The sequence below is a fragment of the Rhodococcus sp. AD45-ID genome (genome assembly GCF_003023755.1).
GTDB classification, from domain to species: Bacteria; Actinomycetota; Actinomycetes; order Mycobacteriales; family Mycobacteriaceae; genus Rhodococcus_F; species Rhodococcus_F globerula.
This window is the reverse complement of record NZ_PYHL01000001.1, coordinates 2,694,377-2,807,285: the sequence shown is the minus strand read 5'-3', so window position 1 is coordinate 2,807,285 and position 112,909 is coordinate 2,694,377. Positions and strand designations below refer to the sequence as shown.

At 60.8% G+C, this 112,909-nt stretch carries 113 protein-coding genes and 1 pseudogene (2 of these 114 cut by a window edge); 57 read left to right on the top strand and 57 right to left on the bottom strand.

Annotated elements, in window-relative coordinates; translation table 11 throughout:
• Positions 1–2,826, top strand: partial view of a WD-40 repeat protein gene (locus C7T36_RS12915; RefSeq protein WP_045065877.1) — the 3' portion only. It extends 1,020 nt beyond the left edge of the window; the window shows 2,826 of its 3,846 coding nt (coding positions 1,021–3,846); its start codon lies beyond the left edge, outside the window; the stop codon is at positions 2,824–2,826.
• Between the two features lie 7 nt (positions 2,827–2,833).
• On the opposite strand, the gene C7T36_RS12910 is transcribed toward C7T36_RS12915, so the two are convergent.
• The 3 genes from C7T36_RS12910 to C7T36_RS12900 are packed head-to-tail and all read right to left on the bottom strand — an operon-like array spanning position 2,834 to position 5,552.
• Positions 2,834–3,586 (bottom strand): DUF4190 domain-containing protein, encoded by a 753-nt coding sequence (locus C7T36_RS12910; RefSeq protein ID WP_045066806.1) that lies wholly within the window; start codon positions 3,584–3,586, stop codon positions 2,834–2,836.
• A gap of 47 nt (positions 3,587–3,633) precedes the next feature.
• Complete coding sequence (locus C7T36_RS12905; protein WP_033237096.1) at positions 3,634–4,218, bottom strand: GNAT family N-acetyltransferase; 585 nt, start codon at positions 4,216–4,218, stop codon at positions 3,634–3,636.
• Positions 4,215–5,552, bottom strand: a complete 1,338-nt coding sequence (locus C7T36_RS12900) for a glycosyltransferase family 87 protein (RefSeq protein ID WP_045066805.1) — start codon at positions 5,550–5,552, stop codon at positions 4,215–4,217. Before C7T36_RS12900 ends, C7T36_RS12905 begins: the two co-directional genes overlap by 4 nt.
• 201 nt (positions 5,553–5,753) lie before the next feature.
• On the opposite strand from C7T36_RS12900, the gene rpsF reads away from it, so the two are divergent.
• From rpsF to dnaB, 5 genes are all read left to right on the top strand, one after another.
• Positions 5,754–6,041, top strand: a complete 288-nt coding sequence (gene rpsF / locus C7T36_RS12895) for a 30S ribosomal protein S6 (protein WP_003941237.1) — start codon at positions 5,754–5,756, stop codon at positions 6,039–6,041.
• A gap of 65 nt (positions 6,042–6,106) precedes the next feature.
• Positions 6,107–6,631, top strand: coding sequence for a single-stranded DNA-binding protein (locus tag C7T36_RS12890; RefSeq protein ID WP_033237097.1), 525 nt, complete (start codon positions 6,107–6,109; stop codon positions 6,629–6,631).
• A 39-nt stretch (positions 6,632–6,670) separates the two neighbouring features.
• The gene (gene rpsR, locus C7T36_RS12885; protein ID WP_003941245.1) at positions 6,671–6,913 is read left to right on the top strand and encodes a 30S ribosomal protein S18; all 243 of its coding nucleotides are present in this window, start codon (positions 6,671–6,673) and stop codon (positions 6,911–6,913) included.
• Between the two features lie 18 nt (positions 6,914–6,931).
• Entirely contained in the window at positions 6,932–7,387 is a 456-nt protein-coding gene (gene rplI / locus C7T36_RS12880) for a 50S ribosomal protein L9 (protein ID WP_033237098.1), read from the top strand.
• 492 nt (positions 7,388–7,879) lie between these two features.
• Positions 7,880–9,286, top strand: coding sequence for a replicative DNA helicase (dnaB, locus tag C7T36_RS12875; protein ID WP_080711886.1), 1,407 nt, complete (start codon positions 7,880–7,882; stop codon positions 9,284–9,286).
• A 194-nt stretch (positions 9,287–9,480) separates the two neighbouring features.
• Here dnaB and C7T36_RS12870 read toward each other — a convergent pair whose 3' ends face one another.
• The 10 genes from C7T36_RS12870 to C7T36_RS12825 form a co-directional block, all read right to left on the bottom strand.
• Complete coding sequence (locus C7T36_RS12870; RefSeq protein ID WP_172937240.1) at positions 9,481–9,921, bottom strand: DUF1931 family protein; 441 nt, start codon at positions 9,919–9,921, stop codon at positions 9,481–9,483.
• Positions 9,922–9,934: 13 nt separating this feature from the next.
• Entirely contained in the window at positions 9,935–11,662 is a 1,728-nt protein-coding gene (locus C7T36_RS12865) for an FAD-dependent oxidoreductase (RefSeq protein ID WP_045065869.1), read from the bottom strand.
• Positions 11,640–11,906, bottom strand: a complete 267-nt coding sequence (locus C7T36_RS12860) for a UBP-type zinc finger domain-containing protein (protein ID WP_007735548.1) — start codon at positions 11,904–11,906, stop codon at positions 11,640–11,642. Before C7T36_RS12860 ends, C7T36_RS12865 begins: the two co-directional genes overlap by 23 nt.
• Positions 11,903–12,355 carry a thioredoxin gene (trxA, locus tag C7T36_RS12855; RefSeq protein ID WP_045065867.1) on the bottom strand — a complete coding sequence of 151 codons (453 nt, stop codon included), beginning with the start codon at positions 12,353–12,355 and terminating at the stop codon, positions 11,903–11,905. The genes C7T36_RS12860 and trxA overlap by 4 nt, the downstream gene beginning before the upstream one ends.
• 16 nt (positions 12,356–12,371) lie before the next feature.
• The gene (clpB, locus tag C7T36_RS12850) at positions 12,372–15,005 is read right to left on the bottom strand and encodes an ATP-dependent chaperone ClpB (protein WP_045065864.1); all 2,634 of its coding nucleotides are present in this window, start codon (positions 15,003–15,005) and stop codon (positions 12,372–12,374) included.
• Entirely contained in the window at positions 14,987–15,316 is a 330-nt protein-coding gene (locus C7T36_RS12845) for a chaperone modulator CbpM (protein WP_045065861.1), read from the bottom strand. The genes clpB and C7T36_RS12845 overlap by 19 nt, the downstream gene beginning before the upstream one ends.
• Positions 15,313–16,218 (bottom strand): DnaJ C-terminal domain-containing protein, encoded by a 906-nt coding sequence (locus C7T36_RS12840; protein ID WP_007735552.1) that lies wholly within the window; start codon positions 16,216–16,218, stop codon positions 15,313–15,315. The genes C7T36_RS12845 and C7T36_RS12840 overlap by 4 nt, the downstream gene beginning before the upstream one ends.
• Before the next feature lie 6 nt (positions 16,219–16,224).
• On the bottom strand, positions 16,225–16,749 hold the full coding sequence (locus C7T36_RS12835; protein WP_045065856.1) for a nucleotide exchange factor GrpE: 525 nt from the start codon (positions 16,747–16,749) through the stop codon (positions 16,225–16,227).
• An 8-nt stretch (positions 16,750–16,757) separates the two neighbouring features.
• Positions 16,758–18,632, bottom strand: a complete 1,875-nt coding sequence (dnaK, locus tag C7T36_RS12830) for a molecular chaperone DnaK (protein WP_045065853.1) — start codon at positions 18,630–18,632, stop codon at positions 16,758–16,760.
• 987 nt (positions 18,633–19,619) lie between these two features.
• Positions 19,620–20,759, bottom strand: coding sequence for a glutathione-independent formaldehyde dehydrogenase (locus C7T36_RS12825; RefSeq protein WP_045065852.1), 1,140 nt, complete (start codon positions 20,757–20,759; stop codon positions 19,620–19,622).
• Positions 20,760–21,106: 347 nt separating this feature from the next.
• Between C7T36_RS12825 and C7T36_RS12820 the strand changes: the two genes are divergently transcribed.
• Positions 21,107–21,403 carry a putative quinol monooxygenase gene (locus C7T36_RS12820; RefSeq protein ID WP_045065850.1) on the top strand — a complete coding sequence of 99 codons (297 nt, stop codon included), beginning with the start codon at positions 21,107–21,109 and terminating at the stop codon, positions 21,401–21,403.
• Between the two features lie 254 nt (positions 21,404–21,657).
• Here C7T36_RS12820 and C7T36_RS12815 read toward each other — a convergent pair whose 3' ends face one another.
• From C7T36_RS12815 to C7T36_RS12805, 3 genes are all read right to left on the bottom strand, one after another.
• Entirely contained in the window at positions 21,658–22,131 is a 474-nt protein-coding gene (locus C7T36_RS12815; protein ID WP_045065848.1) for a hypothetical protein, read from the bottom strand.
• Positions 22,132–22,734: 603 nt separating this feature from the next.
• Entirely contained in the window at positions 22,735–23,529 is a 795-nt protein-coding gene (locus tag C7T36_RS12810; protein ID WP_045065846.1) for a thioesterase family protein, read from the bottom strand.
• Between the two features lie 309 nt (positions 23,530–23,838).
• The gene (locus C7T36_RS12805; protein WP_258190606.1) at positions 23,839–25,389 is read right to left on the bottom strand and encodes an FAD-binding protein; all 1,551 of its coding nucleotides are present in this window, start codon (positions 25,387–25,389) and stop codon (positions 23,839–23,841) included.
• Between the two features lie 471 nt (positions 25,390–25,860).
• Between C7T36_RS12805 and C7T36_RS12800 the strand changes: the two genes are divergently transcribed.
• The gene (locus tag C7T36_RS12800; protein WP_084702558.1) at positions 25,861–26,640 is read left to right on the top strand and encodes a GntR family transcriptional regulator; all 780 of its coding nucleotides are present in this window, start codon (positions 25,861–25,863) and stop codon (positions 26,638–26,640) included.
• Between the two features lie 568 nt (positions 26,641–27,208).
• Positions 27,209–28,201: a phosphotriesterase gene (locus C7T36_RS12795; protein WP_045065841.1), complete on the top strand. Its 993-nt coding sequence runs from the start codon at positions 27,209–27,211 to the stop codon at positions 28,199–28,201.
• Positions 28,202–28,390: 189 nt separating this feature from the next.
• Here the strand turns inward: C7T36_RS12795 and C7T36_RS12790 are convergent, their stop codons facing one another.
• A complete protein-coding gene (locus C7T36_RS12790) occupies positions 28,391–28,816 on the bottom strand; it encodes a thioesterase family protein (protein ID WP_045065840.1) in 426 nt (141 codons plus the stop codon).
• A 252-nt stretch (positions 28,817–29,068) separates the two neighbouring features.
• On the bottom strand, positions 29,069–30,565 hold the full coding sequence (locus tag C7T36_RS12785) for a hypothetical protein (protein WP_045065838.1): 1,497 nt from the start codon (positions 30,563–30,565) through the stop codon (positions 29,069–29,071).
• A gap of 151 nt (positions 30,566–30,716) precedes the next feature.
• Here C7T36_RS12785 and C7T36_RS12780 point away from each other — a divergent pair, with 151 nt between their 5' ends.
• A complete protein-coding gene (locus C7T36_RS12780) occupies positions 30,717–31,052 on the top strand; it encodes a hypothetical protein (protein WP_106939721.1) in 336 nt (111 codons plus the stop codon).
• On the opposite strand, the gene C7T36_RS12775 is transcribed toward C7T36_RS12780, so the two are convergent.
• The 9 genes from C7T36_RS12775 to C7T36_RS12735 form a co-directional block, all read right to left on the bottom strand.
• A complete protein-coding gene (locus C7T36_RS12775; RefSeq protein ID WP_052683439.1) occupies positions 31,011–32,168 on the bottom strand; it encodes a serine hydrolase in 1,158 nt (385 codons plus the stop codon). The genes C7T36_RS12780 and C7T36_RS12775 overlap by 42 nt on opposite strands.
• A gap of 109 nt (positions 32,169–32,277) precedes the next feature.
• Positions 32,278–33,537: a M23 family metallopeptidase gene (locus C7T36_RS12770; RefSeq protein WP_045065832.1), complete on the bottom strand. Its 1,260-nt coding sequence runs from the start codon at positions 33,535–33,537 to the stop codon at positions 32,278–32,280.
• A gap of 10 nt (positions 33,538–33,547) precedes the next feature.
• Positions 33,548–34,789 (bottom strand): M23 family metallopeptidase, encoded by a 1,242-nt coding sequence (locus C7T36_RS12765; protein WP_045065830.1) that lies wholly within the window; start codon positions 34,787–34,789, stop codon positions 33,548–33,550.
• Between the two features lie 595 nt (positions 34,790–35,384).
• Positions 35,385–35,645 carry a DDE-type integrase/transposase/recombinase gene (locus C7T36_RS12760; RefSeq protein WP_084702556.1) on the bottom strand — a complete coding sequence of 87 codons (261 nt, stop codon included), beginning with the start codon at positions 35,643–35,645 and terminating at the stop codon, positions 35,385–35,387.
• Positions 35,646–35,780: 135 nt separating this feature from the next.
• Positions 35,781–36,614 (bottom strand): alpha/beta fold hydrolase, encoded by an 834-nt coding sequence (locus C7T36_RS12755; RefSeq protein ID WP_045065828.1) that lies wholly within the window; start codon positions 36,612–36,614, stop codon positions 35,781–35,783.
• Positions 36,615–36,759: 145 nt separating this feature from the next.
• Entirely contained in the window at positions 36,760–37,617 is an 858-nt protein-coding gene (locus tag C7T36_RS12750; protein WP_045065825.1) for an alpha/beta fold hydrolase, read from the bottom strand.
• On the bottom strand, positions 37,614–38,648 hold the full coding sequence (locus C7T36_RS12745; protein ID WP_045065822.1) for an NADP-dependent oxidoreductase: 1,035 nt from the start codon (positions 38,646–38,648) through the stop codon (positions 37,614–37,616). The genes C7T36_RS12750 and C7T36_RS12745 overlap by 4 nt, the downstream gene beginning before the upstream one ends.
• Before the next feature lie 82 nt (positions 38,649–38,730).
• Positions 38,731–39,444, bottom strand: a complete 714-nt coding sequence (locus C7T36_RS12740) for an SDR family oxidoreductase (RefSeq protein ID WP_045065820.1) — start codon at positions 39,442–39,444, stop codon at positions 38,731–38,733.
• A 30-nt stretch (positions 39,445–39,474) separates the two neighbouring features.
• Complete coding sequence (locus C7T36_RS12735) at positions 39,475–40,551, bottom strand: alkene reductase (protein ID WP_045065818.1); 1,077 nt, start codon at positions 40,549–40,551, stop codon at positions 39,475–39,477.
• Positions 40,552–40,712: 161 nt separating this feature from the next.
• Here C7T36_RS12735 and C7T36_RS12730 point away from each other — a divergent pair, with 161 nt between their 5' ends.
• Positions 40,713–41,315: a TetR/AcrR family transcriptional regulator gene (locus tag C7T36_RS12730; protein ID WP_045065815.1), complete on the top strand. Its 603-nt coding sequence runs from the start codon at positions 40,713–40,715 to the stop codon at positions 41,313–41,315.
• Positions 41,316–41,474: 159 nt separating this feature from the next.
• On the opposite strand, the gene C7T36_RS30110 is transcribed toward C7T36_RS12730, so the two are convergent.
• The 5 genes from C7T36_RS30110 to C7T36_RS12705 all read right to left on the bottom strand — a co-directional run bounded on the left by C7T36_RS30110 (position 41,475) and on the right by C7T36_RS12705 (position 46,946).
• A complete protein-coding gene (locus C7T36_RS30110) occupies positions 41,475–41,648 on the bottom strand; it encodes a hypothetical protein (protein ID WP_162487728.1) in 174 nt (57 codons plus the stop codon).
• A gap of 133 nt (positions 41,649–41,781) precedes the next feature.
• Complete coding sequence (locus C7T36_RS12720) at positions 41,782–43,944, bottom strand: MMPL family transporter (protein ID WP_204368962.1); 2,163 nt, start codon at positions 43,942–43,944, stop codon at positions 41,782–41,784.
• A 228-nt stretch (positions 43,945–44,172) separates the two neighbouring features.
• Positions 44,173–44,820, bottom strand: coding sequence for a response regulator transcription factor (locus tag C7T36_RS12715; RefSeq protein WP_204368960.1), 648 nt, complete (start codon positions 44,818–44,820; stop codon positions 44,173–44,175).
• An 8-nt stretch (positions 44,821–44,828) separates the two neighbouring features.
• Positions 44,829–46,001, bottom strand: coding sequence for a sensor histidine kinase (locus C7T36_RS12710; protein ID WP_052683436.1), 1,173 nt, complete (start codon positions 45,999–46,001; stop codon positions 44,829–44,831).
• Positions 46,002–46,097: 96 nt separating this feature from the next.
• Positions 46,098–46,946, bottom strand: coding sequence for a mycofactocin-coupled SDR family oxidoreductase (locus C7T36_RS12705; protein WP_045065811.1), 849 nt, complete (start codon positions 46,944–46,946; stop codon positions 46,098–46,100).
• A 259-nt stretch (positions 46,947–47,205) separates the two neighbouring features.
• Between C7T36_RS12705 and C7T36_RS12700 the strand changes: the two genes are divergently transcribed.
• Both C7T36_RS12700 and C7T36_RS12695 read left to right on the top strand, forming a co-directional pair.
• The gene (locus C7T36_RS12700; protein ID WP_033233906.1) at positions 47,206–47,670 is read left to right on the top strand and encodes a hypothetical protein; all 465 of its coding nucleotides are present in this window, start codon (positions 47,206–47,208) and stop codon (positions 47,668–47,670) included.
• A gap of 131 nt (positions 47,671–47,801) precedes the next feature.
• Positions 47,802–48,434 carry a class I SAM-dependent methyltransferase gene (locus C7T36_RS12695; RefSeq protein ID WP_181317472.1) on the top strand — a complete coding sequence of 211 codons (633 nt, stop codon included), beginning with the start codon at positions 47,802–47,804 and terminating at the stop codon, positions 48,432–48,434.
• A gap of 44 nt (positions 48,435–48,478) precedes the next feature.
• Here C7T36_RS12695 and C7T36_RS12690 read toward each other — a convergent pair whose 3' ends face one another.
• On the bottom strand, positions 48,479–49,177 hold the full coding sequence (locus tag C7T36_RS12690; protein WP_045065807.1) for a hypothetical protein: 699 nt from the start codon (positions 49,175–49,177) through the stop codon (positions 48,479–48,481).
• The gene (locus C7T36_RS12685; RefSeq protein ID WP_045065805.1) at positions 49,177–50,094 is read right to left on the bottom strand and encodes a LysR family transcriptional regulator; all 918 of its coding nucleotides are present in this window, start codon (positions 50,092–50,094) and stop codon (positions 49,177–49,179) included. The genes C7T36_RS12690 and C7T36_RS12685 overlap by 1 nt, the downstream gene beginning before the upstream one ends.
• 95 nt (positions 50,095–50,189) lie before the next feature.
• Here C7T36_RS12685 and C7T36_RS12680 point away from each other — a divergent pair, with 95 nt between their 5' ends.
• From C7T36_RS12680 to C7T36_RS12670, 3 genes are read left to right on the top strand one after another with little or no spacing between them, the layout of a single operon-like run.
• A complete protein-coding gene (locus tag C7T36_RS12680) occupies positions 50,190–51,392 on the top strand; it encodes a YbfB/YjiJ family MFS transporter (protein WP_052683431.1) in 1,203 nt (400 codons plus the stop codon).
• Between the two features lie 46 nt (positions 51,393–51,438).
• A complete protein-coding gene (locus C7T36_RS12675) occupies positions 51,439–52,467 on the top strand; it encodes a nitronate monooxygenase family protein (protein WP_045065802.1) in 1,029 nt (342 codons plus the stop codon).
• Positions 52,464–53,162 (top strand): hypothetical protein, encoded by a 699-nt coding sequence (locus tag C7T36_RS12670; protein ID WP_045065799.1) that lies wholly within the window; start codon positions 52,464–52,466, stop codon positions 53,160–53,162. Before C7T36_RS12675 ends, C7T36_RS12670 begins: the two co-directional genes overlap by 4 nt.
• 190 nt (positions 53,163–53,352) lie before the next feature.
• Here the strand turns inward: C7T36_RS12670 and C7T36_RS12665 are convergent, their stop codons facing one another.
• Positions 53,353–54,558, bottom strand: coding sequence for a putative Ig domain-containing protein (locus C7T36_RS12665; RefSeq protein WP_052683428.1), 1,206 nt, complete (start codon positions 54,556–54,558; stop codon positions 53,353–53,355).
• Between the two features lie 432 nt (positions 54,559–54,990).
• Between C7T36_RS12665 and C7T36_RS12660 the strand changes: the two genes are divergently transcribed.
• The 3 genes from C7T36_RS12660 (at position 54,991) to C7T36_RS12650 (ending at position 56,512) form a co-directional block, all read left to right on the top strand.
• Positions 54,991–55,209 (top strand): hypothetical protein, encoded by a 219-nt coding sequence (locus C7T36_RS12660; RefSeq protein WP_045065798.1) that lies wholly within the window; start codon positions 54,991–54,993, stop codon positions 55,207–55,209.
• Between the two features lie 119 nt (positions 55,210–55,328).
• On the top strand, positions 55,329–55,544 hold the full coding sequence (locus C7T36_RS12655; RefSeq protein ID WP_045065795.1) for a three-helix bundle dimerization domain-containing protein: 216 nt from the start codon (positions 55,329–55,331) through the stop codon (positions 55,542–55,544).
• A 338-nt stretch (positions 55,545–55,882) separates the two neighbouring features.
• Positions 55,883–56,512: a hypothetical protein gene (locus tag C7T36_RS12650; protein ID WP_045065792.1), complete on the top strand. Its 630-nt coding sequence runs from the start codon at positions 55,883–55,885 to the stop codon at positions 56,510–56,512.
• 127 nt (positions 56,513–56,639) lie between these two features.
• Here C7T36_RS12650 and C7T36_RS12645 read toward each other — a convergent pair whose 3' ends face one another.
• The 3 genes from C7T36_RS12645 to C7T36_RS12635 form a co-directional block, all read right to left on the bottom strand.
• The gene (locus C7T36_RS12645; protein WP_045065790.1) at positions 56,640–57,128 is read right to left on the bottom strand and encodes a hypothetical protein; all 489 of its coding nucleotides are present in this window, start codon (positions 57,126–57,128) and stop codon (positions 56,640–56,642) included.
• Positions 57,129–57,148: 20 nt separating this feature from the next.
• A complete protein-coding gene (locus C7T36_RS12640) occupies positions 57,149–58,984 on the bottom strand; it encodes an acyl-CoA dehydrogenase (RefSeq protein WP_045065788.1) in 1,836 nt (611 codons plus the stop codon).
• A 136-nt stretch (positions 58,985–59,120) separates the two neighbouring features.
• Complete coding sequence (locus C7T36_RS12635) at positions 59,121–59,807, bottom strand: SDR family oxidoreductase (RefSeq protein WP_033233779.1); 687 nt, start codon at positions 59,805–59,807, stop codon at positions 59,121–59,123.
• A 71-nt stretch (positions 59,808–59,878) separates the two neighbouring features.
• Here C7T36_RS12635 and C7T36_RS12630 point away from each other — a divergent pair, with 71 nt between their 5' ends.
• From C7T36_RS12630 to idi, 6 genes are all read left to right on the top strand, one after another.
• Positions 59,879–60,475 (top strand): TetR/AcrR family transcriptional regulator, encoded by a 597-nt coding sequence (locus C7T36_RS12630; RefSeq protein ID WP_219908478.1) that lies wholly within the window; start codon positions 59,879–59,881, stop codon positions 60,473–60,475.
• A 425-nt stretch (positions 60,476–60,900) separates the two neighbouring features.
• A complete protein-coding gene (locus C7T36_RS12625) occupies positions 60,901–61,803 on the top strand; it encodes a carotenoid biosynthesis protein (protein WP_239654657.1) in 903 nt (300 codons plus the stop codon).
• The gene (locus tag C7T36_RS12620; protein WP_045065785.1) at positions 61,800–63,008 is read left to right on the top strand and encodes a glycosyltransferase family 2 protein; all 1,209 of its coding nucleotides are present in this window, start codon (positions 61,800–61,802) and stop codon (positions 63,006–63,008) included. Before C7T36_RS12625 ends, C7T36_RS12620 begins: the two co-directional genes overlap by 4 nt.
• Before the next feature lie 49 nt (positions 63,009–63,057).
• Complete coding sequence (crtI, locus tag C7T36_RS12615) at positions 63,058–64,677, top strand: phytoene desaturase family protein (RefSeq protein ID WP_045065782.1); 1,620 nt, start codon at positions 63,058–63,060, stop codon at positions 64,675–64,677.
• The gene (locus tag C7T36_RS12610) at positions 64,670–65,698 is read left to right on the top strand and encodes a phytoene/squalene synthase family protein (RefSeq protein ID WP_045066797.1); all 1,029 of its coding nucleotides are present in this window, start codon (positions 64,670–64,672) and stop codon (positions 65,696–65,698) included. Before crtI ends, C7T36_RS12610 begins: the two co-directional genes overlap by 8 nt.
• A 25-nt stretch (positions 65,699–65,723) precedes the next feature.
• The gene (gene idi / locus C7T36_RS12605; protein ID WP_045065779.1) at positions 65,724–66,326 is read left to right on the top strand and encodes an isopentenyl-diphosphate Delta-isomerase; all 603 of its coding nucleotides are present in this window, start codon (positions 65,724–65,726) and stop codon (positions 66,324–66,326) included.
• Here idi and pcaG read toward each other — a convergent pair whose 3' ends face one another.
• Together pcaG and pcaH are read right to left on the bottom strand one after the other, a co-directional pair.
• Positions 66,327–66,989: a protocatechuate 3,4-dioxygenase subunit alpha gene (pcaG, locus tag C7T36_RS12600; RefSeq protein WP_045065776.1), complete on the bottom strand. Its 663-nt coding sequence runs from the start codon at positions 66,987–66,989 to the stop codon at positions 66,327–66,329.
• The gene (gene pcaH / locus C7T36_RS12595; protein WP_033233775.1) at positions 66,986–67,714 is read right to left on the bottom strand and encodes a protocatechuate 3,4-dioxygenase subunit beta; all 729 of its coding nucleotides are present in this window, start codon (positions 67,712–67,714) and stop codon (positions 66,986–66,988) included. Before pcaH ends, pcaG begins: the two co-directional genes overlap by 4 nt.
• Positions 67,715–67,834: 120 nt before the next feature.
• Between pcaH and C7T36_RS12590 the strand changes: the two genes are divergently transcribed.
• A complete protein-coding gene (locus C7T36_RS12590; protein WP_045065773.1) occupies positions 67,835–68,752 on the top strand; it encodes a LysR substrate-binding domain-containing protein in 918 nt (305 codons plus the stop codon).
• Positions 68,753–68,779: 27 nt separating this feature from the next.
• Here C7T36_RS12590 and C7T36_RS12585 read toward each other — a convergent pair whose 3' ends face one another.
• On the bottom strand, positions 68,780–69,685 hold the full coding sequence (locus C7T36_RS12585; protein WP_045065772.1) for an IclR family transcriptional regulator: 906 nt from the start codon (positions 69,683–69,685) through the stop codon (positions 68,780–68,782).
• Positions 69,686–69,894: 209 nt separating this feature from the next.
• On the opposite strand from C7T36_RS12585, the gene C7T36_RS12580 reads away from it, so the two are divergent.
• Positions 69,895–70,626, top strand: a complete 732-nt coding sequence (locus C7T36_RS12580; protein ID WP_045065771.1) for an IclR family transcriptional regulator — start codon at positions 69,895–69,897, stop codon at positions 70,624–70,626.
• Positions 70,627–70,679: 53 nt separating this feature from the next.
• Here C7T36_RS12580 and C7T36_RS12575 read toward each other — a convergent pair whose 3' ends face one another.
• Both C7T36_RS12575 and C7T36_RS12570 read right to left on the bottom strand, forming a co-directional pair.
• A complete protein-coding gene (locus C7T36_RS12575; RefSeq protein ID WP_045065770.1) occupies positions 70,680–71,822 on the bottom strand; it encodes a Rieske 2Fe-2S domain-containing protein in 1,143 nt (380 codons plus the stop codon).
• An 18-nt stretch (positions 71,823–71,840) separates the two neighbouring features.
• A complete protein-coding gene (locus tag C7T36_RS12570; protein ID WP_045065768.1) occupies positions 71,841–72,101 on the bottom strand; it encodes a hypothetical protein in 261 nt (86 codons plus the stop codon).
• 276 nt (positions 72,102–72,377) lie between these two features.
• On the opposite strand from C7T36_RS12570, the gene C7T36_RS12565 reads away from it, so the two are divergent.
• Entirely contained in the window at positions 72,378–72,965 is a 588-nt protein-coding gene (locus C7T36_RS12565) for a TetR/AcrR family transcriptional regulator (RefSeq protein ID WP_033233769.1), read from the top strand.
• A gap of 33 nt (positions 72,966–72,998) precedes the next feature.
• On the opposite strand, the gene C7T36_RS12560 is transcribed toward C7T36_RS12565, so the two are convergent.
• Positions 72,999–74,078 carry a PD-(D/E)XK nuclease family protein gene (locus C7T36_RS12560; RefSeq protein ID WP_045065767.1) on the bottom strand — a complete coding sequence of 360 codons (1,080 nt, stop codon included), beginning with the start codon at positions 74,076–74,078 and terminating at the stop codon, positions 72,999–73,001.
• 62 nt (positions 74,079–74,140) lie between these two features.
• Between C7T36_RS12560 and C7T36_RS12555 the strand changes: the two genes are divergently transcribed.
• Both C7T36_RS12555 and C7T36_RS30775 read left to right on the top strand, forming a co-directional pair.
• A complete protein-coding gene (locus C7T36_RS12555) occupies positions 74,141–75,178 on the top strand; it encodes a restriction endonuclease (RefSeq protein ID WP_033233767.1) in 1,038 nt (345 codons plus the stop codon).
• A gap of 69 nt (positions 75,179–75,247) precedes the next feature.
• Positions 75,248–75,337, top strand: a pseudogene (locus tag C7T36_RS30775) (hypothetical protein); the annotation flags it as partial.
• A gap of 47 nt (positions 75,338–75,384) precedes the next feature.
• Here C7T36_RS30775 and C7T36_RS12550 read toward each other — a convergent pair.
• Both C7T36_RS12550 and C7T36_RS12545 read right to left on the bottom strand, forming a co-directional pair.
• Positions 75,385–75,828 (bottom strand): hypothetical protein, encoded by a 444-nt coding sequence (locus C7T36_RS12550; protein ID WP_045065765.1) that lies wholly within the window; start codon positions 75,826–75,828, stop codon positions 75,385–75,387.
• Positions 75,829–75,900: 72 nt separating this feature from the next.
• Positions 75,901–76,359 carry a MarR family winged helix-turn-helix transcriptional regulator gene (locus C7T36_RS12545; RefSeq protein WP_045065763.1) on the bottom strand — a complete coding sequence of 153 codons (459 nt, stop codon included), beginning with the start codon at positions 76,357–76,359 and terminating at the stop codon, positions 75,901–75,903.
• Positions 76,360–76,423: 64 nt separating this feature from the next.
• Between C7T36_RS12545 and C7T36_RS12540 the strand changes: the two genes are divergently transcribed.
• Genes C7T36_RS12540 through C7T36_RS12530 form a run of 3 tightly spaced genes read left to right on the top strand, consistent with a single transcriptional unit; the run spans position 76,424 to position 78,852 of the window.
• On the top strand, positions 76,424–77,293 hold the full coding sequence (locus C7T36_RS12540) for a haloalkane dehalogenase (RefSeq protein WP_045065760.1): 870 nt from the start codon (positions 76,424–76,426) through the stop codon (positions 77,291–77,293).
• A 51-nt stretch (positions 77,294–77,344) separates the two neighbouring features.
• Positions 77,345–78,379, top strand: a complete 1,035-nt coding sequence (locus tag C7T36_RS12535; RefSeq protein ID WP_045065758.1) for a Ppx/GppA phosphatase family protein — start codon at positions 77,345–77,347, stop codon at positions 78,377–78,379.
• A 38-nt stretch (positions 78,380–78,417) separates the two neighbouring features.
• Entirely contained in the window at positions 78,418–78,852 is a 435-nt protein-coding gene (locus tag C7T36_RS12530) for a hypothetical protein (RefSeq protein WP_045065755.1), read from the top strand.
• A gap of 30 nt (positions 78,853–78,882) precedes the next feature.
• Here C7T36_RS12530 and C7T36_RS12525 read toward each other — a convergent pair whose 3' ends face one another.
• From C7T36_RS12525 to C7T36_RS12515, 3 genes are read right to left on the bottom strand one after another with little or no spacing between them, the layout of a single operon-like run.
• Complete coding sequence (locus C7T36_RS12525) at positions 78,883–79,605, bottom strand: metallophosphoesterase (protein WP_204368958.1); 723 nt, start codon at positions 79,603–79,605, stop codon at positions 78,883–78,885.
• Positions 79,602–79,865, bottom strand: coding sequence for a BON domain-containing protein (locus tag C7T36_RS30545; protein WP_045065752.1), 264 nt, complete (start codon positions 79,863–79,865; stop codon positions 79,602–79,604). Before C7T36_RS30545 ends, C7T36_RS12525 begins: the two co-directional genes overlap by 4 nt.
• A 23-nt stretch (positions 79,866–79,888) precedes the next feature.
• Positions 79,889–80,431 carry a nucleotidyltransferase gene (locus C7T36_RS12515; RefSeq protein ID WP_233365555.1) on the bottom strand — a complete coding sequence of 181 codons (543 nt, stop codon included), beginning with the start codon at positions 80,429–80,431 and terminating at the stop codon, positions 79,889–79,891.
• A gap of 331 nt (positions 80,432–80,762) precedes the next feature.
• Between C7T36_RS12515 and C7T36_RS30540 the strand changes: the two genes are divergently transcribed.
• On the top strand, positions 80,763–81,002 hold the full coding sequence (locus C7T36_RS30540) for a hypothetical protein (RefSeq protein WP_084702548.1): 240 nt from the start codon (positions 80,763–80,765) through the stop codon (positions 81,000–81,002).
• A 9-nt stretch (positions 81,003–81,011) separates the two neighbouring features.
• Here C7T36_RS30540 and C7T36_RS12505 read toward each other — a convergent pair whose 3' ends face one another.
• Entirely contained in the window at positions 81,012–81,566 is a 555-nt protein-coding gene (locus tag C7T36_RS12505; RefSeq protein WP_045065749.1) for a type 1 glutamine amidotransferase domain-containing protein, read from the bottom strand.
• A gap of 190 nt (positions 81,567–81,756) precedes the next feature.
• The gene (locus C7T36_RS12500) at positions 81,757–82,638 is read right to left on the bottom strand and encodes an aldo/keto reductase (RefSeq protein ID WP_045065747.1); all 882 of its coding nucleotides are present in this window, start codon (positions 82,636–82,638) and stop codon (positions 81,757–81,759) included.
• Between the two features lie 222 nt (positions 82,639–82,860).
• Here C7T36_RS12500 and C7T36_RS12495 point away from each other — a divergent pair, with 222 nt between their 5' ends.
• The gene (locus C7T36_RS12495) at positions 82,861–83,268 is read left to right on the top strand and encodes a cupin domain-containing protein (protein ID WP_045065744.1); all 408 of its coding nucleotides are present in this window, start codon (positions 82,861–82,863) and stop codon (positions 83,266–83,268) included.
• A gap of 103 nt (positions 83,269–83,371) precedes the next feature.
• Here C7T36_RS12495 and C7T36_RS12490 read toward each other — a convergent pair whose 3' ends face one another.
• Entirely contained in the window at positions 83,372–84,430 is a 1,059-nt protein-coding gene (locus tag C7T36_RS12490; RefSeq protein ID WP_045065741.1) for an Ldh family oxidoreductase, read from the bottom strand.
• A gap of 51 nt (positions 84,431–84,481) precedes the next feature.
• Positions 84,482–85,378, bottom strand: a complete 897-nt coding sequence (locus C7T36_RS12485) for an amidohydrolase (RefSeq protein ID WP_045065739.1) — start codon at positions 85,376–85,378, stop codon at positions 84,482–84,484.
• 562 nt (positions 85,379–85,940) lie between these two features.
• On the opposite strand from C7T36_RS12485, the gene C7T36_RS12480 reads away from it, so the two are divergent.
• The 16 genes from C7T36_RS12480 to C7T36_RS12400 all read left to right on the top strand — a co-directional run bounded on the left by C7T36_RS12480 (position 85,941) and on the right by C7T36_RS12400 (position 102,034).
• Complete coding sequence (locus C7T36_RS12480) at positions 85,941–87,512, top strand: ABC transporter substrate-binding protein (RefSeq protein WP_045066795.1); 1,572 nt, start codon at positions 85,941–85,943, stop codon at positions 87,510–87,512.
• 395 nt (positions 87,513–87,907) lie between these two features.
• Positions 87,908–88,492 carry a carboxymuconolactone decarboxylase family protein gene (locus C7T36_RS12475; protein WP_239654656.1) on the top strand — a complete coding sequence of 195 codons (585 nt, stop codon included), beginning with the start codon at positions 87,908–87,910 and terminating at the stop codon, positions 88,490–88,492.
• A 316-nt stretch (positions 88,493–88,808) separates the two neighbouring features.
• On the top strand, positions 88,809–89,759 hold the full coding sequence (locus tag C7T36_RS12465) for an ABC transporter permease (protein ID WP_045065732.1): 951 nt from the start codon (positions 88,809–88,811) through the stop codon (positions 89,757–89,759).
• Positions 89,756–90,670 (top strand): ABC transporter permease, encoded by a 915-nt coding sequence (locus C7T36_RS12460; protein ID WP_052683426.1) that lies wholly within the window; start codon positions 89,756–89,758, stop codon positions 90,668–90,670. The genes C7T36_RS12465 and C7T36_RS12460 overlap by 4 nt, the downstream gene beginning before the upstream one ends.
• A 45-nt stretch (positions 90,671–90,715) precedes the next feature.
• Entirely contained in the window at positions 90,716–91,729 is a 1,014-nt protein-coding gene (locus C7T36_RS12455; protein WP_045065730.1) for an ABC transporter ATP-binding protein, read from the top strand.
• Positions 91,719–92,729, top strand: a complete 1,011-nt coding sequence (locus tag C7T36_RS12450; protein WP_045066793.1) for an ABC transporter ATP-binding protein — start codon at positions 91,719–91,721, stop codon at positions 92,727–92,729. Before C7T36_RS12455 ends, C7T36_RS12450 begins: the two co-directional genes overlap by 11 nt.
• A 554-nt stretch (positions 92,730–93,283) precedes the next feature.
• Positions 93,284–94,201 (top strand): LysR family transcriptional regulator, encoded by a 918-nt coding sequence (locus C7T36_RS12445; protein WP_045065726.1) that lies wholly within the window; start codon positions 93,284–93,286, stop codon positions 94,199–94,201.
• Between the two features lie 155 nt (positions 94,202–94,356).
• The gene (locus tag C7T36_RS12440) at positions 94,357–95,265 is read left to right on the top strand and encodes a VOC family protein (protein ID WP_045065724.1); all 909 of its coding nucleotides are present in this window, start codon (positions 94,357–94,359) and stop codon (positions 95,263–95,265) included.
• Positions 95,262–96,746: an NAD-dependent succinate-semialdehyde dehydrogenase gene (locus C7T36_RS12435; RefSeq protein WP_204368957.1), complete on the top strand. Its 1,485-nt coding sequence runs from the start codon at positions 95,262–95,264 to the stop codon at positions 96,744–96,746. The genes C7T36_RS12440 and C7T36_RS12435 overlap by 4 nt, the downstream gene beginning before the upstream one ends.
• Entirely contained in the window at positions 96,746–97,552 is an 807-nt protein-coding gene (locus C7T36_RS12430; protein ID WP_045065720.1) for a fumarylacetoacetate hydrolase family protein, read from the top strand. Before C7T36_RS12435 ends, C7T36_RS12430 begins: the two co-directional genes overlap by 1 nt.
• A complete protein-coding gene (locus C7T36_RS12425; RefSeq protein ID WP_045065718.1) occupies positions 97,552–98,004 on the top strand; it encodes a heme-binding protein in 453 nt (150 codons plus the stop codon). Before C7T36_RS12430 ends, C7T36_RS12425 begins: the two co-directional genes overlap by 1 nt.
• Positions 98,005–98,115: 111 nt before the next feature.
• On the top strand, positions 98,116–99,270 hold the full coding sequence (locus tag C7T36_RS12420) for an FAD-dependent monooxygenase (RefSeq protein ID WP_052683424.1): 1,155 nt from the start codon (positions 98,116–98,118) through the stop codon (positions 99,268–99,270).
• Positions 99,271–99,337: 67 nt separating this feature from the next.
• Positions 99,338–99,724, top strand: coding sequence for a VOC family protein (locus C7T36_RS12415; RefSeq protein ID WP_045065716.1), 387 nt, complete (start codon positions 99,338–99,340; stop codon positions 99,722–99,724).
• A complete protein-coding gene (locus C7T36_RS12410) occupies positions 99,724–100,710 on the top strand; it encodes a hypothetical protein (protein ID WP_045065713.1) in 987 nt (328 codons plus the stop codon). Before C7T36_RS12415 ends, C7T36_RS12410 begins: the two co-directional genes overlap by 1 nt.
• A gap of 15 nt (positions 100,711–100,725) precedes the next feature.
• Positions 100,726–101,475, top strand: a complete 750-nt coding sequence (locus tag C7T36_RS12405) for a dienelactone hydrolase family protein (RefSeq protein WP_052683422.1) — start codon at positions 100,726–100,728, stop codon at positions 101,473–101,475.
• 178 nt (positions 101,476–101,653) lie between these two features.
• Positions 101,654–102,034 carry a Rieske (2Fe-2S) protein gene (locus C7T36_RS12400; RefSeq protein ID WP_052683420.1) on the top strand — a complete coding sequence of 127 codons (381 nt, stop codon included), beginning with the start codon at positions 101,654–101,656 and terminating at the stop codon, positions 102,032–102,034.
• 64 nt (positions 102,035–102,098) lie between these two features.
• Here the strand turns inward: C7T36_RS12400 and C7T36_RS12395 are convergent, their stop codons facing one another.
• The gene (locus C7T36_RS12395; RefSeq protein WP_045065711.1) at positions 102,099–102,395 is read right to left on the bottom strand and encodes a putative quinol monooxygenase; all 297 of its coding nucleotides are present in this window, start codon (positions 102,393–102,395) and stop codon (positions 102,099–102,101) included.
• 199 nt (positions 102,396–102,594) lie between these two features.
• On the opposite strand from C7T36_RS12395, the gene C7T36_RS12390 reads away from it, so the two are divergent.
• The 5 genes from C7T36_RS12390 to C7T36_RS12370 are packed head-to-tail and all read left to right on the top strand — an operon-like array spanning position 102,595 to position 108,871.
• Positions 102,595–104,067, top strand: a complete 1,473-nt coding sequence (locus tag C7T36_RS12390) for an aldehyde dehydrogenase (RefSeq protein ID WP_204368956.1) — start codon at positions 102,595–102,597, stop codon at positions 104,065–104,067.
• The gene (gene lhgO / locus C7T36_RS12385) at positions 104,064–105,284 is read left to right on the top strand and encodes an L-2-hydroxyglutarate oxidase (protein ID WP_045065709.1); all 1,221 of its coding nucleotides are present in this window, start codon (positions 104,064–104,066) and stop codon (positions 105,282–105,284) included. The genes C7T36_RS12390 and lhgO overlap by 4 nt, the downstream gene beginning before the upstream one ends.
• Positions 105,285–105,300: 16 nt before the next feature.
• Positions 105,301–106,179, top strand: coding sequence for an amidohydrolase (locus tag C7T36_RS12380; protein ID WP_045065706.1), 879 nt, complete (start codon positions 105,301–105,303; stop codon positions 106,177–106,179).
• On the top strand, positions 106,176–107,855 hold the full coding sequence (locus C7T36_RS12375; protein WP_239654654.1) for a thiamine pyrophosphate-dependent enzyme: 1,680 nt from the start codon (positions 106,176–106,178) through the stop codon (positions 107,853–107,855). Before C7T36_RS12380 ends, C7T36_RS12375 begins: the two co-directional genes overlap by 4 nt.
• A 41-nt stretch (positions 107,856–107,896) precedes the next feature.
• Entirely contained in the window at positions 107,897–108,871 is a 975-nt protein-coding gene (locus C7T36_RS12370; protein WP_045065701.1) for an Ldh family oxidoreductase, read from the top strand.
• Between the two features lie 43 nt (positions 108,872–108,914).
• Here the strand turns inward: C7T36_RS12370 and C7T36_RS12365 are convergent, their stop codons facing one another.
• The gene (locus tag C7T36_RS12365; protein WP_045065699.1) at positions 108,915–110,414 is read right to left on the bottom strand and encodes an ATP-binding protein; all 1,500 of its coding nucleotides are present in this window, start codon (positions 110,412–110,414) and stop codon (positions 108,915–108,917) included.
• Entirely contained in the window at positions 110,415–111,131 is a 717-nt protein-coding gene (locus tag C7T36_RS12360; protein WP_045065696.1) for a response regulator transcription factor, read from the bottom strand.
• 436 nt (positions 111,132–111,567) lie between these two features.
• On the opposite strand from C7T36_RS12360, the gene C7T36_RS12355 reads away from it, so the two are divergent.
• Positions 111,568–112,311, top strand: coding sequence for a hypothetical protein (locus tag C7T36_RS12355; RefSeq protein WP_052683417.1), 744 nt, complete (start codon positions 111,568–111,570; stop codon positions 112,309–112,311).
• Between the two features lie 245 nt (positions 112,312–112,556).
• Here the strand turns inward: C7T36_RS12355 and C7T36_RS12350 are convergent, their stop codons facing one another.
• A protein-coding gene (locus C7T36_RS12350) for a cation:proton antiporter (protein ID WP_257013380.1) crosses the window boundary here: on the bottom strand, positions 112,557–112,909 show its 3' portion. Its footprint extends 895 nt past the window's final position; only the last 353 of its 1,248 coding nucleotides appear in the window; the start codon falls outside the window, past its right edge — the gene reads right to left on this strand; its stop codon occupies positions 112,557–112,559.

The following is a 112,909-nucleotide window of genomic DNA, read 5'->3' as shown; positions in this document are numbered from 1 at the left end:
TACTACGCAACCGACGGCATCGCGGGTGCAGTTCAGCAGAGCGCCGAGGAGGTGTACGGCGAGCTGACCGAGCGGCAGCAGAAGTTGGCGCGCAGGATCTTCCTCCGGTTGGTCAACGTCGACGAGGTCACGCAGACGCGTCGACGAGCTCCCCGTACCGAGCTTTTTCTCGGCGACAACTTCGGCGACGTCAATACCGTCATCGACCTTTTTGCGCTGAGGCGTCTGTTGACTGTGGACGAGGAGACCGTCGAGGTTTCGCATGAGGTATTGCTGTCGGCGTGGAGTCGGCTGCGCGATTGGATCGATTCGGATCGCGCCGGTCTGGCGGTCCACCGCCGATTCACCTATGCGGCGCAGGTGTGGGAAGACAGTGGCCGCGACCCCGGTGCTTTGCTCGGGGCTGCCCGCCTACATCTGACCGAAGAATGGCTACGTACCGGTGAATTGGGCCTCGAACTGGAACCAAGCGAGACCCGCATCGCCGATCTCAACGCGACCGAGCGAGAATTTCTCGCCGCAAGTATCGCGCATCGGGATCAGCAGGAAAGTGCAGATCGGCGACGGACCCGCGTGCTACGACGGCTTGTCTCGGCGCTGGCTGCCGCGTCGGTGATTGCCTTGGTGCTGGCCGTGGTCGCGATGGTCGCCGGGTTCAGTGCCAATCATCAACGCGCCGAGGCAGATACGGCCCGTGACGAAGCGATGTCCCGTCAGGTTGCCACCGAGGCGACGCGGATGCGCGCCAAGGATCCGTCGTTGGCGGCGCAGCTTGCATTGGCCGCGTATGACGTCAGCGAGACCACGGAAGCCCGCTCGGCGCTGCTCGACGCGTCGGGTGTGCATGCGGCGACGCGCATCGTCGGCCCGCCCGGTGCCATGAAAGCTCGAATCAATCCCGCGGGAACCATTGTGGCCGTGGCAAGTTCCGACGGAATGGTCCGCCTGTATCCGATAGTCGAGGGTGCCGCGTCGGTAACGCCGGTGTCGGAATTCTTCGGGGTGGCGGAAGGGACGGCTCTGTTTGCGGCGTCGTTCAGTCCGGACGGGCGTTTGCTGTCGACCGGTGGAGCAGGCGGCGGCGCGCTGTGGGATGTGTCGGACCCGGCCAACCCGGTGCGCGGAACACTGTTCGTCGACGCGGATCACGTGGTGCAGGACATGGAGTTCAGTCCGGACGGAACCAAGTTGATTGCCGGCACGTCGACGCCGGACGTGTTGCGATGGAACATCGACGACACTGCCGACGCGGTTGCACTGCCACCGCTTCCGCATCCGGCTTCGGGAACCGTCACTGCCACGTTCAGTCCCGATGGCCGTTTGCTCGTGGCCGGTGGGCGCCAGAGCACTCTGCGGGTGTGGGATGTGACGCAGTGGGACAATCCCGCTGCGCCACCGATTTTTGCAACCGAACCCGACGGCACCACCAATCACTATCTGGGTGTTGCGTTCAGCGCCGACGGGCGGGAATTTGCTGCGGGATCTACGGCGCGAGAAGTGGTGCGCTGGGACATGGCAGATCCGGCTCGCCCGCGCCCATTGGCTGCGCTCACCGGGTTTTCCAGCTACGTCAACGAAATCAACTACAGCAACGACGGAACCCGTTTTGCTGCAGGTAGTTCCGACAACACCGTGCGAGTGTGGGATCCGCGTACCGCAGCGCTGATCGAGGTGCTGCCGGATTCCGGCGCCATCACCACGGTCGACTACAGCGAGGACGGGCAGATTCTGGTCACCGGCGGACTCAACGGGGTGACACGCGTGTGGTCGATGCCGGGGCCCGTGTGGGCGGGAGCACGAGACACCATCTACACCAGTCCTTTTGCCGGTGACGGTTCGCGACTTCTGGCTGGCGTCGGCGCCAAGGGTAGTGCGTTGCTGGCGTGGAACACCGAGGATTTCGACAATCCGGTGTTGATGCCCGAGATGACACCCCGCGGTGAGGACAGGTTCACCGGGGCGTCGGCGATATCGGCAGATGGCCGGCTGGCGGTGGCCGGAACAGGTACGGGTGGAGCGTATTTGTGGGACATCAGCGATCCGACGACGCCGAGACTCGCCAGTGACCGGCAGGAGTACGTCGATGGCATCGTGGCCGTTGTTGCACTCGACCCGTCGGGAACGCTGTTGGCGGTGTCGTCACAGGATGACAACGTCTTTGCCTTGGTCGACGTCTCCGATCCTGCGGCGCCCGAGCTTCTGTCGAGGACCGATGCCGGGTCGTACCCGCAGATGATGGCGTTCCGGCCGGGTGACACCACGCTGGCCGTTGCCAACGCCAAGAACGAGGTCGATCTGTGGGACATATCCGATCGAGCTGCTCCGCGGATTGTTGCCAGTGTCGGCGGTTTCGAAAGTTATGCCCAGGCGGTGATGTTCAGTCCGGACGGTACGCTCATGGCGACCGGTAGTGCGGACCACAGTGTGCAGTTGTGGAATGTCGAGAATCCTTCGGAACCAAGGCAACTCGCACGAATGGTCGGTCCCGAATCGGCGATCTACTCAGTGTCCTTCAATCGGGCAGGTGAGTTGCTCTCGGCCGGCGTGGGTGATGGCACGGTGTGGTTGTGGGACATCACGGCGCCGCAGGACCCCGAGCGGTTTGCAGTATTGACGGCGCAACCCGTGCGAGTCAACGATGCACAATTCGCGGGTGCGGCCGACCTGATTGCGGGTAGTGGCACCGAGAAGACAATTCGCGTGTGGGGCACCGATCCGGATGCTGTCTCCGCGCGGATATGCAGTACCGCCGGAACTCTCATCACCGAGGCCGAATGGGAGCGATACCTCCCCGGTGTGCCGTACCGAGATCTGTGCGAGGCCTAGAAGCCTCTCAGTTCAACCAGACTTCGACGGCCGGTTCGCTGCCCAGTTCACTTCCGCCGTCCAGGACAAGTAATCCACTGGGGCTGAGTTGGTAGGTGACATCGTCGTTGCGGGCGGCAAAGCCTTCCCTGGTGCGGATCGGATCGTCGATCTCGATTGTTGCTCCGTCACTGAGTCTTTCACCCTTGTAGTAGTAGCGGCCGACACCGGTTTCACAGACGACGATTCGTGAACCGGTAGTGATCGCAACAGCAACGGCGGGGTTGGACGCATTGCAGCGGGGACCGTTCGAGATGAAACCTTGCCGGTCCGTCCCGGTGACGGTGGGAAGTGGGCCGGACACCGTCGTGGTTACCCGGGGCACGGTGGTTGTTTGTGGAACCGTTGTGGTCCGGGGTGCCGTGGTCGCTGCGTACGACTGCGCGGTGGTGTAGGTGTAGGTATTCGACCGGGCGTCGTCAGCAGCCTCCGTGACAGCGGTCGCGAACAGTCCCCAGAAGGCGATCCACGCGATGAAGAAGAGTATGCCGATCGCGGTGAAGATGTAACCGAGGATCAGGCCGGCGAGTGCCAAGCCGTCGCCCTGCTCACCGGTCCGTTTGATCTGACTGCGCGCGATGTGGCCGAACACGATTCCCAGTGGGGCAAAGAGGAACGCGAATACCAGCGCCAGGACCGCCAAGACGTTCGTTGGCTGCGGTTGCTGCCAGTTCTGTTTTGGGTACTGCTGCTGGTATCCGTACGGTCCCGGTTCGCTCATGCACTGATTTTGCGGTACGAAGTCAGGCAAACCGCGCAGGCGGTTGGTTAGCTGCGGACGCGTCGCTCCAACTGCGGTGCGATCGTCGGCCAATCCTCGTCCGTCATGGAAAAGAGGGCGGTGGTGCGCCAACTGCCATCCGTTCGCTGGCGGTGCTTGCGGAGCAAGCCCTCGTACTGCGCGCCCAGCTTGGCGATGGCGGCCCGGGATTGTTCGTTGAACTCGTCCGTGTGCCATTCGACGCGGACGGCGCCGAGATCGTCGAATGCCCGACGCAGCAGGAGAAGTTTGGCCTCCGGATTGATCCGGGTTCCCTGAGCGGACTTCGACAGCCACGTGTACCCGATCGCAAGACTGCGATACGCCGGGGCGATTTGATACAGCGAGGTGCTGCCCACTACGGCGTCGGTGCGCGTGTCGATCTGGGCGAACGCTACCCGATCCGGATTCGACTCGGCCGCCTCGATGTAGGCGACCGCCTCTGCGTGAGTGTTGATCGGGGCGGCTGTCCAGCGGAAGATGCTCGGATCGTCCGACGCGGCAATGAGTGCGTCGGCGTGCTCACGGACCAACGGTTCGAGCCGGACATGCGTGCCGGTCAATGTCGGTGATTGAAACCAGCTTTCGGTCATCTGCTGAGCTCCGGTATCGGTGGGATTTTCTCGACAGCCGTCCCGGCGAGCGGATAGCGCAGCGGTACCCGCAAGAACAGGAAGAAGAACACGGCCAGCAACACCACATGACCCCACACGCTGGCCTGCACGACGGCTTCGTACTTGCTCGGATCGAGGTTCATGTCGAGTTGGTAGAAGTAGCGGAAGATGCCGATTCCCAATGCGGCATCGGCCACGAGATACGCGGCGATCCAGAACCATCGGATCTGAAACAGCACCAGGAACGGCAGCAGCCACAAGGTGTACTGCGGCGAATTCACCTTGTGCAGCAAGATGAATCCGCACAACATTGCCGCGCTCACCGCGATCCACGGGAAATAACCGTCGCGCACAAAGCGTCGCCAGCCCAGATACATTGCCAACGCGAACGACAACAGGATCATCAGAGGGGACAGGATGCTCACCAATGCGTCGTAGTCCGCGTTGAGTTCGCGTACACCGAAGCCGTAGAACGGTCGAAGACCCCAGAACCACAGCGAATTGGTGGTGATGTCGGCGCTGCGCTTCTCCTGGAAACTGAAGGACGCACGCCAACCGTCGTACGAGATGAGGGCAAACGGAAGGTTGACGAGAACCACCGTCGCCACCGCGGCACCAGCCGTCATCAGCGCGCCGCGTACGTCGTACTTCTTGCCGTCTCGGCCGCGTGTCAGGACATACGCGAGAAGCGGAAGAACAAAGATTCCCGGATACAACTTCAGGCAGAAACCGATGGCCAGGATGATCGACGCCAGTATCGCCCGCGTCCGAAAAGGTATGCGCTCGAACGTCATCACGAAGATCGCGCCGACGCTGGTTGCAACGACGGGCAGCTCCCAGTTGTGGAACGCGTACAACACCAGTGGCGGGGTGGCCGACCAGATCAACGCGTACGCGCCGCTCATCCGGCCAAGCATCCATGCCGTCAGCAAGCCGAACGGGGCCAGGATCAACGCGGAATGCAGCAGGAACTCGGCATCGTTGTGGGATCCGATTCCGCCCAGCCACATCAGGATTCCGCTGAGCACCGGATACTCGACGGTTCCGCCGTAGAGGAAACCTTCTGGCGTGATGCCGCCGGTGACAAACGGAAAGAGGTGTTGGTCGATGCCGCGTCCGAGCCACAGAAGCTGGATGTCGGAGTAACAGACACGGACGTTCTTATCGACATCGAAGGCAAGGCTCCGGCCGTCCGGCGCAAAGGGCGCGCCGGCGCACCGTGCCTTGTTGAAGTAGCCCAGGGTCATTGCCAGCCCGCAGAGACCGACGACAAGCGTCAGGATCGACGCCGAGGTTTTCCGGTCCGTTCGCATGAAGCCCACCCTAGGGGCTCGCACCACCAGACGGTTCGACGAGCGCCCTTGCGCGTTCTGGGCGTTTCCTGTGATCGGGGACGCGATTTCGCTGGTCAGGGGCACCTCGTGTAACCTACGAGGGTTGCTGACGCAACGACCCTCCTGCCACGGATAGTCCGTGGCCGTTTTCACTTAGTCCACAGGAGGTGATGAGGTCTTATGCGTCATTACGAATTGATGGTCATCCTTGACCCCAGCCTGGACGAGCGCACTGTCGCTCCTTCGCTGGATACGTTCCTCAATGTTGTGCGCCAGCACGGCGGCACGATCGACAAGGTCGATGTCTGGGGTAAGCGTCGTCTCGCCTACGAGATCCTGAAGCATGCTGAAGGTATCTACGCGGTGATCGACATCAACGCCACTCCCGCCACCGTTGCTGAGCTCGATCGTCAGCTCGGTCTGAACGAGTCGGTTCTGCGCACGAAGGTTCTGCGCCACAACAAGTGATTTCTGTCGGTAGCGAACTCTAACCTCGCACCCAACAGACTTACATCAAAAGCAGGAGGAACCACATGGCTGGCGACACCATCATCACCGTCATCGGAAACCTGACGGCTGATCCTGAGCTTCGTTTCACCCCGGCGGGTGCTGCGGTGGCAAACTTCACGGTTGCTTCCACACCCCGCACCTTCGACCGTAATTCCAATGAATGGAAAGACGGCGATGCGCTGTTCATGCGTTGCAACATCTGGCGCGAAGCAGCCGAGAACGTCGCGGAGAGCTTGACCCGTGGCTCACGAGTAATCGTGAGCGGCCGGCTCAAGCAGCGTTCGTACGAAACTCGTGAGGGCGAAAAGCGAACTGTCGTCGAGCTCGAAGTTGATGAAATCGGTCCTTCACTGAAGTACGCCACGGCAAAGGTCAACAAGGCCAACCGTGGTGGCGGCGGTGGCGGCGGCAACTTCGGAGGTTCCTCCGGCGGATCGGGCGGCGGACGTCCGAGCGCTGCACCTTCCGGTGGAGACGATCCGTGGGGCAGTGCCCCTCCGGCTTCGGGCTCCTTCGGTGGCGGCGGCAACGACGAACCGCCTTTCTGATCCGTACCTGATCAGGGACATCCAGAAAAGAGCAAAGACATGCCGAAGCCGCCCTTGCGCGACAAGGTTATGAAGAAGAAGGTCTGCACCTTCTGCAAAGAGAAGAACACGCAGATCAACTACAAGGACACGACGTTGCTGCGTAAGTACGTCAGCGACCGCGGAAAGATCCGTGCTCGTCGTGTCACCGGCAATTGCGTCCAGCACCAGCGCGACGTTGCCATTGCCGTCAAGAACTCACGTGAGGTAGCACTGCTGCCTTACGCCACCGTGGCTCGCTAAGGAAAGGGAGGAAAGAACATGAAGCTCATCCTCACCGCTGACGTGGACAACCTCGGTGCGCCTGGCGACACCGTCGAGGTCAAGGACGGCTACGGCCGTAACTACCTGCTCCCCCGCCGGCTGGCAATCGTCGCTACTCGTGGCGCCGAGAAGCAGGTCGAAGGAATCCGTCGTGCACAGGAACTGCGCGCAGTGCGCGGCCTGGACCACGCCAAGGAGCTCAAGGCCGCTATCGAGGGACTCGAGTCCGTAACGCTGTCGGTCAAGACCGCCGGTGGTTCGGGCAAGCTCTTCGGTTCCGTTACCGCTGCTGACGTCGCTGCTGCGATCAAGGCTGCCGGTGGACCGGTTATCGACAAGCGCACCATCGCGTTGCCGAAGGCTCACATCAAGAACACGGGCAAGCATGCCGTGTCCGTGAACCTGCATCCCGATGTGGTTGCCAAGTTCAACCTGAACGTCGTCGGCGCATAGTCGATTCGTTCTCCGGGCGAGCCCCGCACACTTCGGTGTGTGGGGCTCGACCTTTTTGTGCACATAGCGACTCGATCCGGGGTTGGGGATAACTGTCACAGTGTGACGTTCAACTTGATGATCCGTGATCATTCGGGCTCCGCAACACGCCCGACACGCCGACGCGCCGACTGCGGAGATAGTTTTTTCATCAACAGGTGTGTGAAATTGCACATGTATCTCTAGCTGGGGTTTTATGGGAAACACCAAAAGTTGTCCCCAGGTTATCCCCAGATGGTGCACACAGTTTTTCAGGAGTTTCCACAATTACTCCACAGATTCATCCACAGGTCCGTTTGTTTGTGGGCTGGCAAGTCCCTAACGTCGTCTCGGCGTCTATCTACCGACCGGTGATTTTCCACCAGCACGATGTCGGTGGGGGCAGGTACAAATAGTGAGGGCCCTGCGTTTTTCTCGCAGTGTCATCGAATGTTTTACGGGAAGGTCTCTCTGATGGCTGTTGTGGATGATCGAGGGCCTTCCGACTACTCCGGACAGGATTACCCGGGGCCGCCCGAGTCCGAGCCCGATCAGGAATTCGGCCGCCAACCACCCCAAGACATGGTTGCCGAGCAGTCCGTCCTCGGCGGCATGCTGCTGAGCAAGGATGCCATCGCTGACGTCCTCGAGGTCCTGCGGCCCGGCGACTTCTACCGGCCGGCCCATCAGTCCGTCTACGACGTGATCCTGGACCTCTACAGCCGCGGTGAGCCTGCCGACCCGGTGACCGTCTCGGCTGAACTGGACCGTCGCGGTGAGCTCCGCAAAATCGGTGGCGCTTCGTATCTGGTGACTCTCACCCAGACAGTGCCCACCGCTGCCAATGCCGCCTACTATGCCGAGATCGTGGCCGAGAAATCGGTGCTACGACGCCTCGTCGACGCCGGCACCCGGATCGTTCAATACGGCTACGCCGGCACCGACGGCCAGGATGTCGCCGAGGTTGTCGACCGCGCGCAGGCCGAAATCTTCGAGGTCACCGAGCGTCGTACCACCGAGGACTTCGTGCCCCTCACCGAACTCCTCCAGCCCACGATGGATGAGATCGACTCCATCGCCAGCCGCGGTGGCATCTCCCTCGGCGTGCCCACCGGGTTCAAGGATCTCGACGAAATCACCAACGGTCTTCATGCCGGTCAGATGATCATCGTCGCGGCTAGACCTGGAGTCGGGAAATCCACCCTAGGAATGGATTTTTTGCGTTCCTGCTCCATCACCCACGGCATGGCCAGCGTCATGTTCTCACTGGAAATGAGCAAAACCGAGATCGTGATGCGTCTGCTCTCGGCAGAGGCAAAGATCAAGCTCGGCGACATGCGTTCCGGCAAGATGACCGACGACGACTGGACCAAGCTCGCGCGTCGTATGAGTGAGATCAGTGAGGCGCCGCTGTTCATCGACGACTCCCCCAACCTCACGATGATGGAGATTCGCGCAAAAGCTCGGCGGCTCAAGCAGAAACACGATATTCGCCTGATCGTCATCGACTACCTGCAGCTGATGAGCTCGGGTAAAAAGGTCGAATCGCGTCAGCAGGAAGTTTCCGAATTCTCCCGTAGCCTAAAGCTTTTGGCGAAGGAGCTCGAAGTTCCGGTTGTCGCAATCTGTCAGCTCAACCGTGGTCCTGAGCAGCGAACCGACAAGCGCCCCCAGGTTGCCGACCTTCGTGAATCGGGCTCGCTGGAGCAGGATGCCGATATGGTCATCCTGTTGTACCGCCCTGATGCGACTGAGCGCGACGATCCTCGCGGTGGTGAAGCCGACCTGATTCTCGGTAAGCACCGTAACGGTCCGACCGCCACAATCACTGTGGCGCACCAACTTCACCTGTCCAAGTTCGTGGACATGGCGCGAGGCTAGCAACTGCCTGTCGAGATGCAGCGAAGTTAACAAAGTGCGACGCTAGATTAACAAGGGTTTCGACCGAAGCAAGCCCCTGAACTGCGTATTTTCATCTCTGCTTCAGGAAGCGTGGTGTCGACAACCGTGGTTCGTGATTCCCGACCACGGTGTGGTGTCCCGGCGATCTACTGGTTCGCCGGGACGGGTGGTAGTCACAGCAGTAGGTGGAAGATGTCGAAGGCGACGGTCCATTGGGCTGTGCCGGGGTTCTTGCGGTCCGGTTCGACCGTGGCGAAGGTATGCGCCAGCGCTACGCTCAAGCCTCCTGCGATCAGCGGCAGTCGTTGCTCGGTCTCTTCCGAGAGGGCCACGTCCAAGGGTGGGTGGGCCGTGAGCTGATCGAGCAGCGGCTGAAGTTCGATCTCCTCGTCGAGTTTTTCGAACCGGTGGATGCTCTCCTGTAATCCCTTGGTGATCGGCAGGTCCCACGGTTCGATCACGTCGCGCAAGTTTGCTTTTGCGGAGGCTTTGCCGATCAGGAGCACGTCGTAGATCTTGTCGTCGATGAAATCGGTATAGCGCTTGAGGTCGTTCCGGTCGACCTGCAGTCCAGCTGCTGCCCTGAAGAACCGCTGGAATTTCACGGTGCCCATTACTGGCATGTCGTCAGCTCCTTTCGAAGTATTCATGGATTTGGCGTACGGCCATCGCTCCTTCACCGACGGCGGATGCGACTCGTTTCACAGAGCCTCGGCGGATGTCGCCCGCCGCGAACAGGCCGGGCAGGCTGGTTTCGAGCGTCCTGGACAGGCCATCGCTGATCGGCAGGTTGCCGTCTGCTCGGGAGTGGATCGCGTCCATGCCGGTGAGGACGAAGCCGTGGTCGTCGAGTGCGATCGCTTCGGCCAGCCACCCGGTGTGCGGTACTGCCCCGATGAAGACGAACAGGGCGCGCACCCGGATCGTGTCCTGCTCGCCGCTGCGATTGTCCTCGACCGCAATTTCGTCGAGGTATTTCTCGCCGTGGACCGCACGAATCTCGGTGTTCCGGTGCACGGTTACGCGCGGGTGGTGTTCGATCTGGTCGACCAGGTAACGGGACATGCTCTTTCCGAGGTCATCGCCGCGGATGAGCAGGTGCACGTGTGAGACATGCTCGGCGAGGAAGACGGCAGCCTGGCCGGCGGAGTTGCCGCCACCGACGATGGCTATCGGGTCGGTGCCGCATATCCGCGCTTCCTGGTGGGTTGCGGCGTAGTACACGCTCGTTCCTTCCAGCGCCTCGATCCCCTGAACGGCCAACTTGCGGTATCGCGCCCCGGCGGCGAGCACAACGGCCCGGGCGTGAACCGTGCCGCCGTCCGCCAGTCGGAGCACATGGTTCCCGGCGTCGGATCCCAAACCGGTCACTTCTGCCGACACCAGGATGCGGGCGCCGAACTTCCCGGCCTGAAGCACGGCTCGCTCGGCCAATTCGGAGCCGGAGACCCCGGCGGGGAAGCCCAGATAGTTCTCGATCCGGGAGGAGGTACTGGCCTGGCCGCCCGCGGCGATCCGCTCCAACGTCACCGTGTTCAACCCGTCCGAGGCGCCGTACACCGACGCGGCCAGACCGGCCGGTCCGGCACCCACGACGACGAGGTTGTATACGTCCTTGGCTGCGTCCGCGACGGATGCCGGGACGGCAAGCCCGACGACGCGTGCGAGTTCCGCATTCGTCGGATTGCGCAGCACCTTCTCGCCGTGCCAGATCACGACGGGTGTGTCCTCGGGGGCGACGTTCAGGCTGCGTAGCAGCTGCTCCGCCCGTTCGTCCTGCTCCAAGTCGAACCACCTGTGGGGCAAACGATTTCGCATGGCAAACTCGCGAAGCCGCAATGTATCGGGGGAGAAACAGGAGCCGATGATCCGGAACCCCGAGCCGAGCCCGATCAGCAGGTGTCGACGCACGAGGTAGGCGCGCAGGATCAGATCGCTGAGCACGGGATCGTGGGTAATCAGCTCGCGCACCTGCTCGGCCGGGACGACGAGTATCTCGCCGTCCTCGATCGCTTCGGCGGTGAAGAACGCCACCTGGCCTTCCAACAGTCCGAGTTCGCCCAGGAAGCGCCCGGGCCCGTGGACGCGCAGTATCCGGCGCTCGCCGTCCCCGTCGCCCTCGTCGACGACTGCGACCTTGCCGGAAAGGACCACGACGAAATCGTTGCAGGGCACGCCTTCTCGGATCAGCACCTCGCCGGCGCGAACCGACCGACGCGAGCCTCCGAGCTCGAGCGTCGCGACCTGGTCGTCCGTCAGACGCGGGAAAGCACCCTCCTCGTCCGCGGTCTCGTCGTCGACCGGCGGACTGTCCCCAACGGGTGAGGCGCGCTCAGACGAAGTTCTGGTCGACATAACACCACCGCCAATCTTCACCGGGCTCCATCGACTGGACGATCGGATGGCCGATGGCGTGAGCGTGAGCACTCGCGTGCCTGCCCGGCGAAGAATCGCAGCAACCGACGTGTCCGCACGTCAGACACAGCCTCAGATGCACCCACGGGGTGCCGAGGCGAAGACATTCCTCGCAACCCTGCGGGGTACGGGGCACCACGGCCCGGATCGCGGTTACATGTGGGTCCGCGTGGACAGGACTCATGACTTCGCCTCCTCGCCGGCATTTTCCGAGAGCGCCTGATCGAGCCACGTGCGCAACTGGGGCACGGGAGCCGCGCCCGACTGACGAGCGAGAACCTCACCCCGGTCCATCACCAGCAGAGTCGGCACGGCGCGGACGGTGAATCGTTCGGCCGTCCGGGGTGCGGCATCCACGTCGACCTTGACCAGCTTGATCTGGCCGGCGTGTTCTCTGGCGAGCTGCTCGAGCGCGGGGCTGACCATGCGGCACGGGCCGCACCACGTCGCCCACAGATCCACGAGCACAGGCACCGAGGATTTTTCGACGATCTCCGCGAAGTCGCCGTCTCCCGCTGCGGCGATCCAGGGCAGCGGCTCGTGGCAGTTCCCACAGCGAGGTCTTCCTTCCCCTGCTGCCGGGATGTTGTTGGTCTTGCCGCAGTTCGGGCACTTCACCTTTTCGGATCCCATGACCAGTTACCTCTTCTCAGGCCGCCGCGAAGGCGGGTTCGGCATACGCGACGGCAAGCTCGCCGCCGTCCACCGTGACGCTGATGGTGCCGTCCGGTTTGATCTCGCCGCGCAACAGTGCACGGCCGATCTTGGTTTCAACCTCGTGTGCGATGTATCGGCGCAGCGGCCGAGCACCGTAGACAGGGTCGAACCCGTGTTCGGCGATCAGTCGGCGCGCCTCCGGCGTGATTTCCAGGTGTATCTGCCTCTCCGACAGCCTGTTTCGCAGGTCGGTGAGTTGCAGTTCCACTATGTGCTCGATCTGGGGCAGGGTGAGTGGGGAGAACAGCACGATGTCGTCGACCCGGTTGAGGAATTCGGGGCGGAAGTGCCCGCGCAGTTCTGCCATCACCCGTTCCCTGGCATCCGGCTTGATTTCGCCGTCGACTGTGACCCCCTCGAGGAGATGTTGGGATCCGATGTTGGAGGTCATGATGATCACCGTGTTCCGGAAATCGACTTGCCTCCCTTGAGAATCGGTGATCCGGCCGTCATCGAGCACCTGCAGCAGGGTATTGAAGACGTCGGCGTGGGCCTTCTCGATCTCGTCGAAGAGCACCACGGAGTACGGCTTGCGCCGCACCGCCTCGGTGAGCTGGCCACCTTCGTCGTACCCGACGTACCCGGGAGGTGCACCGATGAGCCGACTCACCGTGTGCCGCTCCTGGTACTCGCTCATATCGAGGCGCACCATGTTGTCTTCGCTGTCGAATAGGGCGCTGGCCAACGTCTTTGCGAGCTCGGTCTTTCCGACGCCCGTCGGGCCCAGGAAGATGAACGAACCGATCGGCCGACGCGGATCACGGATACCGGACCTTGCCCGGATCACCGCGTCCGCGACCAGTTGCACCGCCTCGTCCTGACCGACGACCCTCTCGTGGAGGATCTCGTCGAGCTTCAACAACTTCTCCCGTTCGCCTTCCTGCAGCCGGGCGACCGGGATGCCCGTCCATGCGGCCACGATCTCGGCGATCTCGTCTTCGGTGACCACTTCACGTAGCAACGGATTTTGGCCCTGTCTGGTGGTCAGTTGCTCCTCCGCCGCCTCTAGCCGGCGTTCCAGCTCGGTAATCTCGCCGTATCGCAACTCGGCTGCCCGATTGAGGTCGTAGTTGCGTTCGGCTTCCTCGGCTGCGAGGCGCAACCGTTCCAGATCTCCTCGCAGCTCCTGCACCCGCCGGATTGCCTGCCGTTCCGCCTCCCATTGAGCGTGCCGGGCGTCTGCCTCGGCCCGCAGGTCGGCCAGCTCCTTGCGCAATTCTTCGAGGCGCGCCTTGCTAGCCGCGTCCGTTTCCTTGGACAGTGCGGCCTCTTCGATCTCCAGACGGGTCACCTTCCGGGTGAGCTCGTCGAGTTCGGCGGGCATCGAATCGATTTCGGTACGGAGCCGAGCGCACGCCTCATCGACGAGATCGATCGCCTTGTCCGGAAGGAATCGGTCGGTGATGTATCGGTGCGAGAGGGTCACGGCGGCCACCAATGCACCGTCCTGAATCTTCACGCCGTGGAACACCTCGAGGCGTTCGCGAAGTCCGCGCAGAATCGAGATCGCATCCTCGGCGCTGGGCTCGTCGACGAGAACGGTCTGGAATCGACGCTCCAGTGCCGCATCGGATTCGATGTGCTTGCGATACTCGTCAAGAGTGGTGGCACCGATCATGTGCAGTTCGCCGCGGGCGAGCATCGGTTTGAGCATGTTGCCGGCGTCGAGAGACCCCTCGCCGCCTACTGATCCTGCGCCGACCACGGTATGCAACTCGTCGACGAACAACAGGATGCGCCCCTCGGCCGCCTTCACCTCGGACAGCACGGCCTGCAGCCGCTCCTCGAACTCGCCGCGGTACTTCGCACCGGCCACCAGTGAACCCATGTCGAGCGAGAAGATCGTTTTGTCGCGCAGGCCCTCGGGCACGTCGCCGCGGACGATCCGTTGGGCGAGACCCTCGACAATCGCAGTCTTACCTACACCGGGGTCGCCGATCAGCACCGGGTTGTTCTTCGTTTTCCGGCTCAAGATCTGAGTTACCCTGCGTATCTCGGCATCCCGGCCGATGACCGGATCGAGTTTGCCTGCCCGCCCCTCGGAGACGAGGTCGCGCCCGTACTTCTCCAATGCCTCGTACGCCCCCTCCGGGGTCGCCGACGTGACACGCTGATTGCCGCGCACTTTCGTCAGCGCTGTGAGGAAGGCGTCTCGTGTGACCCCATGACTGGCGAGGACCCGCCCGGCCGCACTTGCCGACCCTTCCTCGGAGAGGGCCATCACAAGATGCTCCACCGACACGTAGGAATCCTTGAGTCTCTTCGCCTCCCGCTCTGCGGCATCGAGCAGCTTGGCCAGACGCTGGGTGATCATCACCTGACCGGGAGTTGCGCCGGGGCCGCTGACCTTCGGCCTACGCGACAGTTCACGATCCAGATCGGATCGCAGTGCGTCGACGTTCGCGCCGGCCTGTTCGAGCAGTCGGGGCACCAACCCATCCTGCTGATCGACCAATGCGAGAAGCAGGTGCTCTCCGTCGACCTCGGTGTGGCCCATTCTGGTTGCAACATTCTGGGCTTCCTGCAAGGCTTCTCGTGACTTTTCAGTCAAGCTGCCGGTGTCCATGAGGACGTCCTCCTTCTGCGGGCCGCTGCTTCGAGTCTTTCGATTCGATCCAGCAGATCGAGCACGAGCCCGATTGCCGAGTAGTTAAGGCCCAGACCCGTCCGCAGCCGTTGGATGCGTGCGGCGTGGGTTACTTCGGATGGGTCGAACGACATCTCACCGCCGGCGTAGCGGTGGGCGTCGAGCAGTCCGAGAGCCACGAGTTTTCGTGCCAGATCCGGGTGCAGCCCAGTACGTTCGGCGAAGGCGTCTGGCGACAATCCGGTACGGCGAACCAATACGTACTGAGTGATCGGCGTTGAGGTGCTCATGTCTCTTTCCTCGGATTGAAGTTCGATTCGGCGCCCAACTGCTCGAACAGTTCACGTTCGCGTGCTGTCGGTTTCGACGGAACCATCACCTTGATTTCGGCGTAGAGGTTGCCGTTGGCACCGCGCGGATTGGGCATTCCCTCTCCGCGCAGGCGCAGCTTCCTACCAGTCGAAGAGCCAGGCACCACTTTGACTTTCGCCTCTCCACCCGGTGTGGGAACGACGACTGTCGACCCGAGAACCGCCTCCCATGGCGATACGGGCAGATCGACGTAGATGTCCCGACCCTGCACGCGGAACCGTGAATGCGGTTTGATCCGCACCACGAGGTACAGATCCCCAGGCGGCGCGTCACCGTTGCCTCGGCCTCCTTGCCCGGCCAACCGGATTCGCTGGCCGTCCAGGACGCCGGCTGGAATGTCGACGTCATACTGCCGTCCGTCCAGTCTGAGAGTGCGTTTTCCGCCCTGATAGGCCTCTTCCAGAGCCAGTTCCAGTTCGGCTTCCTGATCGGCGCCGGGAATCGGTCCGAACCCACCGCCTCCGCCGAACATCTGCCCGAAGAGGTCTTCGAAGTCGACGGCACCCTCACCACCGACACCGTGGCCGAAGTGCACCCTTCTCCCGCCACCGCCGTACCCGGCGGCGTTCGCCCGCACCCGTTCGTCGTAGTCCTCGGGTACATGCCGGAAGTCGTCACCGAATCGGTCATAGCGTTTCCGGGTGTCCGGGTCGGACAACACCTGATAGGCCTCGTTGACCTCCTTGAACCTGTCCTCCGCAGTGGGATCCTTGTTCACATCGGGGTGGTACTTGCGGGCAAGCTTGCGGTACGCCTGCTGAATTTCGTCGGTGCCGGCGCCCTTCGGTACGCCGAGTACTTCGTAGTAGTCACGGGCCATCGGTGCTCACCCCTCTGGGCGGCTGACGACCACCGCGGCGGGCCGCAACTGTCGCCCGTCCTCTCCATAACCCGGGCGCAAGACCTCGACCACGGTCCCGGACGGAAGGTCGGGTTGGGTTACCACACTGACCACTTCGTGGAGTTCCGGGGAGAACGGCACACCGACCTCGTCGTGGCGCTCGAAGCCGAGTCGTGAGAGCACCTGTACCGCCTGGTCCCGGATCGCCTTCACACCTTCGACGACGGCCTGCGGATCGCTGCCTGCGTGTGCAAGCGCAAGCTCCAAGTTGTCCAGTATCGGCAGCCACGCCGCCGAAACCTTCGCTACTTCCGCGGCGCGTTCACGGTCCAGATCTTTGGCGTATCGCTTGCGCAGGTTGTCCAGATCTGCGAGGGCCCTGCGCCAACGGTCCTCGAGTTGGGACAGCTCGTCTGCCGTCTCGGCGCGATCGGACGCGGTCTTGCTCTGATCCGTGTCGGCGCTGTTGGTAGTCGGCTCAGTCGTCGAATGATCTGCAGACATTTCCATCGTGCGCCTCAGCTTCGATCGAATTCGGCGTCGATCACGTCGCCGTCATCCGACGACGCAGCATCAGCGCCGCCTGCTTGGCCGTCGTCCGACTGGTCCGGCACAAGTCCGTAGAGCAGCTGTTGCAGCTCCGAGGTGAGTGGCTGAACCTCCGCGGGTGAAGCGCCGTCCTGCACGGCCTTTCGGGCGTCGGCAATCAGCATCTCGGCCCGCGCCTTCTCATGCGGCGGGGCACTGTCACCGAGTTCGGCGAGTCGCCGCTCCACTTGATACGCAACCGAATCGAGCCCGTTGCGCGCGTCGACCGCCTTGCGCAGCGCCTCGTCCTCACCCCGGTTCCGTTCGGCCTCCGCCAACATGCGCTCGACCTCACCCTGATCCAGGTTGCCCTGTTCACTGATCGTGATGCTCTGTTCCTTGCCGGTGTCCTTGTCTCGAGCGGTGACGTTCAGGATGCCGTTGGCGTCGATATCGAAAATAACTTCCACCTGGGCCTCGCCACGTGGCGCGGGGCGGATGTCTTCCAGCCGGAACCGACCCAGCACCCGGTTGTCGGCGGCACGTTCGCGTTCGCCTTGCAGCACCACGACGTCCACGGCGGACTGATTGTCTTCCGCCGTGGAGAACACTTCGCTGCGCCGGGCCGGGATCGTCGTGTTGCGCTCGATGATCTTGGTCATCACCCCGCCCTGCGTCTCGACGCCGAGGGACAGTGGGGTGACATCGAGTAACAACACATCGGAAACCTCGCCCTTGAGCACGCCCGCCTGGACTGCGGCGCCGAGTGCAACGACCTCGTCCGGGTTGACGCCCATATGGGGGTCCTTACCGCCGGTCAGCCGGCGAACCAGTGCCTGAACAGCCGGAATACGTGTCGAACCGCCGACCAGGATCACTTCGTCGATGTCGTTGGCGGCGACCTTGGCATCACTCATCGCCTGCTTCACCGGGCCGAGGCAGCGTTCCACCAGATCCGCAGTCAAATCATCGAACTTCGATCGCATGATCGTAGTGGTGAGATGCTTGGGACCATTCGCGTCGGCGGTGACGAAGGGCAGGTTGACCTGGGCCTGGGTCACTGAGGACAACTCGACCTTGGCTTTCTCCGCGGCTTCGAACAGTCGCTGCAACGCCTGTGCATCCTTACGCAGATCGATGTTCTCCGTGCTCTGGAATTCGTCGGCAAGGTAGTCCACTATGCGTCGGTCGAAGTCGTCGCCGCCCAAGTGGGAGTCGCCGGCCGTGGAACGAACCTCGACTACCCCCTCGCCGACGTCTAGCAGGCTCACATCGAAGGTTCCGCCGCCGAGGTCGAAGACCAATACGGTTTCGTGGGTCTGTTTGTCCATGCCGTACGCGAGTGCCGCAGCGGTCGGTTCGTTGATAATCCGCAAAACCTCGAGGCCCGCGATACGGCCGGCGTCCTTGGTGGCGTTTCGTTGCGCGTCGTTGAAGTAAGCAGGAACGGTGATGACCGCTTCCTTCACCTTCTCACCGAGGAACTTGCTCGCGTCGTCGACGAGCTTGCGCAGCACGAGAGCGCTGATCTCCTCTGGTGCGTATTTCTTGCCGCGCACGTCAAATCGGGCCTCACCGTTGTCACCCGGTACGACGTCGAAGCTGACCGCTTTGGCCTCCTCGGAGATCTCGTCGTAGTGACGTCCGATGAAGCGTTTCGCCGAGTAGATCGTGCCCTTCGGATTCAAGATCGCCTGCCGTCGGGCAAGCTGGCCCACCAGACGCTCACCGTTCTCGGTGAACGCCACCACCGAAGGCGTCGTCCGTGCTCCCTCTACATTGGAGATCACCACCGGCTCGCCGCCTTGCCAGCTTGCGATGACCGAGTTGGTTGTGCCCAAGTCGATGCCTACAGCAGTTGTCATGACTCATTCCTTTCGATCGCCTGGCCGGTGAGCAAGTGCACGGTTCCGCCCGCGACCTCGATGTCGGCAAGGACTTCGTGGTGACCTGGTTTCAATGACTGGATTGAGGACTGGATTGAGGACTGGATTGAGGTGAATCACGCTGCCTGCTCCTGCATCCCATGCAGGAGCGGGCCGAGCAGGGCGCCGACAACGGCACCCGACGCCAATTCATGGACGACGGGCGTGAGGCCCAAGAGCAGCCGCAGCGGGGATTCTGAGCTTTGACATCACGCCCCTCAGCGTTGATGTTGTGGGGTTCGCCGGGCCTGTGCGTACCGACAGGGCCGACCGCCGGTCAACCGGTTGAGCTCACGAACGGCCCAGCCATGATGAGTCTTTTCGTCCATCTAAAGGGCGCCAACAACATTCGCCTGATAGGTGGGGTGCAACAGGGCAGTGGCGACCACACCTGCCCTTGGTCGAAGATGCCCGCCGGAACCCGATCGAGGCGGCCATCGCACGAAACTCCGAGTATCGGCCGCTACACGAAAACTCGAATGTCGGCCGCTACTGCGGTACGTCCACACTACCGCGGCGCATCCACAAGTAGAACTCCCTTTGTGAAAGATCTTCGCAGCCAGTGGACAGTAGCTTCGTTGAACCTGGACGAGATTCATTGTGGCTCTGTCGAATTTCGTTGTGGTAGAGAGGCAATGACCTACATCTCGACGGTTCCAGCTGGTTACGAGTGGGGGCGACAGCTCGCGTGCTGCACAGATCAACATCCAGTTCTGGGACTGATCAGCAGGCCACATGATCGGGAACGCTTGCAATTCAACAAGTTTCGATCACCGCGCATGATCGGGACTTACGTGGGATCTCGTCTGTTCCTGTGCGACATCGTTTGGCAGGAACTCGGTCGAGGGTCGGTTTGCTCTCTCCCCCGTCGTGGCGCAGGTGTGCCAGGTCTGGCCGTGGTTGTGTTTGTCTCGGTCCGGAGCCGCCTCAGGGATGCAGGATGACTTTGGTCCAACCGTCGTCGCGGGCGTCGAAGTGCTGGTAGCCGGACTCGGCCTCGGTCAGCGGGAGCTCGTGAGAGACGATCCAGGAGGGCTTTGCCCGGTCTTCGTGGATGAGGTCGCGCAACTGCCGGTTGTAGTGTTTGACGTTCGCTTGTCCGGTGCCGATCTTCTGGCCCTTGAACCAGAATTTGCCCATGTCGAAGGCGATCTTGCCGTTGCGCTCGAGTTCGTCGGGGCCGTTCTGGTCCTGGGGCAGGAAGATGCCGACCACCCCGATGTGGCCGGTGAAGCGCACCGAATCCACGAGCCGGTTCATCGTCATAGCGGCGTCCTCGTGACCTTGCGGGTCGTGTGCCTGATACCCGACACACTCGCACCCCTTGTCGGCGCCGTGACCGTTGGTCTGCTCGAGGACCTGCTCGACGGGGTCGCCCTTCGAGTCGTCGATGGGTACGACGCCGATCTCTTCGGCCAGGCGCAGCCGGTCGGGGTGACGGTCGACGATCATCACCTTGCTCGCTCCCTGGATCATCGCCGAATACGCGGCCATCAAACCGACTGGGCCAGCGCCGTAGACCACCATCGAATCGCCGGGTTGCATGTCGGCCAGGCGGGTGCAATGCCATCCGGTCGGGAAGATGTCCGACAGCATCACGTAATCGGTTTCCTTGTCTTGGGCATCCTCGGGTAGTCGCAGACAGTTGAAGTCGCCGAACGGCACCCGCAGATATTCCGCCTGTCCACCCCAGAACGGACCCATCCCCGCGAAACCGAATGCGGCACCGGCCATCTTCGGATCGGGGTGCACCGTCAGACAGAACGCGGTCAACCCTTCCTCGCAGTTTCGGCAGAAACCACAGCCGATGTTGAACGGCAGACACACTCGATCCCCGGGCGATACTTTGACCACCGCATTGCCCACTTCGGCGACAATGCCCAAGTTTTCGTGACCGAGGACCATTCCCGGCTCCAGATCGGTGCGGCCCTCGTACATGTGTAGATCCGACCCACATATATTGGTGCTCGTGATCTTCACCAGCACATCTGTCGGTGCCTCGATCCTCGCGTCGGGCACATCCTTCACACGAACCTCACGAGGCCCGTCGTACACAAGCGCTTTCATGGCGACACTCCCTTAGCTGCGGCATTTCCGGTTGATGTCGTCCGGTCACAGGTGATTACGCGTGAGCGACCGACCGAATGAATCGTGCTGTTCGGGGTAGGCCCACGGCGCACGGAACTCAAGACCGTGCCAAAATATCGGCGCACCAACATTTTTCCCGCCGCGGCCCGCAGCTGAGGCTGTATTCCAGGCGTCGCATTCCCTCACCATGGAGTCTCCTCTTTCGGCTCCACGATCGCTAGGGGGCGGGATCGGTTTTCCTCGATCGGTGGGCTCGGGTTCCTTCCATTAGCCCATGGATGGTGTGATGCTTGACAGTGTTCACCACCTCGAAGAGGAGACTCGACATGGCCACCAAGGCGCTGCTGGTCCGACTTGAAGCCAAGCCCGGCAAGGAAGAAGCGGTCGAGGAATTCCTCCGATCGGCACTGCCGCTCGTCGAACAGGAGCCAGGCACGAAACCCTGGTTCGCGGTGCGGTTCGGGCCCTCGTCATTCGGCATCATCGACGCATTCCCCGACCAGGCCGCCCGCGAGACACATCTCAATGGTCCGGTCGGCAAGGCCCTCGGCGAACGCGCCGACGAACTCTTTGCTGCGCCGCCCGAAATCAGCCATCTCGACGTTCTCGCTGAAAAACTCTGAACCACCGACTGGAAAAATCCCTGTCGGCGACTGTCACTCTTCTGCTGTGAATATAGTTGTGCCACAGCCGTACCCGATTCACGAGAGCCTGCCGGCGTGCGCGGCTGTGGCGTACTGTCCGTCGCTCACTTTCTCGTTTTATTGCAAAGTGTTTCGAGTTTGAACTGACCTGCCTGGAAAGTGAAGCAGGACTTCTCGTTTCTGGAGGAGAGCTTAGTGGAGCACCACGGATCATCGAGCACGGACGATCGGTGCTAGTCCTGTTGGAATAGGTGGTCATAGCCGATGGCGAAGGTGAGGTCGGATGGATTCACCATCACCGTGCGCCGGTCACCGACCTGGGGTCGCACGCTACCTGTGGGCACCTCGCAGTCAGCGTCGAACGTGTCGAAACCCGGGCCGCTGATACGGACGGTCAGTTCGGCGGTGTCTTGGCCCTCATCGCTGTCTCGGATGCGGTTGACGGCGAGGATTTCTGCGGTCGCTGCGATCCCGGCTGCCTGGAATCGCTTTTCATCCCAGCGCCACCCGTAGGTACTGATTGCAAGCCCGATTCCGATCGGGAAGGTGAAGACTCCCCACCACAGGCCGGTCGCGAGTGAACCGTCGATCAACCCGGCGATCGGCCCGGCCAGGATGAGGCCACCGGCGATCGAGTACGTCATCATCCCGGCGGTGAAACCGATGAGTTCGACCTGTTGCGGTTCGTTCGTGTTCTTGGTGGACACCTAGAAACCTTATGTGAAGGGGTGGGTTCTGGGTGGCTGTTTTAGGGTTTGAACTGTGGTGATGACAATTCCCTGGGTGGTTGTAGGGGTTTGGGGCGCCGGCGAATTGAGGGGCCGACGGTTGGGGCCGCGGAGGCTCCGGCTTGGCAGTGTGGGGGAGTCGTGCGCGCCCGGCGGAGCGGTGTGAGTCCCGATTTGGGTTAACTTGAATATTGTTGCAGTAGTTTCGTTTTCGTCGTTGGATGTTATCTGATTGTTTTGCTTAGCGGTTTTTATCGGCAGTCACTCCCGGGTGGATCGACCACTGGTTAATCCTGACACTCCGTGCCTCATTGATTGCTCCGTTCCTAACGGATTCATCACGTCGGGTCCAGGGAGAGTGGTCAGCGTTGACCGCCTGCTGCTGGGATTGTTCTCAGCTATGGACAAGGCCATCTTTGCCCGGAATTTCGCCGACAACTGTCGCGGAATTTCTCGAAAGTCGCGGGTCGATCGGACTAGCAGACCCGGAACTTACAACTGCCTTGCCGCCGCTGGAAAATTTCCGGTGTGCGTTGCTGCCGAGTGCGTCGGACCTCCACCACGTTGGTGGACGATGACCTCTTAAAGTGGAGAAAAAGCAGCGAAGTCGATCTGCCGACGAGCGTTGGACAGCGCAGTGACCACGCAGGTGCCGAGCGGGCCGGTCCTGTCGTAGAGGGTCGCAGTACCGATCGAAATTCCTTCGGAGGCAACAGTATTGTCTGCGCGAATTCCCAGTTCGTAACCGAGAGGCAGTCGCGACAACGTGAGGGTCATGTCCGCATTGATGTACCCGGCACCCTCGGATCCCCAATGGCATATGAGGTTTGCGGTGTCACCGAGCACCGCGGCGCGTTGGAACGGCGAGATCGGTTCCCCGTCCACGAGCGCAGGCAGGCTGTGCCACGCATTTTTGCGGTCGCCATTCTGGTTCGCTGCAAAATCGTGTGTCCACTCACGGTCGCTACTCTTGAACAGCGGCGGCGACCCCAGCGGCGAAACGCATCCTTCCGGAGGCACCGGAAGGTCCAGTACCGGACTCCAGACACGACCGGCCGGCTCCGATCCAGTAGTCAGGAACACCACCGAGGCTCGTGCCCGCATTTGCTCGTCCTGCACGATGAAAGCATCCGCGGCGGTGATTCGCGTGCCTTGGCGGACAACCTCGCTGCGTACCTCGATCGGGGCAGTCGAGACCGGCTTGAACAAGTCCACTGTCAGCCGGGCCGGAACGAAGCCGGTCGGACAGTGAGTCTCGAGCTGGCGAGCGAGTAAACCACATACGGCATGACCGCCGACCTGGGTCGGTGCCCAGGCGCTGACCGCCAACTGCTCCGCTATGAGTAGCTCCCCGCGTTTGGTGAAGAAACTGACCATCGTTGCCGACTTCCTTTTCAGTTCATCTCGTCTGCTCGAATATTTCGAAATGTAACATGTTCTAGTTTATTCTGGGTGAATATCGGTTTGCGATACCGATTCCAGGAAGGCTGAACAGTGTTATGAGACAACGCTTTCAGCGTGAACACCCACCACAGGCTCGCCGGCCTCGCCATGCGTACTGACCGTCCTATCGACGCTACTGTGATCATGCGGCGCAGGTTTCGTTCGCAGATCGCTGGGGCCGCGACGTCTGCGGCCCCAGCGCGTTCTCATTCGAAATGGTTCAGTTGGCGGAGGGATCCGTTCTCAAGCTTGACGGCCGACCATGTCGAGAGCGGCGAGGTGACTGAAGAGCATGCTGGTTCCGATCGGGTTTCCGCCGCCGGGATAGACGGTGCCGCTGGGTGCGGCCATCGTGTTGCCTGCCGCGTAGAGGCCCCGAATCGGATTGCCGGCGGTGTCGAGTACCCGCGCGGCGGTGTCGGTCCGTAGCCCTCCCTTCGTGCCGAGGTCGGAGATGCCGAAGGTGGCTGCGTGGTACGGGCCGCTGTCGATTGCCACCAAGGGTGATTCACCGTTCGTGAACGCACGGTCGTAGGCCTCGTCGCCGCGGCCGAAGTCTTCATCGACACCCTTGGCGACCATCGCATTGAACCGGGCAACGGTCGCGACCAGGTGATCGCCTGGCACACCGATCTTTTCGGCCAGTTCCTCGAGGGTGTCAGCTGTGTGCCACAGGCCGGCCGCCTCGTACTTCTCGGTCTCGACCATGGAGACGTTGGTGGCCCGAACCGGTGGACGCTCGCCCTCCTTGTTGTCGTAGATCATCCAGTACGGCAGGGTGACCGAGCCATCCTCCATCTGGTCGATGACATCACGGCCGAGGCGGTCGTAGGCCGACGATTCGTTGACGAACCGCTTGCCGTCCTGATTGACAAAGATTCCGCCGGTGAACCACAGCGCAAACACCGAGCGGCCGTCCGGATGAGTCATCCCCGGAGCCCACCAGGCTTCGCTCATCAGGTCGATGTCGGCACCGACTGCCATTCCAGCCTGGTGCGCCGCGCCGAGGTTGCCCCGGGGGCTCACGGTGTCGCGGGCGGTGCCGGGCACACCGTATTTCAGGCGAAGCTCATCGTTGCCCTCGAAGCCGCCGGCCGCGAGCAACACGCCTTTGCGGGCCCGGATGGCCCGGCGCTCGCCGTGGTGATCGACAATTGCGCCGACGACAACACCCTCCTCGACTACGAGCTCGACAAGTGGTGTGTTCAACCGCAGGTCGGCGTTCGGATACTTCGCAATTGCTTTGAGGAGTCGACCTATGAGCGACTGGGCCCCGACCAGCACGTCGGGTAGCGGAGCCCCGAGACGTTCCGTGTCGAGAGGTCCTCGCATGGACGCGCGGAGGTCTCCCACCTCTACTGCCGGAATCGGCGTCGGGACGATGTGTCGCTGGCCGTCGAGTCGGGCCTTCGGCGCTTTACCGAAATAATCAGGCCACGGCCGCATTTCGAACTCGAGGTTCTCATCCTGTTCGAGGTATTCGATCAGCGGTGCTCCACCCCGGACGTACGTGTCCTGCAATTCGCGCGGGGTGCGGTCGCCAACTACCGCGTGGTAGTACTCGAGCGCGTCTTCGATCGTGTCGTCAGTGCCGGCACGCTGCAGGACCGGGTTGCATGGGAACCACACACCGCCCCCGCCGGAGTAGGCGGTGGTGCCCCCGAACTTGTCGGTGGCCTCGACCAAGATCACCTCGAGTCCTTCTCTCGCCGCGGTATATGCGCCGGTGAGGCCGCCGCCACCCGAACCCGCTATCAACACGTCGCATTCTTCGTTCCAGTTGACCATCGTCACTGTCCTTTCGATTGATACTGATTTTGATGGAAGAGGGCCAACGCCCCGGGTGTTGTGTCGACAGGCGAGGAGCGTCTCAGCGCATCGGTTGGGAAACCGTCGCAGAAGAGTTCATACAAGAAGATGAATTGCATGCCATGGCAACCCCGCCAAAACTCTATAGAGAATATCTCTCGGAAATCGTTGTGTCGCAGTCAAATTTCTCGGCAGATGGGTTCACTTCCTGCAGCGCCTCACGCCGACAATAGGTGATCACACCTATTGCGACAAGCGAACTCCGAAGCGGCATGGGAATGCTCAGTGCGCTGCGCCGAACAGTTTCGGCGTATCGGCGAAACTGAGAATCAAAACACCAGCTCGCAGCGTTATGAAAAATACATTAACGGCGTAATATGCGGGGCAACAATATAATTGAAAATCTGTACTACACTTCGTCGAGACTCGTCAGAGTTGGAGCGCGAGGTAGGTTGGATGAAGGCAAGACCTGATTCGGTTCGACGAACAAGGGATCTTCTCCGGGCAGCGGTGCTGCGTGGAGATTTCGTCGACGGCATCCTTCCGGGCGAGCGCGAACTCGTAGGTTCCTATTCGGTGAGCCGGGGGATCGTCCGCGAAGTTCTGACGCTCCTTCGGGACGAAGGGTTGATCGCACGGACTCAGGGCGTGGGGACACACGTCGTCGCCCCTACCGCTCACAGGCGACTCGAAGACATTCAAGGCATCGCAGAATTGAAGAGCGGCAATCACTTCAATGGGAGGTTGCTTCTGACATCCTTCGAGAGCACAGTGATCTCAGCGCCCGCTGCTGCATCGAGGGCGCTCGAGGTGGAAACCGGCACACCGTGTTTGCGCGTGGACTACGCGGCGGGCACGATCAGTGGAGACGTAGACGCTGCGGCCACCAACTACGTTTTGTTCCCGGAAGCGCAGCGATTGATCGACACTCCCTTCGTTGTCGATTGGTATGCCTACCTTTCGAGTGCGGGAGTGAAAATCGGTGGGTCCGATTTCACGGTCAGTGCGGTGCTCTCAGATGAAACTCTGGCGTCGGTATTGAGAACCACCGAGGGGGCGCCCTTGCTGTTGTTGGAACAAACCATCCGAGACATGTCGGGGCGAGTCTTCAACTACGCGATTGCCCACGCACGACCCGACCGCTTGCGGGTCGTTTCCCATTCAGCGCGGGGCGCAGCAACTTTCGACAGGACAGCTGTCCCTGAACGAGGCGAAAGACCGAACCGAATCCAGTGACTGCCTAAGGGTGTGCGATGGCCGTGCTGAGACCGGCCGTCGTCGCGGGGTGCCAGCTGAGGCGTCGTGCGACCTGGTGGTCACCAACCTCGACGGTGGCGTTCGGGCGCGCCCCCGGCAAAAGCGTTCAAGGCAGTTGGTTGATGCTCGGACCGGCTGGCCTAGCGGCATGTTCTCACTGAGTGAGACCTGGGACACCCTGGTGTGCGTTGGATCGTAATCATGACGCAGACGGATCGCCAGTGTCTATGCGAATGGCGGTGTTTCGGCTCGTTATGTACTAGTTCATGGAGACTGATGCTGCTGTCCATGTATGCGCGGTGGTTGTAGTTACGGATCGGATGTGCCCGACTCGTTGCTGCCAGGCCCTTCCTGTTGGATTTGCCGTCTCGATAGCACAAGAATGTGAAAACTACTCCGGCACAGCGTAACCCGTATTTTGCTTCTAGGTCTGGACGAAGTCTGCGTTCCTTCGCCTTGTCTCCGGTGAAACAAACACATGCACAAGTATTCAATCCTGCACTTGAAATGAATAGGTGCGGCGTAGTTCCCCGATGAGGAGTCAGAAATGGCACAGGTTGAGACCGTTCGAGGTTCGATTGATACGTCCGCGCTCGGACGAACCTATATGCACGAGCACATCTTCATTCTCAATACCGAGATGCAACAGAACTTTCCAGAGGAATGGGGAGACGAAGACGATCGCGTCGCGGACGCGGTCGCGAAGTTGCGGGCCCTGGCGGCGCAAGGTGTGCAGACAATTGTAGATCCAACAGTGGTGGGACTGGGCCGTTACATACCGCGGGTCCAGCGTATCGCCGAACAGGTACCCGAGTTGAACATTGTGGTAGCCACTGGCTGCTACACCTTCACCGACGTCCCGTTCTACTTCCAACATCGGGGGCCGGCACTCAATTCGGTGATGGGCGCGGAGGTTCCTGACCCGATGGTCGATCTTTTCGTCAAGGACATCACCGTGGGCATTGCCGACACCGGAGTCCGTGCCGCATTGCTCAAGTGTGCGATCGATGCTGAAGGCCTCAGGCCGGGTGTGGAACGAGTAATGCGCGCAGTGGCGAAGGCGCACCACCTGACCGGCGCCCCGATTACGGTGCACACTCATCCGGAGAGTAAGACGGCCCTCGACGTCAAGCGAGTGATGTGTGACGAGGAAGGCGTCAAGCCCGAGCGGATTGTGTTGGGCCACAGTGGCGATAGCACGGATCTAGATCATTTGACTGAACTGGCGGAGAGCGGATTCATACTAGGAATGGATCGATTCGGTCTCAACGTCAATGTCACTTTCGAAGAGCGGGCGGACACGCTGGTCGAGATGTGTCGACGGGGGTACGCCGAGCAGATGGTGCTCTCGCACGACGCGAACTGCTTCTTCGACTGGATGGACCCTGCGCTCAAGGACATGATGCCGGGGTTCGACTACCTGCATATCGAAAAGGAGGTCCTCCCGTACGTGCGTGAGCAAGGCGTCACCGAGGAGCAGATCACGGCGATGTTGTTCGAAGTTCCCCGCCGCTACTTCGAGAACGTCAGCACTTACTAGAGTGAGTTCTCGCGCCGCCGTACTTCTGGGCGAAGACGCTACGTCAGCCCGGAAGTATCGACGCGGCACCGTCAAGTTGTTGAGATCACCTGAGCGGCGACGATGCGGTGGTGTCGTCGATGTCGCTGAAAGTCATTGTCTGGGCGTGCCTCGTGCGATTCGCAACCGGGCTCAACGATGATGCGTGGGTCAGTCTTCGGTGGTCCACGCCGAGAGCGCGGCCCGCTCGTCCGCGGACAGGCGACGCAGCGTACCGGCGTCAGGGTCGGCGAACGCGAGTTGGGTGATGGCGGTGACCGCGGGCTTCGAGTCCGGTGCGGCGTGTGCGGAGCGGACCTCGTAGCGGAGGGTTACATCGACGGCACGGAGCTTCTCGATCCACATGGTGACCGCGAGCGGGCTGTCGGAGTGCTTGAGCGGGGTGCGGTACCGGACCTCGATCCCGGCGACGACGGATGTCCCGAAGAGGTTCGCGATCTCGGGGCCGGCGGATAGCAGTGAGTCGATGCGGGCTTCCTCGAGGAGCGTCACCATGCGGGCATGGTTGACGTGTTTGAAGATGTCCATGTCGGACCACCGGACGATGACGTGTGAGGTGTAGGTGCGGGCGGTCATCGGTGGAAATCTCCTCGGCTCGTGGTGAGGTTGTCATTGTCGCAGGGTGGATGGCTTCTGGTGGAGACTTGCCCAGCCAGGCTTCGCGAGCCGTGATCCGATCAACGTTCGCTAGATCAGTGCGCCGGAATGCACCCAAGCACTCTCAGGGAGGCACATCCCGCCATCCGGGAACGACTTGTGTGCAGGATTACCCACACACGCCGGCTGGGGTCCGGATCGGACACCTTCACCGATGTGGAAATATTGCCACTAGGGGTAGTCGAGTAGCGCCGCGACATCCAGCGGATTCGGCCACTGCATGGATTGCTCAGGCAGGGACTGCAAGCCGTCGGCGATGATCCACACTGTGCCCGTTGCGTCGACAGTGATTGCCGGTCGGATTGCGAAGATCGGTGCGCTTTTCACCGGTTCGAGGGTGGCGGCATCCAGGAGCGTTAGCAGTCGATACCGTCGTGTCGGATCACAGTCACCCGGCCGCTGTCCGATCGGAGAGGCGTCGCTCGATGGATGAGCCACCGTACAAACATAGGTGCCAACCTGCCTGACGTGGAACGGTTCCCAATCGAGATCGTATTCATCGCCCAACGACAGGTCGGGGAGGATCGTTGACGCCGTACCGTGATTGAACAGCCGCAGCGGGGATCCAGCGAGGAAGAGACGCTGCCGACGCGGGCCTGGAATCGATGACAGGACAGGCCCTGTGGTGACGTCACCAGCAGTGGTAACCCGCATCAGCCGTCTGCTCGATTCTCGATCGGATACTCTCGCCTCGAGTAGTACGAGAAACGAATCACCCTCTACAGCAATACTGTTGACATACTCGTCCGGAGCCTTCACTGCAATCGGATCCGCCCCCGGTGTGTGCAACCACCACACTCCGCCCGGTGAGCAGGCCAGGAAGATTTCCCCGACGACAGTACCGGCGTGTACCGGGACGTCGCTGACGCGGCAAGGTTCGAATCCTGTTGTGCATTGATAGGTTCCGTCTGTACCGGCCACCCAGCATCCGCCCGGGGTGGCCCACACGTGCCGTGAGACTCCGATGGGCCCGGGTAGGACATGTTCGGTGGCAACATGATCGGAGTCGATGCTGACCACGATTGGGAGTCCGCTGTCGACCGTCCACAGCACATCTCCCGCCGCACTCACATCACCCGGAACGAAACGCGGCCGAACGGGGTGGGGTGCGACGTCGTCGAGGTCGAGTTCGATCCATGCCCCGCTTTCGCGGTCCACCTCGTACACGTCGTCGCGCATGAACACGTCGGTGTCGAAGAACCGTGGTGATTCGGTGACCTCGCGCAGTGAGCGGTGTCCTGGCACGATCGCCCACCCGTGACTGTCGGGTTCTCGCCGGTATCGCAAGCTGAGCAACTGGACCCGCGTCACACGGCCACGCACTCGTGAAGTGAACTGGTGACTCAGCGTTCCGTAGAAGCGGCCGGTCAGCTCTACGTGGCCGGAGCGCGGGTGAAATCCTCGCCACGACGCCTCCCACCCGTCACCGCGTAGCACCCCGCTCCATTCCCAGCGGCGCGGTGAATCCTCCCCCGTGTACTGGAAGATCGGGGGATGCCCATCGGCTATGAGGACCGCACGAATCGTTACGGCGTCGATGTTCTCGGCCGGGAGTTCCGTGAAGTGAAGTGGGAAGTCGAGCACCATGCCGATCTTCGGTGGCGGTATCTCCCCATCTTCGATGGCGAGTCCTTCGATCTGCACGGCGAGCGTGCGGTGGCGGCTCATGCGCCTTTCGGTGAAGTCATAGCGTCAACAGTACCCAGCGTCAATCGGCGCGTAATGACTGGCGACATAATTGCCCCAGTAGCCTTGTGCCATGACTGGGCCGTAAATGGGAAGACCGCTGGCGCTGCCCTTTCTCCCGGTCGTCGAGCATATGAGCAATCTGGCTGACGCGGCTTCGTTCTCCGTGCAGACGAACACGGGTAGACCGTTGAGCTTCGCACCGGATTCGGTGGCTGACGTCGACGTCTTTCTCGGCGAGATCGCCATCGAAGTTGAGGGCAGCGACGAGCTGGCGGAGTTGATTTTCAAACTGGGTGGCTGGCCAGTCGTGAAACTGCCTTCGGGGTACTACGCGAATCCGATCGACAAGGCTTTCAAGCGCGTGGATAACGGGTCCCAGGACAGCCTTGTGTCGTTCTGGACGGCAGCTGTTGGTGTCTGGGAACTACTTGTCCTGCAACGGAATCGCACGCGAGATCAGCTCTGATATTTTTGTCGCCGGCAGCTCACCATCAGGTGCCTGCGTGATGTTTGTCAGAACAACGATGATCGTGCCGTCTGATTCCCGACGCGTCGTTTGGGTTTGGTAGCCGCTCATATGGCCCTGGTGTCCGGTGAGTCCGTTGAGCTTCGCGATGCCCAGTCCGTAGGGCATCGCTCCGCCGGCGACGAAGTCGAGTCGTTCTTCTTGCATTTCGGGATCCAAGAGATCCCCGGCAACGAGAGCGCGGCCCCAGATCGCCATATCGTCGGCAGTGCAAATGGCTTCGCCCGCACCGAATCCCCAGGAGGGATTGGAGTTCGTCACATCGATTAGATCCGGTTTCGGAGCCGGCGGGCTCGGGTTGTCCCACTCGGTGCCGTACTGATATCCGCGGCTGTACGGGACGGAAAGCGTCGAATCTTCCTGCGCCGGCATCGAACAGCCGGTCATCTGCAAAGGGCTGAAGATGCGATCCTGCACGAGGGCGCCAAGTGAGGCACGGCCGTGCTGTTCGGCAATAAGACCGAGCATTACGTAGTTGGTGTTCGAATAATCCCAGCCCGCCCCTGGCGCAAACTCGGCCGGTTGACCGACCGTGGTAGCGAGGAGTTTCTCCGGACTCCACACTCGTGCAGGATTGTTCGCAAGATCATTCAAGAATTGGTCGGGTGTATAGGTGGGGATGCCCGACGTCATGTTGAGTGCTTGCCTGATGGTGGCACCGTTGGTATCAAGCGTCGGAAAGTAGGGGGCCAGTGCATCATCGAGTCCGAGCTTGCCCTCTTGGGCGAGCTGCAGGACCACCGTCGCGGTCAGTGTCTTACTGATACTCCCGATTCGAAAGTGGTTCTCCACCTTCATAGGTTCGTTCGTGTCGATATTTGCGACGCCTGCCGCAACTTTGTAGGTGCCTCGATCGGGACTGGCGACAATGGCAACCAATCCAGGTATCCCCATTTCCTCCATCTGCTCGTTGATGACGGGTAGTACCGCGGACTCGAGCGAGGTTTGTGCAGAATCGAATTCCGTGGATGTCGAATCGGTTTGGCTGGCTTCTCCGCTCGCGCAGGCTGTCAGCGTCACCATCACAATCGCGAGTGTCGTGGCTGTGAGTTTCATGGCATCTCCCTGAAGTTGACGACGTCGTCGTTGAGCGGAAGTTGGTTGGTTCGTTCACCGGCATTCGGCCCCGTCGCGAAAGCGTCTGTTGCAGTGCATACTCGGAGCATCAGGCAGCGGGCGGAAAGTCGACGATGGTGGAATACAGGGGGAGCTGATTCTTGCGCTCTCCGGCATCGGGACCCTCCGAGACATTGACGAAAATGCCTTCGCCGGTAGAAGAAGCCTCCACGCCTACAGCTCCGACGAACGTGAACCGGTCGATCTCGTATGCGACGTTGTCACCCGACAGCGGTAGCGGCGCTCGGGACACGTGAAAGTGGAGGTGCGGCGCAGTCGTGTTCCCCGAGTTGCCGAGTTTGCCGATTACCTGCCCTCGGGTGACCGTGTCACCGACCTTTACCGACGCGCTACCCGGGATCATGTGTGCGTAGAAGGCGAAGTTCCCGTCACCGATGTCGATAATGACGTAGTTTCCGGCCAACTGATCAACGGCCACGCCCTCCGGAAGGATCTTGGGCGGAACATCCGGCATGTCCGAAACCACGGTCACGACCTTGCCGTCGGCAACTGCCAACAACTCGGCGCCGTATCCGGAGTAATCCTCGTTTCGGGTTCCGTCGCCGACGGCGACTGCGTTGGCCTGATTGGTTTGCATCCAGTCGATGGCATAGCGCTCGGCGCCGTTCATCCTGCCGCCCAACGCCATCACTACACCTCGGTGCGCATTCATTACGCAACAGCTGTTGTCGGCAATCCAACCATCACCGGCAACCGGCGGCCCGATGACGACGGGCGAGGCCCCACTCGTCCGCACCGCCCCGCCGATCTGGGTAGTGCTGTCCGGGTACAACGCGCCGTGTGCTTCCGATCCGGGCGTCGCCGCGCCGAGCGTGGCGCTGATGCGGTGTGTCACTTCGGCCGGAACATCGTCGCGGCTGTCGTAGACGTCATCGAGAAGGAGCACTACCGTGCGACCCGCGGCTATGTCGCCGGACGTCGGCGGGAACTGGAGAGTCCGTGCTGCCACCTCTGCTTGTCCTGCGGTGGTGACGACCTTGCCGTCAGGCCCGTCGGCGAGGGTCTCGACCCGCGTGATCGTCACCGGACGCGGTGTGACGTTGAACAGCTGGATCTCGTAGGCCACATGAACTTTCCCGTCGGTGCCGGCGACCGGAATCGGATCCGGTCCGAGAGTGGTGATCACCAACGGCGTCGCCACATCTCGGTCGAGCGAGTATCCCGGCGGAACCCCGCCGCGAGGATCGACGGTCGGTGTCGAAGCTGCCGTCGAGTCGGTGGAGCCGACAGATGAACACGCCGCCAGCAGGGTTGCACATGCAACGAGAACTATTGGGGCCCTTCGCATTGTGGTGTCCTTACCTGGGGAAGTTGATGACGTCCGAATTGAGCGGGAGCTGATCGGTTCGCTCTCCCGCATCCGGTCCTTTCACGAGGGAATCTGTGGCCGTCGAGCCCACGAATGTGAAGCGGTCGATCTCGTAGGGCACGTTGTCGCTGGACAAGGGCGCCGGGGCCCGAGAGACATGGAAGTGCAAGTGAACCTCCGTGGTGTTGCCCGAGTTGCCCAAGTCTCCGATTACCTGGCCGCGGGACACCTTGTCTCCAACCTTCACCGACGCCGATCCCGGGATCATGTGCGCATAGAAGGCGTAATTGCCGCCGCCAATGTCGATGATCACGTAGTTGCCACCGAGTTGATCGAACGTCAGACTTTGGTTGACTTGATGCGGCGGCTCGTCCTTCTTGTCAGACACAACTGACACAACGGTGCCGTCGGCCACCGCCAACAGCGGTGCGTCGTAAGCGAAGTAGTCCTCGTTCTTCGAGCCGTCACCGTCGCTGGAACTGAGAACCGGGTTGTTCATATCGATACGCATCCAGTCGACGGCATAACGTTCGGTCCCGTTGATCCGTCCGCCCACAGCCATCATCGCTCCACGGTGCGATGTGATCACGCAACAGCCGTTGGCCGCCACCCAACCGTCACCGGCGAGGGGTGGCCCGATGATCACTGGCGAACGTGCACTTGTCTTGACCGCTCCACCGATCTGAGTCACGGTGTCCGGATATCTCGCATTGAGGCCGGAATCCTGTGTGATGAAGGGGCCATACGAGGTGACCAGCCGATGGGTCACCTCAGCCGGTACGTCCGCGCGAGTGTCGTAGACCCCATCGAGTACCAACACAACAGTGCGCCCGACGGGGATGTCGGTAACCGGCGCCGCTTCGAAATTTGCCAACGGGAAGGTACGGGCCAGCACCTCGTCTTTCGTCAGGCTCGCTACTACCTCGCCGTCCGGTCCACCGGCCAGTGTTTCGATCTCAGTGATGGTCGCGGGCCGCGGCGACAAGTTGAGTACCGAAATTTCATAGGCCACATGAACTTTGCCGTCTGTACCGGTAACCGGAATCGGATCCGGCCCGAGTGCCGTAACGACAAGTGGTGCCATCACATCGCCGTCGAGCGGGTAGCCGGGTGGGATGCCACCGCGGGAATCGACGGTCGATGTCGCCGACGATTCGGTGGAATCGGCAGCTGACGAGCAGGCCGCAAGTAGCGCGGCACATGCAACGAGGACTAGTGAAGCTCTACGCATGGATGGTGTCCTTTTATGAATAGGCAATTCCTCGCCGCCGTAAATCAGTCAGTTTCAGATCCATTCGTCGTCATGAACCCGAGAGCGGAATCAGATATGCCGGGTCGACGTATTGTTCGAGCATATGCACGAAATGCCAGTTTCATCAATGAATTTCGAATCTCGAAATTGCACGGCTGGAGAGCCGCACATGTAGTCGAGGCCACCCAAGCTCGCTCGCACACACGTGACCAGGTAATCAACGTCGTTGCATGGCCTTTCACAAAGAAATGCGTGTTTCCGGACTGGAATATTTCACCCTCCGCTTCACCCTACGTTTCACCCTCGGCTTCAGTGGGGTAGTACGAGAAATTGGCGATCCAGAGAGCAGCAGCTGCTTTCAGCTTCTCCAGCGACACCTAGGCTTGAAGAATTACACTGAGCAAGTTCGTCATTCGCACACAATCGCCTTCCGTTTCCCTCAGAGCTGGACGTTCAATCGCAGCGGGGCTGCCCGACGCCGACCCCGGCGAAATGCGCTGTCAAACAGGCGCTGTCAAGTTGTTTGGGATGCAGCAGTTTTCGGGAATAGCAGGCAATCACCCGGAGCGATCGGTCAAGCAGCGACGTTCAGTTCGGTAGCCTGATTCCATATTTGGAATCGAGCGGCTATCTCGGTGCGGTGGTCGGTGGCGGTCATACGGTGACGGGGCGAGTGGAAGTGTTGGGAGATCCGGCTGAAAACGGCGAGGAATCGTTGGGCTGAGCTGAGAGTGCGAAACCCTTTCATGGTGCGTTCGCGTTGCCGGGTCAGTTGATGGGAGTTCTCGCACCGATTGGTCAAATATTTGTTCTGCCGGTGCTCAGTTGGCGGCATCGTATTCGGGGTACTTGCGGGCAGAATCTTCGAGGAGAACAGATTGGCTGAAAATCGAGCTGGCTCCTTGGCTGTTCTCGGAAAACCGGGAACAGCTCACCGTGAGGGGCGAGCTGTTCCCAGGGTTGGATTTCGTCAGTCGGCTAGGAACTTCAGGACTTCGGGGACGAAGGTCTCGTGGTACTGGAAGATGCCGCCGTGCCCTGAGTTGGGGTAGATCGTGATTTTGGAGTTGGGCAGGCGCCTGGCCAGGTCCTCGGAGTGCTCGCTGGCGACCATGAGGTCGTTGTCGCCGTTGGCGACGAAGACCGGCGCGGTGATCTTCGAGAGGTCGTCCGGTGCGTGGAGTCCGCCGGTGGTGATGGCTCGGAGCTGCGCGATGCGGGCCTGGTTCGAGATCGGCTTGTCGCGGTCGGTGGTTCGTTCGGCGAGGCGGTCGAAGTAGGCGTTTGCGGCTTTCTTGCCCTCCGCGTTGCGGGGGAAGAAGAGGAAGTGGCGGGCGTCCTTGCGGGCCAGCGCCGCCTTGGCGTAGGCGCCGCCGACAATGAACGGCATCTTCCAGATTCCGCCGCCGCCGCGTGGTCCCGTTCCGGCAACGACCATGCGGCGTACGAGGTCGGGTGCCTGTAGGGCGATCATCTGAGCTACGGCTCCGCCCACGGAGAAGCCGAAGAGGTCGACTTTCTCGTGGCCGAGCGCCCGGATGAAGGCGATAGCGTCGGCGCCCATCTGCTCGAGGTCGGCTGGCACCTTGGAGTTGGTGCCGCCGACGCCTCTGTTGTCGAAGGCGATGACGCGGTGCTGAGCGGCGATGCCGTCGATGACGCGGGGATCCCAGTCGTCGAGGACTGCGGTGAAATGGTGCAGGAAGACCACTGGTACTTCGGAGTCGGCGCCGAGTTCGCGGTAGACGTAACGTACTCCGTCCACGTTGATGTTGCTGGTCGGCACGTCTTTCCAGGTGGTCATGAGATCTTCTTCCGTGATGTGGTTGTGGTGGAGCTCTGCTGGTGGGGTCCGCGCTGGTCAAGGCGAGCCAGGACGCCGAGCACCGACGAGATCAGGACGACCTGCCCGTGGTGGGCCGGTACCTGTCTTGGCGCCGTTCCTGCGTTCAGTGTGAGAGGAACTCGACGGCGGAGGGGGCGAACTTGTCGTGGAATTGGAATATGCCGCCGTGCCCGGAATCGGGGTAGATGATCAGTTCGCTTCCGGGGATTCGGCGGTGCAGGTCGTCGGAGAGGATTGTGGGCACCATGCGGTCGTGATCCCCGTTGGCGATCAAGGTGGGCGCGCTGATCGCCGACAGATCTACCGGTGTGGAGCGTCCCCATCGTTTGATGGCTTTGAGTTGGGTTCGGAATGCCTTGACCGAGACGGATGTATCGCGGTCTTCGGTCCGCTCTTCGAGTCGTTTGACGAAGGCAGCAGCGGCGCGTTTGCCGGTGGTGTTGCGGTTGAAGAACAGGAATTCCTTCGGGTCGGACCGCGTCAGAGTAGCTCGCAGCAGGTCGTAATAGGTTGTGCCGGCGACCTTGTCGATGTCTTTACCGCCTGCGGGGCCGGTGCCGGTGAGGATCAGACGGCGGACAAGTTCGGGGTGTTGGATCGTAAGTTCCTGGGCAACCATTCCGCCGAGAGAAAAGGAGAAGATGTCTACCTTTTCGAAGCCCAGAGCGTTGATGAAGGTGACGGCGTCATCGGCCATGGCCTCGATACTGTCGGGAACTTTTCCGGTGGAGGCACCGACGCCACGATTGTCGAAGGCGATGACGTGGTGGTCCTTCGCGATGGCATCAGCGATGCGCGGATCCCAGTTGTCGAGGTTCGCGGCGAGGTGTACGAAGAAGACGACGGGGATTCCGCCCTTCGGTCCGAGTTCGCGATAGGCGTAGGTTACGTCGCCGGCGGTGACGGTTCGGGTGCGCGCCTTCGCGTAGGACGTGATTACGGGGCCGTTGTCGGTACTCATCGCGAGGTTCCGGTTTCGGTGGTGGTTTCGTTGCGTCGGGTGTTACTGATGACAGCTTTGCCTCGGATCCCGCCCTTGCTCAGTGCCTGGAGCGCCTGCGGGGTCTGGTGGAACGGGAAGACCTGTCCGACGACAGGGCGGAGCACGCCGTCGTCGACGAGCCCTGTGATGCGGCGGAGTTGGTCACCGCTAGCGTGCATGAAGAGAAACTCGTAGCTCACACCGAGCTTGCGGGCCCGACGGCGGACGCCAAAGCTGAGGCCGGTGATCGCCAGGCGCAGTAGCGGATTGAGGCCGCTCTCGCGGGCGAAAGCCGGGTCCGGGGGGCCGGAGATTCCGATCGCCTTGCCGCCGCGCCGCAGCACACGCAGCGACTTTTCGAGGTTCTCCCCGCCGAGGCTATCGAGCACGAGGTCGTAGTCGTGCAAGACCTGCTCGAAGTCCTGACTGCGATAGTCGATGACGACGTCAGCGCCGAGGCCGCGGACGAAGTCCGCGTTGGCGGCGCTTGCTGTGGTCGCCACAGTTGCGCCGAGATGTTTGGCGACTTGTATCGCGATGGATCCGACACCACCGGCGCCGGCGTGGATGAGAACTTTCTGTCCGGGCTGGACGTTGCCGCGCTCGACCAGTGCCTGCCATGCGGTTAACGCGACCAGAGGCAATGAAGCTGCTTCCTCGATGCTGATTGATGCCGGTTTGAGGGCAAGATCGGCCTCTGCGACTGCGATGCGCTCCGCGAACGTCCCGATGCGATCCTTGTCGGGGCGGGCGTAGACCTCGTCGCCGGGTTTGAAGGACCGCACTTTCGCGCCGACCTCAATGACAACACCGGCGAGATCGTTGCCGAGGATCAACGGAAGCGTATATGGGAGTATCTGTTTGAATTCGCCGGCACGAATCTTCTCGTCGAGTTGGTTCAGCCCGGCCGCGTCCACTCGCACGAGTACGTCATGCTGACCGACTACCGGCTCTGGGACGTCGGATTCTTGCAGTGGCCCTTTGTATTTGGTGACGACAAACGCTTTCATGGCGTTGATCCTTCTGCTGTGGGGACAGGTAGCCAGCGAGGCGTCGCGGTCATCTCTGTTCCGCGACGCCTCCGCTGGCTGTTCAGGCTTCGGTGGCCTTGAGCTGGGGGTAGAGCGCTTCGATGGGTGCGCTGAGTCCCGACTTGACCTGAGCGGAGGCTTCGTCGGCAAGGACTTCGTACTCGCCGGACTCGACTGCGTCGAACACAGTGCGCACAAGATCCGCGGGCTGTGTCTTGGGATCAGTGGAGTTCGCAGCCATGGGGGTGTCGACGTAGCCGACGTGTACCCCGACGACATGCACACCCGCAGGTGCGAGTTCGAGTCGCAGGGAATTGGTCGCCGACCACAAAGCTGCCTTGGTGGCGCTGTAAATGCCGGCGACGGCGTACCAGCTCAGTAGCGAGTGGATATCGATGATGACCGACTCGTCCTTGGCAGCAAGGACCGGGGCAAAAGCGCGGGCAAGGAAGAGGGGGCCGAGGAAGTTGGTCTCGACGTTGGTGCGGATCTCGTCATCGGTGTGGGTGAGGATGCCTGGGCTGGACGGCGAGGCGCCGGCGTTGTTGATCAGAACGGTCACGTCCGGTGCGGCGGCGACGGCGGCCTGGATGGACGAGGGATCGGTGACGTCGAGGGTGACGGGGACGATCCGCTCGTCATCCCATGTACGAGGTGTGCGCGCGGTGGCGTAAACCTTCGACGCGCCGCGGGCAAGAGCTTCGCGGACGAAGTGAGTGCCGATGCCGCCGTTCGCTCCGGTGACGAGGACGACGGATCCGTTGAGTGAAGGCATGTCAGGCTCTTTCTGTTGCGAGGATGGTGGTCAGACGCGCGCGAGTGTCGGGTAGTCGGTGTACCCCGTTTCGCCACCGCCGTAGAGCGTGGTCGGGTCCACATCGTTGAGCGGGGCATCGTTGCGCAGGCGTTCGACGACGTCGGGGTTTGCCAGCGCGAACTGTCCCAGTGGCGCGATATCGGCCAGGTCGGCGTCGATGTCGTCGGCGATCTGCTCCCGCGTGCGTCCGTAGCGCACCACGAGTACCGCAGTCGGCCACACATCGCGGAAAGAGCGGAGCAATTCGTCGTCACCGACATGGTGGACGTGAAGATAGGCAAGGTTCAGCGCCGCGAGTTCCCCGACCAGGTGCGTGTACTGGGTTCGAACGCTTTCGATATCACCCTCGTTGATCCCGCCCAACGGCATCGACGGCGACAGTCGGATTCCCACCCGGTCGGCTCCGATCTCCTCGGCCACCGCGGCGGCGACCTCGATCACGAAGCGCGACCGGTTTTCCACCGATCCGCCGTACTGATCAGCGCGGTGGTTCGAGTTCGGCGAGAGGAATTGGTGCAGCAAGTAGCCGTTGGCGCCGTGAATTTCCACGCCGTCGGCGCCGGCCGCGATGGCGGAGGCGGCGGCGTGGCGGAAATCGGCGATCGTGGTCTCGATGTCCGAGATACTCAGCTCTCGCGGCACCGGAGTTTTCTGGGGACCTGTTGCGGTGAACATGTCCTGATCGGCAGAGATGGCCGACGGCGCTACCGGCTGGCGGTGGTGTGTTGTGTTGTCGGGGTGCGACATCCGGCCAACGTGCATCAGCTGGATGAACAGCGCCCCGCCTTCGGCATGGACCGTGTCAGCGACATTCGACCAGCCCTCGATATGTGCCGGGGTGTAAATCCCCGGCGTGTTCGGGTAACCCTGGCCGTCGTCGGAGGGCTGTGTGCCCTCGGTGATGACCAGTCCGAGCGAGGCGCGCTGGCCGTAGTAGGTCGCTACGAGCGGGCCCGGGGTGCCGTCCGGATTTGCCCGGTTGCGGGTCATCGGCGCCAAGGCGAGTCTGTGCGGAAGTTCGACGCGTCCGAGGGTGAACGGCTGCCAGAGTGAAGGTGAGGTCATGAGTTGGGTGTTCCTTAGGTTGATCGGCCGGTCAGGTAGGTCACCGGCGCGAAGCAGATGTGACTTCTCGTGGGACGATCGAGATGAACACCTGAACCGCATCAATAGTGACTCTACTCAGAACTGAATGTACTCATAATTTATTCCGAAGGATATCCGTCATGTCATCCGTTCCCCAGCCAGCCGGACGGCGCGAGCGAAACAAGCAGCAGAAACTCGACCGCATCACAGCCGCTGCCAGCGAACTCTTCGCCGAGTACGGCGTCGACGAGGTCACCACCCAACAGATCGCCGAGAAAGCCGACGTCGGGACAGGGACGGTGTTCCTGTATGCCAAGACGAAGGGCGAATTGCTCCTACTTGTGCAGAACGCGAACTACAGCGGCGCACTCGAGCGGGGTCGTACAGATGCCGAAAACATCCCCGACGTACTCGAGGCGGTGATGGCGATCGTCCGACCGATCGTGCGATGCAACCGCACCCAGATCGACAACGGGCGCACCTACTTGCGAGAGATGGTCTTCGGCAACCCCGACGAACCGCACCACGCGGAAGCGCTCAACATCGTCGGCCAGACCGAGGAAGCCATCGCAGGCGTGCTGCGCCGAGGCGGACGGGTCGGTGAAGCCGATGCCGCGACGCTGGCGCACGTCGTCTCGGCGATCATGTTTCTTGCGATGGCGGCAACGATCAATATGGCTCGTGGTGTCGATGAGATCGAGGAGGACATCAGGGGCCAGGTGGCCGCTCTCCTGCCGCATTGATCGCAAAGCCGACCCCGCGGAGTCTGTCTTGCTGTCGGTGACGACGCCGTCGGAGGTGTCCGTCGGTCTGGTCGACCTTGTGGCCCAAGGGCGGTGGGACTTGTCAGGGATCGGCCAAGTGTTGTATTGGCGCAGGATCAGACTGCGCCTTCTCGACATTCACTCGATAAGTGGTACTTCCAGTGCGACGAGGACCAATTGCGCGCGGGTCAGTTCGAGAAACGCCGAACTGCTCGGAGTCGGACCGGCGACGTAGAGATCAGCCGCGTCTTTCAGTTCCTCCAGCGATAGCTCGACTTGCTGAATTGCGCTGAGTAAGTTTGTTATTCGCACGACATCGCCTTCCATTGCTTCCTCCTGGATGCGCAGTGGCTCTCGCCCGTCGACCTAGTGGGGGAGAGTGAACGAGTTTCCAGGGGGCGGCTACGTGCCGCCCCCCACGAAACATCGTGTCAATCAAGACTTGTCACGGAACCAGTACAGCTGTGGGCTGTGAATTTCCTTCGGACTTCGCGTCGGGGTGCTCGTCGAGTGCGCGGCCCTCGATATCGAGGTCGGGGATGATCTTGTCGAGCCAGCGCGGGAGCCACCATGCGCTCTTGCCCAGCAGCGCAAGCATCGCGGGCATCAAGATCATACGCACGATGAATGCGTCCGCGAGGACTCCGACGACAAGCCCGAATGCGATCGACGCCGCGACTGCCATGGTGCTGGTGGCAAAACCGGCGAACACGAACACCATGATCGCAGCTGCCGCAACGAGAACCGGTCCGGATGTCTTGAAGCCGGATATCACCGCGTCCTTGGGTGACATCCCGCGGCTGTGCATTTCCTGGATGCGGGAGACCAGGAACACCTGGTAGTCCATGGCCAGCCCGAACAGCACCCCCACGAGGATGATCGGCAGGACGCTGAGCATCGGATCACCTTGCGGTGCAGGGATGATCGCATCCAACCAGCCCCACTGGAACACTGCGACGCTGCCGCCGAAGGCGGCGCCGACCGAGAGCAAGTATCCGAGTGTGGCGATCAACGGTACGAGTAGGGATCGGAACATGATGGTCAGGAGTACGAAGGACAGAAGGACGATCACCACGACGTATTTGATCAACGCTTGGTGCAGTGCGGCGTCCATGTCGATGCCGATTGCGGTCTCACCGGTCACTTCGAGGTGAACACCAGGCGCCATGTCTGCCCGGTCCCGAATGTTGTCGACCAGGTTCTCGGTGCTCTCGTCGATAGGGCCACCCGTCGGCACGAGGTGGAACAATGCCGCGGTTCCGTCTTCACTGAGCACGCCAGGATCAACACTCTGTACACCGTCGAGGTTGGTGAGTTGCTCTTGCACCGCAGCGGTATTCGTTGCGTTGTCGCCTTCGGCGATCACCATCAGCGGACTTTGGATGCCGCCGAATTCTTCGACGATCAGATCGTAGGCGTGACGCTGCGTAGACGAAGGATCAAGGCCACCGGGAACGTTCTGCGCGGTTTTCATCCCGAGCAGCGGAATGGCCACGATCAGTAGGGCACCGATGCCGGCGACGATCGAGAACACCGGACGCCGCACCAGGAATCCGACCCATGCTGCGAAAAATGCGTTACTACTGCGCTTTTCGTCAGCAGCATGTGACGCGACGGCAGGCACAGCTGCGACAACGTGGCGTTCCTTGCGCGGCAGCGCCCGCAGGCCGAGCGTGCGCATCAGCACCGGCAACAGGGTCAGCGACATCAGTACTGCGACAAGAACTCCGAATGCACCACCCATGCCCATGTCGGTGATGAAGCTGATCCCGACCACGCGCAGGCCGGCCAATGCGATGATGACGGTCAGGCCGGCAAACACGACTGCGGTTCCGGCCGTGCCGACTGCCTTGCCGACGGACTTCTCGACGCTGTGACCATCGCGTAGTTCGGCGCGGAATCTTGTGAGGATGAACAGGCTGTAGTCGATACCTACTGCCAAGCCGAGCATGGTGCCCAAGGTGATGGTGGTCGGTTCGATCGGGCTGATGGTGCCGTAGGCCAGGACCCCGAGGGTGCCGACGGCGACGCCGCTGAGCGCAACGAGCATGTTCGCGCCCGCGGCAAGAAGGGAACCGAAGGTGAGAAACAGAACGACGAATGCCACAAGGACGCCGGCAATTTCGCCGATGCCGCCTACCGAGGTCGCGGGTTCGAAGAGTTGCCCACCGACCTCTGCCACCAGGGTGTTCGGAGCGGTGTCCGCGACTGCCAAAATGGCGTCATATGCGGCATGTTGCTGATCTTCGTCCATCGCAGCGAAAATGACAGTCGAGACGGCGGTCGTCATGTCCGCTGAAACGAATGGGTTCGACGAGTCGAACGGGTCGCTGACTGTGACGACATCCGCGACAGTCGATGCAGAGTCGAGTAGACCGTCGATCTGAGTGCGCACATCGGTATCCGTCACGCTCGCGCCGCCGGTTGTCTGCATCACCAACTGCACAGTGCCCGGAGCTCTTTCGGGCTGGCCGGTGGACGGGAACTTCTGGTTCATCACCTCCATGGCCTGTGAAGCCCGGGTATCGGGAATCGACGCCGACGCGCTCTCCTCCGACGACCCACCCGAGACCAATACGCCCGCCAGCGCAAAAGCGCGAGTAGCCACGCGAGGACGACAAGAAGTCGGTGGCGGGCGCTGAATCGCCCTATCCACGCTAATACGAGGGGCATGATTCTCCTGACAAGAAAGTGAAAACAGTTCGCACACAACAACTCATGCGAAGAGGACTGTTTCAGTTTCCCTGGGAAACGGCCCAACGTCGTCGTCCATCGAGACCGAAAAAACTACTGCAAATGAAGTACACCGGCCGGGGCAGGCAGCCCAAACACGCGATCAGGCGATCAACCCAGCCTGATAGGCAAATACAATCAACTGGGCACGATCCCGGGCGCCCACCTTGATCATCGCGCGGCCCGCATGAGTCTTCACGGTGAACGGAGACAGGAACATGTCGGACGCAATCTCGGTGTTGCTCTTGCCTGCAGCTGCGGCGATTACCACCTCGCGCTCACGAGGAGTCAGCGCAGAGAACCGAGCAGCCAGCGCCGCGTCCACTGTGCGCACTGGTTGTTCGGAGACTCGGCTGATTACCGATGCTGCAGCCGAACCCGACAGTGCGCCACCACCACTGGCTACTGCTTCGATACCAGTGGCTAGTTCGGTGGGACTGACGGCTTTGCTCAGGAACCCGTTAGCACCGGCCTGCAGTGCTGTCAGTACGGTCGCATCGTGATCGAAGGTTGTCAGGACGATAATTTTCACGGTCTCTGCCGGCGCGAACTCACGTATGCGTCGAATCGTTTCCACGCCGTCGATGCCCGGCATACGAATATCCATCAATATGACGTCGATCCGGTCGGTCCTCGCCACTTCGACTGCCTGGTACCCGTCGGCGACATCCGTCACGACCTCGATACGGTCGTTTCCGGCGAGGATGGCACGCAGCCCTTGGCGAATCATTTCCTGGTCGTCGACAATCATTACCCGTATCACCGGATCGACCTCCCTTGGGTGGGTATGGTCGCTTTCACTGTGAACATCGTTTCGTCGCCTCCGATATCGAGCACACCACCGGCAGATGTCGCACGCTCACGCATCCCCACCAAACCGTAGCCTTCTCCCAGTCGATTTCTCGATCCGGCACTGCCTCGCCGGTTGGCTACCTCGACGACGATGGAACCGCCTGCGGATCTGAGCGTCAGGTCGACCTCACTGTCTCCGTGCCGATGCGCGTTGGTCAAGGCTTCCTGCACGATCCGATAGGTTGCCGCGTCGACAGTTGGATCCAACTTATCTGCAACTGTGTCGATTTCGGCATTGACCTTCAACCCGATCCGTCGGTAGGAATCGATCAGTCCGGAAATCTGATCGACACCCGGAACGGGTTGGGTCTGATCCTCGATGGGGCTCGAATCACCGCGCAATATATTCAGAATACTTTGAGTCTCGTTGAGTACCGCTGAAACGCCGACGCGGGCCGCGTCGAGCGCCTGCCGAGATCGTTCCGAATCCGGAGGCAGATTCACCTCCGCCACACCAAGATTCATGCTCACTACGGCAACTTCATGTCCGACCATGTCGTGGAGATCGCGCGCGATCCGCAAACGTTCTTCTGCGACACGCCGATTCGTTTCACTCTCACGCGTGGCAATCGCATCCAGTGCCCGTTCCTCGAGTGCCTTCCAGTAGCGCTCTCGGTTGCGGAGAGCGTTTCCTGCGGCGGCTGCTGCTATCGCGGAAGCGAATCCCGCAACAGCGGCAGAGTCGAGAAGTCCGGCGGAATCGGCGTACACGGAAGCTGCGTAGGCCACGAAGCCTGCGACCAGGCCGGTGCCCAGCCCGGAGGTCCCACGCAGAGTCAGCGAAAAGACAGTGAAGACCGCAACAGTCCATGGCACCAAAGGATCCCAGAAGATTGCATCGATCACGGACCCTGCCAGTACAACAGTCAGACCAGCCCACGCATAGCGCCGCGATATGGCGACGCCGAGTGCAGTGACTGCGATGGCAACGTACCCACCGAGTGGTGCAGATTCGGCCACCATCCGAAATGCCTCGGTGCATACGGCGAGCATCGAGACCACCAGAGCTATCCGGTCCAGCGCCTCGACCTGCCGGAACCAGGGGCGCCGGATGAGGTTTTCGAATTCGAGCAAGGACATAGTCGCCATTCTCCTCCCCGCCCAGAGGGAGGCGTCGCGGAACGCGGCATCGTCGCTCGTCTGTGCTGGGGATTCGCAACGATCCGCCGCCGTGTGTCAGCGGTTGGTACGTCCTAGGTCCACGGGCAGTTGGATACCGGTGACGTGGCGGGCTTCGTTGGATGCGATCCAGGCAACAGCTGCCGCGATGTCTTCGGACTGGCTCACCTGGTCAGGGAGACTTCCCATGAACAGCAATCCGAGGTCCTGGCGCGTCTCCATCTTTTGATGCAGTTCGGGGACGGTGAGACCTGTGGCGACACCGTGGGGATGGACGGTGTTGACGCGAATTCGATACTTTGCCAGTTCGTTCGCCATCGTCTTCGCGAGACCTGTCACTCCGTGCTTGGCAGCTGCGTAGTCCGCAAGAAACGGTAGGCCCTGCAGTCCGGCGACCGAGCTGGTGAAGACGATCGCGCCGCCGGTCGCCTGTTCGATCAAGATCGGTACCGTCGCTTTGGCGGTGTAGAAGGCGCCGTGCAAGTTGTTGTCGATGGTGGCGTGCCAGTGATCCAGATCGATTTCCCAGGACAGGGATGCGGTGGTCATGCCTGCGTTGGCAACGACTACGTCGAGCCTGCCCAGTTCGCCGACTCCGTGTTCGACTGCGGCTGTGAGGGCATCGAAGTCGGTGATGTCGGTAATGCTTGTGACGATGCGCCGGCCGTGTTGTTCGACCAGCCGCACTGTTTCCGCGAGGTCTTCTGGTGTGGCACCGGCATATTCGGTAGTAGGTAAGTCTGCACAGATATCGAGGGCGATGATGTCTGCGCCTTCAGCGGCGAAGCGGACTGCTTCGGCGCGGCCTTGGCCGCGGGCGGCTCCGGTGATGAAGACGACCCTGCCTTCGTAGCGCCGGGCATTGGGTGCGTCGGGGATCGGCGCTTCGGGTATCTCGGCGGTCATGGGGCACTCCTCGGGTGGGGTTGTCTGCACGCTGTACCGATGATGCCGCGGTTTTCCGAGGCGCGAATCGTCCAGATGGATCAACTTCGACTACTGCATTTGGAGTAGATGTGAACCCGTTGCGACGCTCCCAGCGAGGTCGGCGACCGAGTTGCCGTACCTCCCTCTTTCGCAACGCTCGTGAGAATGGTGTGCTGGATGAGTCACCTCCCGGTTTTTTGGACCGGAGCGGATCATCCAAGTGTTCAAGGAAGGCGCCATGACCACGATCCATCTTCACCAGACGACCACCGCGACGCCCGAGCAGGTCCTTGCCGGGCTGACCGACTTCGGCCCGGGGCGCGAGGAAATCTTCGGCCGCAGCGCAGACAACTACCTCAAAGTGCACCACGAAGGCCCCCACGATGCCGATGTCACGGAGGGCTCGGGCGGTATCTGGGAACGACTGCACTACGACTGGACTGACCCGCATCGCGTCGTGATGACGACCACCGACTCGAACTTGTGGGGTGGCGCGTCCGGCCACACCTACACTCTGACGCAGCAACCCACGGGTATCACCGATGTAGATGCAGTTGTGGTCCGCGACGGGAAGAACCTCAAGGGAAAGCTCCTGGCATCAGTACTCGGACTCTTCGGCTCTCAAGTGTTGGGTAAGTCGTTCAAGAAGTCTGTCGAGGCTATCGAAGCTCGGGGCGGCGGCGCGAACGGAGACGGTAAGTAGAGGCGCTAGAAGTGTGATCCTAAGGGCCGTATGAAGATTTGCAAGTTCGACGATTACTGCGAAGGTAGTGTTCGCGGCGTAAAACTTAAGTCTGTTTCGGGCCACTACACGGATCGGCGATCATTGACGGTATGGAGAACTCGAGCGCCGGCCGACGCGAAATCGTCCGAGAGTCGTATTCGGCCAGATCCCAGGAGTACACCGATCTCTTCGGATCGATAGATTCGACGCACCCATCCGATCGGGCTTTGGTGACCAGCTGGGCCGCCAGCCTGGCAGGTCCCGTGCTCGACGCTGGGTGCGGGCCTGGGCAGTGGACAGACTTCTTGGCCCAGTGCGGACTGGCTGTGAGCGGGATTGATCTGGTTCCTCAGTTCGTTGAACGCGCGCGTGCGCAGTTCCCAGATCTTTCCTTCGATATCGGGGGCTTCGAGGCATTGGACGCCGAGGCAGATTCTCTGGGGGGAGTGCTGTCCTGGTACTCACTCATCCACCACAATCCGCAAGATATCGAGGCGCCGCTCGCCGAGTTCGCGCGTGTGATTCGGCCGGGCGGTGGGTTGCTGGTTGGTTTCTTCGAAGGCGCAGCCGTAGAGCCTTTCGATCACGCGGCGACGACTGGCTATCGATGGCCGGTGGCCGAACTCAGCCGGGTTCTGGCTACAGCGGGCTTCGAAGTGGTCGAGACCCATACCCGAACTGGAAGCGGTTACCGACCCCACGGCGCAATTTCTGCCAGGCGGCGGAGCGGCGAGAACACGTAGACGCGCGAAGGGTGAAGCGAGGGTCCATGATGCCGCGAACGGCATCAGAAGACTGCCCGATCCAGTGGACGCGGAAGAGGATCGAGCGCCCCCGCGCCGCGGAGGCGCTCGTATGCTCTGACGACTGCATCGACATCACCGGCCGCCGCGATCCGCAACAGCACACCCCCATCCGGTAATGCGGCAATTTCTGCTCTCAGGCCATCGGGGATCGCGCCGGCGCGGGCGGCGGAAAGGTAGCCGACTCGGCCGATCACGGGATCGCCGACGCGATAATCGGACTCGTCTTCGAGAGCGTCGAGGATGTTGTCGTCGGTGACGTCTCCGAAATCCGGTTCCCATACAGCGGCGAGCATCCGAAGTAGTTCTGTCTCAGGAACTTCGGCGGTGTCCGGAGCAATGACAGCAAGAACCATCGACTGAAGAATAATCTCCGGTTCGCCACCGGCTAATCCAGATAACTCGAGTCCCCAATCGGGATCGCTACCGGATACGAGCCTCAATCCAATTCCCAGACGATCCGACCAGTCTTCGGCAGCCTGCGCGTTCTCTAGCAGCTGTGCCAACTGGTCGACGGTTACGGAAGTGGCAGGTCCGGAGGAATGGACCTGTTGCCACGATCCGTCGACCGACTCGGGCAACAGGAACTCGACTTGTTCCAAGGTTTGGCGCCACCGGGTGGCCACGGCTTGCACCGATTCCGGACGTAGTCCCCAGAAAACGCGAATAGCCCGTCGTGTCATCAATGCCTCCGGTAAGGATCGTCCATGGGCAGCCATATCCCGTCTTCGTGGATTCCGAGATCAGCGACGTCCCGGGTGAGAGCGTCGACGGCCGCGAGAACTGCAGGACGCGTTTCGTTCTCGCGATAAAGGAGCGACCACGTCCAGACTGCCGTGGGGGCAACCATCGGACGCGCAGTGAGATCGCTTGGCAGCGTGACGGTCTGGCCCTTGGGTGAGTTGACCACGGGGTGGCCGATGGCTCGGACGTGATCGAAGAATGCGGGGCCCGTGATACCGCCGTCGTTGATGCGCAGGATCCGCGCGCCGGTATCGCGGGCGAATTCCTCGGCGTAGACGTTCCACGAATACCAGGACGTAGTGTCGTCGTCGACGAGTACGACGACGTCCCGCGCTTGCACCGGTGTGGTTTCCGCACCGGCGGAGACCGCGTAGAGCCGATCCGCGCCGAGCAGTCTGGCGTTCAAACCGTGTTGGGCGACATCGGTTTTCCGCACCCAGGCGATCGCCAGGTCGAGGCTGCCGTCCGCCACCCGCGCGGCCTGCGCGTGCGAGGGCACCACCCAGGGGTCGACGTGCAGTTGCGCGACCCCCGAAGTGCGCGCGCTCAGATCCGTGGGGAGCCAATTGACGTAGCCGATGCGGACGGGCTCCGCTCCGGACAGACGCTCCGCGCGTCGACGCAGATTCTCGGCTCTCTCGAGTAGCGCGCGGACGTCGGGGAGCAGCGCCGAGCCGGTCGGCGTCAGAGCGACGGAACGGCGGTCGCGGACGAATAGCTTGACGCCGAGGTCGCGTTCGAGTGCCATGATCTGCTGCGACAATGACGGCCCGGCTATCAGTAGCCGCGCCGCGGCTCGGCCGAAGTGCAGTTCCTCGGCGACGACCTCGAAATATCTCAGCTGACGCAGTTCCACGGTCCTTGATGCTACGTGCGGTGGGAGGTTGTGCCTATCAGTCAGGAGCAAAGCGGTCGTGGCGGTCCGGCGCGGCCGGGGCACACGATAAGAACATGACCACAGTCCACAACGATGTCTTCCCGCGAGCGCACGCTGTCCAAGCTGCCGCTGCGCTGGCGGCGAGCATGGGAATCGGTCGATTCGTCTACACACCGATTCTGCCGTTGATGCACACGCAGGCCGGTCTGTCCGCCTCGCTCGGCGCCACCCTGGCCACAGCCAACTACGTCGGGTACCTCATCGGCGCGCTCGCGGGAATCCTCATTCCCGGCGTGGTGCGCTCGGCAGCGGTGATGCGTATGTCGTTGGTGGTTCTCATCGCGACTTTGGCGCTCATGCCCACTACCCACGACGGATCCATCTGGTTCGCCCTGCGGCTCGTCGCAGGCATTGCCAGTGCCCTCGTATTCATGATCGCCGTCAGCGCTTTGCACGCGCACCTTCGGGGGCAGTCCCAATTCCTGGCCGGATGGGGATTCGGCGGAGTTGGGTTGGGTATCGCCCTGTCCGGGGTCCTCGTGTTCGTCGTCCGCTTCGTCGGCACCTGGAGCACTGCCTGGCTGGCATCTGCTGCCCTGGCAGTGGTGTGTGCGGCCGTAGCCTGGGGGCTGACACCGGAACCGCGTCCGATCATCACACCGGACGCGCCGGGAACTCCCAGTCCCCAACGCTGGTTCACCGCCCTGTTCATCAGTTATTTCCTGGAAGGCATCGGCTACATCATCGCGGGCACGTTCCTTGTTGCCGCAATCGATCTCGCCGCTCCAGAATGGGTGGGCAGCGGTGCTTGGATAGTGGTCGGTCTGGCCGCATTTCCCTCGTGTGCCCTGTGGGCCTGGCTCAGCCTGCGTTGGTCGCGGCCGACCCTCCTACTCGCTGCCCTGTTGATTCAGGCGGTCGGCATAGCGCTGCCTGCTCTGATCGGCGGCGGCGGACCCGCGCTGATCTCCGCTTTTCTGTTCGGCGTGACCTTCCTCGGTATCGGGTCGATCGTGTTGGCCATCGGCGCGCACCTGCAGTTCCCACGCGCCGTGGCGTTGCTGACTGCTGGATACAGCGTCGGTCAGATTCTCGGTCCACTCGTCGTCACTCCGTTGCTGCGAGACGGGTACCGCGACGCACTGCTACTCGGTGCTGCCATCGTCCTGGCCGCTGCCTGTGCCGCCGCAGCATTGCGGTTCCGATTCCCCCATGATGTCGACGCGGCTCCCCGGAAAGTAACCCCGAATGAGGAGGCAGTTTTTGATGTCAGATGATGAAAACGGTCGGAGCGCTATCCGTCGTAGGAGTGGAGATGTTCGAATGAGTGCACTCACAACCGATCTCGATCTCGAGATCCCCATCATCGCGGCACCTATGGCCGGCGGTGCTTCCACACCGGCGCTCGTAGCTGCTGCTTCTCGGGCAGGCGGGCTCGGCTTCCTCGCCGCCGGGTACAAGACGCCTCAGGCTCTGTCCGACCAGATCGACGCCGTGCGCGCCGAGGGAGTGTCGTTCGGTGTCAACGTCTTTGCTCCCAACCCGGTGCCTGTCGACGTCGATGCCTACCGTGCCTATGCCAGGGCGATCCAGGTCGAGGCGGATCGCTATGGCATCACACTGGCTGACGGTGTGCCAGTCGAAGACGACGACTACTTCGAGGACAAGATCGATCTGCTCCTGGCCAGCCCGGTTCCGGTGGTCAGCTTCACCTTCGGCTTTCCCGCACCCGGCGTCATCAAGGCGCTGCGCATTGCCGGTTCACTTGTCGTCCTCACTGTGACTTCGGAGGCAGAGGCACTTCTTGCCGTCGACGCCGGTGCCGATCTGCTTGTCGTGCAATCTTCGGCTGCGGGCGGCCACTCCGGAACGCTCACTCCCCTGCAGGTTCCGGCCGAAACGCCGATCACCGAACTGATCGCACAAATCCGTCACCGCACGTCGGTTCCGCTATTGGCGGCAGGTGGACTGGCGACCTCAGCGGACGTCGCAGCGGCATTGCACGCCGGAGCAACGGCGGCAGTAGTCGGTACCGTCCTGCTGCGTACCGAGGAGAGCGGTGCTTCAGCTCCCCACAAGGCGGCCCTAGCCGACCCCTCCCGCGGAAACACCGTTTTCACAAGAGTTTTCACGGGTCGCCCCGCCCGGGCGCTTCGGAACGAATTCACCGATCGCTACGACGCGCAAGCACCCATCGGGTATCCGGCCATCCATCACCTGACCAACCCGATGCGCAAAGCCGCTGTTGCGCAGGCAGATCCCGAGCGCATGCACCTATGGGCCGGCACTGGTTATCGCCACGCGACGGAGGAACCAGCCGGGGTAGTGCTTTCGCGATTGGCTAACCTGTGACGGCGCGGACACCGGACATCACATTGCCCGAGGTGGTGACATACGACGGGCTGCCCAGTGGTGCACACTCGCTTCGAGTCAAGCGTTCTGATGATGCATTTCAGCGGCTGCAGACATTCCTGGAAGCCTGCACCGAACCAGTGTCGTTGCCGTCGTGGACGTTCGAGATCTACAAGGGTGGGCCATCCGAGCCGACCGCGCAGTTGTCATCGTTCGCTACCGAGCTCTTCGGTGGGCCCCGCTACAAAGCGCAAACCCATACCGAGTGGAACGTTCCACCCGGATCCGTCAACGAAGCGCTCGATGCCCTCGTTGGTTGCGATGCAGTCACAACCCACGGACGTTCTTTGGCGGCGCTGACCTACAGCACCCGCGTGCGCTTGATCGACCCGGACACCCGCGCTCCATACGCCGATATCACTCCGGACGCGTTCGGCCGCTTTGCCGTCGACGGATACGGCCGGCGTCTGGGGGAGTCGGGCATACGCGCAACCCTTGGCAACGCCGCATCCTCACTGTCTCTGTGGCTCAACCTGCCTGCAGACGAACGGTTGTCGTCCGGTGCTCGTCACCTACAAGACCATCTCCCGTTCCGGCTGTCCGCGAAACACTGGCGACTGTGGCGACCCACCCGTAGCGGAGACTCGTACCGTTCCAACAAGATTCCTTCGCCCATCCACTTGCACAATTCGTGACTCTCGCACTTTAAGTCGGTCAAGGCCGAACCGCCGGATACCTCGGGTCCGTGCAGTAGGAGACCCTGCCGGCCAGAGCTTGTCGTCGTTCACCGCCGGAGTTTCGAATGTCGATGGCCGCCCATCCCGGAGTGGGATGAGCGGCCGCGATTCGTATTGCGTTGTTATCTAACAGGTTAGGACGCCGAGGTCAGGACCCGAATTTCTCGAGTGATCCGAGAAGTCCGGTCGCAGGTGGCGGAGTCTGGGTGACCTCGATCGTCACATCGGCGAGGACGGCCGGTGTACCGAAGCCGTTGGACGCGGTCACCGAGAAAGTGAACGATCCTGCCGTGGTGGGGGTTCCGGACAGGACGCCGGCCGCGCTGAGTTCGAGTCCGTCGGGCAATGTGCCGTCGGTGACGGTCACCGTGGGGGCGGGTTGTCCGGTCACGGTGAAGGTGTGGGTGTATGGCGTGTTGACGGCGCCCGTGGGAGGTGTCCCGTCGAGGGTGGGTGCTTTGTCGATCGCGATTACGGAGACCAATTGCCGGCTGCTGTCGACGACGTAGGCATGCCCGCCGTCGGGGGTGATCGCAATCCCACGAAGATACGCGCCGACCGGGATCTCTTCGATGACTGCCTTGGTGGCGAGGTCGATCACCGACACCTTGCCGGGGCTGGTGTCGTGGGTGACGTAGGCGCGGCTGCCGTCGGGGGTGATTGCCACGCTGCGAAGCCGCACGCCGACCGTGAACTCTTCGACGACGGTGTTGCTGGCGGTGTCGATCACCGATATATAGCCTGAATTGGTTTCGTGACTGACGTAGGCGCGGCTGCCGTCGGGGGTGATTGCCACCCCGCTGGGCCACCCGTCGATACGTATGGGACCGCCGATGACAGTGCTGGTGGCGGTATCGACCACCCAGACCCCGGCAGGTTCGACGGCGGTTATGTAGGCGCGGGTTCCGTCGGGGGTGAACGCCACCCCGTTGGAATAGGTGGGGATAGCGACTTCGCCGACCTTTGCATTGGTGGCGGTATCGATCACCGATACGTTGCCGGGAATGGTGTCGTGAGTGACGTAAGCGCGGGTTCCGTCGGGGGTGAACGCCATGCCTACCGACCGCGAGCCGACCTCGATGGGGTTGCCGATGACTGCCTTGGTGGCGGTGTCGATCACCAACAAAGCGCCGGGATAGGTTTCGTGCGCTACGTAGGCGCGGCTGCCGTCGGGGGAGATCGCCACCCCGCGAGCCTGTGCGGCGACCGGGATGGTGGTGTCGAGGACAGTGTCCGCGGCGGCGATACCGCCGGCATTGCCGAGCGTCATGGCTAGCGCCAGAACCGCAGCGCCGAATGCCGCGGTGGTCCGAGATTGCCACTGAGATAATGCTTTTCGATTGAGAGTATCCATAAAGAGGCAAACCCTTCCAGTTGTCAGCGCCCCGTACCGGGATGCGCAGCGGCCACGGGAAGGTAACCACCACATCGGAAGATATAGAACATTTCGCTTGTATGTAAGAGTTTCAAGTGGCCATTAGAGGACACATGCACCTAGTGGCCATGATCGCCCCATAGACTCCGCGACCCCTATCGTCGAGATGAGTGCTGAGATGAGTGTCAATCTCCAGGGTGGCATGACCGAAGCGGACCGAAAACGGTACGCCCGATTGCAAAGTCGCGACTAGCACCGGGTTTGGGCCACGCAGCAGTCATCCTTTGACCTCGTCGGAGACAGGCGTGTAATAGATCCATGAGTCAACGCAAGTCCACATTTTGAAGTTCGGCGGGTGCGACCCTCGAATCTCTCTTGTCGTGAGCGCCGACGAAATTGAGGAGACAGACAATGATGCATGATGAGGTGCCGCTGTCGGTCTACCGAATTACGAGCGACGATCTGGTAGACGAGTACCAATCCCTGTACAACAGGTTTGATCGCCTCACCCCGAACCAAAAAGCGCGGTTCTATTTTGTGAACGAAGAAATGAAGGCCCGCGGGCTTGGACACGGCATGCCGACCCCCACCACGCACGATCGCAACGATGCCTGGGACGGGGAAATCTGAGATCGCTTTGGTTCCTCGATACCCCTGCAGCCGAATTCGATGACCTATACACGGTGTCGAAGACAGTCGCCGACTTTTCTTCTGTTGAACTATAGGCAGGTAGGGCGCAGTTTTTACAGATGAAGAGCGAAGAGGAAGAACGTTTGATCGCTCATGCGGTGACGCGGTTGTCCGCGAAGTATCCGTCGGTGTCCGCCGACGTTGTCGCACAAGTGGTGGCATCGGTGCACGCTCATTTCGACGGCCACCGATGCCTGGGACACCCCTCACGATCCGACGGTCGAATCTGCGCGGCTGTGCCAGCGCGAGGCCGATTTCGCGTATGGCACGAATGAAGGCCGCAGTTATGCCCGTTTCCAGTACACAGTGAGCGATGGCGGGCGTATCTGGTTCTTCGTTGAGCCGGCCCCGAAGGGCGCGAAGTCGAAGCACGCGGGGGTGGGGGCTGTTGGGGCGGTGTGTGACTGGGCATCCGAAGGAACCGAGTAGAGCTGTTCGAGGAGAAGCGGAGCCGCTTCTAATTGCTGTCCGACCGGCGCGAAGAGAAAAGCACTCGTACATTCTTTCGCCCGCAGGTCCGAATTTCATCATTGCTTTGCCTTGGCCCCGTGGAGGAGTGTGAGAGAGGGGGATTGACCCGTCGGTGCCGTCGAGGCACCGACCGAGAAGAAGGGTGTCGATCGTGTATGCACGCTCTACAACCATTGATGCACAGCCGTCGTTCATCGACGTCGGGATCAAGCACATGCGCGATACCGTGATGCCCGCGCTCGCCGGCATCGACGGCTGCGCCGGACTGTCCCTGCTGGTCGACCACAGCTCCGGTCGGTGCATCGCCACCAGCTCCTGGACGGACGAGGATTCCCTTCGTGCGAGCGAAGGACCGGTCCTGCAGCTCCGCGCCGGCATGGCTGAGGTCTTCCATGGCGCCACTACCGTCGCGCGGTGGGACATTGCCGTCCTGCATCGTGACCACCGCTCACACCGTGGTGCTTGCGTGCGGGTCACGTGGCTCGAGGTCGAGCCGGGCCACCTCGAGCGCGCAGTCGACGTGTACAAGATGGCCTCCCTGCCCATGATGCAAGACCTCGAGGGGTTCTGCAGTGCCAGCTTGCTGGTCGATCCTGCCGCCGGTCGCGCCGTGTCGTCGGTGACCTTCGACAGCGCTGCGGCGATGAATGGCAACAGGGAGGAGTCCGAGACCATCAGAAGTTCGGGACTCCGTGAGTCCGGTGCGCGGCTTCTCGAGGTAGGTGAGTTCGAGCTGGCGATCGCTCATCTGCACGTACCCGAGATGGCCTGACAACGATCGTCGATGAGGCGTTAGTGGGCCTCGTCGCCCTGGTGTGTGCCTTCGTGCCCTTGGTAGGGGACTTCGTCGCTGTTCCTGCCGGTCTGATCGCCGCGACGCCGTACTCGGCGGCGAAACGCTACAAAGCAGACCTCTGGCACAGTGTTCCGATTTCCGCGGTAACGCGATCAGCGCTGCGAGCCACCCACACGGCCTTGTCGCCTCGCAGCGACGGCATCAACATTCTTTGTCCATCGATAGGCCACTGCACAAATCCGCCGGCCAGCTCATCCTGGACTTCTCCGGCGATCAGGGCCGTCAGCTCCTGCACAGACTGTTCGATGCGTGGCCCGCCGAACCCGAGGCCCCTCAGCGGACTGGTTCCTGCACTCTTGTGCTTCGGCCGCGGGCCAGGCTTGAGTGCGAGGTGGCAGTGACCGTCATCGAGCAACGAGATAGTCCACAGGCAGTTCTCGATGTACGTATCTGGGCCGTGCCATCGGCATTGCAGATCCCTGCCGACGGCCTGGCACGCAGTGACGACGTTGGTGGGGGCGCCGTCTGGTGCATCCGGCCCCGTGATCGGAAAGGTCCAGACCCCCACGTAGTCGATGTCGGGCACATACATGCCTTCACTGTGGCACGTTGTCAGAACGCGTCCTCCTCGAGTTCCATGATCTCGTTGTCGAGGGACCCCAGGATTTCCTTCGTCGAGGACAGGATGGGCAGGATGTTCTTCGCGAAGTACGACGCGATGACAACCTTGCCCCGGTAGAACGACCGGTCCTTTGCAGGCGCGTCCCGGTCCAAGGCTGCCAACGCAACTTCGGCCTGCACCAGCAGGCGCCATCCGATGAGCAGGTCACCTACCGCGTACAGAAAGCGCACCGAGCCGAGGCCTATCTTGTACAACTCGGACGGCTGGTCTTGAGAAGCCATCAGATAGCCAGTGAGCGTCCCGGCCATCTCTTGTACGTCGGTCAGCGCAGTCTCGAGCAGTGCCCGCTCTGCCTTGAGGCGACCGTTTCCGGCGTCGCGGTCGATGAACTTTCGTATCTCACCGGTCACGTGCGCGAGTGCAACGCCACGGTCGCGGGCGATCTTACGAAAGAAGAAGTCCTGCGCTTGGATTGCCGTGGTGCCCTCGTACAGGGTGTCGATCTTGGCGTCGCGGATGTACTGCTCGATCGGGTAGTCCTGCAGATACCCGGAGCCGCCCAGGGTTTGCAGGCTTTCGGTGAGCAGTTCGTAGGCTTTTTCGGAGCCGACACCCTTGACGATCGGTAGCAGTAGATCGTTGACCCGCGCCGCCAATTCGGCGTCTGCACCCGAAACCAATTCGGCAACATCGGCATTCTGATGCGCCGCGGTGTACAGATAGACCGCTCTGAGCCCCTCGGCGTAGGCCTTCTGCATTGCCAGGCTGCGTCGCACGTCGGGGTGATGAGTGATGGTCACGCGAGGTGCGGTTTTGTTTGTCAGTTCAGTGAGGTCCGCCCCTTGAACGCGCTCCTTGGCGTAGGCGAGGGCGTTGAGATATCCGGTAGACAGTGTCCCGGCAGCCTTGGTGCCCACCATCATTCGAGCATTCTCGATCACCTGGAACATTTGGGCGATGCCGTTGTGTACGTCGCCGACGAGCCAGCCGACGGCGGGTACGTCGGTGGCCCCGAACGTGAGCTCGCAGGTCGGGGACGACTTGAGGCCCATCTTGTGCTCGACACCGGTGACGTACACGCCGTTGCGCTCTCCCAGTTCGAGTGTCTCCGAGTCGAAGTGGAGCTTCGGGACGTAGAACAGGCTCAGCCCCTTCGTTCCAGGGCCGGCTCCCTCGGGACGAGCGAGTACCAGGTGGAAGAGGTTTTCGGCAGTGTCGCCGACGTCGCCGCCGGAGATGAACCGTTTGACGCCCTCGATGTGCCACGTGCCGTCGTCCTGCGCGATTGCCTTCGTACGGCCTGCGCCCACGTCGGATCCTGCGTCGGGTTCGGTGAGCACCATGGTGGCGGCCCAACCGCGCTCGAAACCTTCTTTTGCCCAATGCTTTTGCTGGTCGGTGCCGACGCCGTAGAGCACGCTCGCCATCAGCGGACCCATGTTGAAAAAGCTCGCCGATCCGTTTGCCGCGACCAACATCTCGCCGATCGCCCAAACCAACGGCGCGGGAGCGGGTACACCACCAATGCCTTCTGGTAGACCGAGCCGCGACCAGCCGGCCTCGTTCACAGCCTCGACGGTCTTGCGTAGCGGTTCCGGGACCACGACGGCGTGGTTCGGTGCGTCGAACTCGACGGGGTGCCGATCCGCGTCGGCGAAAGAGGCGGCGACGGGACCCTCGGCGAGCCGCGCGACCTCGGTGAGGATGTTGCGCACAGTGTCGGTATCGAGGTCGCCGTAGGCGTCGCCGTCCAGTAGCTCACCGATCCCGAGTATTTCGAACAGATTGAACTCGATGTCGCGCACATTGCTCTTGTAGTGACTCATGATTCTCCGACCTCGGCTCGTCATCAGTACACAAGAAAGCCTGCCCCACAAAGAATTCAGTACGCAACCGTAGGTAGAACATGTGACGAAGCGACGGCGGCCGGAAGTGCCGTTGCTGCAAAATAGCGCGTCGTGGTCAGTTTGAATTCGGCGCAATCGCAAGATTTTGCTTGATGTACCGAGTGGTGTCGTCTGCGAGGATCTCGAGCAAATCTTTTTCGATACCGTCCAAGGCCTGCGCGGCGACATCGGCTGGATCGATCTTCTGCTCGGCGGGTACATCCGCCGCCATGTCAGTGTCCATGTATGCGACGTGCAGTGCCGAGACGGTGATTCCGCGCGGTGCCAGTTCCTCTCGAGCAGCGTCCGTCATTGCCCACGCCGCCGCCTTGGCTGCGGCATAGGATCCGAGCGCGGCGGGGTGAAGCCAGGACAGTACGGAAAGTACGTTGAGTACTGTTCCCCCGCTGTTACTTTCGATGACGGGAGCGAAGGCTCGGGTCACGGCGAGCGGGCCGTAGAAGTTCACGTCTATCTCGCGGCGCACGTCATCGATATTGCCGCTAATCAGCGGCGCGGAGGTGGAGATTCCTGCGTTGTTCACGAGCAGAGTCGCATCCGACGCGGTGCGGGCCGCAGCCTTGATCGACTCCTCGTCGGTCACGTCCAGCTGCAAGGGAATGACGCCGGGCAGATCGACTGTTTCCGGATTTCGGGCGGCTGCGTACACCTTTGCTCCCCGCTCGACGAGCCCCGCGGCTAGATGGCGTCCGAGTCCTCGATTGGCGCCGGTGACGACGGCAACTGCATTGTTCAGATCCATGATGTCTCCCAGGGGTGAGGTACTGACGGAAATTTAGATTACGAATGCAATCTAAATTCACGCTAAGATAGATGTCAAATGAAATCCAAACGGGAGTGTGGTTGATGGGCCGCGTATCGCAACAGCAAGCGGAAGAGAACCGTCGACGTGTCGTGAAAACCGCCGCCCGCCTGTTCCGAGAGCAGGGCACCCAGCTCAGCGTCGCCGACCTGATGAAAGCGGCCGGGTTGACCCACGGTGGCTTCTATAAGCAGTTTGCCTCGAAGGAAGCGCTCATCGACGAGGCCACCGCCTATGCATTTGCTGAGCTGTCGAAGACCTACAAGTCCGAATTCAGCCAGCATGGGGACCAGCGCGTTGTTGCTCAGCAGTCCCTGATCGACACCTATCTCTCCGTCGAACATCGCGATAACCCCGCTGACGGATGCCCCGCCGCGGCTCTTGCCGTCGACATGGCGCGCGAACCCGAAGATGCCGAGGCTCGTCGGGTTTACACCCAGGGTGTCGGTGCTTTTGCCGAAGGACTCGCCGATGGCGATCAGGATGGCATTGCCCGATTGTGCACCATGGTCGGCGCGATTCTCCTCTCGCGAGCCACCAAGGGATCGACCGTCTCGGAGGAGATTCTCACCGCAGCACGCGCTGCGCTGAAACCAACCGACGGGTGATTCGCGGCAAGACGATGGCGTGTCACCCGCGTGCCCGAAAACTTTTTCTCGAGAACTCCCATCCGGGTGCGAAACGGCTACGAATGCCACGCAGACGGTGTGTACCGTCTCCGTGCTCAACTGTGTCGAGACGGTGTTGACAGGAAGGGCAGAGTGTCATGCATGCACTGGTAGAAGCCGATTTTCCGTCAACTCACAGTCCGTTCGTTGAGCTCTCGTGAAGTTCTGGCCGACAATCACAGGAATGTGACCGACATGTCTATTTCTTCTTCTGGTACTCACGGAGGCGAGAATCCGCGCCCAAGCAATCCGGGTGTCGGCTTTCTCCAAATGTTCCTGGATGCGAGCCGTCAGCCCAGGTCGCCACACGAAATGGCGGAAGAATCACCGCAGGAACCGCGCGCTTCCGACGACGAAAGACTGTGATGGATGCGCCCACGCCTTCGCCTGCTGCCGAGATGGCCAGGCGAACATCCACCGGAAACGGATTCGCCGGAAACGCAGGTCGATGGATCGCTCTCGTATGGGGGCTCGTCGCGTGCGCATTGATCGCCCAGATCATCTATCCCTTGGTGAGCGGGGACTCACGTGACGGTGTCACTGTTGCGGTAGTCGCCCTATTAGCTGCTGCATCGATTGTTCATGCGGTGATTGCGCGTGGGCCGGCGTGGACCTCGGTACTGTTCGCGGCCACCGCGGGGTTGGGTCTTGTCGCCGAAATGATCGGCACGGCAACAGGTTTTCCCTTCGGCAGTTACTTCTACGCCACTGATCGGTTGGGGCCTGACATTCTGGGTGTCCCGGCGGTGGTTCCACTTGCGTGGACTGCCGGGTTCTATCCCATTTGGTGCGCTGTGGGTTATGTACTCGAGCGAACCCGCGCGTCACCGAAGTGGCAGTCTCGACAGCGAATCGTGATTACGGCTGCCGGGATGGTCGGGTGGGATCTCTATCTGGACACTCAGATGGTGACGGACGGCCAGTGGACGTGGACGTCCGGAAATCCGGGTCTTCCCGGCATACCGTCGATTCCGTTCACGAACTATCTGGGCTGGTTTGCCACCGCCCTGATAATGGCAGTTGTGATCGAGTATGTCGGAAAGCGCTTCGATACCCGCAGGAAGTACGGGCCGCGGGTTTCGGATGCCGCGCCCGTGGTGTTGTTCATGTGGACGTGGCTCGGCTCGGCACTTGCCCACGCTGCGCTGCTCGACGGGGACGAATTGAAGTCTTCGGCGATCTACGGCTTCTGTGCGATGGGTGTTGTGGGGATACCCCTGGCCTGGATGTGGACCTGGAAGCCCCGAGAGGACTCGGTGACGGCATGACCGCCGCGAGTCCACGAATCCTGCATCGCCTGACAGCGGCGGGTGCGGTGCTGGCCGGATTGTCTGCGGCGATGTCTATCGGGAATGCGCTGTTCATGCCACGCTTGCGGCGAACGGACATCAGTAAGCCACACGATCGCGTCGTTGTGTGCATTCCCGCCCGCGACGAGGAATCCACCGTGCCCCTGCTGATCGCGGATCTGCGGGCGCAAACATATGCGGGCGAACTTCGGGTAATAGTCCTCGATGACGGCTCCGGCGACGGCACACTGGCTGCCGCCCGCCGCGCCGCCGACGGCGATCCGCGCATCACGGTTATATCCACGTGTGATCCGCCAAGCCCTGGTTGGACGGGAAAGGCCGCAGCGTGTCGGACCCTTGCCGATATCGGTCTCGAAGACCAACCGGACGTAATCGCTTTTGTCGATGCCGACGTCAGGCTGTCGCCCGGTGCGGTCGCGGCGTCGGTTGCTGCGCTCCGCGGCCGAGAGGCAGCATTGTTGTGCCCGTGGCCCGAACAGAAGTCGGGCAGCGTTGCTGAGCATCTTGTTCAGCCGTTGCTGGCCTTTTCGTGGATGTCGACCCTCTTGGTACCTTTGGCGAACAGGTCGCTGAGACAATCACTTTCGGTGGCGTGTGGTCAATTCCTGATGTTCGATGCCGGCGCCTACCGTGAAATCGGTGGACACGAGTCGGTGGCCTCCAGTGCCACCGAAGATCTGGACATAGCTAGAGCTCTTCGCAGCCACGGCAAACGTACGGTTCTGGTCTCGGGTGCGGGTTTTGTCAGTTGTCGGATGTATCGCGACTGGCCTCAACTTCGGGAGGGCTACACCCGGTGGTTGTGGTCGTCGTTCGGCGGACGAATGGGCACCGCCGTTGCTCTTGCAGGCGTGAGCATCGTATATCTCCTTCCGCCGGCTGCCGCTGTTCTGGGAACGGGAAGCACACGACGCTTGGGGACTGCCGGCTACCTTGCCGCAGTCACGGCTCGGCTGTGCTCTGCGCAGTCGGAATCTGCCGGCAGAGCCAACCTCGCAGATCTGGCGCGGGCCTGCGCCCACCCCATTTCGGCAGCACTTTTTGCGACTCTTGTGCTCGATTCGCGTCGACGCTTCGCCCGAAACGAACTGTCATGGAAGAGTCGGCCGTTGAACGCCCCGACCACCGACGTGACCACCCTCGCTAGCACGATGAAGAAATGAGAATCCTGATGTCGGCCTCGAACCCAGCGCTTGTGATAGGTGATCGATCATGAGATCCGTGAGCGGGCAAGTCGATTCGGTTGTTGTTGTCGGCGCCGGCCTCGCCGGCCTCTCCGCTGCGCTCCATCTCATCGGAGCGGGCAAGCGTGTCACAGTCCTCGAGCGTGAGGCCGCGATCGGTGGGCGTGTCGGTACCTATCCGGTGGTCGATGACGCGGGTCGTTTCCTGTACGACATCGACAACGGTGCCAGTGTTCTCACCATGCCGAATTTGATCGCCGACGCATTGGCCGCAGTGGGTGAGTCTTTTGATTCCGTCACTCCTGCACTCACTTTGACGAAGCTTTCACCTAGCTATCACACGCGTTACGCAGACGGCAGTTCCATCGACGTGTACTCGGATCCGCTTGCGATGTCGGCAGAGGTCGAAAGGACATGCGGTCCAGGCGAGTCCGACGGATACCGCAAGCTTCGACGGTGGCTGGCGTCGATCTTCGACACCGAGTTCAGTCGGTACATCGACTCGAATTTCGATTCACCACTCGATCTGGTGTCGACGCCATCGGCAGTGCGCGACACCGCAACTCTGGCTCGGCTGGGTGGTTTCGGTCGACTCGGGCCGCGGGTCGGATCCTTTGTGAAAGACGAACGACTGCGACGAATCTTTACATTCCAGGCACTGTACGCGGGAATGGCCCCCGCCAAGGCGTTGGGCGTGTACGGCGCCATCGCGCACATGGACACCTCACTCGGGGTCTACTTTCCGGTGGGCGGCATGGCCAAAATCGCGGAGGTGATGGCCGACGCGTTCACACGACACGGGGGAGTGCTTCACACCGACGCCGACGTGTCCGAGGTAAACATCGAGAACAAGCGCGTCACAAAGGTTTTGACGTCGGATGGTCGGAGTTATTCGTGTGATGCCCTCGTGTTGACTCCGGACTTACCTGTAGTCGATCGGTTGCTCGACCAGGCAGGTGCGCCGTCTACCGGTCGGCGACGCGGATATTCCGTCGTATCGCCGTCAGCCGTCGTCTTTCACGGCACGGTTCCGGTGGATGTGACGCAGTCGTGGCCGTCAAGGTCTCATCACACCATCGACTTCGGCGAACAGTGGTCTGAGACCTTTGCTCGGATCACCGCGCGTCGTGGCCGCGGGCAGTTGATGGATGATCCCTCTCTCTTGATCACCCGACCGGCTGTGACGGACCCATCGCTGAATCTCGTTCGTGACGGCGTCAGAAGTGAACCCATCTCGATCTTGGCTCCTTGCCCGAATCTTTCCAGCGCGCCCCTCGATTGGGATCGTCTGGGGGTTCCGTACATGCGTGAAATTCAAGGAGTGTTGGAACAACGCGGATATCGCAACCTGACCTCGTCGATGTCCGTCGACCACCTCGACACCCCGCAAACTTGGCTGGACAAGGGAATGCTCGACGGCAGTCCCTTCTCGTCGGCACATGTATTCCGTCAGACCGGGCCATTCCGCCGCAAGAATCTGGTTCCTGGTCTCGGCAACGTCGTCCTCGCCGGTTCAGGGACCACTCCGGGTGTCGGCGTGCCGACGGTTCTCGTTTCGGGAAGGCTTGCCGCAGAGCGGATAACAGGATCGAACAACGCGCAATCGTCGGCTGCTCTCGGTGTCGAAGTCGGTGTCGGTCATGCGTGAACTCGACAAGATCGACCCGAGCCTCCACGACGCGTATCGACTGTGCCGCGACCTGAACGAGCAGCATGGCAAAACATACTTCCTCGCGACCCGGTTACTGCCGGCTGACAAACGCGCCGGCGTGCACGCGCTCTACGGGTTTGCGCGGATGGTCGACGACATCGTCGACGTGGATTCCGGCGACAGCGAATCAGGTTATGTGCCAGCGCTTTCCTCTGTCACAGTCGATTCGACGGGTACTTCGCCCACCGAAGCCGATCGTAGGGCAAGCGCAAAGCTTGACCTGTTCGAGGCTCGCATCCGAGATGCGCTCGACGGACAGCCGCTGGGGGAGAGTAGATCCGACCTGGTGCTCAGAGCGCTCGTGGATACCACTGCGAGATACAGCATTTCGCACGACTACTACTACGCGTTCCTGCACTCGATGCGAATGGACATACCAGGAACCAAGATGTTCCGCTCGCGGTATCGAACGATGGACGAACTGTCCGAGTACATGTACGGATCCGCCGCTGTCATCGGCCTGCAAATGCTTCCGATCCTGGGCACGGCGACAGATCGCGACAGTGCCGCCGGACCAGCGGTCGCACTGGGTGAAGCTTTTCAGCTGACCAACTTCATCCGGGATATGGGAGAGGATCTCGATCGTGATCGGATCTATCTGCCGACTGAGGAACTGAATGCTTTCGGTGTCGACGAAGGCCTGTTACGAAACTGTCGTGTCACCGGCCGCAGCGACGTCCGACTCGAGCGCGCTCTCGCGCATCTGATCGCACACACCCGTGCGGTGTACCGCACTGCCGAGCCGGGGATCGACATGCTCGACCCGGTGGTACGCCCCGCGATGCGCACGGCGTTTGTCCTGTACGGCGACATTTTGCGCGCGGTGGAAGACGGCGGATATCGCGTACTTCACAAGCGGGCACACGTTTCCCAGCGGCGCCGAATGTCGATCGCGGCACCGCGACTGGCTGAAACCGGATGGATCAGCCTCCGTACGCTGCTGACGCCGGCGCCCTGATCGAACGAAGAGAACGGGATTTCACATGGAATACGTCGTGCTGCTCGACGACGCAGGTCGATCCATCGGGATCGAACCGAAAGCGAGCGTCCACACCACTACAACGCCACTGCACCTTGCTTTCTCGGCGTACGTCTTCGATCGGAGCGGCAACCTCCTGATTACGAGGCGTGCACTGGACAAGGCAACGTGGCCAGGTGTCTGGACCAACAGTTGCTGCGGACATCCCGCTCCGGGCGAATCGCTTGAAGAAGCCGTCCGACGTCGGCTGAACCAAGAACTTGGGATAGGTGTCGATGATGTCAGCCTTGCGCTCCCTTTCTTCCGATACCGCGCAGTGATGGACACCGGCATCGTCGAAAACGAGATCTGCCCCGTCTTTCGAGTGATCTACGACGGCCCACAACCGGTTCCCGATCCGACGGAAGTGGAAAGCGCGGAATGGGTTGACTGGCACAAGTTTTCGGACTCTGTTCTCGGTGGCGGTAGCGACGTCTCGCCGTGGTGTCGTGAACAGGTGCAACAGCTTCGGCAGCTTGATCTGGATCCGGCCCGGTGGCCCACCGCGCCCGCAACGGCATTGCCGCCCGCCGCACGGGAAAATCAGGACCGGCGCCTACTGTACTAGTCAAATATCGAAGAATACTGTCTCTGCTCCACCGTCCGGGGTGTCTTGTAGTCGTATGTCGAAGGTGTAGACGGTCTTTCCGTTTTCGCTGCGTCGATTAGTTATCAGAGTGCTTCGGCGGTTGTGGAGCTCGATCCCCGAGAGGATCGGGTCTGCTTCGTTGAGTTCGGTTTCGTCGTCGAAGTACAGGCGGGTATGCAGTCCGATGTTGATGCCTCTGGCGAAGATGACGAAGCAGATGTGTGGGGCTTGGACACGGTCGCCATTGTGCTCGACCGGTCCGGGTTTGATCGTCTGGAACTCGAAGACTCCGGATTCGAAATCTGCGCCCGTGCGGCCCCATCCGGCAAAGCTCGGATCGACACTTTTGTCTTGTGGGTCGAGGTGATGCGAGTACTTGCCGGCCGCGTTAGCCTGCCAGATCTCGAGCAAGGCGTCGCGGACTGGGGATCCGCTGCCGTCGATGACACGGCCCTCGATCGTGATCCGTTCTCCGACTGTGTCATCGGAGACAAGATTGTTGTCGAAGTTCTTCTCGAAAATCTCGAATCCCGCCTGTTGTGGCGCAAGTCCGATGTGTACGTAGGGGCCGCCCGTCTGCGACGGGGTTTCGGGAAATCGTGTCGCAAGAGATTGTGCGGCAAACTGATGGGCGACGTTCATCGTGATGCTCCTGGAATCGTGTTCTCGAAGAAGGTGGCTCGTCGTCCGCGGAGGGTGACATCGAAGCGGTAGGTTCGAGCGTCGAAAGGCACGTCGTTTGACGGATCTTCATGCGCAATGAGGCTGCGTACCTGATCGATTGACGGAATGGTTGCGGCAATCGGGCAGCGCTCGATCAAGGGGTCGCCCTCGAAATAGAGTTGCGTGATCAGTCGCTGCGCCCAACCGTCTGCGCTGAGTGACATATGAATATGTGCAGGACGCCAGGCGTTGGCGCTGTTGGCCCACGGGTACGGTCCAGGTTTGATAGTGCGGAAGACGTAGTAGCCGTTGTGATCGGTGAGCATCCGACCGCAACCGCCGAAGTTCGGATCGATCGGCGCGAGATACTGGTCGTTCTTGTGTCGATAGCGTCCGCCCGCGTTGGCCTGCCACACTTCCACGAGTGCGCCGGAGACCGGGTTTCCGAATTCGTCACGTACATAGCCGTGCACGATCAGCCTTTCGCCGATCGGCAAGCCGGCTTTGGCGAAGTTGAGGATCAGGTCGTTGTCTTTCGCCCCCAGGTCTTTTCCGTTGAACACGGGCCCGGTGATTTCGGACAGCGTGTTGCGGGGAGATAGCAAAGCCTGACGAGGCGAGCGCAGGATGCTCGTCTTGTAACCCGGCGTCAGTGCGGGAGGGTGCAGTCTGACGTCGCGCTCAACAAATTCGCCGATTGTCACGGTGGTCTCCTGTCGAAGGGATGTTCGCCCACCATATTTTCGTTACTCAGTCATGTAAATTGACGATTTCTCGCCCTTTTCATAACCTCTGCTGATGGAAATGTTTGGTGGTCTGGGCGCATGGCCGGCGTAGCGAGTAGCCGAATTCAGCTTCGGCACCTGACCTGCTTTGTCGCCGTTGCGCAGGAGCGCAATCTCGGTCGGGCGGCACAGCGACTCCACCTGACGCAACCGGCGGTCACCAAGACGCTCAACGAACTCGAGCAGATGGCCGGGATGCGTCTCGTGGAGAGGGGCCGTCATGGTGCCCGTCTCACTCCGGCCGGCGAGTACTTTCTCGGCCACGCATCTGCGGCCGTCGACGCCATGACGTCGGCGGCACGGGCGTTGGTCGCCCCCGGCGTACCCAGTGTGCCGGTCCGCGTAGGTGCGCTTCCCACAGTCGCGAGTGTTTTACTACCGAAGGCGATTTCACAGCTGCACGAAACGTATCCGGAGTTGGGGGTACATGTTGTCACTGGAGTCAACGACGCACTTCTGGAAGGGATTCGCGCGGGCGACCTTGATTTGGTGGTGGGCAGAATGACGGATCCCGATGTCTTGCAGGGAATCGACTTCGAACTGCTCTACACCGAATCGCTGGCACTTGTCGTTCGCCCCGAACATCCTTTGACGGCGTTTGTGGAACCGGTGCCGATGCCGCGGGTACTCGAATTTCCATTGGTGGTGGCGACAACAGGGACGGTTCCGCGCCGACACACCGAAGTGTTTCTGCGCCGACATGGGCTCACCTTGCCGAGCGGTTGTGTTGAAACACTTGATGTATCGGTTGCACGTACTCTCGCCCGCCGCAGTGACTCGGTGTGGTTCACACCCGAGCGTGTGCCGCAGACCGACCTCGACGACGGAACGCTTGTGCGCTTGCCGCAGTCGGCCCCTGGTACAGCCGAGCCCGTCGGACTGTTCCGGCGGACGAGTGAGGTTGCTGCGGGCGTCGAGACTTTGGCTGGGATTCTCAGGCGGTTGGCTGCTGTGTGAAATCTTCCAAGCACAAATCCGATGGCTTCAGATCCAGTGCTCGGACGACGCCATGAGGCGATCCATCGTTGCTGCGGAGAAAGTGCTCGTGGGAACCGGTGGAGGCTTGCGGCCACGACGTGGAGCGACCAGTTCGGGGTACAGGGTGCGCGACACCTCACGAGCTGCGTCGAGCACCAATGGCGCTACCCGCTCGAGTTGAGCGGTCTGCGTATCGCTGCACAACGAGATGCTGCCGATCGGCCCTTCGTGCCCGCGAATAGCCGACGCGACGCACGCGACACCCGGTGTTGATTCGCCGCACTCGAAGGCCAAGCCTCGACGCTGCCGAATACGGCTCAGCTCTTGATGCAGAACTGCGATGTCCGTGATGGTGCTGTCGGTGCAGCGCGGGAGCGTCACACCGAACAGGGTGTCCACTTGTTCGGGAGCGATGCACGCCAGCATCGCTTTGCCGCCTGCCGTCGAATGTGCAAGGGCGCGACCGCCGACGCGCGAGGGTAGCGTCGTAGCGAAGCGTCCACCTACCTTGTCGAGGTAGACATTTTCGCAGTCGTCGAGAACTGACAGATGCACGACCATTCCGGTTTTCAGGTGCAGTTCGTGCAGCAGCGGTGCTGCGGCTGCACGCAGCTGGCCGTGGTCGCCGATGCCGCCGTCAAGTCCGAGTGCGCGTCGGCCGAGGCGGTAACCAATCGGCGCGTGAGCGACCCAGTCGAGCTTGACGAGCTGCTCGAGAATGCGGTGGACGGTCGATCGCGGCAACCGGGCGCGTCGCGCGGTTTCTTCGAGACTGAGGTGGGTTGCCCGTCCATCGAAGGCATCGAGAATGAGTGTCATCCGCTCGACCATCGACGGCGGTAAGTCTGTGGTGGACCGACCGCCGGCCGGTGGGGCAGAGGACTTCTTGTCGTTCATGTCGACAACGGCCATGGACGCCTTCCTTTCCGGGGTTTCCCGAGTGTCGCTTCAGTTGCCGTTGGAATCTGGCGTGTCCGTCAGGTGGTGACCCCTGTCACTTGCACTGTATAGTCCGATTGTACATTGATCAAGCGATCAAACAACCTGCATATGGCCCTTAAAGCCGAAGGGGTCATTCATGCAGCGTGCCCGCCGTACGCTGCCGACCCAGGAGATGCCCCATGCCCTGTGATGAAAATTCCCCGGTAGCGGTGCTCGATCGCGCCTCGATATTGCTCGAGGCTTTCGATGAGGACGAGCGACTGACTTTGTCGGACTTGTCGAGACGGACGGGGCTTCCCGCGTCGTCGACCCACCGCATGCTCGGACAACTCGTGCGTCTGACATGGCTTCAACGTGAGGGTCACACGTACCGGTTGGGTCGTAAGATATTCGAACTCGGTTCGCTTGCGTTGCATCATGATCGGCTTCACAGCGTGGCGCAGCCCGTCCTCTATCAACTGCACGCGACTACGGGTCTCGTGGTTCACCTCGCAGTCCCCGTCGGCGCTGACGTTCTCTATCTCGACAAAGTCGGTGGCTCCTTCGCCGTTCGGCTGCCCACCCGCGCCGGCGGGCGCCTTCCCGCGGCGTCGACGGCAATAGGCAAAACCTTGATGGCAGAGCTTGATCCGACCGCGGCGCTGACGCCGCCGCGTTCCACGCCGAACACGATAGTGGACCCAGTTCGACTGCGAAGGGAGTATGCCGACATTCGTAACCGCGGAATTGCCCACGATCGGAACGAGACGGTGCTCGGCGTATCGTGTGTCGGTGCCGCTATCATTAAGGGCCGCAGTCCGATTGGCGCGATCTCGGTAACCGGCCCTACCGGTACGTTCGACCCGATGGCTGCCTCAGTCCCTGTCCGCCTCGCGGTAGCAACGATCCGAAATCGACTGTCCGGAAACTGATGTTGCCGCACTCTGCTGGGGCAGGGCGCGGCAACTGTGAGCTCACGCGAATTTTACGTATCCGCGTCGACGCGTGCGAGATTTTCCTGCACCTCGGTGGACCAGTTCTCCAGAGCGCGAGTGGTGTCCACCTCGTACTCGTAGCGTGCGGTCATTTCGTCTGTGACGTCCTTGACGTCTACATAGAACTGCTGGTACCAGCGGCGAAGTTGGTAGACGGGCCCGTCCTCTTCGGTGAGGAGCGGATTTTCGATGCGGCTCTTGTGTTTCCAGATCTCGATATCCTGGAGGAACTGCGTCTCGAGACCCTCGGTGAACATCTGAGCGGTGGCTTCGGCCTGCTCGTCCGAGTTGCCCGGCGTGCGTTCGACACATGTGCCGTACTGCAGGACAAACGAATTGTCAGTGACAGGGTAGTGGCAGTTGATGACCTTTGCCTCCACCGTGGTGTCCCCGGAAATCGTCCACACCGTATCGAGCATGAAAGACGGACCGTAGTAGGCAGCTTCCGACACGGTCTCGGCATCTGGAAGGTCCATCTGTACACCGGTTTTGATGTCGTCCCGGCCTACCGAGCGCATGTGCTGTGCAGCGACCTGGCCTTCGAACACATTCTTGAAGTAGCCCGGCATCTGGAAATGAACGTAGAAGAAGTGAGCCATGTCGACAACGTTGTCGACGATCTCACGGCAGTGCGAGCCCTCCACGTGGAAGGTGCGCCACGACCACTCGCTCCACCGATCAGTACCCCACCCCTCGATCTCCGGAATCGTCACGTCCTCCGGCGGCGTGTTGCCCTCCGGGTCATGCCAGGTAAAGAGCATTCCGTTGCGTTCGAGTACATTCCACGATCGTGTGCGTGCTAGCGGAGGGACGCGCCGCGCGTAAGGAATGCCAGTGCAGCGCCCGTTCCCGCCCCACCGCCAATCGTGGAACGGGCAGGCGATGGAGTCGCCCTTGATCTGCCCCATCGCGAGGTTGCCGCCCATGTGTCGGCAGTATGCGTCAAGGATGTGCAACTCGTTCTCGGAGTCTGCGAACACCACCAAGTCGGTGCCGAAAGCCTTGATTTGGTGCGGCTTTCCGTCACGAAACGTCTCGGCCAGGCCGAGGCAGTGCCAGCCTCGCGCAAATCGAGTCGGGTTCTTGCCTGCCTCGATGACCCTGACCTCGGGTTCGGCGATGATGTCGGTCATGAATCCTCCAGTGTGTATTCAGCGATGATTCGATACGTGCGAAAGGCCCTCAGGGCGAGGAGATTCGCGAAGCTTGCCGTTCTCAATTGCAGCCTGGACAGCGTCGCTCAGCCCGCTGCACGATTGCACGAGTGATCCGGGTTGCAGGGTGTTGACCTGGACGTCGCGGTAAGGGCATCGCACGTTCTCTGCAGCCGGCCATTGGATACCGGTATGGATCGAGCTGTACTTCTCGACGAGGACTCGCTGGCCGCACGATGCGCAGTCGACAGGCGCCATGACACTTCCTTCCTATCGTTCTTCCTTGAACGTAGAAGGAATGATCGTCAGGCGACAGGCCAATTCCGTTGAACTGAAAAGTTACCGGACGAGGGCCTGGCCACCGTCCACGGGCAATGCATGGCCTGCGATGTAGTGCGAGGATGTAAGCGCCAGAATCGAGTAGCGGACCACTCGCCGAACACAGGTCGATACTGTAGGGGTTATTCGCTCGTTTCGGTGAGCGGTCGAATTCGACAGTCGAATACGCGAAACAGCATCAGGAGAACAGACGAAATGGAACCGCAGGAGCGACGACAGCAAATCCTCGATCGCGCCGGCGAGATATTCGCAATAAAAGGGATAGCCGCCACCACGATTCGGGAGATCGGCGACGCCGTGGGAGTGCGCTCGGGTGCGCTCTACCATTACTTCCCTTCCAAGGACGCGATAGTCGCAGAGATCATCAGGCTCTATCTCGAGGACCTGGTGGACAAAGTGCACGCAGTCACTGCCGTGGAGCCGACGAAACGCATCGAGGCGCTCTCCGAGATTGCTCTGCGCTGTTCGCATGAATACCTGCACGCAACGACCATGTGGCGTCGTGAGGGCGACTACATCCACGCAACAATTCTCGAGCAAGGCAACATTGGGGAGTTGTACGGCCAATTCGAGAGGGAGTGGTCGAACACTCTTGCAGCCGGCGTTGATCAGGGTATTTTTCGCGACGACGTTGATCTCGACGTCGTCGATCACATGCTTCGATATGCCATCTGGTCGTCGAGTGAGTGGCACACGCCGACCGAGGACAAATCTGTGGATTGGCTCGCCCACGAAGTGGTCAAGGTAATCCTCGGGGGTCTGCTACGCACCCCGAAGGTCTAGCTATGAGGGTCTATCGTGCCGCGATGCCCCGCTCTACGGCGTAGTTAGAGGCGTTGCGCTGAATGCGGATTCGGTGAGGTGATCCATGAGAATCACGATCAGCTGTCCAAGATCGTTGCGCGTCACATCAGTGAGGTCGAGTGAGTATTGGGCCGCGAGGCGGCGACCCCAGTCGTGGAAGAAGACTGGGTGGGCCGAGATTTTGCCGTCTCCTGCGCTGTCGACGGCTGCCAACCATTCTTCGATACTGGCGCTTTGCGATCTGGGCTCCCTCAGTGGTCTCTCGGAAGTCAATACTGTTGCCAACGTGCCTATTCCAGAGTTTGCGCATGCCGACTGGACTTCCGCGACGGACAGGGCTGGCACCAGTGGCATAGCTAGACGATGAGCGGTTCGTCTGGCAGCGGCTAGGTCTTCGCCACGGTCGACGTGCACACCGAGACGGGCGATCCACGGGAGGTGAGGATTGTTCTTGTCCTTGCAACGAATGTCGATGCAGAAGTATGCGTCGTCGGCCCCCGAGGGGTGCGGTAGATACGCAGTGATGGATGGCTGCCCGCCGGAGGTTGCACGTGTGTACATGTCGTACGGGGTGCGCGCAGCCAACTCCTGGGAAACTGCTCGCAGCGCGACGGTTACGATCGCTGAATCCATTTGGCCGAAACGGCCGTTCAGTTGCGACTTCCATGTCGCGAAGACAGTTGATGCCTCGGCGGCGAGGCCGCGAACTGTTGAGTTCGTAGACGAAGACCAGTAACCGAACAGGTCGGCGAGTCCGATGCGGGTCCACCCTTGCGGCACTGTTGAACCGTCGGTCTCCAAGTCCACCAGAAACTTACGGGCATTGTGTGTCTGTGCGAATTCCGCGTATCTGTCGAGCTGATCGCCGTGCTCAGTTGCCGAAACCTTCAATTCGAGAATCGCGATAGGACTTGCGGCGCCGTACAGCACTACATCCATGCGGCCTTTCCCGTGAGGAACTTCTACTCGGGCACTGACGACGTTTTCATCGAGTCCGAGCGCATTCTGTAATGGTGTCGCGTCGCGCTCCACCAAATATCCGATGAATGCACCGACATTAACCTCGGAACGAAGGAGACGTTGAAGAAACATTGATGCGTGGGTAGTCATAGCCAGCCTATTCCTGTCAGTTTGCAACCGATACCGTGTCCGTCATGAGTGCAATGTGGGGGATCCACAACGACGAGCCCAGCGTTGATCTGATTGCCGGGAAATTTATCAGTATCGGTTGGGACAGGGTCGGGAATCTGAGGCAGATCGGCGACGATCGTGGCACCATCAAGACTCTGCTTTCGGAGCAATACCCAGCAGGGAAAGCTGGGTCGTATCCAGTGCAGGCCGGGGTACTGGTGCGATTCGCTTTCGACATGGAAGTCGGCGACATCGTCATAGCGCCCCATAAGGACGATTCGACGATCAATATCGGCGTCATTGATGGTGACTACTATTTTGCTGTCGATGCGCCGACGCACCGCCACCGTCGGCCTGTGCGATGGCAGCGTATCGGGATTCCACGGTCGGAGTTCACTACGTCGGCGCTGTACGAGATCGGCTCGGCAGTAACGCTATTTCGGGTTAGGCGACACGATGCAGAATTTCGGACGTATCTCGAGACCGGCAGCGCGGAGGCAGTTACTGCGGTCGCCGAAGCAGAGGCGAATGCTGACGATATGGATGTTGCCGTCGACAGCGCAACCGAAGAACCGAATCCATCACGGCTTATGGAGTCGACTGCTGACTTCATCATCAACATGTTGAAAATCGACGTCAGCCATCGCGGTTTCGAGCATTTTGTCGCTGATCTGCTGACGGCGATGGGTTACCGCACTCGTGTTCTCCCGTATTCACGAGACGGGGGAATCGATATTGTCGCGCACCGTGACCCCTTGGGGCTGGAGCCTCCTCTGATCAAGGTGCAGTGCAAGCACACCGATAGAACCATGGGTCGTCCCGAAGTGCAGCAACTCATCGGCACCTTGTCCGCAGGGGAGGTGGGTTTGTTCGTGTCTCTGGGTTCGTACAGCGCCGACGCGCAGGCACTGGATCGGACTCGTGGCGACCTGCGGTTGATCGGCCGCAGCGAGATCGTGGAATGGATTCTCGATCACTACGATCTGCTGCCCGCCCACTGGCGCAGCAGGCTGCCGCTTAGGAAAGTGTTTGTCGTAGACAGAGACAGCGGATTCGACTGAACAATCATGTCCACCCCAATCCCAGGAAGGGGGTTAGATGTCGAAGATGAAGACCTACAACGATTTTGAATGGGTGATTGCGCCCGTGTCGTCGGCGGGGTCTCCGAAGAACTGATGCTGCCGCTGTCCGTTGGGCGTGAAGTGGTGACCCACGCTCGAGACATCGAAGCAGTCTCCTCGTTCAATGTCTGGCAAAACGGGGAGCGCTACTCGGCTACTTGGCCCAGCACTGCCGCTCCCATTCCGAGGGCGACTGCATCCTCGACGAGGGCTGCTCCCAGTGCCGGAACTCGCTTCGATGCCCACCCCCGGTACGCGTGGCCTGCATACGAGCCTGCCACCGCCGAGGCGGCGCCGATTGCGATGGCAGGGGCGACGGGTTCACTCTGGGCCCGAGCAATCGCGTAGGCGGCGGCGCCCCCGGCTGCAGCTCGTGCGGTCAAGGACGGAGGCGCGAGCCGAGATGGTGTCGTCGGGAGTTTGTCCATGACGAACTCGCCACCGATTGCAACGACGGATCCACCGATCGACAGTCGTTCGTAGCGTGTGCCCCGGAATCTGAGCACCAGGAACGTGGTGATCCCGACTGCGCTGCGAAACCCGCTGGCCTTGCCGATTGCGGCGTAGAGAACTGCAGATCGAATGTTCATGAAGTTTAGTATGTCCGTTTTTGCTCTTCGGTGGAGCCAACTTCGAACTTCGCACGATGATCGATGAACGGCCTATTCATCAGCTGCATCGGTCGCGTCGAGTAGTGCGACGAGGGCTCGATGGAGTTCTGCGATTTCGCGGCCGCCCTCACCTCCGAGAGCATGTGTGTTCTTGTGGTCCAGCTGGCGAACGATCTCTTTGGCTTGCAAGGCAGTTCGGTGACCCTCTTCGGTGAGATCGAGACGAACAGCGCGCGCATCGCGGGTATCGCGTTCGCTCGAGACGAAGCCGCTGCGCTCCAGCGCGCGTACCAGTTTGGAGATGTAAATCGGTTGCAGTCCAGTCTGTTCGGCGAGTTCGCGTTGGCTCGGTCTTTCGCCCGCACAGACAAGGCTGTGAAGGGGCGCGAGTACCGAGTATTGAGCGTGCGTGAGGCCGAGATGGGTGAGCGCACGGTCGACTCCCGCGCGCCAGCGCAGGCTCAGGTGCCAGACGAGTGCTCCGGTTGTCCATGATTCGCGGTCTTGCATGAAAATAGAGTACATGGCTACTATTTGAAAATAGAGTACATGGAAACTATTTTGAGGAGACGTCATGCCCATCACGCCTGTGCTCGACTCGAACATGGCTCATCGGGAATCGGGTGACGGTCCGCCGTTCGTGCTGCTGCACGGTAATCCCACGTCGTCGTACCTGTGGCGGAATATTCTGCCGTCGGTTAGTGCCCTCGGCCGCGCTCTCGCCCCCGACCTCATCGGGATGGGAGAGTCCGGTAAACCCGCGATCGACTATGGCTTCGTAGACACCGCCCGCTACCTCGACGCCTGGTTCGACGCCTTGGAACTCGACGATGTTGTGCTCATCGGACACGACTGGGGCGGGGCACTGGCATTCGACTGGGCTGCGCGGCATCCCGATCGCGTCCGCGGGGTCGCCTTCCTCGAGACGATCCTCCGTCCGATGACGTGGGCCGAACATTTTCCGGGTGACGCCAGGGCGCGAGTCGAGGCATTGCGCACTCCCGGAACAGGTGAGGCGAAGGTGCTCGAACAGAACTTCTTTCTCGAGGTTGCCCTCGACAAGACCGTGCTCAGCGGACTCTCGGACGGCGATGCGGCCTCGTATCGTGCTCCGTACCCCACATCCGAGAGTCGCCGGCCACTGCTTGCCTGGCCGCGGGCATTCCCCATCGAAGGCACCCCGGCGGACGTGCACACGCGGGTGGCGTCGTATGGAGAGTGGCTTGCGGGTAGCAGCGATGTGCCGAAACTCCTGATGACGTTCAACGGCCCGTCTGAACTCCTCATGATCGGCGACGATGAGATCGAATGGGGTCGATCGAATATCGCCCACCTCGATGTCATGGAATGCGGCCGCGCCGGCCACCTCGCACCCGAGGATCGGCCCGACGCCATTGCGTCCGCAATCGTCGAGTGGACCAGGCGCCACCGCCTGGATTGCTGAGGGGAAACGGATCCGATGTTTGGCTCTCGTGGTCGGGGTACTCGCTAGTGTATGCGGCTCGGTGTTCTCGACGTCGGTTCGAACTCAGCGCAACTGCAGATCGTGGAAGCGACTGCAGGGGCGCCGCCACTGCCGCTGCATGCACTTAAGGCGGCAACAGGTTTGGCTGAGTCGATCGATGCCAGCCAGTGTCTGGACGGCAACGGAATCGAGCGGGTATGCGAGGCGGTGACGCAATCGCTGGAGGCTGCGCGGCACTACGAGGTTGATCAGATCTATCTCTTTGTCACTGCCGCGATCCGCGATGCGGCGAACCGGGAGGAAGTTCTGGATCGTGTGGCCGCGGAGTGTGGATTACGTCCACAATTTCTTACCGGCCTGCAGGAAGCACGTTTGACGTATTTTGCCGTGCACCGCTGGTATGGCTGGTGCGCCGGCAGATTGCTGGACATCGATATCGGCGGCACGACAATGGAAATCACGCTGGGGCGCGATGCCGCTCCGGAGTTGGCGGTCTCACTTCCACTCGGCGCTGGGCGATTGACTCGCACCTTCTTCGATACGGATCCGCCGTCGGTTAAGCAGGTCAAAGAACTGCGTCGGTACGTACGTTCGTCCCTGCGTGAGACAGCGGATCGCCTTCTCTGGGAAGGGAAACCGCAGCGAGTTGTCGGCACGTCGAAGACCTTCAAGCAATTGGCACGACTGGCCGGAGCGCCGGCCCAGCGAAAGGGGCCATTTGTGCGACGCACATTGTCGCGCAAGGATCTTCACGGATGGGTTGCACGGATGGCCACTATGACCACCGATCGTCGTGCCAAACTGCAGGGCGTGGCGCGATCGCGCGCTCACCAGATTCTTGCAGGCGCGATCGTGGCCGATGAGACGCTCTACGCCCTCGATGTCGATTCGATCGATGTGAGCCCATGGGCCCTACGCGAAGGTGTCATCCTTCAGCATCTCTCCGCGGTACCCGATCCTCAGAACGATCTTCCACTCCAAGTGCTGTCTCCGGAGGTGCACGTGGACAAGGCGGTAGTCACGCCATTGCCGATCACCGAATCGTCACACGACCGCACTCGTTGACCAGGCGATCACGAATCGCGAATCGAGGAGAAGAAGACATGAACAAGACCATTGCATCCGTCGCGATCGCCTGCGCTGTTGTCTCTGCCGTCGCGTGCGGTAGTGACGATACCGACCAATCCACTAGTGACGGTAATGATTACGCTACGCAGCAAACCACCAGATCGCCGGCGCAGAGAACAGATGAGAGTGAGCCGACGGCGTCACCGACTGATCTGGGAATGATCGATCAAGCAAAACTTGCCTCGTTTGTTTTCGCTTTTCGAGCCGGCTACTCGGAACTGACGCAAGATCGTGACGACAGCAGCATCGAGCTCATCGTTCTCCAGTCCTGCGACGACATTGCGAACGGAGTGGACGAGCAGCAGGTCACGGATGAAATCCGAACGCTCGCTGCACACAACGGCAATGAACCCACTCAGGATCAAGCAGAACGGATCTACGACATGGTCACCCCCGCCTGCCCGGGATGACCTGGTGCGACGCCTCCTCGCGGTTCGAAGTCAGGAATCCGCGCACCCGAGACCGTATACGGCATAGGCTGCTCGGATAACTGGTTGTGCAACATTGCGCACCCTCACCCCGCCAGGGGTTGTGCCACGCTCGGTTCCGGCGTGAGCGTGCCCGTGGAGTGCCAGATCGAGTTGAAACTCGTCGATAGGTTCGCCGAGGAGATACGACCCGAGGAAGGGGTAGATCTCGGGCGGTTCACCGTGCAGGGTGTCGCTGATCGGCGAGTAGTGCAGTAGTGCGACGCGGATATCTGCCTGGAGCGAAGACACCGCCGATCGGAAGCGTTCGGCGACGTCGACAGTATGGCCGGCGAACTCCTTCATTTGTGGTTCTCCGAACACGCTGGCGCATTTACCTGCGAATCCACCACCAAATCCTTTGGTGCCTGCAATCCCCAATGTTTGTCCGGCAATGTCGATGGTGACAGATTCGCCTTCCAGAACAGAAATCCCTTGCGCGGTAAGCGTATTCGTAATGTCTGAGACGGCATTGCTGTGGTAGTCGTGATTTCCGAGCACGGCGATTACCGGGATTCCCAGGTCTGCGAACTCGTCGGCAACAACCTTCGCCTCATCCCGGCCTCCGTGCCGGGTGAGATCGCCGGCTAGCAACAAGACGTCCGCATGGGTGGATACCATGTCGAGTGCAGGCCGCAACTCGCCGTGTGAATCTGCGCCGAGATGCACATCGCCGACCGCGGCGACCCGGATCACTGTAAGTCCTCGTAATCAGATTGTGGTTCAGCAGAACTCACGACATGGATGTCGTTGCAGACGGTAATGTCGGGGGCCAACTCCGTGACTACCGATTCTAGTTCCCGCTTTCGGGTGAGACTGTTCACCTCACCGCTGAGGTAGATCTTCGATCCTCGGATCGTCACCCGCACACCGAGTTCCGATGTTCGTGGATCTTCGGCGAAAGCTCGTCTGATGTGTGCCACCAGGTATTGCGGAAGTTGCTCTTCTGCCTTCATCCTCCCTGCCTCCATTCGCTTGCCTATTTTGTCGAAGCAATCTCGAGATCGTCGAGGAGCCCAAGAAAGGCCCGCGCATACGGCGAGGCTCGTGTCTGGTCGACAACTTCCGGCCAGTCGACTTGCTCTCGTAAATCTCGCGCGATCTGGAGCATGGGAACGAAGTCGCAACGATGAGCATCGAGGACGTTCAGTTTGTCGATCATCAAGTCCGTCGCGCCGACGACGGGTGCGACAGCGGAACCGACCCGCATAGACGTTGCCCGGTCCAGGAACTCGTCGGTGATGTCGCGCCCTGAGGCAGAGAAAATAAGGTCGACGAGTACGTCGCTGTCGTACACCTTTGCCAGCCAATCCTCGGGCGGGTTAACCGGTTTCATTCCGGTCTCGCGTAGTGCGTGCAATGCCGGAGTCACGTCCTGCTTGCGCAGGAAGATATCGACATCGTGCCCCGATGGTGGTCCGCCGCGTGCATACACGGCACAACCGCCCGCAACAGCAAATCGAATTTCAGCTCTTGCCAGTGTGTTCACCGCTCGCGTCATAGTCTGCAACAGATCGTCCATGCTGGACCTGTCGTGGGTGGAGACGGGGGGAGGCGGATGCCGGGGTGGTCGTGTCGTCATTTTCAGGAGGTACCCGATCTCCTTCCGGCGAACCGTGTGGGCTCGAGTTCGCCGACGAAATCGACCGACCGGATCGAATGCGTTCTCGGAGTTCTCACCGCGCGGACAGTGGGTCGAAATCGCTCGGTTCCTCGACCGTTGGTGTGAAAGCGATTTGGTCCCAGCGTTACTGGGGGTGAGGCTTCCATAGAGGATACGTCGGACCGAGTCTGGGTACCACGATCAGACATGCCGTCGAGAGCACTGACGGCTTCTGACGAAGGAGACGCTCATGGCTACATGCGAAACGTGCGGTAACGAGTACGACAAGACGTTTACAGTCACGCGTGGCGAACGCACTGCCACCTTCGACAGCTTCGAATGCGCCGCCCAGGCAATGGCGCCACAGTGCGCGCACTGTGGGTGTCGCATTCTCGGACATGGAATCGAAGCGGAAGACACGATGTACTGCTGCGCTCATTGTGCTCGTCAAGAAGGTCACAACAAGGCAGCAGACCGCGTAGGTGCCTGAATCGACACGCTAGGCAGAGAGCGCCTCGATCAGCTTCGAGCAAAAGGCCGGGAGGTCGTCGGGTTTCCGGCTTGACACAAGGGTGTTCGGTCCGTTCGTGCACACAACTACGTCGTGGTCGACCCAACTGCCGCCGGCATTCGTGATGTCGGTGCGCAGGCTGGGCCACGACGTGAGCGTCCGACCATTCACTACGTCGGCCTCGACGAGCGTCCACGGTCCGTGGCAGATTACAGCGACAGGTTTTCCGTCATCGAAGAAACTGCGGACGAACGCAACAGCCTCTTTGTTCATGCGGAGGAAGTCCGGGTTTGCGACTCCTCCAGGTAGTACGAGGGCGTCGTAGTCCGATGTCGACGCTGATTCGACTACATCGTCGACGTCGAAAACATCGCCTCGGTCCAGATGATTGAATGCCTGGATTGTTCCCTGCTCGAGTGAAATAAGCGAAGGCTCAGCATGTTCCGAACGAACTGCATCCCAGGGATCTGTCAGTTCAACTTGCTCGACGCCTTCGGGGGCTGCCAGGAAGGCAACCCGCTTTCCTTTCAGCAACTCACTCATTGCTCTCACTTCCTCCGTTCATACTTCGAGCTCAGCGTGATGATGTACCTTCGCTGTCGTCGAAGAAGGACCATTCGTCTCCTCCGTGTCCTACCTCCATGCGCCTGTATGTGTCCATTGTGTACACGATCCGTATACCCCGCTGTGCGCCTTTATTAACCGCGGGCGGTTGATAAAGGCGCACAGCAGATTAGGCCTCCGGGATCTCGCGGCCGTAGTTCTCGAGTGTGATGCTGTCGGGATCGGGTCCACCGCGTACGCCGGTGTCGAGGGCGTCGATCGCAGCAAGCTGGTCGCTGGTGAGATCGAAGTCGAAGACGTCGAAGTTCTCGGCGATGCGGGTTGGCTTTGTCGACTTCGGGATAGCGGAGCGACCTTGTTGCAGATGCCACCGCAGCATTACCTGGGCTGCCGACTTACCATGCTGCGCAGCGATATCGAGCAAAGTCGGATCGTCAAAGGTGCTCTTCTCGCCGCCGCCGTAGGAGGTGATGCCGCCGATCGGCGACCAGGCCTGCGTCACGATGCCGTGCTCGGCGTGGAGGCGCTGCAGTTCCTTCTGCTGGAAGTACGGGTGAAGTTCGATCTGATTCACGGCTGGTACGACGGTTGTCTCGGCCAAGAGTCGGTCGAGGTGTGCGGGCATGAAATTGCTGACTCCGATGGCCCGGACCTTGCCGTCGGCGAGTAGCTTCTCCAGCGCCCGGTAGGCGTCGAGGGTCAGGTCGAAACGGTTGGACAGCGGCTGGTGCAAGATAAGAAGGTCGAGTTGGTCGACGGCGAGCTTGCCCGTCGCCTTGTCGAACGCGTGCAGGGTGGTCTCGAAACCGTAGTCGCTGATCCAGACCTTGGTTTCGATGAACACCTCGTCGGAGTTGACATCTGAACGCTCGATACCTTCACCGACCTCACGTTCGTTGAAGTACGCGGCGGCAGTATCGATGTGCCGGTAGCCGGTACGCAGGGCCGACTCGACCGCGGAAATCGTGACGTCCGGTGGGGTCTGGAAAACGCCCAGCCCGATGGCCGGCATTTCCACGCCATTGTTGAGAGTGATCGTATTTTCGGTCATGCTTTTCACCGTAGGGATGTTCGGGCGGGTATGACAGGTACTGTCATTATCCCCCAGCAGCGGCATACGGGGATTTCACTGCGGCCGGCGCCCTCGATCTGCCTCGCACCTGGACAGTCAATATTAGGCTGCAGGAATCGTCGCGATGAAATGCGTTGGTGCACGCTTAAATAGGAGCAGTGCGTCACATGATGCAGCACAGGCGAAACGCAAGGAGTTGGTATGACGACGATTGTGAAAGTGGAAGACGTCGAAGTTATGGATCGCGGAGGGTCCGTGAAAACGGTGCCACTGGTGACCAAGTCCTCCAGCGACGGAGAGGCACTGATCACGTCGGGTATGAGTGTTTATCCAGTGGGTGGTGGCGCTCCGAAGCACTCGCACAACTGCGACGAGCAGGTGACGCTTCTGGAAGGCCAGGGAGAGGTTGAGGTCGACGGAGTAGTGACTCCGTTGGTTCCTTACGACACGACGTACATTCCGAGTCCGAAGGTGCATGCGTTTCGCAATACGGGGGACAAGCCCATGCGAATCCTCTGGGTTTACACCGCATCTCGCGTAACACGAACTTTCTTCGATACGGGTATCGAAGTCGAGCATCTGTCGGCCGAAGATCAAATGGGGACATAACTTCGGTGCCCGATATTCTACAGTTTGCGCTAGTGAACAAGTGAAACAGAAAGTCCGGCAGTTGATGACAACTGCCGGACTTCCTGATTCGCTGTTGGACGCGTCAGCGCGCCGCAACCGTGGGAGAGGTAATGCTGTACGTTTCCGCGGCTGTCTTCAGCTCATTCCAGAGTGGTTCAGGGACCGGAATGCCGTCTCGGCTACGGTCGGCGAACGTCTCGGCTCCACGCTGTCCGGGCAGAATGACACGCTCGTAACCCTCTGCTACGGGAAGAGATCGGATGGTCTCGATGGTCGCATCGACGTCGGAGCTGAAGGTGTTCACCGCCACGGCCGCGTTGGGATCGATCGCGATGATTGCGGCGTTCTGCCGGTGCTTCTTGCCACCCGGAACGCCGGAATGGAAGTTGGGCAAGATGGGCTCACCGACGAGCGCGCTGGTCAGCAACTCGAACATCAAGGACATGCCGGAACCCTTGGCTCCGCCCACGGGAAGTGGAATCTTGGCCAGAGCAGGGTCGGTAGTGGGAACTCCTTCGGATGTGGTCGCGGCACCGACCGGGAGGTCTTTGCCGGCCTTCTTGAATTGCGCAATCTTGCCGAGTGCGATTACCGCAGTGGCCATGTCGAGCACAACCGTCGGATACTTACCGGTGCCCGGAACGGCAATGGAGAGCGGACTGGTTGCGACAGATGCGCCTGCCGCGCCTTCGTAACCCATGTTGGGCATGCCTGCGACGAGACCCATGCCGATCAGACCGCTTTCAGCAATTCGATTGGTGTAGTAGCCAAGTGCGCCGGTGTGGACCGTTCGACGCACGTTCACCCAGCCGACGCCGAATTGTGCAGCCTGAGCAATCGCTATGTCGGCAGCACGGGTGAGGGCAACGGGGCCAGCCGCCCGATCGGCGTCAACCACTGCCAGAGCGCCCTTTTCGTTGTGGACGACAATATTCGGCTCGGCGTTCGCCTCTCCGGTCCCGAACAATTCGAGGTATCGCGGAACGCGCGCGATTCCGTGGGAATCCACGCCCCTCAGATTTGCCCAGACCAGTACCTCGGCGATGGTGCCGGCATCGTCAGCTGAAACACCACGGGATTGGAAAAGATCTCGGACATAGTCCCGGAGTGCTGCGGGATCGATCTTTATCGGGCTTGGCATGTCTGGCCTCTCTTCGCGGAGTTGTTCTGTTGTACTGCAGTCGATTTACGGCTACTTGCCCGAAGCCTGCAGCGACCCCTGTGTCGCCGGCTCGGAGATGGGCCAGTCGAGGCATTCTGCGATACCGCGACCCATGATCCACTCGAGTTCCTGCTCGGTGAAATCGAAATGCTCGGTGAACTGCTCGACCGTGTCCGTCCACGTCAACCCGTGACCGAGCAAACGCGTGATGTCGGTACCGAAGAAACAACGCTCCGGACCCATCGCGTCCACCATCTCCCGAACGTACTTCGCGATATTGAGATTCGGGAACGGCTCGGTCGAATACCCCGGAATCGCCGACACCTTCACAAAGATATTCGGGTGCACATGCAGATCCGCGGTCTCCTTGACCCAGTACCCGATCGCGTCGTCGACACACCGAGCCATGATGCCCATGTGGTCGATGATGATCTTGAGCTCGGGATGCTTGCCCGCGATCTCACCGAGCTCCGCCTTCCACACCGGAGCATGCACCATAGTCTTGATACCCAACTCCTCCGCCAGAGGCCAGTACCAGTCGTTGGTGCCGTCGATCATCCAGTTACGGTCCTGCGGACGGTGGAACGTCAACCGCGTCCCCTTCACATGCGGATTCTGCGCAAAATCCTTCATCATCGCCGCACCCTCGACGGGCTTGTTCTGCGGGATACGAGCCATGATGCCGAACCGATCCGGATGTGCCTCACACGCCTCCAGCGCGTAATCGATGCGGTCACCTTCCCAGGACGGCGGCAAGATCAGTGCACGATCGACACCGGCCTCGTCCATCAACCCGAGAGCTTCCTCGTAGCTGAACGACTCCTCCCGATGACCGTTCAAACGGATACGCTCACGCGCACCCGGAAGCCACGGACGATCCGGAGCTTCGTCTTTCCAGATATGGATTTGCGAATCGACAATGAACATGGATCCTCTATTCTCCCGATGTGCGGGTGTCTGTGAAAACTTGGCCGCAGGTAGGACTGGGCTTCTGTGCAGAGACCGGGTGGTGACGGCGAACCGTTAGGTGTGCCAGGGGTGTTAGCCGGAAACTGTTTCGTGACGCTATCTTCCGCAAGTACATTCAATCCAGTGGCACGGACGCATCATTAGTTGAACGAATTTCGCGTGGTGTCGTCGGGAGCGTTTGCGACTGCCGGGAAAACTATGACGGTCGTCACTTTATGCAAGCATAGGTTTCGCGTATGACTGTGGACCCACACAATGCTGCTCGATTAGTTTGACGGAGATGGGTCAGGTCGAGGCGGCTGCATCCCCCTCGGGTTGTCCCTCAGCGGCTCTCGGCCGCTTTCGCCTACCGAGAAGAGGACGAGCATGACTGCCGGCGCGCTTGCTCACAGCATTCCCCAGGTTTGGCTTGCGCGTGCGCGTCCCGTATCGACGCTGAGTGAGAAGAATGCAATCGCATGAAATTAGCTGCAGCCCAGTAATATTCGCAACCTCCGAGTTAGACCTAGAAAGGACCATGATGTTCCGAAAGACACGACTCGCGATGCTTGGCGCAGTGTGTTCCCTTGCTCTGGCGCTGTCGGCATGCGGAGGTGGCGCCGCTGGTTCCTCGTCCTCGGCAAACTCCGGCCCGTCAGGTGATCCCGTTACGGGCGGTACCGTCCGCGCGGTGATGTTGAGCGAGCCTCGCAACCTCGACCCCGCGATTCTTCAGAATAATCTGCAGGGTCAAGGCATGCTCGGGAACTCGCTGTACGGAACGCTGATGTATGGCAACGAGCAGACCGACGAGACCATGTACTCGATGGCTGAGAACTTTTCGACCGGCGATGGTGGCAAGACCTTCGTGCTCGAGCTTCGTGACAGCCTTACATTTTCCGACGGGACCCCGCTGGGGTCGGATGCAGTGAAATACAACTGGGATCGGCTCAAGGACAAGTCACTCGGTTCCAACTCCACCCCTGACGCTGCGCTGGTCGAGTCGACGGAGGTTGTTGACGGGAAAACTCTGAAAGTTACTTTGACGCAGCCGACTCCGGCCTATGCAAATCAGGTTTCGCGCACAGCGATGAACTGGATTGCATCCCCGGCTGCACTGGCACAAGGGGCGCAGGCCTTCGACGCGAATCCGATCGGAGCAGGTCCGTTCACCCTGAAGAACTGGACCCGTTCGGGGAAGATCGAACTGGTCAAGAACCCGGGATACTGGGACGCACCGAGGCCGTATCTGGACGGAATCACGCTCACCTCGTCGGCAGATGAAGAGCAGCGACTGAATTCGGTGGTGAGCAGTGGAGCCGATCTGGTGCAGGCCGCCGATTGGTCGGTTGTGAAAAAGGCGTCGACTGCCGGGTTCCAGGTTCAGTCGATGCCGATGGCCGGCGGGACATTCCTCGCGCTGAATACGACACGAGCTCCGTTCGACGATGTTCGGATGCGTCAAGCGGTCAGTGCGGCAATCGACCTGGAGGGGCTGGAGCTCGCAGTGGGGAAGGGTTCAGGCATTATTGCCGACACGTTGTTCCCGGAGGAAAACCAGTTCTACACGGACACACCCTTGCATACCTACGACAAGGCCAAGGCACAGGACCTTTTTGATCAGTTCGCCGCTGAAGGCCACCCCCTGACCTTCACGTTCACGGCGTTCCCTGGACAGGAATTGGTTGCCCAGGCGGTTCAGGCCCAGCTCAGTCAGTACGACAACGTCGACGTTTCGGTCAATCGCGTGGACTGGGCAGAGTCGGGCCGTATATACGGGGAGAAGGGCTACGACATGATGGTGGCAGCATCGAACTTCATTGATCCCGAGCCGTCGTTGTTCCGGTCGTTCTACAGCACTTCGCCTCGAAACTCGTCGGGTATCAAGGATGATCAGCTCGACACGGCGCTTGTCGCAGGACGCACGGGCGCGTCTGCCGAGGATCGCAAAGCGGCCTATGAAGCAGTGTCGGAGCGCCTTGCCGAGATCGCGCCGGCCATCTTCTACTTGCGCACATCGCAGACTGCGATCGCATCCGAGGATGTCGGGGGGATCCAGATGTACGGTGAAGGTTCCCTGCTGACGGCTGGGCTGTGGCTCGCTGATCAGTAGCCACAAGCAGTAGTTCGAGACACGGTTTCTTGTTCTTCAGGCCTTGCCGGGCGTGAACATCCCCGAGCTGCGGGGCGCATTGTCGCTGAGGGACGATGCGCCCCGCTTTTTGTGGAACTGATCAAGGCCTCGGACGAATTGCCAAGATGGTCCGAATATTGATGTGAAACAACTATTTACGGTGTCAACAGCCGCACCCTGTACGCGTGTGAGCGCAGGATTGCTGCAATAGATGGCGACCGATTTCGAACGCTTTAGTTGAGTGGAATAGGGCTGGTTCGACGGCGCAGCTGATGTCACAGTGTATTTGCGTCCACTGACGTAATCCACATCACATGAACGTATCGGCGTCATATTGATGATCACTATTACCCAGGAGGTTTCTCATGCGTCTCATGCCACTAACCGATCTCAACGAACGTCAAGCCGAGATCAGTGCACGGATCGCCGGTCGCCGCGGTGCTGTCCGAGGGCCGTTCCTCATCTGGCTGCGCAGCCCCGAGCTGTGTGAGAAGGTCGAGGCCTTGGGTGCGTACTGCCGGTTCGAGTCGAGTCTGCCCTTGCGCTTGCGGGAGCTGAGCTTGCTGATCGCCGCACGATTCTTTGATGCGCAGTACTCGTGGAATGCTCACGTGGACAAGGCGGTTGAGTCCGGCGTCTCGCGTGAGAGTATCGAACGACTGGCCCGTCGCGAGGAGCCTGCTTTCGAGTCCGAGGACGAGCAGATTCTGTATCGATTCTCTCAGGAGATTCTCGGCAACCATTTCGTCTCGGACGAAGTATTCGCGGAAGCGCTGAATGCCTTCGGCGACAACGGACTTGTCGATATCATCGGCAGTCTCGGAAACTTCTCCATGTTGGCGATGCTTCTCAATACCTTCGAGGTCGATCTGCAACCTGACCGCACCTCGCCCTACCCGGACATCGAAGGCTATCGCCGCGTCGAGGTTCCGGCGGCCGCAAACGCGGGCTCGGCCTAATCTTCGAGACCTCCTCGGGAAGGTAAGCGGCGAGACACCTTCAGCGAATGCGTGGTGCTCTCGCCCACCTCCGATGCGACGGTCGAAAGGTGAATGATGATTCGAAATAGAGGATCGATGGCGTACTTATGACTGGCTCCTCGCCGTGCAATACCGCAATTTCGGGCAATCGCATGCGTGGCGTCGTGCTGATCGACATCGAGCGAGACCGGTTCTCGGCTGACGGACGAGCTATGGCTCACGAAATGACATCGCGAACATCCCGAGAGTTCGACACTCGGGTAGGTCGTCGCAGGTTGGTAAGGAGAGAAGTCCAATGAAGCTCTTGGCGAGAAGGATTGGCCGAAGTCTGCTCGTGATGCTCCTCGTCACTATGGCTGTGGTTGCGGTAATGGGCATCACGCCAGGTTCTGTAGCGCAGGTGATCCTGGGCGAGAACGCCACGCCAGACGCCATCGCCTCACTGAACAGCAAGCTCGGTCTCGATGTGCCCCTGTGGCAGCAGTACGTGAACTGGTTAGGTGATGCGCTCCACGGGGATCTTGGCACATCACCTCTCACCGGTCAGTCGGTCAGCTCGGCAATTCTCGACCGGCTGCCGGTCACCCTGGAGCTGGCGGCACTGGGATTGGGCATTGCGCTCGTCGTATCAGTTCTATTTGCAGTGCTCTGCGCGTCGTTTCCCGGAAGTGGACTTGATCGCGGTCTGAACGCGCTGTCGTCCGTATTCCTCTCTGTACCAGCATTTATTGCGGGCCCGGTGTTGATCTTCTTCTTCGCGATTCAGCTTGGCCTGTTTCCCGTCATGGGGTGGACACCGATCAGCGAGGGTCTCGGGCCCAACCTGAGATCCGCGTTCTTGCCGGCGATGGCTATTGCTCTGACAGAAATTGCCGCGTTCCATCGGTTGCTGCGCTCCGACTTGATCAGCACTCTGTCGGAGGATTTCATCGCTGCGGCGCGGGCCAGAGGCATGAGCGCCAAATATGTGATGTTCCGTCACGCGCTACGGCCGTCGTCGTTCTCGCTGATTACCGTTCTCGGTATCAATCTCGGAAGGCTGATCGGAGGCACAGTCGTTGTGGAAACACTGTTTTCGCTTCCAGGTCTTGGTCAACTCGCAGCGTCGTCGATGGTCTCGCGTGACGTGATCATGGTGCAGGGCGTGGTGGCATTCATCGCCGTTGTCTACGTGCTTGTCAATACCTTGGTCGATCTCAGCTATGGAGTAATCGATCCACGGGTGCGAAGAGGAGTCAAAGTATGATCGTCACGAATCCGGTGCACGATGTTCCGGTCAAGAGGCCAGTCGAAGCTCTAGTGGAAGATAGTCGGCATCTCCCTCACGTACCGGAAGCGAAGAAGTCGCGATCGATACTGGTCGGGTTGTCGTTCTTCTGGATTGGGCTGATCCTGCTGCTGGCAGTGTTCGCGGGAATCCTACCGATCGCGCCGTACGAGCAGCCGATAGGTCTTCCTCGACAAGGCATGGACTTCGCGTCGCTGGATACCTTCCTGGGTACAGACGCATTGGGCCGGTCCATGTTGTCGCGAGTGATTCACGGCGCACAGGTATCTCTGCTTGTCGCCACCATTGCGGGACTGCTGAGTTTTGTCATCGGCGGTTTGATCGGTCTCCTGGCCGGCTACTTCGGCAAGTGGAGCGACGCTATTGTCACACTGCTGGCCGACGTGATGCTGGCATTCCCAGGCCTCATTCTCCTGCTGGCTCTGACGACGATCATGACGCCCAGTGTCACGATTCTGATTATCGGCCTTGGAATTACGGGTATTCCGACGTTCCTACGGCTCGCGCGAGCGAACACGCTGACGTGGTCCGCGAGGGAGTTCGTCCGGGCTGCACTGAACATGGGCGCAGGCAACGGCCGCATCCTGTTCAAGGAGATTCTTCCCAATGTCCTGCCACCCCTGGCGGCGTACCTGCCGATCGTGATGGCGACCATGATCGTGGCGGAAGGCTCGCTCAGCTTCTTGGGCTTGGGTATTCCGCCGCCGACGCCGTCATGGGGCGGAATGATCAACGACGGCAAGGATTCCATCGCCGACAATCCACATTTGGTTTTCATCCCCGCCACGGTGATCTTCTTCACCGTCTTCGCACTGAATCAGATCGGCGACTACCTGCGGCATCGCTTTGACCGATCCATGCAGAGCTGATCGAAGCGTCCTGTCCCGCATTTCATCTGAGAGGTTGAACCGTTTATGAGTACTGATCCACTTCTCGCAGTGAGGAACCTGCGTGCATACATCGGTACGTCACGGGGAGTCGTTCGAGCAGTCGACGATGTGACGTTGGACGTCGACCCCGCTCAGTCGCTGGGGGTTGTCGGTGAGTCCGGCTCCGGAAAATCGGTGATGGCCAGGGCAATAATGGGCCTCATGCCTGGACGGTCGGCGCGCTCGGGTGAGGTGTACTTCCAGGGCCGTGATCTGCTGTCGCTGCCGCAGGGCGAGCAGCGTGACGTCTGGGGCAAGCACATCTCGATGGTCTTCCAGGACCCTGGTCGATCCTTGAATCCGGTTGTCCGGGTCGAACGGCAGCTGACCGAAGGGATGCGCAAGCACCTCGGTGTGAGTCGATCGGACGCGAAGGGGCGGGCCTTGGAGTTGCTTCAAGAGGTAGGAGTCCCGGACCCGGAGCGACGTCTGCGGAACTACCCGCACGAGATGTCCGGTGGAATGCGTCAGAGAGTGATGATCGCGATTGCACTGGCGGCGGAACCAGACCTGCTGATCGCGGACGAGCCGACCACGGCGCTCGATGTCACGGTGCAACGTCAGATCCTGGACCTACTGCGTAGTGTCCAACGCGAACGTGGCATGTCGATGATCCTGATCAGTCACGATCTTGCCGTGGTGGCGGGTCGTACCGACCGGGTCGCGGTGATGTATGCGGGACGACTCGCCGAGATCGGCTCGACTCGAAAGGTATTCGAGGCGCCAAGGCACAGATATACACACGCATTACTCGCTGCCACACCCACGATCGGACATGAGCGGCACACTCCGTTTCAACTCATATCGGGCTCGCTCCCGGACCCCACAGCTGATGTCACCGGGTGTCGTTTCGCCCCTCGTTGCGCGTATGCCACCGATGCGTGCAGGACATCAGCACCGACCATGACTCCGGTGGCGCTGGAACACGAAGTGTCGTGCTTTCACCCGGTTACCACTGTGGTGCCGGAACTTTCAGGAGGTGAGTTCGTTGGCAGGTAGCGGCGTCGCGCATCTGCGCGGGGATGACGCGCTGTTGAGTGTCACTGATTTGGTGGTCGAATACCACACAAATTCCGGCACGGTCCAGGCGGTGTCGACGGTCAGTTTCGATGTGTTACCAGGTGAGACGCTGGGCATTGTGGGGGAGTCGGGATGTGGTAAGTCGACGACGGGTCGCGCGGTGCTGCGATTGGATCACATCACTTCCGGACAAATTCGCTTCGCTGAACACCAGATCGAGCAGGCCGGCAAGAAGCAGTTGCGTGAGTTGCGCCGTGACATGCAGATGATTTTCCAGGACCCAGTAGCCTCGTTGAATCCGCGCCGACCAGTCAAAGAGGTTGTAGTCGAGGGCCTCTCAATCGCTGGTTCGAGTGTGCAGGAGAAACAGACGGCCGCGGAAGGGCTGCTGACTCAGGTGGGATTGGGGAGCGAGCGATTCGCCGACATGTTGCCTCGGCAGCTGTCCGGTGGACAGGCCCAGCGCGTGGCAATCGCGCGGGCATTGGCTTTGCATCCGCGCCTTCTCATCTGCGACGAACCGGTCTCGGCGCTCGACGTATCCGTTCAAGCGCAGATCCTCAACTTGCTGGAGGAGTTGAAGAGCAAGTACGACCTGACCGTGGTCTTCATCGCCCATGATCTCGGAGTGGTGCGTTCATTCAGCGACAAAGTGATGGTGATGTACCTGGGCAAGGTATGCGAGTTCGGCGATTCCATTGAGCTCTACGATAATCCGGCCCATCCATATACTCGCGCTCTTCTCGATTCGGTTCCCCTGACCGATCCTGATCGGGCGTTTGCCGGTCCTGCCCTCGAGGGCGACGTTCCATCGCCGCTCGCGCCACCGCCAGGTTGCAGGTTTCAGACTCGCTGTCCGCAAGTGCAGTCGCGCTGTACGAGTGAGGAACCTCAGATACGTGAGGTTCGGGCGGGCCAGTTCGCAGCGTGCCACTATCCGCTTCACGAAACGGATGCTCTCCCGCTGGTCGCAAATTGACGGTGCGTGGTCACTACCGGGGCAGTGGATGTCCTCCTTGTCTATGTATCTCGTGTGAATTTCCTGTGAGTGACGGTCGAACCGGCGGATCGTCGCCTCACTGGTCTGTGTAATGGCGGTCCCCTGATCGAACTCCGATTCTTCATTTCTCGGTCTCGGTCAGGGCCTCGGTCCACCCGGTCAGGCTCACGAACACTGGTCGGAAGGGGCCTCCACGTGCTGGATTTCGCGCTTGCTGCGCACCGGTGAATTGGTGCAGTTGAAGTCCTGAATACTCTCCATAGCAACATTATTCGAACCAAAAGCCCGGTTCGACATGATCGCGCTGACGTCGAAGTCGAAGGGTCGTCCGGTCGGGGCGGTCGGCGGCTCGCATCTTGTCAGGTCAAGTCCGAGCCGAGATTTGCACTGGCGCAACGAGGTGCAGCGTCGGCGGTGGGCGCCGTCGTCCGAAATCTGTGCGTCGGGCGTTTATGCAGTGGGATCTCAGTGAGACTGGATTGTGCCTCGAGAAGATCTCCTTACTATGGTCTACGACACGTGGAGGAGAGAATATGGACCGCATCACAGTTATGCGCAGCTTTGTCGGCGTTGGTGAGCAGGGTGGATTCAGCCGTGCGGCCCGCCAGCTGGGGATTTCGGGTTCGCTTGTGTCACGGCATGTTTCCGAGTTGGAGAAGGAACTGGGCGTTCGCGTGGTGAACCGCACGGCGCGGGCTGTCAGTCTGACATCCGCTGGTCGACGCTACTACGACTTTGCACAACGGATGCTGCGGGAACTTGACGCGGAGGAAGCCGCGATCAGGGGATTACGTGATCTCGCGGAAGGCCCTCTCGCCGTCATCTGCCCCAAGTGGATCGGCAATCTGGATCTGGGCGAAGCTATCGCCGATTTTGCGGTGGATCACCCCAAGATACAAGTGCGTTTCGAAGTTGGTGGGATGTCGAACAGGGCCTTCGATTTCCTGGACCAAGGATACGACGTCGCTTTTCACACGCGGGATCTCCGTGACTCGACGATGCTCATTCGGAAGGTGGCGGACATCCGTTTCGTCCTCTGCGGTTCACCTGGATACCTGGCAAAACACAGTCCACTGTTGAGTAATCAAGATCTGAACGATCACGACTGTCTACTCCATCCGAACGACCCTGTCTGGCATCTACTGGACGCAGAGGGGCGTGAGTCTCACGTGCGTCCGCAGACCCCGGTCTATTCTTCGAACAGCTACCTCACATTGCGGAAGGCCGCGGTCCGCGGGCGTGGTTTGGCCCTGCTACCGGTCAGAACGGTTGCGGAAGACTTGGAAAATGCTGTCCTGCAGCAAGTTTTGCCAAGCTACAGCGCACCCACCCGGGCGTTGTATGCCGTTCACTCGCCTGGTGTTCACACGTTGCGCAAGGTGCGCGTCTTCCTTGACTACATCTCAGCCTGGTTCGCCAAGAACCCGATGCCGCAATTTGCGTCGGTATGAGTCGTTCTGCGAACGATTAGTATGCGCGAACTGCACGCCCAAGGCATTGAAGTTGCGGTTCGAGCGCAATAGCGTTCACCGTAATCCGTGTAAGCACAATGGCTTTGCGGTAGAAATCCGTGCCGGGACCGGCGTGGAGTGAGGAGCGCGAATCTGTGGCAATCCTTCGTATCGAGCGTGCACGCTACGGGGTCGAAGACCTCGAAACATGCGTACGATTCTTCGAAGACTTCGGTCTGACCTTGCAGGTTGCGGATCGAAATGGTGCTGAACTGGCTACGCGTGTCGGTCAAATAGTGGAATTGCGACGCCGCGACGACCCCACACTTCCTCCGGCCGTGGAGTCCGGGTCGACGCTGCGTGAGCTCGTGTGGGGCGTCGATACAGCGAAGAGTCTGGACGGGTTGATCGAGGACCTGCGGCGCGATCGCGTCGTTGACGTGGACGCAGACGGCGTGGCACATACACACGATGAGACCGGATTCGGCCTGGGCTTGGCGGTGGCCGCCATCGTCGACCCTCCCGTCACCACTGACGAGACGAATCGTTATGGTGCAGTGAAGCGTTGGAATGTGCCGACGTCAGCGCCAGATCAGGTGTTCCCGCTACGTATGTGTCACGTCGCGTGGAACATACCGAAGGACGGCCACCGTGAGGCTGTTGCCTTCTACGTAGAGCGACTGGCGTTCCGAATCACCGATGACGTGTTGCCGATGGGTACCTTCATGCAGTGCGAAGGTGACGACGACCAGCACAACTTGCTGCTATGCCACCGACCTGACCGGGCCGGTATCAACCACATTTCCTACGAGGTTCGTAGTTTCGACGAAGTGATCCTCGGCGGGAACCAGATGATCGAACGCGGTTGGCGCGAGGCCCGACGTCTAGGGCGCCATACCGTCGGGTCCAACGTATTTCGGTTTCTCCATGCGCCCTGCGGTGGCCGTGCCGAGTATGCCGCAGATATGGACCGAGTCGACGAGTCGTACACAACCCGCGTTCACGAGGTCACCCCACCGCATCACCGCTGGACAATGCTGACGAACAAGGATGGCGAGTCATGAGTCAAAGCCTTTCCCCGACTGCTCGAGAATCCGAGACGGTCGCGGGTGTTTACCCCCGAATTGCAATGTACATCGACGGACGCTGGACCGACGGGAGTGGTTCGCGCCGTGAACCGATCGTCAATCCAGCCACCGAAGAGGTTCTGGGATACGTGCCACTCGCCGAGAAGTCGGACCTCGATGCAGCCTTGGCTGCAGCCGAACGCGGCTTTGTGGTGTGGCGAGATATGCCACTGGACAAACGGGCACATATCTTGCACCGTGCGGCGACGCTTCTGCGTGAGCGGTCGGGAGAGATCGCCCGCATCATGACCATCGAGCAAGGCAAAGCCCTCGCAGAGTCCCGAGGTGAACTTGCCGGTGTTGCAACCACTCTGGACTGGAATTGTGAGGAAGGACTGCGAGCTCACGGCCGGATCATCCCTCGCGGGCCCGGAGAGACGCTCAGTGTTGTTCGTGAGCCGGTCGGCCCGGTTGCGGCGTTCACACCCTGGAACTTCCCGGCCGGTAGCCCGATGCGCAAGATCGCGGCATCGCTGTCGGCCGGCTGCTCGATCGTGATCAAGGCGTCGGAGGAGACACCGGCCACCGCCTGCGAGTTGGTGCGCTGCTTCGAAGACGCCGGCTTGCCTGGGTCCGTCCTGAACCTCGTGTTCGGTGTCCCGGCAGAAGTTTCCGAGCACCTGATTCCGTCGCCGATCGTACGTCTCGTCGCCTTCACAGGTTCTGTCCCGGTTGGCAAGTCGCTTGCCGCGATGGCCGGCGCAGCGATGAAGCCGTCGATGATGGAACTGGGCGGTCACGCTCCGGTCATCGTCTGCGCGGATGTAGACGCGGTAGCTGCAGCTAAGTCCAGTGCGCGTGCGAAGTTCGCCAACGCCGGTCAGGTGTGTACTTCTCCGAGCCGGTTTTTCGTGCACGAGAGCCTGTACGAGACGTTCGTGGGAGCTTTTGTCGCTGCCGCAGAACAGATCACGGTCGGCGATGGCTTGACCGCAGGTGTCCAGATGGGCCCGCTCGTCAACGAACGCAGACTTGCGTCAGTTCAGAATCTGGTCGAGGACGCTCGTCGTCGTGGAGCGAATGTCCTCACCGGTGGTCATCGTCTGTCCGGACCGGGATTCTTCTACACGCCAACTGTTCTGACGGACGTTCCGATGGATGCTGCCGTGATGATCGAGGAGCCGTTCGGTCCTATTGCACCGATCCTTCCGTACTCGGATCTAGATGACGCTCTGCACCTGGCGAATTCGCTTCCCTTCGGTTTGGCCGCTTACGCGTTCACGCATCGGGCCGACACCGCCGACGTTCTGACTCGCGGGCTGCAGGCAGGAATTCTGTCCATCAACCACGCCAGTGGTTCGGTTCCGCAGGCCCCGTCGGGTGGATTCAAAGAGAGTGGTTTCGGTCGAGAGGGCGGATCGGAAGGACTCGACGGCTATCTCGTCACCAAGCGTATCTCGCACCGGATGGCGATCTGATGCGCTGGTGCCGCATCGAGCACGAGGGGGCGACACGCCACGGAATCGTCTCGGATGATGTCATCGAAATCGTCGAGGGTTCGCCGTTCGGGGTATATCGACTCTCCGGGCAGGTAGTGCCGGTAGAGGGTGTAGTTCTTGCTCCGCCGGTGATCCCTGCGTCGTTTCTGTGTGTCGGAATGAACTACACCAGCCACATCAAACATGCACAGCTGCATGGCATGTCCAGCGTCGAGATTCCGACTCGTCCAGAGGTGGGATATCGCGCGTCCAGCGCACTGATCGGGCACGGTCAGCCGATCGTGAAGCCGGCAGACTGTGAGGGGCGCTTTGAAACCGAGGGCGAGCTCGTTGCCGTGATCGGTCGTGGATTGCGGCGATGCACGCGTGACGAAGCAATCGAGAGTGTTTTCGGGTGGACGATCGGAAACGACGTGAGTGCCAGAAATTGGCAGCACTCGGACCGGTCGTTCTGGCGGGCCAAGAACAGCGACACATTCAAACCGATGGGGCCATGGATTACGACGGACGTCGATCCGATGCACTCGCGCACCGAGGTGCGGGTCAATGGCGAGGTGCGTGCTGAATTCAGCACGGGTGCAATGATCTTCGATCCATACGACTATCTGGTCGAGCTATCCAAGTACGTTACCGTCTCGCCGGGGGACGTGCTGTGGATGGGAACGGATGCCATGGTTGCGATGGCACCGGGCGACACGGTCGACATTTCGATCTCCGGAATCGGCACATTGAGCAATCCAATCGAGAGCGAAGTACCGCCGACGGCGGTTCGGAAGGAGCAGTAATGAGGCTCGAATTCGCAGAGGCGCGAGTCATGGTCGATCAGGCGCGTGAGCACGCGGCTGGTGTGGGTAAGGCCTTGAGTATCGCGGTCGTCGACTACGGCGGGTTTGCCGTGTTGGTCGAACGAATGGACGGCGCACGCCCGATGACTCCGAGTATTGCTCTCTCGAAGGCGTATTCGGCTGCCGTCATGCAGCGACCGACGTTCATGCTGAAGGGCTGGCGTGAATCCGACCCCGTCTTCTTCTCTCAGGTCGGCCGGATGGGGCATCATCCGATTGTCGCAACAAAGGGCGGGTACGCCCTCAAGCGTGACGGTGAGATCGTCGGTGGAATCGGTATCTCCGGTGGGACCGCTGACGAGGACGAAGAGATTTGCAGGGCAGTAGTGTCCGCTGCGGGATTCTCGCTGGAGTTCGCTGCCTGGGGCGGCGCACCCGCCGGCGGTCACTGACGTGTATTCGACTGTGCGCGAAAGCTAATCATTCGCAATCAGGTAGGGCGGAAGGGGTGTCGAGCGCTCTAGGCTGAAGTGAGTACACAGGGCAAAGAAAGGTGGTCGAACGTGAGTCAAGAGAATCGTCCGAACGACGGTCGCGGGCACATCCTGGTTGTAGGCGCCGGCATCGGTGGTCTGTCAACGGCTATAGCGCTGCGCGGGGTCGGGTATGACGTCCACGTGGTCGAGTTGAAGCCGGATATGCATTCATCTGTCTTCGGTGTCGGTATCATCCAGCCCGCAAATGCATTGCGCGCGTTGGATGCCATCGGTCTGCTCGACGCATGTCTCGCAGCCGGTCAGAGCAGTCCGGTGTGGGGCACCATGTGCGACGCGCAGGGCAACGCGGTTGCGGAGATGGCGGGTGCTCGGATCGAAAACTACCCGGCCATGAACGGCATCACCCGACCGAAGTTGCACCAGATTCTGACCGAGCGCGCACTCGCGGACGGCATCCGCATCGAATACAGCAAGTCGATCGAAAAGTTGCTTCCTGGAGATGATTACGTCGAAGCTGTCTTCACCGACGGTCTGCAGGACAACTACGAACTGGTTGTCGGTGCAGACGGAGTCCGCTCCGAAGTTCGCCCTTACGTCCTCCCCGAGGGGGTCAAGCCCCGGTACAACGGTCAGTCGGCGTGGCGCGTCAACTTGCCCCGTATCCCTGAGATCGACCGCATCATTCTGCAGCGTGGTCCTTCGGGTGTCTCGGGCTTTGTTCCGATCGCGCCGGATCTCGCGTACTTCTGGCTCAACTACGCGTGCCCGCAGGGATATCGACCTCCTGCCGATCAACTCCACACCGTTTTGCGAGATCTTCTCGAGGGTTACGGCGGATTGACTGCCTGGGTTCGCGACAACCATCTCAACAATCCGGACGGTATCGTGCTGCGCCCAGAGGAATACCTCATAGCGCCGGCACCGTGGCACAAGGGCCGCATTGTCCTGATCGGCGACGCCGTACACACGGTGACGCCGCACCTGGGTCAGGGTGCAGCGCAGGCGATCGAGGACGGCGTGGTTCTGGCCGAGGAGCTGAAGGCTAACGGCGCAGACGTCGAGAAGGCATTCGAAGCCTACGTTGGGCGCCGCTTCGACCGCTGCAAGTTGGTCGTCGAGTCGTGTGTCCAGATCGGCGAGTGGCAGCAGCATCCCACCCCGGACGCCGATCAGCCCGGGCTGACGCAGCGCGTCATGGATGCGATGGTCGCGCCGCTGTGACCGTAGATAAAGCGTAACAAGCACTTTCGGAATCATTCACTTCCCATCAGGAAAGAAGGTAAGAATCATGACAACGAAGTCGGTAACCCACAGCCTCCATCACGTGAACTTCCCCACCAGTGACCTCGACGCCACCGAGGCTTGGTACGGCAAGGTGTTCGAGATGACGCGTGTGCATCCTGTCAAAGCTCCGCCGAAGGGCACCATGCTGTTGACCCGCGGAAATTTTGATCTGCATTTCCGTCCGGTCGAGAAGGGCGAGGAGCAGACGGGCCTCATCCACTTCGCGATCGAGGTCGAAGACTGGGATGAGTTCATTGCTCACCTGGACAAGGTGGGAGAGGAATACATCGAGGAGCCGTACCGCGGCCACGATCTTTCCAAGACCGGTAGCGTCGTCGATCCTGACGGCCACCGCGTCGAATTCACCTGGCACCCCGATCGCACCTGGTGATGAGCAGCAAGCCTGTGGTCCGGGTCGGATTCGGCGACTACGACCACAACCGGGATTTATGGACTGGCGGTGTTGTCGTACCCGAGTGTGAGCTCGAATGTACGGCACTCTCCGCTCCGGAGGAGATCTTCTCTCGCTTTCTCGCGGGTGAGTGGGACGCCGCCGAGATGTCGTTGGCAGTGTCGACGGCGCTTCGCGGCAAGGGCGACGACTCGCTCGTTGTGCTTCCGGTGTTCCCGGCCAGGGCATACCGCCACGGTTCGATCTATGTGCGAGCAGACGGCCCGCAGGTGCCCGCAGATCTGAGCGGCCGAAGAATCGGAATTCCCGTGTGGGGCCAGACAGCCGGTGTCTATGTGCGCGGGCTGCTGGCTTCGGATTACGACGTTGATCTGAAGTCGATCGGGTGGGTCCAGGCGGGTGTCGACGAACCGGGACGCACCGAACCCGTTGACCTCGATACGAGTGGTTTCGACATCACGGCTGCCCCCGAAACCTCGTTGAATCAACTGCTGCTCGACGGCAAGGTGGATGCAGTCATCAGTGCGCGTCCACCGGAATGCGTTGTCAGCAAGGATCGCCGGGTCAAGCGACTCTTTCCCAAGTACACCTTCGACGAGATGGCTTACGCCGAGAAGACCGGGATCTTCCCGATCATGCACACTTTGGTACTGCGCCGTTCCGTGTACGAGGCGAACCCGGAGATTGCGGACGGACTGGTCAATGCCTTCACCGAGGCGAAGAACCGCTCGGTCGAGCGGTCGATGAGTCTCACTGTTCCGAGCTATCCATTCCCGTGGAGTGGAGCGCACGCACAGCGGGCGAAGGGATTGTTGGGTGCCGACTTCTGGCCGTACGGGATCGAGGCTAACCAGCGGAGCTTGGACGTATTCCTGGAATACTCTGCTGCCCAGTCGATCACACCACGCACGTTGACCACCAGTGAATTGTTCGACCGTGAGCGGTCGACGTCGATTCACGCCTGATTAAGGAGAACAAAAATGTGTCATGCGGATGTTCCTGAAGGTCAGGTAACGCCGAACGTCGATCGCCAGGACATCGCGATCTCGATCGGCGAGAACGTGGACATGCCGGCGACGCTCTTCACTGTCGACGGAGGCGGACCTGGAATCGTGCTGAATACCGATATTCACGGTCCCAGCCCGTTCTACGTATGCTTGGCGTCTCGTCTCGCCGTTGCCGGCTTCTCGGTTCTTCTGCCGGACTTCTTCTTCCGCCAGGGTCCTGCTGCAGGTCCCGACTTGGAGAGCGCATTTGCGCGGCGTAAGAGTCTGGACGAGGCCCAGACCGTTCGTGACCTTGATACCGCGACAACGTGGTTGAAGGACAAGATCGGTGGAGATCTTGTCGGTTCGCTCGGATTCTGCATGGGCGGAACGTATTCGCTGGATCTCGCGTCTCTGCGTGATGATCTGGTGACGGTGTCGTACTACGGGTTCCCGGAACCGCAGGCGACGCTGGTAATGCCCCCGCCGCGCCCCATGGATCTGGTCGACGACTCGAGCGGACCGGTTTTGGCTTTCTGGGGTGAGGACGACCATGGAATCGGTGTCGACGTTCCCCTCGCATACTCAGCGAGGGCGGAAAAGGTCAACTCTGGCTTCTCTTACGAGATCGTTGCGGGTGTCGGGCATGCATTCCTGGGCCATTCCCAGCTCGATGATCCCGAAGATATCGGTGCGAAGACCTGGAAGCGGACTATCGAGCACTTCCAGCGTCACCTCGTGTAGGCGCGTAGTCGAGCGTCCACACGCACGAAGACGTGCATGCCTGAACTGTTGGCCGACGTGCCACTGGTTCTGCCATGCCGGCGAGGCGCCACGATCGGGCGGTGCATACCGTACCCGCTGCCTCATCGCCTGATTGTGGTGCCCGCATACGTGGGCGGACAGTAGTGAGGAGCCTGGCATGAATGTGCCTGAAACCGACGGAGAACAGTTAGCCGGAAAGCTGATTCGCGTCGGCACGGTCGCTGCGTTCGTCGAGAGAAATGAACGTGTGGTCACGACCGTCGACGGACAAGAAATCTTGGTTCTCGCCGCCGGCGAGACGATCTATGCGGTCGGTAGTCGATGCACCCATCTTCCGTTTCGACTGGTGCAAGGTCCGCTCGTCGAGGAAACCGTCGAGATCGAGTGTCTGTTACATCAAGGTCGATTCAGCCTCGAGACCGGTGAGGCCACTAGAAAACCGTGCCGAAAACCTATTCCGACGTACCGGGTCGTCCAGGTTGACGGCGAGGTGTATGTGGACGCCACGAGGCGCATTCATTCTGATCGGAACCCGTAATCTGCTGCATGACAAAGCATCCCCTAGCCGAGAGTTCTCGGCGAGGGGATGCTCGTGTCCACGGTCAGCTCGGCTCCAAGGGAACCAGATCATGGCGCACACGGCTTTCCAAGTTCGGCAACACGCCGCCGCGAAGGTGGCGCTCGAAGTGGGGCGAGGCGAGATGTGCTTCGAATGCAGACTCGTCAACGTATTCCTCGAAGATGAGAAACTCAGCCGGGTCGGCCGCTGAACCGTTGACGCGGTAGACGAGATTCCCCGTCTCTGCTCGGCTGGGTTCGACCATGTTGCGCAGGGATTCCGTCACCGCGTCGATTGCCGACTCGCGAGCGCGGTAATGAGCGATCAATACGAATGTCATAGGTGTTCTCCTTGAATGTCCGTCACGTGTCGTCTACAGACTGACGTGTCTTCCTGGCAGGCGCGAGTACGCAACGCACGGGGAGTGGTGATTCTTAGCTTGCGAATTCTGTGCTCCTCTTTGGGATTCGGTGGCCGTAGCATCCATTTCTATAAGTCCCCGAAACTCATATTCGGGACCTACTTGAGAGGACGATCGGTTGACAATTCAACCCAGGCTTCTGCCCAGTCTTGTCGCCGGCGAGTGGCGCCGTCCGGACGAGGACCGCACATTCGAGGTCGTCAATCCAGCGGACGTCCGTATCACCGTCGCGCGCGTTGCGGCCATGACGGCCGCAGAGGTGACCCAGTTGTACGACGCAGCGGCAGTCGGTGCCGACGTGTGGCGGAACACTCCGGTGCTGGAGCGGGCTCAGATCATGGCCAAGGCTGCCGATAACCTGCGGGCCCGCGCTGCAGAGATTACGCGCGACCTTGTAGCGGAGATGGGCAAGACGACCGCCGAGGCCGCCGTGGAGGTCGGGAAGGCAGCGGACTTCCTCGACTACTACGCCGGCCTGGCGCGGTTGCCGCAGGGCCAGATACTCGCCGATGCACGTCCGAATACCCAGACGACTGTGCGAACCGAGCCGGTCGGCATCGTTTGCCTTGTCACACCGTGGAACGATCCACTACTGACACCGGCGAGAAAGTTGGCTCCCGCCCTGTACACGGGCAATGCCGTTGTTCTCAAGGCGGCCAGCGAAACTCCCGTCGTCAGTATGCACCTTGCGCAGGCGCTGCAGGACGCCGGTCTTCCGGCCGGTGTCCTCGGATTGGCAAGTGGAAAAATCGCTGAGATCGGCGACGCGCTTCTCGATGATCCGCTCATCAACGCGGTGAGCTTTACCGGAAGTACAGCGGTAGGCCGGTCGATTCAACGGCGCCTCGCCGGTCGTGACGTCCGCCTGCAAACGGAAATGGGCGGGAAAAACGCCGCGGTTGTCCTCGCCGACGCCGATGTGGAGCTGGCGGTCGCCGCTATCGCCGCGGCTTCATTCGGTCAGGCCGGGCAGCGTTGCACCGCAACCAGTCGTGTGGTCGTGGACGCAGCTGTGGCAACTGACGTGATCAGCGGAATTATCGCAGCTGCTGCGGCAGTCCGGCTGGGGCCCGGCGATGCCCCGGATACGGCCATGGGTCCGCTGGTGAGCAAGCGGGCACAGTCCGATGTCCTGGCTCATGTGGAGCGTGCCCGCGAGAGTGGGGCCGAGGTCGTCGTCGGTGGGCACGGACTCTCGACTGAGATGGCCGAGTACGGGTGCTGGGTGGCACCCACAGTTGTCACCAATGTCGAACGCTCCATGCCGATCTGGACCGACGAGGTATTCGGACCGGTAGTTGCTATCCAGGTTGTCGACGGTCTCGACGAGGCAGTGGCGGCGGCAAACGACACGACGTACGGACTGGCTGCGTCGGTATTCACCACGTCGATGAAGAACGCGTACTACTTCGCTGATCGTCTCGAGGCCGGTCAGGTATCGGTGAACCACCCCACTACCGGCTGGGATGTACATATGCCGTTCGGAGGCTTCGGAGAATCCGGCTCGGCGTTCAAAGAGCAAGGGCTGGAAGGACCCCGCTTCTACACGCGGGTCAAGACGGTCGCGATTCGGACGGATGTGGAACGATGACGGCGGGATCGCGGCGCGCCGGTATTGTCGGCGGCGGACTGGTCGGCCTGGCCGTGGGAAGGCGGCTTGCCCTTGACGGTTTCGAAGTGACGATCTTCGAAAAAGAAAAGGTGTTGAGCGCTCACCAATCGGGTCACAATTCGGGCGTAGTTCACTCGGGAATCTATTACACTCCAGGCTCTCTCAAGGCCACGTTGTGCCGACGCGGTGTTGATCTCCTCAAACAATTCTGTGTGGAACACGAACTGGTGTACCGCGAAATCGGCAAGGTTATCGTCGCTCGAAACGAAGCTGAAATTGCGCCGCTGCGAGACTTGCAGGAACGCGCACGGCTCAATGGCGTTCCAGATGTTCGTTGGCTCGGACAGGCAGAGCTTCGCGAAATCGAGCCGAATGTCGCTGGTATCGCAGCCCTCCATTCTCCGACGACAGCGATCGTCGACTATCCAGCCGTGGCGCATGCGATGGCAGCGGACATAGTCGCGGCTGGTGGGCAGATCAAGCTGGGCACCGAGATTCGCGATATCCAGGTGAACGGCGCTACGGCATCAATTGTTGCCGATTCCGGCAACTCGTACGAGTTCGATCATGTCGTCCTGTGTGCCGGTCTCCAATCCGACACTGTCGCAAGGATTGCCGGTGATGTAGCCGGCCCGGCAATCATCCCTTTCCGGGGTGAGTACTTGAGGCTCGTTCCGGCGCGGAAGGACTTGGTGAACGGCTTGGTCTATCCCGTCCCGGATCCGGCGTACCCGTTCCTCGGTGTCCACTTCACGCCGCGTGTCGACGGCGCCGTGGATATCGGGCCGAATGCACTTCTTGCAACCGCCCGCGAGGGATATCGTCGACGCGACGTGAACCTGCGCGAGTTTTTCGAGCTCTTGCGGTGGCCGGGATCGCGAAAGCTGTTCCACCAGCACTGGAAAACAGGCATCCACGAGATGAAGGGGTCGTTTTCGACTCGCGCCTACGTCAAGTCTGCACAGGACTACGTCCCGGCCTTGACCGTTGCGGATGTCGTGCGGGCTCCGGCCGGTGTGCGGGCGCAAGCCGTCGACGCCGATGGAACACTGGTCGACGATTTCCGGATCAGCAGGCTCGGCGCGGTGACAGCTGTTCGCAACGCCCCGTCGCCGGCTGCGACGTCATCTCTAGCTATCGGTGAATACGTTGTCTCGCAGATGTTTACACCTGGCTCTGGCGCAAATACCAATTAACGAGAATAGAGGATCCATGTTCATTGTCGATTCGCAAATCCATATCTGGAAAGACGAAGCTCCGGATCGTCCGTGGCTTCCGGGTGCGCGTGAGCGTATCCGTTTGAACGGTCATCGGGAGGAGTCGTTCAGCTACGAGGAAGCTCTCGGGTTGATGGACGAGGCCGGTGTCGATCGTGCACTGATCTTGCCGCCGTCCTGGGAAGGTGACCGCATCGATTACGCGCTGGAGGCGTGTGAGGCACATCCGGATCGGTTCGGCATCATGGCTCGTATCCCGCAGAACAAGCCCGTCGAGGGTGCGGCGATGATGAAGGATTTTGCGCAGAATCCGCATGTGAAGGGGACGCGGTTGACGTTCCACCGTCCGCAGGACCGTAACTGGATGATCGACGGCACCAACGACTGGTACTGGCCTCTGGCGGAGGAGTTGGGTATCAAGACTATGGTGCATGCTCCGGTGTGGAAGGCGGAGCTCGGTGAGATCGCGGGCAAGCATCCCGAGCTCAAGATCATCATCGACCACATGGGCATCATGGCTCGGTGTGTCGACGACGCGATCGGGTACTGGGTCAAGGAGACCGCGGATCTGCATGTGCACCCGAATATCTTTGTGAAGGTGTCGGCGATTCCGGGGTATTCGACCGAGCCGTTCCCGAATCTCAATATCGCGAAGTACGTTCGGGAGATGGTGGACGCGATGGGTCCGGAGCGTTGTTTCTTCGGTACCGACATCACGCGTTTGCTCGGTCACGGGTTGACGTGGACGGACACGGTCGAGCAGTTCACCGAGCATTTCGATTTCACCGAGCAGGAACTCGAGTGGATCATGGGTCGCGGTATCGCAGAATGCCTCGACTGGCCCGTTCTGGCGCAAGCGCAGGCACAGTCGTGAACGATCGTGTTGATGGCGGTGAAGCCATCCTCGCAGCGTGCCGCAGCATCGGAATCGACATCATCTTCTCGTCGCCCGGGTCCGAATGGGCACCGATGTGGGAAGCGCTCGCACACCAGGAGCGCGACGGCGTCGACGGGCCGCGCTACATCGATCTGATGCACGAAACACTCGCTGTCGCAATGGCAACGGGTTACGGGATCGTCACCCGTCGACCGCAGATGGTTCTCCTACATGCCGTGCCAGGTCTCCTGCAAGGTGCGTGTGGAATTCACGGTGCGCTCCTGGCGCAGGTCGGAATGGTTGTCTGCAGCTCCGAGTCGATCACGTACGGTGAGACCGAAGTAGACCCCGGGCAACAGTGGTATCGCAACCTTTCCATCGTCGGTGGTCCGCAGAGCGTTGCTGCCCCGTTCACGAAGTGGTCGACTCAGGTCGGCAGTGTGGAGACGCTGTACGGCTCGGTCGTCCGCGCAGCGGATATCGCGCGACGCGGTCCGGCTGGACCGGTCTACCTGAACGTGCCGGTAGAGGTACTCCTCGAACCGTGGGATGCGGATCGTGCAGTAGTTCGGCCGGCCCCGGCCCCCGGTCGCCGTATCAGTCTCGCGTCCGAAATCGACGACGCCGCCCGCCGCGTCCTCGCGGCGCAGCGACCCGTCATCATCACGGAGTCCGCCGGTAGACACCCGGATGGTTTCGATGCGTTGCTCGAGTTTGCCGAGCTGTTGTCGGTACCGGTGATCGAACCGCCGGCCGCAGTGTCCACCAACTTTCCGCGCAGTCACGAGTTACACGCCGGCGCAGCCGGTTCGGAGCTTATTCGTGAGGCCGATCTGATCATTCTGATCTGCTGCCGTGCACCGTGGTACCCACCAAGTGATCGCCCGGCAGCAGCAGACGTCCTGGTCATCGACGAGGTGCCGCACCGCCAGTACATCGACTATCAGATTCTCGGTGCCGATCAGTACCTCGAGGGTGAAGTCGGTCCGACACTGCGGGCGTTGAGTGCGACCGTCAAGTCGGCAGGGTCAGACGAGTGGCTGGTTGCGCAGCGACGCGAATTACGTTCCGCTGCAGCCCGTTCTGCCGTCGTATCGACGCCCGCGACGGACACAATCACGGCTGCGGATCTCGTAGATGCGCTCCGCGAAGCGCTGGACCCGGAGGCATCCGTCGTCGACGAGACGATTACGCACAGTCGTATAGTCGCCGACCGACTTCAGGCGGACAAGCCCGGGCGGTACCAGTACGTCCAGGGCGGACTCGGTCAGGGAATCGGTGTGGCGTTGGGCGTCAAGCTTGCCGAACCCTCACGCGAGGTCGCACTCACGATCGGAGACGGGTCGTTCCTGTACAACCCGATCGTGCAGGCCTTGGCAGCATCGAAGTCTCTGGATCTGCCCATCTTGATCGTGGTGATCAACAATCACCAGTATCTGTCCATGAAGCTCAACCATCTGCGCTTCTATCCGGACGGCGCTGCTGAGACCGACCAGAACTTCCGCGGGGTCAATCTCCACGACCAGCCGTCGGCTGCTTCCCTGGTCGAACCCTTTGGGATGCTCGGGCTGACTGTGACGCGACCCGACGAACTCGTCCCGGCACTGGAGCGGGCCCTGGCCAGCGTTCGCGGCGGCACGAGCGCACTTGTAGATGTTCACGTAGCGCGCTGATCAGCGCGCTCCATTCGGCTTGCATCCAGGAAGGCACTGTCATGTCTACAACTCGTGTTCGCGTCCAGGAGCAGACGTTGCGTGTGCTCGCCGGCAACATTTTCGTTGCGGCCGGCTGTTCCCTGGAGCACGCAGACCTCATTGCAGATGCGCTGGTGTGGGCGAATCTTCGTGGCTTCGACGCTCATGGGGTGTCGCGGATTCTGCGTTACCTGGAATTGTTCGACAGCGGGGAGTCCAACCCGGCGCCGGATATCACTGTGGATCAGACACGTTCAGCTGTCGCCATCGTCGATGCCGATTCTGCGCCGGGGCCCGTGGCACTGTCGACGGCTATGGATCACGCTATGAGCCTGGCGCGCACAGTGGGTATTGCCTGGGTGAGCGTTCGGGGCACCGTCCATACGGGCGCTCTCGGGTACTACACGGCACGAGCCGCCGACTACGGGATGGCGGGCATGGGGATTGTGGCGGGTATGCCCACACTGGGCTACCCCGGACGCGGCGGGGCAGTAGTGGGCACAAATCCACTGTCCGTCGCGTTACCCGCGGGAAAGCATCAGACAGTCCTGCTCGACACGACGACGGACTTCTCGGCGGCACCAGAGTTGCTGCCGCCGAGTGTAATTCCGTCACATGGCATCGGCGGCGCCGGAACGTCACTGGTTCTCGAGCTTCTTGCCAGCGGGTTGGCGTCGAATCCGATCGTCAGTCGCTTTCACTCCGACAAGCCGGGAGGCCGGCGTCACCGTCAGAATGCGGTGCTGATGGCCGTCGACATCTCGGCGTTTGTTGCTCCGGAAGAATTCATGGCGACGGTCGACGACACGCTCGAGGCCATCAACAGGTTGCCCGTCGCTGATTCGACTACTGATATCTCATACCCGGGTGAGCCAGGGGTCAGGACGCTTCAGGAACGTCGGGTGGACGGCATACCGCTGCATGTTCAGCTTCTGGACGACCTCGAGACTGCGGCCGACAAGCTGGGAGCGGATGTTCCGTCAGACTTTCGCTAGCTACACGGGCGGCAACCGAGTCGAAGGTCGGCTCGGTTGCCGCTCATTCGGCGTGTGGTAGGCGTACGCAGAAGGTCGTACGTCCGGGCTGGGACTCTACCGTCATGGTGCCATGGTGTGCCTCGACGATCGAGGCCGCAATCGCCAGACCGAGTCCAGTGCTGTTGGTTTTTCGTGAACGACCCTTGTCTCCTCGTACGAAACGCTCGAACAGTCGGGGGAGGATGTCTTCGGCGATGCCGGGGCCGTTGTCGGTGACCGTCAATTCGACCGTCCGCTCATCGAGGTTGCCTGCCTGCACACGTAGTGCGACGGTGACGGTGGTGTCGGCAGGTGTGTGGACCCGAGCATTCGACAGCAGATTCGCCACCAATTGGTAGAGACGCTCGTTGTCGCCGTTCACCATCACTGCTGATTCCGGCACGTCCACGACCCACCTGTGGAGGAAAGCGGACACCCGAACGTCGTTGACGGCGTTGACGACGAGCTCCGCCAAATCGACCTCCGAGGTCTGTAGGCTCTGGCCTTCATCCAGTCGCGTGAGCAGCAGCAAGTCTTCGACCAGCGCGCCCATGCGTTTGGCTTCGGACTCGATCCGAGCGAGGGAGTACTCCGTCATGTCGGGCAGTTCGTCGCTGTCCTGGCGAGTGAGTTCCGCATATCCCTGGATTGACGCAAGCGGGGTCCGGAGCTCATGACTTGCATCCGTAACGAACTGCTTCACCCTCTTGTCCGCGGCTATCCGAATCGACAGTGCCTCGTCGACATGATGGAGAAGATGATTCAGCGCTTCACCGACCTTTCCCAATTCGGTGCGAGGGTCGGTATCCGATTTCTCCACGCGGACGTGCAAGGACACTTCTCCGACACTCAGCGGAAGTTCGGTGACTTGCTTTGCGGTTGCCACTACGCGGTTGAGTGGTTTGAGGGTATGCCGAACTACGAGGACCGTGCTGATGACAGTAGTTGCGAGGGCGAGAAGCGCGAGGACAGACAGGACCAGCGTTTCGTGAACAACGGCGTCGTTGGCGGCTTCCAGTGAAATTCCGACAATGAGCGATGAATTGCCCTTGTGTGCAATGCTTTCCATGCGCAATTCGCCGACGCCTGCCAGCGTGATGTTCTGTCGTTCGCCGTCGGCCCAGTCGTGGTTCCGAACTTGAGTGACAGCTTCGGCGTTCAGCGGCGCGGATTCGGAATCCGAGAACACCGCGGAATCCGCGACAATGCCGTTGTCCATGAGGAGGATGACTGTCCCCGGTGCCTGGCCGGCGTAGTCGGTCAGAGGCTTCCTTCCCCGCATTGCGCCTGTGGCAGAATCTGTTTCAGGATCGCCTAGGTATTTGTCGATCAAATGGCTGAACGAGGCCATCGATCCGGTCAACTGTGAATCGACCAGGCTGGTTACCGATGTGCGGAGCGAGATGATGCTCACGATGGCAACGACGAGGAGAATTGCTGCCATGACTCCTGTCATCGCGGTAACGAGTCGTCGTTGCAGCCCCCACGGACTACGGCGGGGCGCTGTTGCCGAGGTCGGCATTCAGTGGTCCTGAGACTCTTTGGGCCGCAGGATGTATCCGACTCCTCGCACAGTATGAATCATCGGATCGCGGCCGGCATCGATTTTTCGTCGTAGATAGGAAACGTAGAGATCGACGATGTTCGACTTGCCTGCGAAGTCGTAATTCCATACTCGGTTCAGGATCTGGGCGCGGGTGAGTGCCTGCCGAGGATTCTGCATCATGTAGCGAAGTAATTCGAATTCTGTTGTTGTCAAAGGAATTGACACACCACCGCGTTTGACCTCGTACGAACTCCCGTCGAGAGACAGATCACCGACGACGATTACGGTGTCATGCTCGGACATCGAATCAGCGGCTCGCCGGAGCAAACCTCTCAGTCGCGCCACCAGCTCTTCGAGGCTGAACGGTTTGGTCATGTAATCGTCGCCGCCGGCGGTCAAGCCGAGGACGCGGTCGCTGATCGAATCGAGGGCGGTGAGAAAGAGCACAGGCGTTCCCCGGCCAAGGACTCGTAGACGTTCGAGCATGCTGATTCCGTCGATATCCGGCAGCATGATGTCCAGGACTACCAGGTCGAACAGCTGCTCCTGTTGCAATTCCAGGGCGGTTTTTCCGTCGTGTGCGACGGAGACGATCCATCCCTCGTAGCCAAGCGCCAGGCTGACCAAATCGGTTATCGCCGGCTCGTCGTCCACAACCAACACACGAATCGGGGATCCGTCGGAACGGTACATCCGGGGTAGTCGAGCGAGGACTGCGCGTCGTCGGCCGAAGTCGGAGGACGCAGCACCCGGAGCAGATCTCGACACTGCACCATTATTCCTTATAAGCACGTTCGATAGTGCTCTGTACGGCTGGTGCACAGAAACTTCACATTTTTGCACATCGAATTCACCGGAATGCCGCTTAGCCTCGGACAACATGCAGAGGGCCGCGAGACATTTCAAGCCAGTGACGAGTCGGTACAGATCGCCCATGGCCTTGGCCTTCATGGCAGTCCTGATTGCAGTCACTGCTTCGATGTCCTGCGCACATGTGTCCTGCGCCGCACCGGCGAAGGCGAGTGGTTCGGCGATACCCGAACCAGGGCTGTCACAAGAACCAGGGCTGTCACAAGCCGGACAGACGCGGACGCCTGACGTTGGAACACAGCCTTCACTTGCTTCGCGAATGACACTGGCGACGGAGTTTGCCCTCGAACAGGGTGCGGAAGTTTCGATTGTGATCCTCGACCGGGTCGAGGGAGTTCGAGTTACCAATGGCAACGACGAACCGATAGATACCGCTTCGGTGTCCAAACTGTTCATCGCGGACGACATCCTCTTCCGCGAACAACAGGGTGAAGTCACGCTATCGGAGTATGAGGCCGGACTGATCGACGAGATGCTGCGTTCTTCCGACGACTCGGCTGCCGAGCTGTTGTGGAATCGCTTCGGCAGCAACAACATCATCGACCGCATCACAGCGCGGTACCCACTTTCGTCAACGTCCATCGGATCGGACGAGACATGGTGGGAAACACAAACGACCATGTCTGACATCGTGAGCTACTACGACGCCTTGCTCGACGGGAGAGGGGGCTTGTCGGCCGATCAATCTGCAGTCGTTCTCGGCGACATCGGGGATTTCACCTCAACCGCGGCCGACGGCTACTACCAACGGTTCGGCATCCCGGATGCGCTCTCCGGTGAATCCGGAATCGCGGTCAAGCAAGGGTGGATGTGCTGCATCGACGGAAACTGGATCCACCTGTCGACAGGCATCGCCGGCGACGACCACCGTTTCATCATTGCATTGGGGTCTCGTGAAACAGCGGCAAATTACGGGAGTGGAGACCTCGGCGCCGAACATGCGCGCTGGACTCTGACCGAAACGGCAGCGATCCTTTTCCCCGACGGTCGAATCGACTTGTGAAATCTGCAAGTGAACAAGGGAATTCGCGATGTCGACCGCAAACTTCGGCCCGTGTCCGGGAAAAGGTATCTTGCCGGGATTAACAGTAGCGACATTGGAATAGATCTGCGGAGCGCTCGTGATGACTTCGGCAGAGTACACAAATTCTGGGGCTTCGTAACCGGTGGGCGCGATCTCGCGGGCGCATTCCGCAGTGAGCACCGACAGTGAGATGTGGGCTTGGCGGCGTCAGACCGGCCGATGTGTCACTCCCGGCCCGGAGTTGTTTCCCATTTCTCATGAAGCTCTGCGCGCTGCTCCTCTTCGGTGGTGTGATCGACTCGCGCCATCGACCATCGCAGGATTGGTGGCGCCATCACGGACGTCACTACCGCCACGAATACGATGACCGCGTAGGCCTCGGCGCCGAAGACACCCAGACGAAGACCCACCATTGCAATCACGATCTCCACTGCGCCACGTGCATTCAACCCTGCACCCAACGCCACCGCTTCCAAGCGCGGTAGGCGAACGACCCGCGCACCCGCATAAGCGCCGGCGAACTTGCTCGCGGTAGCCACCACCAGAACACCTATTCCGGCCAGTAACACCGCCGGGT

Coding starts and splice junctions, on each gene's coding strand:
- C7T36_RS12910 (WP_045066806.1), bottom strand. CDS start 3,586: ATGAGCGAACCGGGACCGTACGGATACCAGCAGCAGTACCCAAAACAG.
- C7T36_RS12905 (WP_033237096.1), bottom strand. CDS start 4,218: ATGACCGAAAGCTGGTTTCAATCACCGACATTGACCGGCACGCATGTC.
- C7T36_RS12900 (WP_045066805.1), bottom strand. CDS start 5,552: ATGCGAACGGACCGGAAAACCTCGGCGTCGATCCTGACGCTTGTCGTC.
- rpsF (WP_003941237.1), top strand. CDS start 5,754: ATGCGTCATTACGAATTGATGGTCATCCTTGACCCCAGCCTGGACGAG.
- C7T36_RS12890 (WP_033237097.1), top strand. CDS start 6,107: ATGGCTGGCGACACCATCATCACCGTCATCGGAAACCTGACGGCTGAT.
- rpsR (WP_003941245.1), top strand. CDS start 6,671: ATGCCGAAGCCGCCCTTGCGCGACAAGGTTATGAAGAAGAAGGTCTGC.
- rplI (WP_033237098.1), top strand. CDS start 6,932: ATGAAGCTCATCCTCACCGCTGACGTGGACAACCTCGGTGCGCCTGGC.
- dnaB (WP_080711886.1), top strand. CDS start 7,880: ATGGCTGTTGTGGATGATCGAGGGCCTTCCGACTACTCCGGACAGGAT.
- C7T36_RS12870 (WP_172937240.1), bottom strand. CDS start 9,921: ATGGGCACCGTGAAATTCCAGCGGTTCTTCAGGGCAGCAGCTGGACTG.
- C7T36_RS12865 (WP_045065869.1), bottom strand. CDS start 11,662: ATGTCGACCAGAACTTCGTCTGAGCGCGCCTCACCCGTTGGGGACAGT.
- C7T36_RS12860 (WP_007735548.1), bottom strand. CDS start 11,906: ATGAGTCCTGTCCACGCGGACCCACATGTAACCGCGATCCGGGCCGTG.
- trxA (WP_045065867.1), bottom strand. CDS start 12,355: ATGGGATCCGAAAAGGTGAAGTGCCCGAACTGCGGCAAGACCAACAAC.
- clpB (WP_045065864.1), bottom strand. CDS start 15,005: ATGGACACCGGCAGCTTGACTGAAAAGTCACGAGAAGCCTTGCAGGAA.
- C7T36_RS12845 (WP_045065861.1), bottom strand. CDS start 15,316: ATGAGCACCTCAACGCCGATCACTCAGTACGTATTGGTTCGCCGTACC.
- C7T36_RS12840 (WP_007735552.1), bottom strand. CDS start 16,218: ATGGCCCGTGACTACTACGAAGTACTCGGCGTACCGAAGGGCGCCGGC.
- C7T36_RS12835 (WP_045065856.1), bottom strand. CDS start 16,749: ATGGAAATGTCTGCAGATCATTCGACGACTGAGCCGACTACCAACAGC.
- dnaK (WP_045065853.1), bottom strand. CDS start 18,632: ATGACAACTGCTGTAGGCATCGACTTGGGCACAACCAACTCGGTCATC.
- C7T36_RS12825 (WP_045065852.1), bottom strand. CDS start 20,759: ATGAAAGCGCTTGTGTACGACGGGCCTCGTGAGGTTCGTGTGAAGGAT.
- C7T36_RS12820 (WP_045065850.1), top strand. CDS start 21,107: ATGGCCACCAAGGCGCTGCTGGTCCGACTTGAAGCCAAGCCCGGCAAG.
- C7T36_RS12810 (WP_045065846.1), bottom strand. CDS start 23,529: ATGGTCAGTTTCTTCACCAAACGCGGGGAGCTACTCATAGCGGAGCAG.
- C7T36_RS12800 (WP_084702558.1), top strand. CDS start 25,861: ATGAAGGCAAGACCTGATTCGGTTCGACGAACAAGGGATCTTCTCCGG.
- C7T36_RS12795 (WP_045065841.1), top strand. CDS start 27,209: ATGGCACAGGTTGAGACCGTTCGAGGTTCGATTGATACGTCCGCGCTC.
- C7T36_RS12790 (WP_045065840.1), bottom strand. CDS start 28,816: ATGACCGCCCGCACCTACACCTCACACGTCATCGTCCGGTGGTCCGAC.
- C7T36_RS12785 (WP_045065838.1), bottom strand. CDS start 30,565: ATGAGCCGCCACCGCACGCTCGCCGTGCAGATCGAAGGACTCGCCATC.
- C7T36_RS12780 (WP_106939721.1), top strand. CDS start 30,717: ATGAGCAATCTGGCTGACGCGGCTTCGTTCTCCGTGCAGACGAACACG.
- C7T36_RS12775 (WP_052683439.1), bottom strand. CDS start 32,168: ATGAAACTCACAGCCACGACACTCGCGATTGTGATGGTGACGCTGACA.
- C7T36_RS12770 (WP_045065832.1), bottom strand. CDS start 33,537: ATGCGAAGGGCCCCAATAGTTCTCGTTGCATGTGCAACCCTGCTGGCG.
- C7T36_RS12765 (WP_045065830.1), bottom strand. CDS start 34,789: ATGCGTAGAGCTTCACTAGTCCTCGTTGCATGTGCCGCGCTACTTGCG.
- C7T36_RS12760 (WP_084702556.1), bottom strand. CDS start 35,645: ATGCCGCCAACTGAGCACCGGCAGAACAAATATTTGACCAATCGGTGC.
- C7T36_RS12755 (WP_045065828.1), bottom strand. CDS start 36,614: ATGACCACCTGGAAAGACGTGCCGACCAGCAACATCAACGTGGACGGA.
- C7T36_RS12750 (WP_045065825.1), bottom strand. CDS start 37,617: ATGAGTACCGACAACGGCCCCGTAATCACGTCCTACGCGAAGGCGCGC.
- C7T36_RS12745 (WP_045065822.1), bottom strand. CDS start 38,648: ATGAAAGCGTTTGTCGTCACCAAATACAAAGGGCCACTGCAAGAATCC.
- C7T36_RS12740 (WP_045065820.1), bottom strand. CDS start 39,444: ATGCCTTCACTCAACGGATCCGTCGTCCTCGTCACCGGAGCGAACGGC.
- C7T36_RS12735 (WP_045065818.1), bottom strand. CDS start 40,551: ATGACCTCACCTTCACTCTGGCAGCCGTTCACCCTCGGACGCGTCGAA.
- C7T36_RS12730 (WP_045065815.1), top strand. CDS start 40,713: ATGTCATCCGTTCCCCAGCCAGCCGGACGGCGCGAGCGAAACAAGCAG.
- C7T36_RS12715 (WP_204368960.1), bottom strand. CDS start 44,820: ATGATTGTCGACGACCAGGAAATGATTCGCCAAGGGCTGCGTGCCATC.
- C7T36_RS12710 (WP_052683436.1), bottom strand. CDS start 46,001: ATGTCCTTGCTCGAATTCGAAAACCTCATCCGGCGCCCCTGGTTCCGG.
- C7T36_RS12705 (WP_045065811.1), bottom strand. CDS start 46,946: ATGACCGCCGAGATACCCGAAGCGCCGATCCCCGACGCACCCAATGCC.
- C7T36_RS12700 (WP_033233906.1), top strand. CDS start 47,206: ATGACCACGATCCATCTTCACCAGACGACCACCGCGACGCCCGAGCAG.
- C7T36_RS12695 (WP_181317472.1), top strand. CDS start 47,802: ATGGAGAACTCGAGCGCCGGCCGACGCGAAATCGTCCGAGAGTCGTAT.
- C7T36_RS12690 (WP_045065807.1), bottom strand. CDS start 49,177: ATGACACGACGGGCTATTCGCGTTTTCTGGGGACTACGTCCGGAATCG.
- C7T36_RS12680 (WP_052683431.1), top strand. CDS start 50,190: ATGACCACAGTCCACAACGATGTCTTCCCGCGAGCGCACGCTGTCCAA.
- C7T36_RS12675 (WP_045065802.1), top strand. CDS start 51,439: ATGAGTGCACTCACAACCGATCTCGATCTCGAGATCCCCATCATCGCG.
- C7T36_RS12665 (WP_052683428.1), bottom strand. CDS start 54,558: ATGGATACTCTCAATCGAAAAGCATTATCTCAGTGGCAATCTCGGACC.
- C7T36_RS12660 (WP_045065798.1), top strand. CDS start 54,991: ATGATGCATGATGAGGTGCCGCTGTCGGTCTACCGAATTACGAGCGAC.
- C7T36_RS12655 (WP_045065795.1), top strand. CDS start 55,329: ATGAAGAGCGAAGAGGAAGAACGTTTGATCGCTCATGCGGTGACGCGG.
- C7T36_RS12645 (WP_045065790.1), bottom strand. CDS start 57,128: ATGTATGTGCCCGACATCGACTACGTGGGGGTCTGGACCTTTCCGATC.
- C7T36_RS12640 (WP_045065788.1), bottom strand. CDS start 58,984: ATGAGTCACTACAAGAGCAATGTGCGCGACATCGAGTTCAATCTGTTC.
- C7T36_RS12635 (WP_033233779.1), bottom strand. CDS start 59,807: ATGGATCTGAACAATGCAGTTGCCGTCGTCACCGGCGCCAATCGAGGA.
- C7T36_RS12630 (WP_219908478.1), top strand. CDS start 59,879: ATGTCAAATGAAATCCAAACGGGAGTGTGGTTGATGGGCCGCGTATCG.
- C7T36_RS12625 (WP_239654657.1), top strand. CDS start 60,901: ATGGATGCGCCCACGCCTTCGCCTGCTGCCGAGATGGCCAGGCGAACA.
- C7T36_RS12620 (WP_045065785.1), top strand. CDS start 61,800: ATGACCGCCGCGAGTCCACGAATCCTGCATCGCCTGACAGCGGCGGGT.
- crtI (WP_045065782.1), top strand. CDS start 63,058: ATGAGATCCGTGAGCGGGCAAGTCGATTCGGTTGTTGTTGTCGGCGCC.
- C7T36_RS12610 (WP_045066797.1), top strand. CDS start 64,670: ATGCGTGAACTCGACAAGATCGACCCGAGCCTCCACGACGCGTATCGA.
- idi (WP_045065779.1), top strand. CDS start 65,724: ATGGAATACGTCGTGCTGCTCGACGACGCAGGTCGATCCATCGGGATC.
- pcaG (WP_045065776.1), bottom strand. CDS start 66,989: ATGAACGTCGCCCATCAGTTTGCCGCACAATCTCTTGCGACACGATTT.
- C7T36_RS12590 (WP_045065773.1), top strand. CDS start 67,835: ATGGCCGGCGTAGCGAGTAGCCGAATTCAGCTTCGGCACCTGACCTGC.
- C7T36_RS12585 (WP_045065772.1), bottom strand. CDS start 69,685: ATGGCCGTTGTCGACATGAACGACAAGAAGTCCTCTGCCCCACCGGCC.
- C7T36_RS12580 (WP_045065771.1), top strand. CDS start 69,895: ATGCCCTGTGATGAAAATTCCCCGGTAGCGGTGCTCGATCGCGCCTCG.
- C7T36_RS12575 (WP_045065770.1), bottom strand. CDS start 71,822: ATGACCGACATCATCGCCGAACCCGAGGTCAGGGTCATCGAGGCAGGC.
- C7T36_RS12570 (WP_045065768.1), bottom strand. CDS start 72,101: ATGGCGCCTGTCGACTGCGCATCGTGCGGCCAGCGAGTCCTCGTCGAG.
- C7T36_RS12565 (WP_033233769.1), top strand. CDS start 72,378: ATGGAACCGCAGGAGCGACGACAGCAAATCCTCGATCGCGCCGGCGAG.
- C7T36_RS12560 (WP_045065767.1), bottom strand. CDS start 74,078: ATGTTTCTTCAACGTCTCCTTCGTTCCGAGGTTAATGTCGGTGCATTC.
- C7T36_RS12555 (WP_033233767.1), top strand. CDS start 74,141: ATGAGTGCAATGTGGGGGATCCACAACGACGAGCCCAGCGTTGATCTG.
- C7T36_RS12550 (WP_045065765.1), bottom strand. CDS start 75,828: ATGAACATTCGATCTGCAGTTCTCTACGCCGCAATCGGCAAGGCCAGC.
- C7T36_RS12545 (WP_045065763.1), bottom strand. CDS start 76,359: ATGCAAGACCGCGAATCATGGACAACCGGAGCACTCGTCTGGCACCTG.
- C7T36_RS12540 (WP_045065760.1), top strand. CDS start 76,424: ATGCCCATCACGCCTGTGCTCGACTCGAACATGGCTCATCGGGAATCG.
- C7T36_RS12535 (WP_045065758.1), top strand. CDS start 77,345: ATGCGGCTCGGTGTTCTCGACGTCGGTTCGAACTCAGCGCAACTGCAG.
- C7T36_RS12530 (WP_045065755.1), top strand. CDS start 78,418: ATGAACAAGACCATTGCATCCGTCGCGATCGCCTGCGCTGTTGTCTCT.
- C7T36_RS30545 (WP_045065752.1), bottom strand. CDS start 79,865: ATGAAGGCAGAAGAGCAACTTCCGCAATACCTGGTGGCACACATCAGA.
- C7T36_RS12515 (WP_233365555.1), bottom strand. CDS start 80,431: ATGGACGATCTGTTGCAGACTATGACGCGAGCGGTGAACACACTGGCA.
- C7T36_RS30540 (WP_084702548.1), top strand. CDS start 80,763: ATGGCTACATGCGAAACGTGCGGTAACGAGTACGACAAGACGTTTACA.
- C7T36_RS12505 (WP_045065749.1), bottom strand. CDS start 81,566: ATGAGTGAGTTGCTGAAAGGAAAGCGGGTTGCCTTCCTGGCAGCCCCC.
- C7T36_RS12500 (WP_045065747.1), bottom strand. CDS start 82,638: ATGACCGAAAATACGATCACTCTCAACAATGGCGTGGAAATGCCGGCC.
- C7T36_RS12495 (WP_045065744.1), top strand. CDS start 82,861: ATGACGACGATTGTGAAAGTGGAAGACGTCGAAGTTATGGATCGCGGA.
- C7T36_RS12490 (WP_045065741.1), bottom strand. CDS start 84,430: ATGCCAAGCCCGATAAAGATCGATCCCGCAGCACTCCGGGACTATGTC.
- C7T36_RS12485 (WP_045065739.1), bottom strand. CDS start 85,378: ATGTTCATTGTCGATTCGCAAATCCATATCTGGAAAGACGAAGCTCCG.
- C7T36_RS12480 (WP_045066795.1), top strand. CDS start 85,941: ATGTTCCGAAAGACACGACTCGCGATGCTTGGCGCAGTGTGTTCCCTT.
- C7T36_RS12475 (WP_239654656.1), top strand. CDS start 87,908: ATGCCACTAACCGATCTCAACGAACGTCAAGCCGAGATCAGTGCACGG.
- C7T36_RS12465 (WP_045065732.1), top strand. CDS start 88,809: ATGAAGCTCTTGGCGAGAAGGATTGGCCGAAGTCTGCTCGTGATGCTC.
- C7T36_RS12460 (WP_052683426.1), top strand. CDS start 89,756: ATGATCGTCACGAATCCGGTGCACGATGTTCCGGTCAAGAGGCCAGTC.
- C7T36_RS12455 (WP_045065730.1), top strand. CDS start 90,716: ATGAGTACTGATCCACTTCTCGCAGTGAGGAACCTGCGTGCATACATC.
- C7T36_RS12445 (WP_045065726.1), top strand. CDS start 93,284: ATGGACCGCATCACAGTTATGCGCAGCTTTGTCGGCGTTGGTGAGCAG.
- C7T36_RS12435 (WP_204368957.1), top strand. CDS start 95,262: ATGAGTCAAAGCCTTTCCCCGACTGCTCGAGAATCCGAGACGGTCGCG.
- C7T36_RS12430 (WP_045065720.1), top strand. CDS start 96,746: ATGCGCTGGTGCCGCATCGAGCACGAGGGGGCGACACGCCACGGAATC.
- C7T36_RS12425 (WP_045065718.1), top strand. CDS start 97,552: ATGAGGCTCGAATTCGCAGAGGCGCGAGTCATGGTCGATCAGGCGCGT.
- C7T36_RS12415 (WP_045065716.1), top strand. CDS start 99,338: ATGACAACGAAGTCGGTAACCCACAGCCTCCATCACGTGAACTTCCCC.
- C7T36_RS12410 (WP_045065713.1), top strand. CDS start 99,724: ATGAGCAGCAAGCCTGTGGTCCGGGTCGGATTCGGCGACTACGACCAC.
- C7T36_RS12405 (WP_052683422.1), top strand. CDS start 100,726: ATGTGTCATGCGGATGTTCCTGAAGGTCAGGTAACGCCGAACGTCGAT.
- C7T36_RS12400 (WP_052683420.1), top strand. CDS start 101,654: ATGAATGTGCCTGAAACCGACGGAGAACAGTTAGCCGGAAAGCTGATT.
- C7T36_RS12395 (WP_045065711.1), bottom strand. CDS start 102,395: ATGACATTCGTATTGATCGCTCATTACCGCGCTCGCGAGTCGGCAATC.
- lhgO (WP_045065709.1), top strand. CDS start 104,064: ATGACGGCGGGATCGCGGCGCGCCGGTATTGTCGGCGGCGGACTGGTC.
- C7T36_RS12380 (WP_045065706.1), top strand. CDS start 105,301: ATGTTCATTGTCGATTCGCAAATCCATATCTGGAAAGACGAAGCTCCG.
- C7T36_RS12370 (WP_045065701.1), top strand. CDS start 107,897: ATGTCTACAACTCGTGTTCGCGTCCAGGAGCAGACGTTGCGTGTGCTC.
- C7T36_RS12365 (WP_045065699.1), bottom strand. CDS start 110,414: ATGCCGACCTCGGCAACAGCGCCCCGCCGTAGTCCGTGGGGGCTGCAA.
- C7T36_RS12360 (WP_045065696.1), bottom strand. CDS start 111,131: ATGTACCGTTCCGACGGATCCCCGATTCGTGTGTTGGTTGTGGACGAC.
- C7T36_RS12355 (WP_052683417.1), top strand. CDS start 111,568: ATGACACTGGCGACGGAGTTTGCCCTCGAACAGGGTGCGGAAGTTTCG.